This is a genomic window from Escherichia sp. HH26CH (genome assembly GCF_009820205.1).
Classification (GTDB): Bacteria; Pseudomonadota; Gammaproteobacteria; order Enterobacterales; family Enterobacteriaceae; genus Escherichia; species Escherichia coli_F.
Genome location: NZ_VNXM01000073.1, coordinates 1 through 88,903, shown reverse-complemented (window position 1 = coordinate 88,903; position 88,903 = coordinate 1). Strand labels below are relative to the sequence as shown.

Genomic DNA, 88,903 nt, shown 5'->3' with positions numbered 1-88,903 from the left:
GCAGAGAAAACTGGCCGATTTTCTCTGCACAGGAGGGATAATACAAGGCCTGATAAGCGTAGCGCATCAGGCAGTTTGGCGTTTGTCATCAGAGCCAACCACGTCCGCAGACGTGGGTGGTATTCAGATAACGTCGATTTCAGCGACTGACGGGTAAATCCAGCTTGGGCGGAACGGCATACTGTCGATATCGTCGAGCGATGAAACACCAGAAAGCACCAGAATCGTCTCCAGACCGGCCTGGAAGCCCGCCAGAATGTCGGTGCGCAAGTTATCGCCGACAATCACCGTTTCTTCCGAATGCGCCTGCATTTTGTTTAATGCTGCGCGGATGATCCACGGACTCGGCTTACCAACATAGAACGGTTTACGTCCGGAGATTTTTTCGATCCCCGCGCATAGCGCGCCACAGGCCGGATAAAAACCGCGCCCGTGGGTGTCCGGGTTGGTGGCGATAAAGCGTGCACCGTTAGCGACGAAATAGGCTGCTTTATGCATCATGTCCCAGTTGTAGGAACGCGTTTCGCCAACAATCACAAAATCAGGGTTCACATCGGTAATAGTGAAACCGGCTTTGTACAGTTCATGAATCAGTGCGCCTTCGCCCACCACATACGCTTTCTTACCTTCCTGGCGACGCAGGAAATCGGCGGTCGCCATCGCGGAGGTATAAAACACGCTGTCCGGCACATCGACACCCGCAGTGGCAAAGCGGTTCGCCAGATCTTGCCCGGTCTGCGAAGGATAGTTGGTCAGCAACACCAGCGGCAGGCCTTTATCCATAATCCCGTGCAAAAATTCCGCTGCACCCGGTACGGCGACGTTATCGTGCATCAGCACGCCGTCGATATCGCAAATTACATTTTTAATGGTCATGGACTACCCAGAATATTGACAACAATAAGCGCCACTATAAAAGCACATTAATTTTCCAGCAAATGCTGGAGCAAAATACCGTTGAGCATGGCGCGTTTTACCAGCGCAAAAGCGCCGATTGCCGAGCGGTGATCCAGCTCAGAACGTACCACCGGCAGATTAGTACGAAACGCCTTCAGCGACTGGGTATTAATGCAGCTTTCAATAGCAGGGAGCAGCACTTTATCGGCTTCGGTGATTTCACCGGCAATAACAATTTTTTGCGGATTAAATAAGTTGATAGCAATGGCGATGGTTTTACCCAGATGACGACCAACATATTCAATCACTTCCGACGCCAGACCGTCGCCTTTGTTCGCGGCTTTGCAGATAGTTTTGATGGTGCAGTCGTCCAGCGGCACGCGACTCTGGTAGCCCTGCTTTAACAGATTCAACACCCGCTGTTCAATGGCGGCATTGGCAGCGATAGTTTCCAGACAACCGAAGTTGCCGCAGTGGCAGCGTTCACCCAACGGTTCGACCTGAATATGACCAATTTCACCGACGTTGCCGTTGCGACCGATAAAAATGCGCCCGTTAGAGATAATCCCTGCCCCGGTTCCGCGATGGACACGCACCAGAATGGAATCTTCGCAATCCTGACTTGCACCGAAGTAGTGCTCTGCCAGTGCCAGACTGCGGATATCGTGGCCGACAAAACAGGTCACTTTAAAACGTTCTTCCAGTGCTTCTACCAGTCCCCAGTTTTCTACCTGAATATGCGGCATGTAATGAATTTTGCCGCTGTCCGGGTCAACAAGTCCTGGCAGGATCACGGAAATGGCGATCAGCTCGCGCAGTTTGCGCTGGTAGCTATCAATAAACTGAGCAATGGCATTCAGCAGGGCATGTTCCAGCGTCTGCTGGGTACGTTCTGGCAGCGGGTAATGTTCTTCTGCCAGCACTTTGCTGCTGAGATCAAACAGGGTGATGGTGGCGTCGTGACGACCAAGCCGTACGCCGATTGCGTGGAAATTGCGGGTTTCGGTGACGATAGAGATAGCGCGGCGGCCCCCGGTGGAGGCCTGCTGATCAACTTCTTTAATCAGCCCGCGTTCGATAAGCTGACGCGTAATTTTTGTTACGCTGGCGGGGGCAAGCTGGCTTTGCTCGGCAATCTGAATCCGCGAGATTGGCCCGTACTGGTCAATCAGGCGATAAACCGCCGCGCTGTTAAGCTGTTTTACGAGATCAACATTACCTATCTGAGCTTGTCCGCCTGGTGTCATACTTTCTCTTATTGAGTTACGACCTCGTTACCGTTAACGATGGTCTTGGTGATTTTAAAATCAGGTGTGAATGCAGTCAGGTTGGCTACTTTACCTGCGGCGAGTGTACCGAGACGTTTTTCAACGCCAATCGCACGCGCCGGATAGAGCGTCGCCATACGCAGCACTTCATCCAGTGCGATACCACAATGTTCGACCAGATTACGCACGCCTTCAATCATGGTTAAGGATGAACCGCTTAACGTACCGTTCTCATCCACACAAAGTCCGTTACGGTAGTATATTGTTTTACCCGCAAAAATGAACTGTTCAATGTTGGCACCTGCTGGTGCGGTGGCGTCGGTAACCAGGCACAGTTTGTCGCCTTTCAGACGTTTAGCGTTGCGAATGTTGGCGTAATCAACATGCAGGCCATCAGCGATAATACCGCAATAAATGTCAGCTTCGTCGAGAATCGCGCCCGCCAGGCCCGGTTCACGACCGGTAATATACGGCATCGCGTTATACAGATGAGTGGCAAAGGTAATCCCCGCGCGGAAACCGGCTTTTGCTTCTTTCAACGTCGCGTTGGAGTGACCGGCAGAAACCACAATCCCGGCATTTGCCAGTTTACTGATCACTTCCGCAGGAACCATTTCCGGTGCCAGCGTCACTTTGGTAATGACGTCGGCGTTCTCACACAGGAAATCGACCAGCGCGGCATCAGGCTTACGCACAAAATTCGGATTATGGGTGCCTTTTTTTACCAGATTCAGCCACGGACCTTCCAGATGCAGACCTAACGCCTGATTCGGATGTTTTGCCAGGTACTCGCGCATAACGCGCACGCCCTGTTTCATCAGCTCGTCGCTGGTGGTGATAAGCGTCGGCAAATAGTTAGTACAGCCTGATTTCTCATTGGCTTTCTGCATGATTTCCAGCGTTTCTACGCTGACCGCTTCAGCAGTATCGTTAAACTGCACGCCGCCGCAGCCGTTTAACTGCACATCGATAAAACCGGGGGAGAGAATGGCCCCGTTCAGTGAACGTTGTTCGATCTCTGGCGGCAGTTCCGCTACCGGACAGACGCTTTTAATCAGGCCATCAGCGATAACAACCGCGTGGTCATCAAGAAATTCGTGACCGGTAAAGATCCGGCCCTGGGTTAATGCATACATTCTGACCCCCGATTTAAAAAAATATTGCCCTGAGCAATGCGTCAGGGCAGGGATAATAATTACAGACCTTTGATATTTTCTGCTTCTAACTCATTGAAATATTTTAAAGTCTTAACTTTCAGCTCCATGGTGGAAGGTTCATCGCACACCATGATGGCTTTCGGATGCAGTTGCAGACAGCTGATGGTCCACATGTGGTTCACGCAACCTTCAACGGCGGCTTGCAGCGCCAGTGCTTTCTGGCTGCCCAGCACCAGAATCATTACTTCTTCGGCATCCAACAATGTACCAACACCGACAGTCAGGGCATATTTTGGCACCTGATTGACATCGTTATCAAAGAAACGAGAGTTCGCGACGCGAGTGTCATGAGTCAGGGTTTTGATACGAGTACGAGAAGCCAGAGAAGACGCTGGTTCGTTAAATGCAATATGACCGTCGTTACCTACACCGCCCATAAACAGATGAATTTTTCCGTAAGAACGGATTTTTTCTTCATACTGGCGGCACTCGGCGTCGATATCCGGGGCGTTGCCGTTGAGAAGATTGATATTTTCTGCTGGAATATCAACGTGATCGAAGAAGTTACGGTGCATAAAGCTGTAGTAGCTTTCCGGATGCTCTTTCGGCAGACCGACATATTCGTCCATGTTGAAGGTGACAACGTGCTTAAAGCTGACCTGGCCTGCTTTATGCATTTCGACTAACGCTTTATAGGTGGTCATCGGCGTGCCGCCAGTCGGCAGGCCCAGAACAAACGGACGATCGGCAGTCGGTTTGAACGCATTGATACGATTGACGATATGGCGAGCAGCCCATTTGCCGACCTGTTCAGCGGTAGTCAGGGGGATCAGTCTCATTATTCACCTCAGTAAGTAAAATGTAAGCCGTTGGCGGATTAGGCATCTTTAAGCGTAACCTGGATTTGCGCAGACAGGCGTCAATCCGACCTGATTTTTTGAATGATAAAATAAGTTTTCTGGTTTAGCCAGTAAAAGGGAGTGATGATAACGATATTTGGTGACAAAACTCACAAAAGACACGCGTTTAATTTGCGATACGAATTAAATTTTCACACACTCTGTAGCAGATGATCTAACAATCTGATTACAGAACATCGGCAGTACAATTTGCAGCAAAATAAAAATACGGCTTTAAACGAGCCAAATAGGGTTCTCGTAGGGGGAATAAGATGAATATTTTAGGTTTTTTCCAGCGACTCGGTAGGGCGTTACAGCTCCCTATCGCGGTGCTGCCGGTGGCGGCACTGTTGCTGCGATTCGGTCAGCCAGATTTACTTAACGTTGCGTTTATTGCCCAGGCGGGCGGTGCGATTTTTGATAACCTCGCATTAATCTTCGCCATCGGTGTGGCATCCAGCTGGTCGAAAGACAGCGCAGGTGCGGCGGCGCTGGCGGGTGCGGTCGGTTACTTTGTGTTAACCAAAGCGATGGTGACCATCAACCCAGAAATTAACATGGGTGTACTGGCGGGTATCATTACCGGTCTGGTCGGTGGTGCTGCCTATAACCGTTGGTCCGATATTAAACTGCCGGACTTCCTGAGCTTCTTCGGCGGCAAACGTTTTGTGCCGATCGCCACCGGCTTCTTCTGCCTGGTGCTGGCGGCCATTTTTGGTTACGTCTGGCCACCGGTACAGCACGCTATCCATGCAGGCGGCGAATGGATCGTTTCTGCGGGCGCGCTGGGTTCCGGTATCTTTGGTTTCATCAACCGTCTGCTGATCCCAACCGGTCTGCATCAGGTGCTGAACACCATCGCCTGGTTCCAGATTGGTGAATTCACCAACGCGGCGGGTACTGTTTTCCACGGCGACATTAACCGCTTCTATGCCGGTGACGGCACCGCGGGGATGTTCATGTCCGGCTTCTTCCCGATTATGATGTTCGGTCTGCCGGGCGCGGCGCTGGCGATGTACTTCGCAGCACCGAAAGAGCGTCGTCCGATGGTTGGCGGTATGCTGCTTTCTGTTGCTGTTACTGCGTTCCTGACCGGTGTGACTGAGCCGCTGGAATTCCTGTTCATGTTCCTTGCACCGCTGCTGTACCTCCTGCACGCACTGCTGACGGGTATCAGCCTGTTTGTGGCAACGCTGCTGGGTATCCATGCTGGCTTCTCCTTCTCTGCGGGGGCTATCGACTACGCGTTGATGTATAACCTGCCGGCCGCCAGCCAGAACGTCTGGATGCTGCTGGTGATGGGGGTTGTGTTCTTCGCTATCTACTTCGTGGTGTTCAGTGTGGTTATCCGCATGTTCAATCTGAAAACGCCGGGTCGCGAAGATAAAGAAGACGAGATCGTTACTGAAGAAGCCAACAGCAATACCGAGGAAGGCCTGACTCAACTGGCGACCAACTATATTGCTGCGGTTGGCGGTACTGACAACCTGAAAGCGATTGACGCCTGTATCACCCGTCTGCGTCTGACCGTGGCTGACTCTGCCCGCGTCAACGATGCGATGTGTAAACGCCTTGGTGCTTCTGGGGTGGTAAAACTGAACAAACAAACCATTCAGGTGATTGTCGGCGCGAAAGCGGAATCCATTGGCGATGCAATGAAGAAAGTCGTTGCCCGTGGTCCGGTAGCAGCCGCCTCTGCTGAAACTGCGCCTGCAACTACCGTGCCTGTAGCAAAACCGCAGGCCGTACCAAACGCGGTGTCTGTCGCGGAGCTGGTATCGCCGATTACCGGTGATGTTGTGGCGCTGGATCAGGTTCCTGACGAAGCATTTGCCAGCAAAGCGGTGGGTGACGGTGTGGCGGTGAAACCGACGGATAAAATCGTCGTATCGCCAGCCGCAGGGACAATCGTGAAAATCTTCAACACCAATCACGCGTTCTGCCTGGAAACCGAAAAAGGCGCTGAGATTGTCGTCCATATGGGTATCGACACCGTAGCGCTGGAAGGCAAAGGCTTTAAACGTCTGGTGGAAGAGGGGGCGCAAGTATGCGCAGGGCAACCGATTCTGGAAATGGATCTGGATTACCTGAACGCTAACGCCCGTTCGATGATTAGCCCGGTGGTTTGCAGCAATATCGACGATTTCAGCGGCCTTATCATTAAAGCTCAGGGTCATGTTGTGGCGGGTCAAACGCCGCTGTATGAAATCAAAAAGTAATCTGCTTCATGCCTGATGCGACGCATGACGCGTCTTATCAGGCCTACAAAAGCTCAGTCCAGGTTGGATAAGACGCTTAAGCGTCGCATCCAACAATGACGCAGGACTGGCAAAAGCGGTGGAGATCTTCTCTGCCGCTTTTTTTTTCATCAATCATCCCCATAATCTCAGTGAGATTTTCGATTTTCACTAACTAACAGTTGTCAGCCTGTCCCGCTTATAAGATCATACGCCGTTATACGTTGTTTACGCTTTGAGGAATCCACGATGAGTGAGGCAGAAGCCCGCCCGACTAACTTTATCCGTCAGATCATCGATGAAGATCTGGCCAGTGGTAAGCACACCACAGTACACACCCGTTTCCCGCCGGAGCCGAATGGCTATCTGCATATTGGCCATGCGAAATCTATCTGCCTGAACTTCGGGATCGCCCAGGACTATAAAGGCCAGTGCAACCTGCGTTTCGACGACACTAACCCGGTAAAAGAAGATATCGAGTACGTTGAGTCGATCAAAAACGACGTTGAGTGGTTAGGTTTTCACTGGTCTGGTAACGTCCGTTACTCCTCCGATTATTTTGATCAGCTTCACGCCTATGCTGTTGAACTGATCAATAAAGGTCTGGCGTATGTTGATGAGCTGACGCCGGAACAGATCCGCGAATATCGTGGCACCCTGACTCAGCCGGGTAAAAACAGCCCGTACCGCGACCGCAGCGTTGAAGAGAACCTGGCGCTGTTCGAGAAAATGCGTACCGGCGGTTTTGAAGAAGGTAAAGCCTGCCTGCGCGCGAAAATCGACATGGCTTCGCCGTTTATCGTGATGCGCGATCCGGTGCTGTACCGCATTAAGTTTGCTGAACACCACCAGACCGGTAACAAGTGGTGCATCTACCCGATGTACGACTTCACCCACTGCATCAGCGATGCGCTGGAAGGTATTACACACTCTCTGTGTACGCTGGAGTTCCAGGATAACCGTCGTCTGTATGACTGGGTACTGGACAACATCACCATTCCTGTTCATCCGCGCCAGTACGAATTCTCGCGCCTGAATCTGGAATACACCGTGATGTCCAAGCGTAAGCTGAACCTGCTGGTGACCGACAAGCACGTTGAAGGCTGGGATGATCCGCGTATGCCGACCATTTCCGGTCTGCGTCGTCGTGGTTACACTGCGGCTTCTATTCGTGAGTTCTGCAAACGCATTGGCGTGACCAAGCAGGACAACACCATTGAGATGGCGTCGCTGGAATCCTGCATCCGTGAAGATCTCAATGAAAATGCTCCGCGCGCAATGGCGGTTATCGATCCGGTGAAACTGGTTATCGAAAACTATCAGGGCGAAGGCGAAATGGTCACCATGCCGAACCATCCGAACAAACCTGAAATGGGCAGCCGTCAGGTGCCATTCAGCGGTGAGATTTGGATCGATCGCGCTGATTTTCGCGAAGAAGCTAACAAGCAGTACAAGCGTCTGGTGCTGGGTAAAGAAGTGCGTCTGCGTAATGCTTACGTTATTAAGGCAGAGCGCGTGGAGAAAGATGCCGAAGGCAATATCACCACCATCTTCTGTACTTATGATGCTGACACCTTAAGCAAAGATCCGGCAGATGGTCGTAAAGTGAAAGGCGTTATTCACTGGGTGAGCGCGGCACATGCGCTGCCGGTTGAAATCCGCCTGTACGATCGTCTGTTCAGCGTGCCGAACCCAGGTGCTGCGGATGATTTCCTGTCGGTGATTAACCCGGAATCGCTGGTGATCAAACAGGGCTTTGCTGAACCGTCGCTGAAAGACGCGGTTGCGGGTAAAGCATTCCAGTTTGAGCGTGAGGGTTACTTCTGCCTCGACAGCCGCCATTCTACGGCGGAAAAACCGGTATTTAACCGCACCGTTGGGCTGCGTGATACCTGGGCGAAAGTAGGCGAGTAGTTTTAAGTTCTACCAGGCCGGGTGAGGCATTTACGCCACATCCGGCAAGAAACATAGAAACAGTTTCAAACGCTAAATTGCCTGATGCGCTACGCTTATCAGGCCTACATGATCTCTGCCATATATTGAATTTGCGTGCTTTTGTAGGCCGGATAAGGCGTTCACGCCGCATCCGGCAAGAAATAGCAAACAAACCCAAACGCCGCGCTCCGCGGCGTTTTTTTTCTGCTTTTCTTCGCGAATTAATTCCGCTTCGTAATTTATTCATAAAGCAAATTTAAAATTACAAATCATAATTAAATAAAATGTAAGCGCTTTCATCTTGCTGGAAATTCACGCATTTTTTCTTCAACACACCTTTCAACTACAACTTAAGCCTTGTAACAAAAATCATCAAAATATGTGCGGTTGCTCATGTTCTTACATTCTGGTTACAGAAAGAGATTGATAATTCGCGTCGCGAAAAATAGTCTGTTCCTGTAGTCAGCGAGACTTTTCTCAACGCTACTTTTTTAATTTTTATTTTTTTCGCTGTTCACCTTTGGTGCAGCAATTTATACGTCAAAGAGGATTAACCCATGCGTACGTTTAGTGGCAAACGTAGTACGCTGGCGCTGGCTATCGCCGGTGTTACAGCAATGTCGGGCTTTATGGCAATGCCGGAGGCTCGCGCCGAAGGATTCATCGACGATTCAACCTTAACCGGCGGTATCTATTACTGGCAGCGTGAACGCGACCGTAAAGATGTTACCGACGGCGACAAATACAAAACCAACCTTTCTCACTCCACCTGGAACGCTAACCTCGATTTTCAGTCTGGTTATGCTGCTGATATGTTCGGCCTTGATATTGCGGCGTTTACGGCGATTGAAATGGCGGAAAACGGTGACAGCTCTCACCCGAATGAAATCGCGTTTTCAAAAAGCAATAAAGCCTATGACGAAGACTGGTCCGGCGATAAAAGCGGTATAAGCCTGTATAAAGCAGCGGCCAAATTTAAATACGGTCCGGTGTGGGCGCGGGCAGGTTATATTCAGCCAACCGGTCAGACGCTGTTAGCGCCGCACTGGAGCTTTATGCCGGGTACTTATCAGGGGGCGGAAGCGGGGGCGAATTTTGATTACGGCGATGCTGGTGCGTTGAGTTTCTCCTACATGTGGACCAACGAATATAAAGCGCCGTGGCATCTGGAAATGGATGAGTTTTATCAGAACGATAAAACCACCAAAGTTGATTATCTACACTCCCTTGGGGCGAAGTACGACTTCAAAAATAACTTCGTACTGGAAGCGGCGTTTGGTCAGGCGGAAGGGTATATTGATCAGTATTTTGCCAAAGCCAGCTATAAATTTGATATCGCCGGTAGCCCGTTAACCACCAGCTACCAGTTCTACGGTACGCGCGATAAAGTTGACGATCGCAGCGTCAACGACCTTTACGACGGCACTGCCTGGCTGCAGGCGTTGACCTTTGGTTACCGGGCGGCTGACGTAGTGGATTTGCGTCTGGAAGGCACCTGGGTTAAAGCCGACGGCCAGCAGGGATACTTCCTGCAACGTATGACTCCAACCTACGCTTCCTCGAACGGTCGCCTGGATATCTGGTGGGATAACCGTTCTGACTTCAACGCCAACGGCGAAAAAGCGGTCTTCTTCGGTGCGATGTATGACCTGAAAAACTGGAATCTTCCAGGCTTCGCCATCGGCGCTTCCTACGTTTACGCATGGGATGCTAAACCCGCTACCTGGCAGAGCAATCCGGATGCGTACTACGACAAGAACCGGACTATTGAAGAGTCTGCATACAGCCTGGATGCGGTCTACACCATTCAGGACGGTCGTGCTAAAGGCACGATGTTCAAACTGCACTTCACCGAATACGACAACCACTCCGACATCCCAAGCTGGGGCGGTGGTTACGGTAACATCTTCCAGGATGAGCGCGACGTGAAATTCATGGTAATCGCACCATTCACCATCTTCTGATGCCCGACGCGGCAGGTTTTGTGCCTGCCGCACGTTTGAGGAATTTGCAATGAAAAAACTGATTCTCATCGCCATGATGGCATCGGGGCTGGTGGCTTGTGCACAATCAACCGCGCCACAGAAAGACAGTCGTCTGAAAGAGGCATACAGCGCCTGTATCAACACCGCACAAGGTTCGCCGGAAAAAATTGAAGCCTGCCAGAGCGTGTTAAACGTGCTGAAGAAAGAGAAACAACATCAGCAGTTTGCCGACCAGGAAAGTGTACGCGTACTGGATTATCAGCAGTGTCTGCGTGCAACGCAAACCGGAAATGACCAGGCAGTGAAAACCGATTGTGATAAGGTCTGGCAGGAAATTCGCAGCAATAACAAATAAGTGAGAGCTGTAACTCTCGCTTTTCTTATTTCCCTTGCATAAAAAAGCCAACCCGCAGGTTGGCTTTTCTCGTTCAGACTGGCTTATTTGCCTTCGTGCGCGTGCTCATCTTCGCGGCAATCGCCTTCGGCACAGTGACCGTAAAGATAGAGACTGTGGTTAGTCAGGCGAATGCCATGTTTTGCGGCAATTTCACGCTGACGCGCTTCGATGGAATCATCACTAAATTCGATAACCTTGCCGCAGTCGAGGCAGATCAGGTGATCGTGGTGATGTTGCTGTGTCAGTTCAAATACGGATTTACCGCCTTCAAAATTGTGGCGGGTGACGATACCAGCGTCGTCAAACTGGTTCAGTACGCGATATACCGTAGCCAGACCAATTTCTTCACCCATATCGATCAGACGTTTGTATAAATCTTCCGCACTGACGTGATGGTTGTCCGGCTCCTGAAGAACTTCCAGGATTTTTAAACGAGGAAGCGTTACTTTCAGGCCAGCTTTCTTTAGGGCGGTATTGTTATCAGTCATGCGGAATCTGTCCTGTTACTAAGCGGTTCACTTCATTAGGAGAAGTGACAGAATTTGCTCTTGAGATAATGCGTATCATTATAGAATTGCCACGCCTAAATGAAAACCACAAGTCCCTGGCAAATATTGTTAATAAAAACGTGGCTAAGCTTACATTTACAACGGCAAGGCCACTTGAACACCGGGACATTGTACAGGTACAACAGCAAAAGTTACAAATTTGTAGCAATTATTTTGATTGGCATTATCTATTAATACGGCGTAGACATGAGTCTACGCCGCATCACATCAGGCATTGAGAATTTCGTCGAGATGCAATTCTTCAGAAATCTGTTTAACCCATTTTTCTACACGTTCAGCGGTCAGTTCCGGCTGACGGTCTTCGTCGATAGCCAGACCGACAAAGTGGTCGTCATCTGCCAGACCTTTTGATGCTTCGAAATGGTAGCCCGCAGTTGGCCAGTGACCAACGATGGTTGCACCGCGCGGTTCAATGATGTCGCGGATGGTGCCCAATGCGTCACAGAAGTATTCAGCGTAATCTTCCTGGTCACCACAACCAAACAGCGCAACCAGTTTGCCATTGAAATCAATCTCTTCGAGAGTCGGGAAGAAGTCATCCCAGTCACACTGCGCTTCGCCGTAATACCAGGTTGGGATGCCCAGCAGCAGAATGTCATATGCTTCCAGATCTTCTTTGCTGCTTTTTGCAATGTCATGGACATCGGCAACGTCTTTACCAAGCTGTTTTTGAATCATTTTTGCGATATTTTCGGTATTACCGGTGTCGCTGCCGAAAAAGATGCCAGTGATAGCCATGAGTGAAATAACCTCTTGAAACTTATTGAAATGGGGGTGGAAAATTGCCCACGGATAAAGGCAATCATAGCAGAACAGGCAGTCTTGCGGAATCAGCAAACGAGCAGGACTGCACACTGTGCTACATGAAAGTGGAAATTTAAACGATGCCCTGACTACGCAGCGCCGCCAGTTGCTGCATTAACATCTCTTCGATCAGTTCGCTACGGCTCATATTGCGCGATTCCGCCAGCTCGTTCAGCGCCTCGACAGCTTCCGCGTTCAGCTTCAGTTCGACACGCTTAAGGCCACGTACTTTGTCGCGTTTTAGCTGGTTGCGTTTATTAATACGCAGCTGTTCATCGCGCGAAAGCGGATTAGTTTTCGGTCGTCCCGGTCGACGCTCGTGCGCGAACAGATCTAATGTCGTACGGTCCGTTTGTTCTTTGGCCATGATCTTGGTGACTTCGGGGGAAACAATCAGCCAGGCGCCTGCCCGGATGGATAGCGCGCCATAATACATCAGCGCGATGAGTCACGCCAACGCCCACGCGCGGAAAGCGACGCGGACGCTGGGTTTTTAATCAGTTACGTTAATCATTGAGATAGCGACGGATAGCGCGTAATACCGCATCCGGTTTTTCAGCATGGACCCAGTGACCCGCGCCAGCAATCACATGCGCTCGTGCCTGTGGAAATTGTGTCAGTAAATCATCACGATACTGCTCGCTAACATACGGAGAATTGCCACCAGGGATAAACAGGGCAGGGTGATCCCATGCCGGGATTTTCTCCCAACCCACAATATGCGGATACTGATCCCACAATACCGGCACGTTAAAGCGCCACTCCCCGTCAACAAAAGATTTCAACAGAAACTGAATCACCCCTTCTTCATTAAGATGCTGGCGCATTACTGCCGCTGCTTGCTGGCGAGTTTGCGCATCGGATTCACTGACTGCGTTGATAGCCGCGAAAATTTCATCATGACGGCGTACGTGATAGTCGACCGGCGCGATATCAATCGCCACCAGTTTATCGATGCGATCGGGGGCCAGTGCAGTCAGTGCCATCACCGCTTTGCCGCCCATTGAGTGTCCAATAAATGTCGCTTTATCGATCTGCAGTGCATCCAGGGTATCAACAAGATCCTGCGCCATCGCCGGGTAATTCATCACCGGATCTCTCGGTGAAAGACCGTGGTTACGCATATCAACCTGGATGATATTGTGATCGTTTACCAGATCGCGAGCCAGTACGCCAAGGTTGTCGAGGCTGCCAAACAGACCATGGACAAGAACGATGGGAGAATTATTGTGCTGGTTTTGTGCAGTTTGCGCGCGGATATTCAATTTCATGGCAAAGTTCTTTTTTTCGCGTTGTCGGGTTAGGGTATTATGTTGACCATTGTGCCACAGGGCTGCAACAAATAAGGTTTAATCCGAGTTTTTCTGCAAGCCAGGCTTGACGCTATCCGCTGCCGGGATTTATTCATATACTCCTGGCGACTTGTATTCAGCTAAGACACTGCACTGGATTAAGATGAAAACGATTGAAGTTGATGATGAACTCTACAGCTATATTGCCAGCCACACTAAGCATATCGGCGAGAGCGCATCCGACATTTTACGGCGTATGTTGAAATTTTCCGCCGCATCACAGCCTGCTGCTCCGGTGACGAAAGAGGTTCGCGTTGCGTCACCTGCTATCGTCGAAGCGAAGCCGGTCAAAACGATTAAAGACAAGGTTCGCGCAATGCGTGAACTTTTGCTTTCGGATGAATACGCAGAGCAAAAGCGAGCGGTCAATCGCTTCATGCTGCTGTTGTCTACACTATATTCTCTTGACGCCCAGGCGTTTGCCGAGGCCACGGAATCGTTGCACGGTCGTACACGTGTTTACTTTGCGGCAGATGAACAAACGCTGCTGAAAAATGGTAATCAGACCAAGCCGAAACATGTGCCAGGCACGCCGTATTGGGTGATCACCAACACCAACACCGGCCGTAAATGCAGCATGATCGAACACATCATGCAGTCGATGCAATTCCCGGCGGAATTGATTGAGAAGGTTTGCGGAACTATCTAAAACGTTGCAGACAAAGGACAAAGCAATGGCAATCCACAATCGTGCAGGCCAACCTGCACAACAGAGTGATTTGATTAACGTCGCCCAACTGACGGCGCAATATTATGTACTGAAACCTGAAGCAGGGAATGCGGAGCACGCGGTGAAATTCGGTACTTCCGGTCACCGTGGCAGTGCAGCGCGCCACAGCTTTAACGAGCCGCATATTCTGGCGATCGCTCAGGCAATTGCTGAAGAACGTGCGAAAAACGGCATCACTGGCCCTTGCTATGTGGGTAAAGATACTCACGCCCTGTCCGAGCCTGCGTTCATTTCCGTACTGGAAGTGCTGGCAGCGAACGGCGTAGATGTTATTGTGCAGGAAAACAATGGCTTCACTCCGACGCCTGCCGTTTCCAATGCCATCCTGGTTCACAATAAAAAAGGTGGCCCGCTGGCAGACGGTATCGTGATTACACCGTCCCATAACCCGCCGGAAGATGGTGGTATCAAGTACAATCCGCCAAATGGTGGCCCGGCTGATACTAACGTCACCAAAGTGGTGGAAGACAGGGCCAACGCACTGATGGCCGATGGCCTGAAAGGTGTGAAGCGTATCTCCCTCGACGAAGCGATGGCATCCGGTCATGTGAAAGAGCAGGATCTGGTGCAGCCGTTTGTGGAAGGTCTGGCCGATATCGTTGATATGGCGGCGATTCAGAAAGCGGGCCTGACGCTGGGCGTTGATCCGCTGGGCGGTTCCGGTATCGAATACTGGAAGCGTATTGGCGAGTATTACAACCTTAACCTGACCATCGTTAACGATCAGGTCGATCAAACCTTCCGCTTTATGCACCTCGATAAAGACGGCGCGATCCGTATGGACTGTTCCTCCGAGTGTGCAATGGCGGGCCTGCTGGCACTGCGTGATAAGTTCGATCTGGCATTTGCTAACGACCCGGATTATGACCGTCACGGTATCGTCACTCCGGCAGGTTTGATGAATCCTAACCATTACCTGGCAGTGGCGATCAACTACCTGTTCCAGCATCGTCCGCAGTGGGGCAAAGATGTTGCTGTCGGTAAAACGCTGGTTTCTTCTGCGATGATCGACCGCGTGGTCAACGATTTGGGCCGTAAGCTGGTAGAAGTACCGGTAGGTTTCAAATGGTTTGTGGATGGTCTGTTCGACGGCAGCTTTGGCTTCGGCGGCGAAGAGAGCGCGGGGGCTTCCTTCCTGCGTTTCGATGGCACGCCGTGGTCTACTGATAAAGACGGTATCATTATGTGTCTGCTGGCGGCGGAAATCACTGCTGTTACCGGTAAGAACCCGCAGGAACACTACAACGAACTGGCAAAACGCTTTGGTGCGCCGAGCTACAACCGTTTGCAGGCAGCTGCGACTTCCGCACAAAAAGCGGCGCTGTCTAAGCTGTCTCCGGAAATGGTGAGCGCCAGCACCCTGGCAGGTGACCCGATCACCGCGCGCCTGACGGCGGCACCGGGCAACGGTGCTTCTATTGGCGGTCTGAAAGTGATGACTGACAACGGCTGGTTCGCCGCGCGTCCGTCAGGCACGGAAGACGCATACAAAATCTACTGCGAAAGCTTCCTCGGTGAAGAACATCGCAAGCAGATCGAGAAAGAAGCGGTTGAGATTGTTAGCGAAGTTCTGAAAAACGCGTAAACACATTAAATAAGAAAAAGGGCGATCGGAAGATCGCCCTTTTTACTTATGATAGCCTGATACGCTACGTTCATCAGGCCTACGAAGATGGTGCAATATATTGAGTTTGCACTATTTTGTAGGACGGATAAGGCGTTCACGCCGCATCCGGCATGAACAACGAGTACTTTGCCAACAAACTGAATAGCTCAAGGGAATTCAAAATGAAGACCAAAAGGAGTCTGGTCGTCAGAGTGGCATTAATTACCGCCACACTACTGCTGACAGCATGCGCCCAACCTGAACAATCATCATTAGCTGGTGACTGGTTACTGACCCCTAAAGATAAAACCAGAGGATTAACGGGTAGCATTGCGGTAAATATTGCGCCTTCCCGGTGTAAGACAAATTGCCGTGGCGATAACTTACCTGATAATACCCGCCGCTGGCAGTTGTCAGGCGGGAACGAAAAAGAACTTACTTATCTTCATGATATGTCAGCACAAGAAAAGACCGGTTTAAATCCTGAATGGCAATGCTACACCTCATTTTTTATGAGGATTTGCCAGGGTAAGCCCGGCACTCGACCGATAGTTAATGAGGATTATGTCAGCGAAAGCGGATTTTTTGGCTCGATGATGCATGTCGGGATTATTGAGTTGCGACGCTGTCAGTCAGAAAATTGCCAGCAAGAATTGAAAGCGATAAACACACATTAAAATAGCGAGTCCGGGAATGAAACCCGGACCTGAACATGTCTTATTGCGTGATTGTTTCTTTCATTTGATACTGCATTTCCCAGAGTTCAGTAAGCGAAATAACTTTTCTTGTTCTTGCTTCTTCACTTTGTACCCATAAGAAAGGGTAGAAAGTGAAGGCTTCCGTTGCCGATAATTTTATTACGTCTTCTTGCCATTGCGGCCAGCGTACATTTTCATAGAAGGTATCTAAATCACCGGATAATGCCCACTGAAGAAACTCAGAATATCCAACCTCCAGACTTTCCCAATTCAGCGTATCTGGCGCAAAATAATAAACGCAGCCAGTATCCTCCCCAAGATCGCCACCATTAAGAGCAAAAATTCCCCCTGCGACATCATCGGCGATGGGTAAAGCCCGCACGCTTGCGAATTCAGGGCGTTGTGTCCAACTTGCTGGATCTCGTGGTAACCGGGGGTGACCAGAGCCTGCTATGCGTAACCAACCGTTATCAATCAGCAGACCTCCGGAGCCATAGACAAGCGCACCCATCGGTGATTTTGTTGTAACCTGTAATTGATAAAGTGCGGTTTCGGCTAAATCTTTATTAACCGGTAAGAGTTCGGCATGGTTTGTGGCTTCTTTTAACCAATTCTGGATTATTGGCCAGGCTGAATCTTCAGTATTTACTAACTGACTCACTTCACGCATCGCTACTTGCTCCTTGTGTGCTACGGTGTCATTTATGATGAGGCATTGTATGGGACATTTTTTAAATATTAAGTTCCTTATATTTGAATAAAAAATGACTTTATCCATACATTGCCACTTTTTTCAAAGCATAAACCGATACCCAATACCGGTTTCAGTAATGAAATGGCGGGGCGGACGAGATCCTGTTCCAGTTTTTGTCGCAAATGCCTCATATAATTACGCAAATAGTTGCTGTGTTCGACCGCGTTTGGACCCTACACCTGCCGGATGCGGCATAAATAACGAACTCTTTGTCAACAAACAGAAAGGGCGATCATTCAATCGCCCTTTTTTATTTCGCTTTTTTAACCGTGTTTGTTTTTCAGTTCAAAGCGTGGTGATACCAGACCATACAGTGTCCAACCAAGGAAGGTCACGATGGAACCGTACAGCATGGCTTCTTCCCCGGATGAGTACAGCGCATAGAAACTGTACATCGCGCCAATAAAAGCAACAACGTTTGCAACTTTCGCTTTTGAGGGGGGCACATTAGCGACCTTCTGAATAATGACTAATGCCGCCATCGACAGGATATACGGAATGATATTGGTCACAACGGCCAGGTTAACCAGCACGTTGAACTGACTGTTCAGCGACGGGCTAATGGTCATCAATGATAATCCGCTCTGGATGATGACAATGGTCAGCATTCCCTGTACTGGTGCATCGACTTTGCTCACACGGGAGAAAATTTTAGGGAAGTAGCCTTCATCAGATGAAGATTTAAACACCTGGGCAATGGTGAACTGCCAGCCAAGCAGTGAACCGCAGCAGGACATCACCATCAGCGCCATAATGACTTTACCCACTTCTGGTGTGAACATCTGTGCGAAGGCCAGGCCAAATGGTGCCGTTGAATTTGCCAGCTCCATATTGGGCACAATCCCGGCAATCACGTTGGTGGAGACGATATAAATCACTGCCGCACCTAACGTACCGCCAAGGACTGCTATTGGCACGTTACGTTCAGGGTTTTCCACTACTTCGGCGTTGGCACAGGCAGACTCCAGACCGAGGAAAGCCCACAACGTCATGGCGATGGAGGAACCTACAGCGCTAAAGAACGGTACATGATGAGGGTTCCATGAGTTAGCGTACAGCGTCGGGCTAAACCAGAACCAGCCGATAATGCACAGACCGACCACCGGAATGATTACCCCCCACACAGTAATGCTACTGATTTGCCCAGTAATGCGCGCACCACCAAAGTTAGCCACGGTACAAATCCACAGCACCCCGATGGTCGCAAGACCAATCTGCACTGGTGACAAACTTGCGCCGAGCAATTCGGTGCCGTAACCAACCGCCGAAATAGCAATCGCGACGTTAGCAATCAGCAGCGAGACACCGTAGGTGTAGTTCGCCATAAAGTTACCGGATTTACCGAAAGCATACTCCGCATAACCGCCCATACCACCTGCCTTACGGCTGAACATACCGCATTTCGCGAATGCCCACGCCAGTGCCATTGAGCCTACGGCTGTCACCAGCCAGGAGATAATTGAGATTGTCCCAACTTCGGCAAGCTTTGTCGGCAGCATGATGATACCGGAGCCCATCATGTTGACCATCGTCAGTATGGTTAACTGAACGACGCCCATCTTGTTCGATTTAGCCTGACTCATAATTTTTCCCCTTTCAGCAGGGTGCTTTGCGCATCACGAGGCTTGATGACATAGCACCAAACTTGCTTACGACCATCATGTTCTTCGATATAGACACCCTGCAGCTCCGGTGCAAAACCTGGCAGCAGGTTGATCCCTTCTTCCAGAGCGCTGAAGTAACGCAGAACAGCACCACCCCAGATTTCACCCGGAACAACACACAGCACACCCGGAGGATAAGGAAGCGCACCTTCGGCAGCGATACAGCCTTCTGCATCCGGCAGACGAACCAGCTCCACTTCACCGCGTAAGTAGGCGTAGTTGGCTTCTTGTGGATTCATGCTGACGCGTGGGAAGTGCTCCTTACGGAACATCTCTTTTTGCAGTTGTTTCACGTTGTGACGGGCATACAAATCATGCATTTCCTGGCACAACTGACGCAGGGTATAACCGGCGTAGCGCTCTTCATGCTGTTTGTAGATGGAAGGCAGTACTTCCGCCAGAGGCGCATCAGCTTCCAGTAGTTTTTCGAAGCGTACCAGCAGGGCAACAAGTTGCTGCAGTTTGGCCATATCTTCTGCCGGAGTCAGCAGGAAGAGGATGGAGTTAAGATCGCATTTTTCCGGCACTACGCCATTTTCGCGCAGGAAGTTAGCAAGAATCGTCGCGGGTACACCGAATGCTTCATATTCGCCGTTACGTGCATCAATGCCAGGAGTTGTCAGCAACAGTTTGCACGGATCGACAAAGTATTGGTTCTCTGCGTAACCTTCAAAAGAATGCCAGTGCTCACCGGGTACAAATTTAAAGAAGCGCAGATCAACCGCAATTTGCGCTGTTTCATATGACTGCCAGGGCTTACCATCCACCAGTTCAGGAACGAACGGACGAATGTGCTGACAGTTATCGAGGATCAATTTGCGGGCATTAATACCGTTAACCACACAATCCATCCACATATTACGACCGCTGACACCTTCATGCATTTTGGCGTTGATATCCAGTGCGGCAAACAGCGGATAGAACGGGCTGGTGGAGGCGTGCATCATAAAGGCGTTGTTCATGCGTTTGTGCGGTACATAACGCTGTTGCCCTTTGATATGGCTGTCTTTTTTATGAATTTGTGAAGTCTGGGAAAAACCAGCCTGCTGTTTATGCACAGATTGCGTAACCAGAATACCCGGATCGTTCTCATTAAGATCCAGCAGCAGTGGCGAACAGTCCGCCATCATCGGAATAAACTGTTCATAGCCGACCCATGCTGAGTCAAACAGGATGTAGTCACACAGATGACCGATTTTATCCACCACCTGGCGGGCGTTATAAATAGTACCGTCGTAGGTGCCTAACTGAATTACAGCGAGGCGGAACGGACGCGCTTCTTTTGCCCGTTGCGGTGCAACTTCTGTAATCAGCTCACGCAGGTAACTTTCTTCAAAACAGTGAGCGTCAATACCACCGATAAAACCATACGGGTTACGTGCGGTTTCCAGATAAACCGGTGTCGCGCCAGCCTGTAGCAACGCACCGTGGTGGTTAGATTTATGGTTATTGCGGTCAAACAACACCAGATCGCCCGGCGTCAGCAGGGCGTTTAAAACCACTTTGTTAGAAGATGAAGTACCATTTAAAACGAAGTATGTTTTATCGGCATTAAACACTTTTGCCGCATGTTGCTGTGCAATGCATGGCGCGCCTTCGTGAATCAGCAGATCACCCATCGCTACGTCTGCGTTGCACAAGTCGGCACGGAACAGCGCCTCACCAAAATATTCCACAAACTGATTCCCCGCCGGATGACGACGGAAAAACTCGCCACCCTGATGACCGGGGCAATCAAACGCGCTGTTACCCTGATTGACATAATCGACCAGTGCGCGGAAGAAGGGCGGGCGCAGTTGAGTTTCATAATGGCTGGCTGCGGTTTCTAACTGACGACCATAAAATTCTCGTCGTGATTCGCAATTCTCAAATACACCCGAAATACGGGGCAAATACTCTGCGGGTACACGTTCTTTATCTTCAGTAGCAATAAATACCGGGATGCCATAACCCGTGGCATCGATTTCATCGAGTTTTCCTCGTGCAACATCGTTGATCGATAAAACTATTGCCGCCACATCGATATTACTGTTTTCATTAATATAGATACATTCTCGCTGCGTGGTAAAACAGTCCGGGCAAGAATCACTAACCGCAATTTTTAATTTTGACATTTTTCATCTCTTTAGTTTAGGTAATAGCAGGTCCTCAATTTCTCGAATGAGAAATCGATCGTGCCGGAAAAAAAGCAAAGTTACCCCGCTGATAAATAAATCAGTAGATTGCTTTTTTCAGAATGCAGAAACCCTTACCAGTCCGGTGGCTGATAATATAAGGGTTAACAGAGAATGAGCACTGCGGAATACAGGCGTATGCCTGTAATACAGAGAGTCAGGAAGACCTGTACGCTGAAGTGCCCTTAGTCGACAGACTAACGGGCATTGAAGAAGTGAAAGTCGAAGCTATTACGATGAGCAAACTTCATAATATGGGTTGTCCGCCTTATATGGGGCATAGTGCGGCTGTTGTTTTCCATTTAATTTACCTTTCCTGATGTGAATGAAGGTGAAGGTATTCTATCCAGAAAATACGGTTGAACTGTGAAGGTGATCAATAAAAAATGATCAACCTTAATTTATTTAATGATGAGTTTTTCACTCAGTAATATAAAATATTGAATTGTTATTTTTGTGTGTTGTTTAAGATAAAAAGCCGTATTTATTATTACGGCTTTAATTAATAAAAGACAGGATATATTAAAATTAACATTCAAAGCATAAACCGATACCCAATACCGGTTTCAGTAATAAAATGGCGAGGGCGGGCGGGATCTTGCTCCAGTTTTTGTCGCAGATGTCCCATATAAATACGCAAATAGTGGCTGTGTTCGACCGCGTTTGGTCCCCACACCTGGTTGAGAAGCTGGCGCTGGGTGAGCACTTTTCCGGCATTGTTGAGCAGCACCGCCAGCAGGCGGAATTCAATCGGGGTGAGATGCACCTCTTCCTCACTGCGGTGAATCACGCGGGCGGCTAAATCGACGGTAACATCAGAAAATTTCACCAGCGGATCGGGCGCGGTGGTAGCAGAGTGGCGGCGTAAAGCAACGCGCAGACGGGCCTGTAATTCGCCAATACCAAATGGCTTACTCAGGTAATCATCCGCTCCGGCATCCAGCGCGGCGATTTTGTCGCTCTCTTCGCTACGTGCGGAAAGCACAATCACCGGCACCGCGCTCCACTGGCGCAGGTCGCGGATAAACTCAATCCCATCACCGTCTGGCAGGCCGAGATCGAGAATAATCAAATCTGGCTTACGAGTCGCCGCTTCCAGCAGCCCCCGTTGCAGCGTTTCGGCTTCAAAAACGCGCATACCGTCACCCTCCAGCGCCGTGCGCAGAAAGCGACGAATAGCCTGTTCATCTTCAACAATCAGAACGTTTGTCACATATCCTCATGAAATTCTTCAAGTTCAGGGGCAGTTTGCTGGGGAATTGTAACACGAAAACAGGCACCACCTTGCGGTCGGTTGAACGCGGTAATGGTGCCGCCGTGTACATCCACAATTGCCCGACAAATTGCCAGCCCAAGCCCTACACCCGGCACCGCCGACTCTTTATTTCCGCGAGCAAACTTATCGAATATCGCCTGCTCCAGGCCTTGTGGAAGACCGGGGCCGTTATCCCAGACATCCAGTTGTAGATTTTCGCCCTCAACGTGGGCATCGATACCAATTTCGGCCTGTGTACCCGCGTATTTCACCGCGTTCTCCAGCAGATTAATCAGCAACCGTTCAAAGAGTGGCCCGTCAACGTGGATTAAGGTCAGCGGTTCTGGCAGAGAAAGATTGATGGGCGAGGATAAACCCGGTTCCAGCATTTTCAGCGCGCTGCCGACCACTTCTTCCAGCGTTAACCACTCTTTCTTCAAATTAAAGCCGCCGGACTGAATTCGCGCCATATCCAGTAGATTATTCACCAGTCGGGTCGTGTTCAGCACATGCTGACGAATCTCGCTGGCCTGGCGGGCGTGAGGCGATCCTTCGCTTGCCAGATCGAGCGTTAAGATTTCTGCCTGACCGAACAGCACCGTAAGCGGCGTGCGTAAATCATGCGAAAGCGCCGCCAGCAGGGCGTTGCGGATCTGTTCTCGTTCGCTTGCCATCCGCGCCTGTTCTTCGCTGGCGGTCAGCGCCAGGCGTTCCAGGGCATTGGCAACTAACAGCGTGAACGTCTCCAGCAGGCGTTGCTGTTCCGGGATCATCAACTGGCGCAGATTCCCCGGTTCCACCACCACCAGCCCGTAGGTTTTCTCACCGCTTTTTAACGGCAAAATCTGGTATGGCACACCGGGTAACGTATCGGTGCCCGCGCCCGCAGGCAGGCCTTTATCAAAACTCCACTGTGCGATGGCATCGTCCCACGGCGTCATTCCTTGCGGATGTGTTAACGGCTGTAATTTACCGTTGTCATCGGGCAACAACACCTGGCTGCGGGCATGAAATGTAGAAGCAATAAATTGTTCGCTGGTGGCGGCGATGTCCTGCGGACTGCGGCCCACAGCCAGAGCTTTCGACATTTCATATAAGTGCCGTGTGCGTTGTTCGCGGTAACGGGCTACCCGCGCCTGATAACGCACGCCAGCAGTAAGGTTCCCGATCACCAGCCCGACGGTTAACATCACCGCGAAAGTCAGCAGATACTGCACATCAGAGACGGCGAGCGTGCCGCGTGGGGCGATAAAAAAGAGATCGAAACTCACCACATTAATGACGGTAGCAAGCACCGAAGGCCAGCGTCCATAAAATAGCGCCACCACCACCACGCCAAGCAGATACAGCATCACCAGGTTGGCGGCATCAAACGCCATCAGCCACTGCATGGCAATTAAGGTGATAACGGCGCATAACGCGGCGGCAACCACGCATCCCTGAATCTGTACCCGCCACTTGTCTTTAAAAGAGCGGCTATCCGGCGCGTTGTTAATCGTACGGGCGGGTGGTTCATCAAGCGCGACCAGCACCTGATCGAGATCGGGGGCGATTCGCGCCAGTCGGTCAGCAAACGTTTCCCGACGCCACCAGCGGCGCGAGGCCGGGCGACCGAGAATAATCTTGCCGAGATTATGTTCACGGGCATAACGCACTACGGCTTTTTCTTCCGCCGGATCAGAAAGTGTTGCTGTCTCCGCGCCCAGCTCCTGCGCCAGACGTAAGGCGCTGAGAATTGCCCGACGTTTTTTCTCCGGTAAGCGGTGCAGGGCAGGGGTTTCAACATACACTGCGTGCCAGACGCTTCCCAGGCGTGACGCCAGCCGCGCCGCTGCACGGACCAGTTTCTCACTGCCGGTGTTATGCCCAATGCATAAAAGGATCGCGTCGCGCGTGTGCCAGACTTTCTCTTCGCCAGGATGCCCCCGCCAGGCGCGCATTTGTTCATCTACGCGATCGGCAGTACGGCGCAGTGCCAGTTCGCGCAGGGCGATCAGATTGCCTTTGCGGAAAAAATGTTCAATGGCGCGCTCCGCCTGCCCGGCAATATAGACTTTGCCTTCTTTCAGCCGTTGACGCAGATCGTCCGGGGGCAAGTCCACCAGCACTACGTCGTCGGCAGCATCAAAAAAGGGATCGGGCACGGTTTCCCGCACCTGAATTCCGGTGACGCCGCTGACCACATCGTTCAGGCTTTCCAGATGCTGAACGTTGACGGTAGTGAAAACATCAATGCCCGCTTCCAGCAGCTCTTCAATGTCCTGCCAGCGTTTAGGATGACGAGAGCCTGGCGCATTACTGTGCGCCAGTTCGTCCATTAAGATCAGCGCCGGACGGCGGGCGAGGGCGGCATCGAGATCAAACTCGCTGATATGCCGCCCACGGTACGCCTGGCGTTTTAGCGGCAGAACAGCCAGCCCTTCCAGCATTGCGGCGGTATCTTTCCGTCCGTGAGTTTCAACCACGCCAACCACAATATCCAGCCCTTGCGCCCGCAGTCGCTGGGCTTCTGCCAGCATCGCCCAGGTCTTCCCGACGCCTGCACAGGCACCGAAAAAAACTTTCAGCTTCCCCCGATGCGGCGCGGCAGTTTGTTCCAGCAGACGATCGGGGTCGGGACGTAAGGGTTCGTTATTCATCAAGCTTATCCAGCGCCAGATTGAGTTCGACAATGTTGACGACCGGCTGGCCGATATATTTCACCAGCGGTTGTTGGCTATATTTTGCGATCAGCTGCGTGAGCTGTTCAACGCTGAGATTACGCGCTTTCGCCACGCGTGGGATCTGCCAGGCCGCCGCTTGCGGGGTGATGTTATTGTCCAGCCCGCTTGCCGACGCCGTCACCAGTTCAACCGGAACGTTCGCGCTGGCATCCGGGTTAGCGGCCCGTAATGCAGCAACGCGTGCGGCTATTAGTTTATCCAGCTCAGGGTTACTGACCGCCAGATTGCTCCCGCCAGAAGCCTGTGAATTATAGGGCATTTCTGCCGTTGCCGACGGGCGACCATGAAAATAGCCGTTGCCGGTAAAATTCTGCCCGATTAATGCCGAGCCGCGCACCGTATCACCTTCGCGAATCAACGAACCATTGGCCTGCCAGGGAAACCACCATTGCCCCAGCGCGGTGGTCAGCAGCGGGTAAACACCGCCAGTAATCAGTAACAAAAAGAGAAATGTTGATAATGCCGGACGTAATCCACTCATGGTAAACCTCACACCAGACCGCAAACGGTCAGCAGTAAATCAATGACTTTGATACCAATAAACGGCACCAGCAGCCCACCCAGACCGTAAATCCATAAGTTACGGCGCAACATGGCAGAAGCGGTAAGCGGTTTATAACTCACGCCTTTTAACGCCAGGGGAATCAAAAAGACGATAATCAAGGCGTTGAAAATGACCGCACTGAGAATGGCGGAGTCGGGCGAATGCAGGCGCATGATGTTCAGCGCATTTAACTGCGGATACGTTGCCGCGAACGCCGCCGGAATAATGGCGAAGTATTTCGCCACATCGTTGGCAATGCTGAAGGTGGTCAGCGAGCCACGGGTCATCAGCATCTGTTTGCCAATATGCACCACCTCGATCAACTTGGTCGGGTTAGAGTCGAGATCCACCATATTGCCCGCTTCTTTCGCCGCCTGAGTACCAGAGTTCATCGCCACCGCGACATCTGCCTGCGCCAGCGCCGGAGCATCGTTGGTGCCGTCGCCGGTCATCGCCACCAAACGGCCTTCCGCCTGATACTGACGGATCAATGCCAGCTTGGCCTCCGGTGTCGCTTCAGCGAGAAAATCATCGACGCCCGCTTCCGCAGCAATGGCGGCGGCAGTCAGACGGTTATCGCCAGTAATCATCACCGTTTTTATGCCCATTTGGCGCAGCTGGGCGAAGCGCTCTTTAATGCCGCCTTTGACGATATCTTTCAGTGCAATAACGCCCAGCACGCGGGAACCTTCCACCACTACCAGAGGCGTGGCCCCCTGACGCGCAACCTGATCGACTTTTTGATCGATATCGGCAGGGAAGTGACCACCGTTAGCCTCAACATGGCGGCGAATGGCATCGACAGAACCTTTACGGATCATACGGTTGTCGATATTGATCCCGCTCATTCGACTTTGCGCAGTAAATGGTACAAAAGTGGCGTGAAGCGACTGCACATCGCGCTCGCGCAGGTTAAAACGCTGCTTGGCGAGGATCACAATACTGCGGCCTTCCGGCGTTTCGTCGGCCAGCGAAGCCAGTTGTGCTGCGTCGGCCAGCGTTTTTTCCTCTACGCCCTGCGCAGGGATAAACTCTGATGCCTGACGGTTACCGAGGGTGATGGTACCGGTTTTATCCAGCAGCAGGACGTCCACGTCGCCCGCCGCTTCAACTGCACGCCCGCTGGTGGCAATTACATTCGCGCCCAGCATCCGACTCATCCCGGCGACGCCGATCGCTGACAACAGGCCACCGATGGTGGTTGGAATCAGACAGACCAGCAGCGCCACCAGTACCGTTACACTGACTGCATTACCGCCCCACGCGGAAAACGGCCACAGCGTGGCGGTTGCCAGTAAAAAGACGATAGTCAGGGCAATCAGCAGGATGGTCAGGGCAATCTCGTTCGGCGTTTTGCGTCGCTGTGCGCCTTCCACCATCGCGATCATCCGATCCAGAAATGTCTCGCCGGGGTTAACGCTGCACTCAATCACCAGCCAGTCAGAAAGAATACGCGTGCCGCCAGTGACGGAGGCAAAATCGCCACCGGATTCACGGATCACCGGTGCCGATTCCCCAGTGATGGCGCTTTCATCGACCGATGCACCACCTTCAATAACTTCGCCATCGCAGGGGATAATATCGCCCGCTTCTACCAGCACGATATCGCCTTTACGCAGCTGATCGGCAGGAACTTTGTCTGTCGCAGCGCCATATTTCGGTTCGCGCAGTTTGCGGGCAAAGGCGGTTTTTTTCACTCCTTTCAGACTATTAGCCTGCGCTTTACTGCGGCCTTCAGCCAGCGCCTCGGCGAAATTAGCGAACAGTACGGTGACCCACAGCCATGCGCTAATTGCCGCGCTAAACAGCGCATTGCCAGGCATCGCGCCGCTTGCCATTGCAATGCTAATAAAGGTGGTTAACAGACTGCCGATCCAGACGATAAACATCACTGGATTACGCCATTGCGCCTGCGGGTTTAATTTTTTTACCGCTTCTTTCAGCGCCTGAACGACAAGTGTTGGTTCGAATAGCGCCAGTTGTTTACGACTCATATTCAGTGCTCACTCAATATCATCAGGAGAGATATTCCGCCACCGGACCAAGCGCCAGGGCAGGGATAAAGGTCAGTGCGCCAACCAGCAACACGGTGCCGATTAACAGGCCTACAAACAGCGGGCCGTGCGTTGGCAGCGTGCCGGAGCTGGCGGGTTGGCTCTTTTTACTCACCAGCGAACCGGCAATCGCCATTACCGGAATAATCACCCCGAAGCGACCGACAAACATGCAGAACGCCAGTAAACAGTTCCAGAACGCAGAGTTGGCGCTTAATCCGGCAAAGGCGCTGCCGTTGTTGTTAGCGGCGGATGACACGGCGTACATCACTTCGCTAAAACCATGCGGGCCAGGGTTGAGCATGGCGCTACGTCCGGCGTCGGTCATCATTGCCAGCGCCGCGCCCATCAGCACCAGCGTCGGGGTGACCAGAATCGCCAGTGCAGTCAGTTTCATCTCACGTACGTCGATTTTTTTACCCAGATATTCCGGTGTACGACCAATCATCAGCCCGGCAATAAACACCGCCAGCAGAACAAACAGCATCATGCCGTAAAGACCAGAACCGACACCGCCGAATACCACTTCACCAATTTGCATCAGCCACATCGGCACCATGCCACCGAGAGCGGTAAACGAATCATGCATCGCAATCACCGCGCCACAGGAAGCCGCCGTTGTCACGACTGCAAACAGGCTACTGACCAGCACACCGAAACGGCTTTCTTTACCTTCCATATTGATGCTGCTGTCCGCGCCGAGCGCCAGCAGATGCGGATTACCCTGAACTTCTGCCCACATCACCACGCCTACGCAGATGACAAAAATCACCGACATCGCCCACAGCAACATGCGCCCCTGACGGCGATCGCCCGCCACTTCGCCAAAGGCAAAGCACAGTGCCGTTGGGATCACGAAGATCGCCAGCATTTGTACGAAGTTGGTCAGTGCGGTCGGGTTTTCAAACGGATGCGATGAGTTGGCATTAAAGAAACCGCCGCCATTAGTGCCGAGCATCTTGATCGCTTCCTGAGAAGCCACCGGACCCATTGGTAACAGCTGTTGCGCCCCTTCAACAGTCGTAACCGACTGATAGGGAAGAAAGTTTTGCAACGCACCTTGTTGAATAAAAAACAGCGCGATCAACAACGCCACCGGGGCTAACACCCATAACGTGATGCGTAGCAGATCGACCCAGGCATTGCCGAGTGTGCTCATGCTCTGGCGGGTAAATGCACGAATGAGGGCAAAAATCACCGCAATCCCGCTGGCGGCAGAAAGAAAGTTTTGTACCGTTAAGCCCACCATCTGGCTGAAATAGCTTAATGTGGTTTCACCGCTGTAAGATTGCCAGTTGGTATTAGTGACAAAGCTGACGGCAGTATTCAGCGCCAGATCCCACGACAGCCCCGGCAGTTGCTGCGGGTTAAGCGGCAGATAGTGCTGACCGAGCAACATAAAAAACAGCACTGCCAGCCCCAGCATGTTCAGGCCGAGAATGGCACAGAGATACTGCTTCCAGTTCATCTCACGGTCAGACACGCCGAGTACACGAAAGAGTACGCGCTCAACGCCCGTCGTACCAGGAAGAGGAATATCATTAATCAGCCACGCCAGCCCGCTGCCTAAAGGACGCGCCAGTACCATTAATACCAGTAAAAACGTGGCAATCAGTAAGAACCCTTGCGCAGCCATCAGAACGCCTCCGCATTGATCAGGGCATAAACCAGATAACCCAGTAATAAAAACACCAGCAATACGCCGGCTATCACGCCTGCACTCACAGTGCACCTCCAGTGGCCTAAAAGTGATACCGGAAGGGTAGAATTCTGGCTGCAAAGATTTCGCAAAAATCCGCGGGCGGGGTGTAAAAAAAGTATAAAAATGGCAAAAGCCATGATTTAACTAATGGTTAGTATTAATTTAACTTTCATGTAACTTAATTACACGATGAATGTAAATAAACCATCAATAAGCAAAAATAAGTGGTCGGATGAGTAGTAAAATTACACAAAAGGCGGTACTATTTTCATCAGATAAACGAATTCATTTTTCCGGTGCCATTCACCGGGTAGATACAAAAGGGGGAGAAAAGTATGGAACTTTACAGAGAATATCCTGCATGGCTTATCTTTTTACGCCGTACTTATGCGGTTGCAGCGGGCGTTCTGGCGCTGCCTTTCATGCTTTTCTGGAAAGACCGCGCCCGCTTTTACAGCTACCTGCACCGCGTCTGGTCGAAAACCAGCGATAAACCGGTGTGGATGGATCAGGCCGAAAAGGCAACCGGTGATTTTTACTGATAGCTGAGTTTTGAAAACATTGAAAACCGCTAGTGGAAACGCTGGCGGTTTTTTTATAATGCGCGATGTAGTATATGGTTCACCATCTGGTCAGAAAGTGTCTTTCTAAAACACTACGGCGTAATGAATTCATAGATTGATTGTCTGGCGGAAGTCAGGTTCATAACGTATTATTAGCGCTTGTCTACAAGGCAATGTGTATTTCCGCGATGAGTAAATGAAAATAAAAAGTGAAGATATATTCATCAAGATAATCAATAAATAATCTTTCAGGTATTCTTAACATGAATAAAATTATAGAATATATAAATAAAATTGAATTTGACATGTCAATCAAGTTTCCTCCAGTGTATAAACGTTTTTTGATAGAAGAAATTAAAGATAGTGAGACCTATGAAATAACTAATAAGAAGCACGAAACATTATATTTATATAACTATTCTGATCTTATTGAAAGAAATGAAACATATGATATTCAACAAGTGGAACCTGACTATTTTTTGATAGGTCAAGACGGAGATTTAGGCTATTTTATCTATGTTGGGAGTGCTAAGGAAAGTGATACTATATTTAGTATTGATTTAGGTGCCTTAGGAGCCATGGAGTTTTCGGTAGAAGCTGATGATGTATATTTTTGATTTTCATATTGTAATAAATTTATGAATGTTAATTTCATCTTTTTTTGATAGACGATTTACTACTGAAATTTAACTGGATGATATGGAAATTAAAATGCAAGATGTTATTCTTAAATTGATTGCCAGAGGATTGATTGATATCAGAATTGCAGCTAACTCTGGAAATTCAAAGGCTTGTTTTATATTGTCTGATTTTATACATGTTCTGCCTCATACAGCTAATTGTATGGTCAATGATGGACAGAGTTATGAGGATGTTATGAATGATTTATATGCGCGGGCTAAAATTAAAAACATGGAAGATTGGCTTGATAATGCTTTAAATGATATATACACGTGATCATTGACACTGCTTGATTTGATTCTGTCAGGGGATAATGCTCAAACTATGAACATCAGACTATCACCTGAACTTTAGTTTCAACACCGTCAAGGCTGTGACTGCCGCGTCTGCAACCTGAGTGGTGGCAGGATACGTAACGGTGAGCGCAAATCTGTTAAAACCACTGGCAGTCGTACCCGGATGAATATTATTGCCGGTGCTGTCGCAGGCGGTGCGTTGACCGGATTGATGTGTGGTCCAGGTGCACCTGTTTGCGTACTTATTGGCGGCTTTGTCGGCGGTGCACTTGCCGCATGGGAAATGGGGCGCTTGTGGAATTGATTATGCAACAGGTTAATTCGATATCGTTGGTCAAGGTTCACAAAGCGACTGATTTATCTCAGGCTCAGTCTGACGTTGTGCTCAATGGCAATAACACAGGTATTATTGTACCAGGGCAAATACTGGAAGCGGCAATTCAGGTTAATGACCAGCGTTATATCCTTTTTCTGACGGATGACGTTATTTTTGAGGAATCACTGACAATTGTCCTTATCGATGTTAACGATGGAGTTAAAGAGACCGTACGTTTGGGTAATGAGTATGCGACGGGAAGTTTTGAGGGATTATCCGTTACAGCGGATAGCATCAATTTCAGATTCATTGGTGATTCTCTCTGGACAATCCAAACCGTTGACTCACCATGCTTGACGCTTCCTTTTGGTTCAGATCCGAAAGGTGTGAAACGAGAAGCCAGACTGAAAAAATACATGACAATTTCGGTCATCCCTGCACCTGAGCAAACTCGCTGATGTTATTTCAGAAAAATTATAGCAAACAAAGGCACTATAAATTGAAAAATAAAGAAACCCTAAAACAGATTTATCACCTGCAATATGATTCGTTCGCTTTCAAAAGTGGTTTAATAAACTGGTATAATTCTTTATTAGATAAAACACCCGATGAACTGGATGAAAATGATATTGCCAAAATGCTTCGTCAGAATATCTTACCGGCGCTTGCTGTACAAAAAGCAATTGAGATGATAGAGATTAATCTTATGGTGGGCTATTTATATGATGGGGAGCTATTGCTGGTATTGAGTAATCTCATCGGGAGTGACTATTTTTCTCCTTTGCAGTTACTGAAATTAAAAAATATCATCAATAATTTTGATGACAACATGTTAAACGTTGCTGCCATGAGCGATGAAGAAAAAAAACTATTTCTTGCCACCATGAAATTTATTATGAATAATTGAATTTTTTACTGTTATCATTTATTCGTTTCGTTTTTTCAGTACCGCCGTCTACACTTACTCCTGTAAACCGCCCAGGAGTAGTAATGAATCAACAACTTTTTGATGACAGCACCCTTATCCGCATTTTTGCTTTGCATGAGTTACACCGTCTTAAAGAGCGAGGCTTAACGCGCGGGGCGCTTCTCGATTATCACAGCCGCTATAAACTCGTCTTTCTGGCCCATTCCCAGCCGGAATACCGCAAACTTGGCCCGTTTGTGGCAGATATTCACCAGTGGCAAAATCTGGATGATTATTACAACCAGTACCGCCAACGCGTCATTGTTTTGCTTTCTCACCCCGCCAATCGGCGCGATCATACAAACGTTTTGATGCACGTTCAGGGTTATTTTCGCCCACACCTTGACTCCGCAGCACGTCTACAACTGGCGGCGCTTATCGACAGTTATCGCCGTAGCGAGCAACCGCTTCTTGCGCCGCTGATGCGTATCAAACACTATATGGCGCTTTATCCTGACGCCTGGCTTTCAGAGCAGCGTTATTTCGAACTTTGGCCGCGTGTGATTAACTTGCGCCATGCAGGAGTTTTATGACTACCCATCTAGTCTGGTTTCGCCAGGATTTACGTCTGCATGATAATCTCGCGCTGGCTGCCGCCTGCCGCAATTCGTCTGCACGCGTGCTGGCGTTGTATATCGCTACACCACGCCAGTGGGCGGCGCATAACATGTCGCCGCGTCAGGCTGAACTTATCAATGCTCAACTGAATGGGCTACGAATAGCGCTGGCGGAAAAAGGCATTCCTTTGCTGTTTCATGAAGTGGATGACTTTGCCGCCAGCGTCGAAATAGTTGAACAGGTGTGCGCGGAAAATCGTGTTACCCATCTGTTTTATAACTATCAGTATGAGGTGAATGAGCGGGCGCGGGATGTGCAGGTTGAGAGAACGCTGCGTAACGTGGTGTGTGAAGGATTTGATGACAGCGTGATCCTGCCGCCGGGGGCGGTGATGACTGGCAATCATGAGATGTACAAAGTCTTTACGCCATTTAAAAACGCCTGGTTGAAACGGCTGCGAGAAGGGATGCCGGAGTGCGTCGCTGCGCCAAAAGTTCGGAGTAGCGGATCGATAGATCCCGCGCCATCTATTACGCTGAATTACCCTCGTCAGCCTTTCGATACCGCGCATTTCCCGGTGGAAGAAAAAGCAGCGATTGCGCAATTACGCTATTTTTGCCAGAACGGTGCCGGAGAGTATGAGCAACAACGAGATTTTCCTGCAGTGGAAGGCACCAGCCGTTTGTCCGCCAGTCTGGCAACGGGCGGGTTATCGCCTCGCCAGTGTTTGCATCGCCTGTTGGCGGAACAGCCGCAGGCGCTGGACGGTGGGGCCGGTAGTGTCTGGCTTAATGAGCTGATCTGGCGCGAGTTCTACCGTCATCTGATGACGTATTACCCTTCGTTGTGTAAACATCGTCCATTTATTGCCTGGACGGATCGTGTACAGTGGCAAAGCAATCCCACTTATTTAAAGGCCTGGCAGGAAGGTAAAACCGGATACCCGATTGTCGATGCCGCCATGCGTCAGCTTAACAACACTGGCTGGATGCATAACCGGCTACGGATGATTACAGCAAGCTTTTTGGTGAAAGATTTGTTGATCGACTGGCGCGAAGGCGAGCGGTATTTCATGTCGCAGCTGATTGATGGTGATTTGGCAGCCAATAACGGTGGCTGGCAGTGGGCGGCTTCTACTGGAACCGATGCTGCACCGTATTTCCGTATTTTCAATCCGACAACTCAGGGCGAGAAATTTGACCACGAAGGTGAGTTTATCCGCCGGTGGCTACCAGAGTTGCGCGATGTACCAGGGAAAGCGGTGCATGAACCGTGGAAGTGGGCAGATAAATCAGGTGTGACGCTGGATTATCCGCAACCGATAGTCGATCACAAAGAAGCGAGAGTACGAACGTTGGCAGCGTATGAGGCGGCGAGGAAGGGGAAATAACAGACGCGTCAGGCAATCTTGCCCGGATGCCGGATACTGCGTGAACGCCTTCTCCGGCCTGGCAAATAGTGCAAATTCAATATATTGCAGGGACATCCAGGCCTGATAAGACGCATTAAGCGTTTTATCAGGCATCGGTGCTGGCCTGTTAAGACTCCAGCGCCAGCGCGCGGTTTCTGAACTTAAGCGCCTGATACAGCCAAATCATCAGTACCAGTCCTACACACGCCAGTGCACCCCAGGTGATTTGATCAAACACTTCAATATATGCATTGATGGAGTAGTTGATCGCTCCGGAAGCATCAAACGAAGCTTGCGATGTCTGATCGGCAATCACGCCCGCCAGATAGTTCGCAATCGCGCCGGAAAGCAGCATATAAATACCGGTTAATACGCCGGTCACGCCGGGGATTTCAATGCGCGTAATCTGCGACATAGCAACCGGGTCGATAAACAGTTCCGCAAATCCCATCACCGCCAGGCCTAACACCATCAGTGGCAGAGAAGAGTGACCATACATAGCGGACCAGCGGGCGCTTAAGGTCAGAATGCAGAATCCGGCGCTCATCAGGCCGAGACCAAGAGCAAATTTTCCCCAGATGCGCACGGTACGATTACCTGCGATGCTCTCTTTAACTACCCACGCCAGGAACACACCGCACAGCATAACTGCGAAGGCATTAATCGACTGGAACATCGCGGTCGGAACCGTATAACCAAACATATCGCGGTTAACAAAGCGGTCGATATAAAGGCTAATCGAGCTACCCCCCTGTTGTGCGAAGGCCCAGAACAACATGCTGAAGAAGGTGAGCGTCACAATCAGCCCCAGCTCCTTACGCTGTTTCTGGTTTTCTGCTTTGCGATAAATTTTTGCCAGAACGCCAAGGCCAATGATAGTCGCGACAATCAAGGCGTATACCGACCACTCTTTCCAGAACAGTACGGTAATCAGCGCAGGCGTTGCCACCAGCAGAACCAGCAGCCATCCCCAGTTAGGCAGGAGAAAGTTTGTCGCACGCAGTACGTCTTTGTTAACGCCACGGGTATGAGCAAAATGACGATTGCCACATAAGAAGATAACCAGACCCGCGATCATGCCAACCGCCGCCAGGCCAAAGCCCATCGCCCAACTGTACTCTTCCTGGGCGTAGCCACAGGCGATAGGTGCGATAATAGACCCCACGTTACCCGCCGCATACATCAGCGAGAAACCGCCATCACGACGCGGATCGGTGGGGTCATACAGCTCGCCGAGCAGGCAACTGACGTTGGATTTAAACAGACCATAGCCACAAACGATAATCGCCAGGGACAGATAGAGGAATGACGGATGGATCTCACTGGCACCCAGCACCACATGCCCGATCGCCATCAACAACGCCCCCAGCATCACCGCCATACGGTTGCCGAGAACTTTATCCGCCAAAAAGCCACCGAGGATTGGCGTGACATACACCAGCGAACAGTAGGCGCTAAATAACGCGTAGGCGTGAGTATCGTTGTATTTTAGTTGATTAGTGAGATAGAGAATCAGCAGGGCACGCATGCCGTAAAAGCTAAAATATTCCCAGATTTGCAGCGCAACGACATAGTAAATAGCGCGCGGCTGTGATGCGTGTTTATTCATAATAATTCCACAATTAACTGCAACGTCACGTAATAGTTGCGCGGCGTGCTTGTGTTTCCTTAAAGTTAAAACTTTGATACAGATCTGATTATTTGTGCAATATGCTGTCTGATTGCATAAATATACATTAGCTGAAGCGTGATGATATAAACAATTTGCGTCTTTTGGCGTCGGGTTTGTTTCTTAATATGTCAAAAGATTGGCTATCGACGAACAGGCGAGGTAACGCTATGTTAACGGTATAGCTATCAGAATACGGAAGGCGCGAAGATGAAAAACACCGAACTGGAACAACTGATTAACGAGAAACTGAACAGCGCGGCCATAAGTGATTACGCGCCGAATGGTTTGCAGGTTGAAGGCAAAGAGACGGTGCAAAAAATTGTTACCGGTGTCACCGCCAGCCAGGCTTTGCTCGATGAAGCGGTGCGTCTGGGCGCGGATGCGGTCATTGTGCATCATGGTTATTTCTGGAAAGGGGAATCGCCAGTAATTCGCGGTATGAAGCGTAACCGCTTAAAAACATTGTTGGCGAATGATATCAACCTGTATGGCTGGCATTTGCCGCTTGACGCACATCCGGAGCTGGGCAATAACGCACAGCTGGCGGCGTTACTTGGGATTACGGTCTTGGGTGAAATTGAGCCGTTAGTGCCGTGGGGCGAACTGACTATGCCTGTGCCGGGACTGGAACTAGCCTCCTGGATTGAAGCGCGTCTGGGACGTAAGCCGTTATGGTGTGGCGATACCGGACCTGAGGTGGTTCAGCGCGTCGCCTGGTGCACGGGCGGCGGACAGAGTTTTATCGATAGCGCCGCGCGTTTTGGCGTGGATGCTTTTATTACTGGCGAAGTTTCTGAACAGACCATTCATTCAGCCCGCGAGCAGGGATTGCATTTTTATGCTGCGGGTCACCATGCCACTGAACGCGGTGGTATTCGCGCATTGAGCGAGTGGCTGAATGAAAATACCGATCTTGATGTGACCTTTATTGATATTCCTAATCCTGCATAACGAATAATCAGAGGGATCGAAAGTGCAACGAGCGCGTTGTTATCTGATAGGTGAAACGGCGGTAGTGCTGGAGCTGGAACCGCCGGTGACGCTGGCTAGCCAGAAACGGATCTGGCGACTGGCGCAGCGTCTGGTGGATATGCCGAATGTGGTTGAAGCCATTCCCGGCATGAACAATATCACGGTGATTTTACGTAATCCTGAGTCGCTGGCGCTGGATGCCATAGAGCGTTTGCAACGCTGGTGGGAGGAGAGTGAGGCGCTGGAGCCGGAGTCTCGTTTTATTGAAATTCCGGTGGTTTACGGTGGCGCAGGCGGACCGGATTTGGCGGTGGTCGCGGCGCATTGTGGATTGAGCGAAAAACAGGTTGTTGAATTACACTCCTCTGTGGAATACGTGGTCTGGTTTTTAGGTTTTCAACCGGGCTTCCCGTATCTCGGGAGTTTGCCGGAACAACTACACACGCCACGGCGCGCTGAACCGCGCTTGCTCGTTCCGGCAGGTTCTGTCGGGATCGGCGGGCCGCAGACCGGTGTTTATCCGCTGGCAACGCCGGGCGGCTGGCAGTTGATTGGTCATACCTCACTCAGCCTGTTTGATCCGGCGCGTGACGAACCCATCTTATTACGTCCGGGAGACAGCGTGCGCTTTGTACCGCAGAAGGAGGGAGTATGCTGAAGATTATTCGTGCGGGCATGTATACCACTGTGCAGGATGGCGGTCGTCACGGTTTTCGCCAGTCGGGTATCAGCCACTGCGGCGCACTGGATATGCCTGCGTTACGCATTGCTAACCTGCTGGTGGGTAATGACGCCAATGCCCCCGCGCTGGAGATAACGCTCGGTCAGTTAACGGTAGAGTTCGAAACTGATGGTTGGTTTGCCCTGACGGGGGCAGGTTGCGAAGCGCGGCTGGATGATAATGCCGTCTGGACCGGCTGGCGATTGCCGATGAAAGCAGGCCAGCGTTTAACGCTTAAACGCCCGCAGCACGGGATGCGCAGTTATCTGGCGGTCGCGGGTGGTATTGATGTTCCGCCGGTAATGGGGTCATGCAGTACCGATCTCAAAGTGGGGATTGGTGGGCTGGAAGGCCGTTTACTGAAGGATGGTGACCGACTCCCGATTGGCAAAGCGAAGCGTGATTTTATGGAAGCGCAGGGCGTTAAACAGCTGCTGTGGGGCAACCGCATTCGCGCCTTGCCGGGGCCGGAATATCATGAGTTCGATCGCGCCTCGCAGGATGCATTCTGGCGTTCGCCGTGGCAGCTTAGTCCGCAAAGTAACCGTATGGGCTATCGCTTACAGGGGCAAATTTTAAAACGCACCACCGATCGCGAACTGTTATCTCACGGTTTGTTGCCGGGCGTGGTGCAGGTGCCGCATAACGGCCAGCCGATTGTATTGATGAACGACGCACAGACCACCGGTGGTTATCCGCGTATTGCCTGTATCATTGAGGCTGATATGTACCATCTGGCGCAAATTCCGCTCGGTCAGCCGATTCATTTTGTCCAGTGTTCACTGGAAGAGGCACTGAAAGCACGGCAAGATCAGCAACGTTATTTCGAACAATTAGCGTGGCGGCTGCACAATGAAAATTGACCTGAACGCCGATCTGGGCGAAGGCTGCGCCAGCGACGCAGAGCTATTAACGCTGGTTTCCTCAGCCAATATTGCCTGTGGATTTCATGCAGGCGATGCACAAACCATGCAGGCTTGCGTGCGTGACGCCATACAAAATGGTGTCGCCATTGGCGCTCACCCGAGCTTTCCGGACAGGGAACATTTTGGTCGCAGCGCCATGCAGCTGCCGCCAGAAACCGTTTACGCCCAGACGCTGTATCAAATTGGCGCGCTGGCAACGATTGCCCGTGCTCAAGGCGGCGTAATGCGTCATGTCAAACCGCACGGCATGTTGTATAACCAGGCGGCGAAAGAGGCACAACTGGCAGACGCCATTGCCAGAGCAGTTTACGCTTGCGATCCGGCGTTGATTCTCGTTGGGCTGGCGGGAAGCGAGCTGATTCGTGCAGGCAAGCAATATGGCCTGACAACGCGCGAGGAAGTGTTTGCCGATCGCAGTTATCAGGCTGACGGCTCGCTGGTGCCGCGAAGCCAGCCAGGCGCGTTGATTGAAAACGAAGAACAGGCGCTGGCGCAAACGTTGGAGATGGTGCAACACGGCAGAGTCAAAAGTATCAACGGCGAATGGGCAACGGTCACGGCGCAAACGGTCTGCCTGCATGGCGATGGAGAACACGCACTGGCGTTCGCCCGCCGACTACGCTCTACATTTGCCGAAAAGGGGATTGTTGTCGCAGCATAACCCCGCTTAATAAAGAATGAAAAAAGGATATCACCATGCCTGAAGGCCCAGAGATCCGCCGTGCAGCGGATAACCTGGAGGCGGCGATCAAAGGCAAACCTCTAACTGATGTCTGGTTTGCCTTCCCGCAGTTAAAACCTTATCAATCACAACTTATCGGTCAACACATTACCCATGTGGAAACACGCGGCAAAGCGTTGCTGACCCATTTTTCCGACGGCTTAACGCTCTATAGCCATAATCAGCTTTACGGTGTCTGGCGCGTGGTTGATACCGGCGAAGAGCCGCAGACCACGCGAGTATTGCGGGTAAAACTGCAAACTGTCGACAAAACCATTCTGCTTTATAGCGCCTCGGATATTGAGATGTTGACCCCGGAACAACTGACCACACATCCGTTTTTACAGCGTGTTGGACCCGATGTACTCGACCCGAATCTGACGCCGGAAATGGTGAAAGAACGGTTATTGTCGCCGCGCTTTCGTAACCGTCAGTTTGCTGGATTACTGCTCGATCAGGCATTTCTGGCTGGGCTTGGCAATTATTTGCGGGTGGAGATCCTTTGGCAGGTGGGGTTGACCGGAAATCATAAAGCGAAAGATCTCAACGCGGCACAACTGGATGCACTCGCGCACGCGTTACTGGATATTCCTCGGCTATCTTACGCTACGCGGGGGCAGGTGGATGAGAATAAACATCATGGGGCGCTGTTTCGCTTTAAGGTTTTTCATCGTGATGGCGAACCGTGCGAACGTTGTGGCAGCATCATTGAGAAAACCACGTTGTCCTCACGCCCGTTTTACTGGTGTCCAGGCTGCCAGCACTAGGCCGACCGCTTCGGCGCATAGGTTGAAATAAACCGCGCAATGGCTGGCCCCGTCAGCAAAATACTGAACAGGCGTAGGGTTTGCATCGCCATAATAAGCGCCATATCGGCATTGCTCCCTGCGGCGATGACCGCCACGGTATCAAGCCCGCCGGGACTGGTGGCGAGGTAGGCAGTCATAAAATCAATATGCATAAACCGGGTCAGTCCCCACGCCATACCTGCACAAATAGCCAGCAGAGCAAAAATCGACAGCAAGATTTGCGGTAGCGGGCGCAATGCCCGCAGTAAGATTTGCTTATCGAAACCAAGACCAATCCGCCAGCCAATTGCCATATACGCCATCGCCAGCAGCCATTCTGGTAGTTCGATGGTGATGAGCTGACCAGACTGGAGCACTGCACCCGCCAGCATCGGGATGAGCATCGTGCCGGAAGGAAGACGTAGCAAGCATCCCGCAGTACCGGCAACGACCGCGAGCAAAATCGTAAGCAGGAGATTAATGCTCACTGGCGGGAACCAGACGATCTGCTGGTTAACCGCTTCAGCGTTATCGCCCAGCATCATGCGGGTGACCAGAACAGCGGCCCCCGCGACGAACAGCACTCGCAGATATTGCATAAATGCCACCAGGCGAATATCTGCGCCGTAATCTTGCGCCATAGCGACCATTGCCGCCGCGCCGCCAGGAGAAGAACCCCAGGCACCGGTATTTCCAGGCAGTGAGCTATAGCGCACCAGTAACCAGCCCACGATGGCACTGGAAAGCAGCGTCACGAGTAAAATGGCTAGCACAATCGGCCAGTTAACGGCTAGCGTGGTGAGAATCGAACCAGTGAGGTTTTGCGCAATCATGCAGCCAAGAATGGCTTGGGCGGCGAGAAAAGCGGATCGGGGAAGTTGCAGAGTAATTCCGCGCATACTAAAGATGATTCCGGCGAGCATCGGCCCAAGTAATAGTGCCGCCGGAAGATGTACCGCGAGGAAGCCAATAGAAAGGAGAAGTGAAAGCACACATAACATTCCCCACTGCAAAACTGGCATCCTTCGCTTCCTCATTATTTTCTCTTTGGTGTATCGATACAGCATAAAGAAAGCCGGGCCAGGAAAAAATAACAGCAATCAAGGAAAAGGGGAAAATCAGCAATTTTCTGAAAGAGATGCCCTTTCGGTTGCAAAGGGCATCATGGGAAATTAGTTATAGTTAATCTTAAAAAGCACCACGGTATCGAAGGAGCCAGCCTCAATGGGAGTGCCGGGAATAGACGAAAGTTCAGCCGTATAGGTTTTTTCGTAGATCAGCATGTCACTGGTGAAGTCGGCATATTCGCTGTATTTGTTGAAAGTATAGGGTGAAGAATTTTCATCCAGCAAACGTAGTTTCAGACCATTACCAATCAGCAGTGCTTTATCCTCTTCAATCAATGTTTCTTCGGTATAAAACGAAGAGCTGACTTTGAATCCGTCGGTACATTGATCGTTTTGTGATTTTGTCGTTTTAATACCGAATGTTTTTGTCATGTTGTGTCGCCGGATATCCAGTACATTAAATTTACCAAAATCAATGACCTGGTTGGCTGGGGTAATAGAAAAATTGACGCTGCAATCCAATACCCGAATGTTTTCCAGACCGGTAATATGATATTTCAGGTTTTGGGCGGTAGGGTCCTCATTAACGCTTCCTTCGCCATCAAATTGCACCACAATGTAATCGCTGAGCGTGCTTTGATAATCATGCGGCGGTATCTCTCGTATCTTGACGTATAACCGCATGCGAGCGAGAAACGTACGCGACATATGAATATTATTGGGATCACCAGAGCAAATTTTGTTCTGCCATCCCATCGCGATGATCTGCTCAGGGGTATAAATATTAATGTTTTTGCTGTCGATGCACTGGTAAGTGTCGATGCGGCTTTTTCCCTGGTTAGCATCATAATCAACACCATTGTAAGTTACGCCGAGTTGATAATAGCGATCCTGAATTCCCGGGTACGGGTTAACCCAGGCGTAGACATGCTCGCTCTCAAAGTTGCCGTTGGTATTGTTGTCACAATAGACGGGAATTTTAATATCGTCAGACTCCCAGATCTTATCGCCGGGTTTGGCATTCCCTGGTACAGCAAATGGTTGAATAGATTCCGATTTTTCTACCGAACCACCGGATGAACCAAAGTAACAGTTCAGGGCAAGCGCAGATTTTAACGGTAGAAATAACAGACAGATGATGAGCAACAATCCCTCGCCAGCACTCATTTCTTCGCCTCCACCGCCTGTAAACGGCATTGCCCGTTACAGTTGAGCGTTGTCATGCGTAATGCGCCATAATCATCCATATAACCGAGATAAAACTGGCTGCCACTATAATTTCCAGTGGTTGTGCTTACTGTACTAAAAGGCGCAATCATCACAGTTTTGAAGCCCGGGAGAACGCTTTGCTCATTTCGCCCAAGATACGCGATGGTCAGATAATAGCCAGTAGGGTTTTTTAAGCTAAGCTGATTGCCCTGCTGGCTGACCTGTAACTGCAGTTCGACCTTTTCTCCTGTTTTCTTGCGTAATGCAGACGGTCGCCAGAACACCTTGATACGGCTCTGGATGGCGACTTGCAGAACGGCATGGTCGCTGTTTTTTTCCGGGGCGGGAGGAATTTCACGCATATTGTAGAAAAATAGCGTTTCGCGATCGCCAGGTAATTTCGAGGTCGAGGCTTGCTTGACTATCCGCACCTGCGTTGTTGCTTTCGGTTCCAGACGTTGTATCGGTGGCAGGGCGACCAGAAGATCGTCGCTTTTCTCCCCTTTTTCATTTTCGAGCCAGGAATAAGCGAGGTAGGGGAGTTTATCGCTACGATTATCTACTCGCAGACTGGTAGCTTTATCATTAGCGTTAAACACAATGCGAGTGCGGTCGGGTTGTAGTGCAGCGTGGCTACACAGACTGGTAACCAACAACAAAAGGGGCAGTCCTTTCATAAATGTCATTTTCATTTCCTTAATTAATGACAAGGTAAAATCAGGCGATTTGCGGTGTCTTCCATATGTTCAGGAAGATGGATCGAGCAACGCTGACTATCACCCCAGACCACGGTAAACTTTTGATTTTCAGCGACTCCGCTTAACCAGGCGTGTCCTTCCTCGCCAACCATCCCCACGCTAATGCTGCTGCCATCCTGACGGATATCTGCACCGAGGGGAGGGAACTGACCGCTGGCGTTGCGAATGATGACGTTAATGTCTTTACCGGAACGGGATGCCAGTGATTTGTAACCTATTGCGCCTTCAATCCACGTTTCTTTGATGACGTTTTCTGTCACCGTCACGCCGTCGGGTAAGTCGTTCATGTTCACGGCCACGGTGGAAGGTTGATAACTGGAAACCAGCGGTACCACTGCAATGCCAAAATGGTTGGTGTAGTCGAGATTGCCCTGAACCGGAATATCTGCCACGCCATCGGTGCTGACCATCAGGCGTGGTTCATTGGTGGAGCTGCGGCGATGGAAGGCTGCACCATATTGCGTCGCCGTGAAAGAACCACTCCAGCTGCTGCTAACAGAACTGTAGTCATTGGCAGCATAAGTACCAGAAAGATCCCACTCACCCGCTGAACTCAGGTGCTGATAGTTACCGCTCACCTGGGCTCCATTGTCCGGACGGTCGGATTGTAGTCCAGCAGACATCCCCCAGCTATTTCGTTCATCCAGCGTATCGTTCCACGACATGCGGTGTGTGGTGCTGTGGCTACTGTTTTGCATGTCATAACCGACCCGACCACCGTTACCGAAGGGAAGCGAAATCGACAGGTAAATCTGGTTGTCGCGATCTTTATCTTCGTAATGGGTTGTATTGAATGACGTCGAAATAGAGATATCTCTCCAGTCACCAATATCAACATTAAAACCTGCCGTAATGTTGGCAGTCGTGGAGGCGTCTGCATTCCACCAGGTCTGATGCAGCAGGTTGGCGTAAAGGTTGAGGTTTAGTGGGGTAATTGGTTGGCCCACGGATAAGCTGATCGTCTGTTTTTCGTCCTGCGCATCGTTGTCGTTGTATTTGTGATCCAGATAGTTGGCGTAGCTGTGAAAATGACGATCTGAGAAGCGATAAGCGGCGAGCGAAATCGTGCTGTTAGTGGCATCCACTTGTTTGCTGTAATTAAAGCGGTAACTTAAGCCCCGCTCGTCCTGCTGAGTATCAAACTGACTACTGGCCCAGGTGACATCAAACGACAATGCACCAAGCCAGAGCATATTTTGCCCGATACCCATTGCGGCAGAATGGTAGTCGTCACCCGAAATCAGCAGGCCGCCGTACAGCGAGGTATTTGACAGCATCCCCCAGGAAACTTCATTGCTAAAAAAGGTTTCATTTTCAGTTTGATGAGACATAGATGTTCGCGGCTGACCGGCAGCAAGTTTATAGCGAACCTGCCCCTGGCGCGTAAGGAAAGGCGTCGATGCTGCCGAAACCTGGAAATTGTTCACCCGACCATCTTCTTCCGTCACTTTGACATCCAGCGTCCCCTGGACGGACTGATTCAGATCATCAATGATAAACGGGCCTGGCGGGACTTTTTTCTGGTAGATGACGCGGCCTGATTGACTGATCGTCACCGTGGCATTGGTTTGTGCAATACCGCTAATTTGTGGAGCGTAGCCGCGCAGTTCCCACGGTAACATCCGGTCGTCACTCGCCAGTGCCGCGCCGGTATAAGAAAAACCGTCGAAAATATTGGAACTAAAATCCGTTTCGCCGAGGGTTAATTTTGAACCTAATTGCGGTAGCGGGCGAAAAAGATAGGTACGTGATATTTCGCCTGACTGCTCATGGTTATCATCGCCATCATTTTGATTCAACTGATAGTCACTGCGTAAGCGCCATGCCCCCGCGTTAATTCCGGCTGTTCCGTAGGCGTTAAGATTAGTGCTGCTGCTGCCATCCTGTGGGCGGTAGCTGCTGGCAAACAAGTTGTAATCCATTAGGACACCGGGGACACCTTCTTTCCATGTGGAGGGTGGAGTCCAGTTATCTGAGTGCCACGCCAGCCAGGCCTGTGGGATGGTGATATTCAGTTGCTGACTGGCCTGATCAAAATTGAAGAGCATTTCTGGTCGGGAGCTAAAATCGACGCACTGATTAATCAGGGGTAACGACTGACGGACTTCAGGTTTTAAGCCAAATTTATCGACCAATAAATCATTGATGCACGGAATGGTAGTGTCACCCTTTTTTTGCCAGTTAATTTTTTGCCCATTACTGATTTGGTTATTATTTACCGCAACGCTGACAAAATATTCACCGGGAGCAATGACACCTTTTTCCTTTAATAATGAAATATCAATGCGCTCACGCATCGATTTGTCGAGGACATTCAGGTTGAATTCAACCGCCATGGCGGAAGGCATCGCCATGACCAGGCAGGATACAAAAGAGAGTCGATAAATATTCACGGTGTCCATACCAGATAAATATTTTAAGAAAGGCGGCAGTGATGCCGCCCAATAACGCTTATTTATAATCCAGTACGTAGGTTGCATTCGCTGTAACAGCCCCTGCCGTTACTGGTGTCGCTTGATCAATTTGTTCCATCCAGGCAAAGAAGTTCAGTGTTTGTTCACTGGACGTTGGTGCGAGGTCGATATCCGGAGAAGCAGTGCCTAAAATGATATTGCTTTGATCCTTATTCATTAAACGCACGCCGACACCGGTGGCTTCGCCAGTGCTGGTATTGTTGAGTATCGGATCTGCGCCAGTGGTTTTCGCTGAGCTATCGAAGGTGACCGCGACTTTAGAAATCTTGCCACCGGAACCGTTATTAGAGTTTTCCAGGTCGCAGTTGATTAAACGCAGGTCGACAGCAACCGCATCGCTGTGATGAGACTGATTAATGTGGCTGGTGGTCACCTGACCTAGCTCAATTTCTTTATCAATATCATCATGATGTATTTCACATGGTGCTTCTATAACTTCACCTTTAAAGTGAATTTCACCAGAACCTTCATCAGCTGCATAAACCGGTGCAGTGAATAACAGAGATACGGCCAATGCGGCCAATGTTTTTTGTCCTTTAAACATAACTGAGTCCTTTACAGAAATAGAAAAAGTATAGCGATATCAGAATATCTTATTTGATTGTCGAATGTTTTTAGTTTTACTTAAAAATATTATTAATTATATTAAATGCAAGGTTAACTAATTGATGTGATGAATTAATAATTTAATGAATGTTATCGGGGGAATGAGATAGATATACCTCATTTTCATGAGGTTATAAATGTAACTAAAAGTAGATACCTTAATTAAAATTTATTATTTTGCCGATAAAATGAACAATTCTATTATTTTGCAATATTAATGTCAGCCGGTTAATTAATTTTATTTTTACATTTTTTTGTATTCAGGTAGATAAAAATTAACCCGCCTTTTAAGGGCGGGTTAACAGAATTTACAGCTTAGGAATCAGCAGTTAACGTTTGATGTCGCTTTTAAAATCGCGTTTTTCATAGCCGGTATACAGCTGACGTGGACGGGCAATCTTCATGCCGTCACTGTGCATTTCGCTCCAGTGGGCGATCCAGCCAACTGTACGTGCCATAGCGAAGATCACGGTGAACATGGAAGACGGAATACCCATCGCTTTCAGGATGATACCAGAGTAGAAATCGACGTTCGGGTACAGTTTCTTCTCGATAAAGTACGGGTCGTTCAGCGCGATGTTTTCCAGCTCCATAGCCACTTCCAGCAGGTCATCCTTCGTGCCCAGCTCTTTCAGGACTTCGTGGCAGGTTTCACGCATGACGGTGGCGCGCGGGTCGTAGTTTTTGTACACGCGGTGACCGAAGCCCATCAGGCGGAAAGAGTCATTCTTATCTTTCGCACGACGAACAAATTCCGGAATGTGTTTAACGGAGCTGATTTCTTCCAGCATTTTCAGAGCCGCTTCGTTAGCACCACCGTGCGCTGGTCCCCACAACGAAGCAATACCTGCGGCGATACAGGCAAACGGGTTCGCCCCCGAAGAGCCAGCGGTACGCACGGTGGAGGTAGAGGCGTTCTGTTCATGGTCAGCGTGCAGGATCAGAATACGGTCCATAGCACGTTCCAGAATCGGATTAACTTCATACGGTTCGCACGGCGTGGAGAACATCATATTCAGGAAGTTACCGGCATAGGAGAGATCGTTGCGCGGGTAAACGAATGGCTGACCAATGGAATACTTGTAACACATCGCGGCCATGGTCGGCATTTTTGACAGCAGGCGGAACGCGGCAATTTCACGATGACGAGGATTGTTAACATCCAGCGAGTCGTGATAGAACGCCGCCAGCGCGCCGGTAATACCACACATGACTGCCATTGGATGCGAGTCGCGACGGAAAGCATGGAACAGACGGGTAATCTGCTCGTGGATCATGGTATGACGGGTCACCGTCGTTTTAAATTCGTCATACTGTTCCTGAGTTGGTTTTTCACCATTCAGCAGGATGTAACAAACTTCCAGGTAGTTAGAATCGGTCGCCAGCTGATCGATCGGGAAACCGCGGTGCAGCAAAATACCTTCATCACCATCAATAAAAGTAATTTTAGATTCGCAGGATGCGGTTGAAGTGAAGCCTGGGTCAAAGGTGAACACACCTTTTGAACCGAGAGTACGGATATCAATAACATCTTGACCCAGCGTGCCTTTCAGCACATCCAGTTCAACAGCTGTGTCCCCGTTGAGGGTGAGTTTTGCTTTTGTATCAGCCATTTAAGGTCTCCTTAGCGCCTTATTGCGTAAGACTGCCGGAACTTAAATTTGCCTTCGCACATCAACCTGGCTTTACCCGTTTGTTATTTGGCTCGCCGCTCTGCGGAAGAGGGGAAAACCTGGGTACAGAGCTCTGGGCGCTTGCAGGTAAAGGATCCATTGATGACGAATAAATGGCGAATCAAGTACTTAGCAATCCGAATTATTAAACTTGTCTACCACTAATAACTGTCCCGAATGAATTGGTCAATACTTCCACACTGTTACATAAGTTAATCTTAGGTGAAATACTGACTTCATAACTTTTACGCATTATATGCTTTTCCTAGTGATGTTTGTAACAACTTTGTTGAATGATTGTCAAATTAGATGATTAAAAATTAAATAAATGTTGTTATCGTGACCCAGATCACTGTTCGGGATAAAACCCGACAAACTATATGTAGGTTAATTGTAATGATTTTGTGAACAGCCTATACTGCCGCCAGGTCTCCGGAACACCCTGCAATCCCGAGCCACCCAGCGTTGTAACGTGTCGTTTTCGCATCTGGAAGCAGTGTTTTGCATGACGCGCAGTTATAGAAAGGACGCTGTCTGACCCGCAAGCAGACCGGAGGAAGGAAATCCCGACGTCTCCAGGTAACAGAAAGTTAACCTCTGTGCCCGTAGTCCCCAGGGAATAATAAGAACAGCATGTGGGCGTTATTCATGATAAGAAATGTGAAAAAACAAAGACCTGTTAATCTGGACCTACAGACCATCCGGTTCCCCGTCACGGCGATAGCGTCCATTCTCCATCGCGTTTCCGGTGTGATCACCTTTGTTGCAGTGGGCATCCTGCTGTGGCTTCTGGGTACCAGCCTCTCTTCCCCTGAAGGTTTCGAGCAAGCTTCCGCGATTATGGGCAGCTTCTTCGTCAAATTTATCATGTGGGGCATCCTTACCGCTCTGGCGTATCACGTCGTCGTAGGTATTCGCCACATGATGATGGATTTTGGCTATCTGGAAGAAACATTCGAAGCGGGTAAACGCTCCGCCAAAATCTCCTTTGTTATTACTGTCGTGCTTTCACTTCTCGCAGGAGTCCTCGTATGGTAAGCAACGCCTCCGCATTAGGACGCAATGGCGTACATGATTTCATCCTCGTTCGCGCTACCGCTATCGTCCTGACGCTTTACATCATTTATATGGTCGGTTTTTTCGCTACCAGTGGCGAGCTGACATATGAAGTCTGGATTGGTTTCTTCGCCTCTGCGTTCACCAAAGTGTTCACCCTGCTGGCGCTGTTTTCTATCTTGATCCATGCCTGGATCGGCATGTGGCAGGTGTTGACCGACTACGTTAAACCGCTGGCCTTGCGCCTGATGCTGCAACTGGTGATTGTCGTTGCACTGGTGGTTTACGTGATTTATGGATTCGTTGTGGTGTGGGGTGTGTGATGAAATTGCCAGTCAGAGAATTTGATGCAGTTGTGATTGGTGCCGGTGGCGCAGGTATGCGCGCGGCGCTGCAAATTTCCCAGAGCGGCCAAACCTGTGCGCTGCTCTCCAAAGTCTTCCCGACCCGTTCCCATACCGTTTCTGCGCAAGGCGGCATTACCGTTGCGCTGGGTAATACCCATGAAGATAACTGGGAATGGCATATGTACGACACCGTAAAAGGGTCGGACTATATCGGTGACCAGGACGCGATTGAATATATGTGTAAAACCGGGCCGGAAGCGATTCTGGAACTGGAACACATGGGGCTACCGTTCTCGCGTCTTGATGATGGTCGTATCTATCAACGTCCGTTTGGCGGCCAGTCGAAAAACTTCGGTGGCGAGCAAGCGGCACGTACTGCGGCGGCAGCTGACCGTACCGGTCACGCACTGTTGCACACGCTTTATCAGCAGAACCTGAAAAACCACACCACCATTTTCTCCGAGTGGTATGCGCTGGATCTGGTGAAGAACCAGGATGGCGCGGTAGTTGGTTGTACCGCACTGTGCATCGAAACCGGTGAAGTGGTTTACTTCAAAGCCCGTGCGACTGTGCTGGCAACCGGCGGGGCAGGGCGTATTTATCAGTCCACCACCAACGCGCACATTAACACCGGCGACGGCGTCGGTATGGCTATCCGTGCAGGTGTACCTGTGCAGGATATGGAAATGTGGCAGTTCCACCCGACCGGTATAGCAGGTGCGGGCGTACTGGTCACCGAAGGTTGCCGTGGTGAAGGCGGTTATCTGCTGAACAAACATGGCGAACGCTTTATGGAGCGTTATGCGCCGAACGCCAAAGACCTGGCGGGCCGTGACGTGGTGGCGCGTTCCATCATGATCGAAATCCGTGAAGGTCGCGGCTGTGATGGTCCGTGGGGGCCACATGCAAAACTGAAACTCGACCACCTGGGTAAAGAAGTTCTCGAATCCCGTCTGCCGGGTATCCTTGAACTCTCCCGTACCTTCGCACACGTCGATCCGGTGAAAGAGCCGATTCCGGTTATCCCAACCTGTCACTACATGATGGGCGGTATTCCGACCAAAGTGACCGGTCAGGCGCTGACGGTGAACGAGAAAGGCGAAGATGTGGTTGTTCCGGGGCTGTTCGCGGTAGGTGAAATCGCTTGTGTATCGGTACACGGTGCTAACCGTCTTGGCGGCAACTCGCTGCTGGACCTGGTGGTCTTTGGTCGCGCAGCGGGCCTGCATCTGCAAGAGTCTATTGCCGAGCAGGGCGCACTGCGCGATGCCAGCGAGTCTGATGTTGAAGCGTCTCTGGATCGTCTGAATCGCTGGAACAACAACCGTAATGGTGAAGATCCAGTGGCGATTCGTAAAGCACTGCAAGAATGTATGCAGCATAACTTCTCGGTCTTCCGTGAAGGTGATGCGATGGCAAAAGGGCTTGAGCAGTTGAAAGTGATCCGCGAGCGTTTGAAAAATGCCCGTCTGGATGACACTTCCAGCGAGTTCAACACCCAGCGCGTTGAATGCCTGGAACTGGATAACCTGATGGAAACGGCGTATGCAACGGCTGTTTCTGCCAACTTCCGTACCGAAAGCCGTGGCGCGCATAGCCGCTTCGACTTCCCGGATCGTGATGATGAAAACTGGCTGTGCCACTCCCTGTATCTGCCAGAGTCGGAATCCATGACGCGCCGAAGCGTCAACATGGAACCGAAACTGCGCCCGGCATTCCCGCCGAAGATTCGTACTTACTAATGCGGAGACAGGAAAATGAGACTCGAGTTTTCAATTTATCGCTATAACCCGGATGTTGATGATGCTCCGCGTATGCAGGATTACACCCTGGAAGCGGAAGAAGGTCGCGACATGATGCTGCTGGATGCGCTTATCCAGTTGAAAGAGAAAGATCCCAGCCTGTCGTTCCGCCGCTCCTGCCGTGAAGGTGTGTGCGGTTCCGACGGTCTGAACATGAATGGCAAGAATGGTCTGGCCTGTATTACCCCGATTTCGGCACTCAACCAGTCGGGCAAGAAGATTGTGATTCGCCCGCTGCCAGGTTTACCGGTGATCCGCGATTTGGTGGTAGACATGGGACAATTCTATGCGCAATATGAGAAAATTAAGCCTTACCTGTTGAATAATGGACAAAATCCGCCAGCTCGCGAGCATTTACAGATGCCAGAGCAGCGCGAAAAACTCGACGGGCTGTATGAATGTATTCTCTGCGCATGTTGTTCAACCTCTTGTCCGTCTTTCTGGTGGAATCCCGATAAGTTTATCGGCCCGGCAGGCTTGTTAGCGGCATATCGTTTCCTGATCGATAGCCGTGATACCGAGACTGACAGCCGCCTCGACGGTTTGAGCGATGCATTCAGTGTATTCCGCTGTCACAGCATCATGAACTGCGTCAGTGTATGTCCGAAAGGGCTGAACCCGACGCGCGCTATCGGCCATATCAAGTCGATGTTGTTGCAGCGTAATGCGTAAATTCCAGGCCTGATAAGACGCGCAAGCGTCGCATCAGGCAACCAGGGCCGGATGCGACGTGAACGCCTTATCCGGCCTACAAAAGAAATGCAGGAAATCTTTAAAAACTGCCCCTGACACTAAGACAGTTTTTAAAGGTTCCTTCGCGAGCCACTACGTAGACAAGAGCTCGCAAGTGAACCCCGGCACGCACATCACTGTGCGTGGTAGTATCCACGGCGAAGTAAGCATAAAAAAGATGCTTAAGGGATCACGATGCAGAACAGCGCTTTGAAAGCCTGGTTGGACTCTTCTTACCTCTCTGGCGCAAACCAGAGCTGGATAGAACAGCTCTATGAAGACTTCTTAACCGATCCTGACTCGGTTGACGCTAACTGGCGTTCGACGTTCCAGCAGTTACCTGGTACGGGAGTCAAACCGGATCAATTCCACTCTCAAACGCGTGAATATTTCCGCCGCCTGGCGAAAGACGCTTCACGTTACTCTTCAACGATCTCCGACCCTGACACCAATGTGAAGCAGGTTAAAGTCCTGCAGCTCATTAACGCATACCGCTTCCGCGGTCACCAGCATGCGAATCTCGATCCGCTGGGACTGTGGCAGCAAGAGAAAGTGGCCGATCTGGATCCGTCTTTCCACGATCTGACCGAAGCAGACTTCCAGGAGACCTTCAACGTCGGTTCATTTGCCAGCGGCAAAGAAACCATGAAACTCGGCGAGCTGCTGGAAGCCCTCAAGCAAACCTACTGCGGCCCGATTGGTGCCGAGTACATGCACATTACCAGCACCGAAGAAAAACGCTGGATCCAACAGCGTATCGAGTCTGGTCGCGCGACTTTCAATAGCGAAGAGAAAAAACGCTTCTTAAGCGAACTGACCGCCGCTGAAGGCCTTGAACGTTACCTCGGCGCAAAATTCCCAGGCGCAAAACGCTTCTCGCTGGAAGGTGGTGACGCGTTAATCCCGATGCTTAAAGAGATGATCCGCCATGCTGGCAACAGCGGCACCCGTGAAGTGGTTCTTGGGATGGCGCACCGTGGTCGTCTGAACGTGCTGGTTAACGTGCTGGGTAAAAAACCGCAAGACTTGTTCGACGAGTTTGCCGGTAAACATAAAGAACACCTCGGCACGGGCGACGTGAAATACCACATGGGCTTCTCGTCTGACTTCCAGACCGATGGCGGCCTGGTTCACCTGGCGCTGGCGTTTAACCCGTCTCACCTTGAGATTGTAAGCCCGGTAGTTATCGGTTCTGTTCGCGCCCGTCTGGACAGACTCGATGAGCCGAGCAGCAACAAAGTGCTGCCAATCACCATCCACGGTGATGCTGCAGTGACCGGGCAGGGCGTGGTTCAGGAAACTCTGAACATGTCGAAAGCGCGTGGTTATGAAGTTGGCGGTACGGTACGTATCGTTATCAACAACCAGGTTGGCTTCACCACCTCTAACCCGCTGGATGCCCGTTCTACGCCGTACTGTACTGATATCGGTAAGATGGTACAGGCACCGATTTTCCACGTTAATGCGGATGATCCGGAAGCCGTTGCCTTTGTGACCCGTCTGGCGCTCGATTTCCGTAACACCTTTAAACGTGATGTCTTCATCGACCTGGTGTGCTACCGCCGTCACGGCCACAACGAAGCCGACGAGCCGAGTGCAACTCAGCCGCTGATGTATCAGAAAATCAAAAAACATCCGACGCCGCGCAAAATCTACGCTGACAAGCTGGAGCAGGAAAAAGTCGCGACGCTGGAAGATGCCACTGAGATGGTTAACCTGTACCGCGATGCGCTGGATGCTGGCGATTGCGTGGTAGCAGAGTGGCGTCCGATGAACATGCACTCTTTCACCTGGTCGCCGTACCTCAACCACGAATGGGACGAAGAGTACCCGAACAAAGTTGAGATGAAGCGGCTGCAGGAACTGGCGAAACGTATCAGTACGGTGCCGGAAGCGGTTGAAATGCAGTCTCGCGTTGCCAAGATTTATGGCGATCGCCAGGCAATGGCTGCCGGTGAGAAACTGTTCGACTGGGGCGGCGCGGAAAACCTCGCTTACGCCACGTTGGTTGATGAAGGCATTCCGGTCCGCCTGTCGGGTGAAGACTCCGGTCGCGGTACCTTCTTCCATCGTCATGCGGTGATCCACAACCAGTCCAACGGTTCCACTTACACGCCGCTGCAACATATCCATAATGGTCAGGGCGCGTTCCGCGTCTGGGACTCCGTACTGTCTGAAGAAGCAGTGCTGGCGTTTGAATACGGTTATGCCACCGCAGAGCCGCGCACGCTGACCATCTGGGAAGCGCAGTTTGGTGACTTCGCTAACGGTGCGCAGGTGGTTATCGACCAGTTCATCTCCTCTGGCGAACAAAAATGGGGCCGGATGTGTGGCCTGGTGATGTTGCTGCCGCACGGTTACGAAGGGCAGGGGCCGGAGCACTCCTCCGCGCGTCTGGAACGTTATCTGCAACTTTGTGCTGAACAAAACATGCAGGTGTGCGTACCGTCTACCCCGGCACAGGTTTACCACATGCTGCGTCGTCAGGCGCTGCGCGGGATGCGTCGTCCGCTGGTGGTGATGTCGCCGAAATCCCTGCTGCGTCATCCGCTGGCGGTTTCCAGCCTCGAAGAACTGGCGAACGGCACCTTCCTGCCTGCCATTGGTGAAATCGACGAGCTTGATCCTAAGGGTGTGAAGCGCGTAGTGATGTGTTCTGGTAAGGTTTATTACGACCTGTTGGAACAACGCCGTAAGAACAATCAACACGATGTCGCCATTGTGCGTATCGAGCAACTCTACCCGTTCCCGCATAAAGCGATGCAGGAAGTGTTGCAGCAGTTTGCTCACGTCAAGGATTTTGTCTGGTGCCAGGAAGAGCCGCTCAACCAGGGCGCATGGTACTGCAGCCAGCATCATTTCCGTGAAGTGATTCCGTTTGGGGCTTCTCTGCGTTATGCAGGCCGCCCGGCCTCCGCCTCTCCGGCGGTAGGGTATATGTCCGTTCACCAGAAACAGCAACAAGATCTGGTTAATGACGCGCTGAACGTCGAATAAATAAAGGATACACAATGAGTAGCGTAGATATTCTGGTCCCTGACCTGCCTGAATCCGTAGCCGATGCCACCGTCGCAACCTGGCATAAAAAACCCGGCGACGCAGTCGTACGTGATGAAGTGCTGGTAGAAATCGAAACTGACAAAGTGGTACTGGAAGTACCGGCATCAGCAGACGGCATTCTGGATGCGGTTCTGGAAGATGAAGGTACAACCGTAACGTCTCGTCAGATCCTTGGTCGCCTGCGTGAAGGCAACAGCGCCGGGAAAGAAACCAGCGCTAAAGCTGAAGAGAAAGCGTCCACTCCGGCACAACGGCAACAAGCGTCTCTGGAAGAGCAAAACAACGATGCGTTAAGCCCGGCGATCCGTCGCCTTTTGGCTGAACACAATCTTGATGCCAGCGCCATTAAAGGCACCGGTGTAGGTGGTCGTCTGACCCGTGAAGATGTGGAAAAACATCTGGCGAAAGCCCCGGCGAAAGAGTCTGCACCAGCAGCTGCGGCTCCCGCGGCGCAACCGGCTCTGGCTGCACGTAGCGAAAAACGTGTCCCGATGACTCGCCTGCGTAAGCGTGTGGCAGAGCGTCTGCTGGAAGCGAAAAACTCCACCGCCATGCTGACCACGTTCAACGAAGTCAACATGAAGCCGATTATGGATCTGCGTAAGCAGTACGGTGAAGCGTTTGAAAAACGTCACGGCATCCGTCTGGGCTTTATGTCCTTCTACGTGAAAGCGGTGGTTGAAGCCCTGAAACGTTATCCGGAAGTGAATGCTTCTATCGACGGCGATGATGTGGTTTACCACAACTATTTCGACGTCAGCATGGCGGTATCTACGCCGCGCGGCCTGGTGACGCCGGTTCTGCGTGATGTGGATACCCTCGGCATGGCAGACATCGAGAAGAAAATTAAAGAGCTGGCAGTTAAAGGCCGTGACGGCAAGCTGACGGTTGAAGATCTGACCGGTGGTAACTTCACCATCACCAACGGTGGTGTGTTCGGTTCCCTGATGTCTACGCCTATCATCAACCCGCCGCAGAGCGCAATTCTGGGTATGCACGCTATCAAAGATCGTCCGATGGCAGTGAATGGTCAGGTTGAGATCCTGCCGATGATGTACCTGGCGCTGTCCTACGATCACCGTCTGATCGATGGTCGCGAGTCCGTGGGCTTCCTGGTAACGATCAAAGAGTTGCTGGAAGATCCGACGCGTCTGCTGCTGGACGTGTAGTAGTTTAAGTTTCACCTGCACTGTAGACCGGATGAGGCATTATCGCTTTCTCCGGCAATTGAAGCCTGATGCGACGCTTAACGCGTCTTATCAGGCCTACGGGAAGCACCGATGTAGGTCGGATAAGGCGCTCGCGCCGCATCCGACAAGCGATGCCTGATGCGACGCTTGCGCGTCTTATCAGGCCTACGGGTGACCGACAATACCCGGAAGCGATACGAAATATTCGGTCTACGGTTTAAAAGATAACGATTACTGAAGGATGGACAGAACACATGAACTTACATGAATATCAGGCAAAACAACTGTTTGCCCGCTATGGCTTACCAGCACCGGTGGGTTATGCCTGTACTACTCCGCGCGAAGCAGAAGAAGCCGCTTCAAAAATCGGTGCCGGTCCGTGGGTAGTGAAATGTCAGGTTCACGCTGGTGGCCGCGGTAAAGCGGGCGGTGTGAAAGTTGTAAACAGCAAAGAAGACATCCGTGCTTTTGCAGAAAACTGGCTGGGCAAGCGTCTGGTAACGTATCAAACAGATGCTAATGGCCAACCGGTTAACCAGATTCTGGTTGAAGCAGCGACCGATATCGCTAAAGAGCTGTATCTTGGTGCCGTTGTAGACCGTAGTTCCCGTCGCGTGGTCTTTATGGCCTCCACTGAAGGCGGCGTGGAAATCGAAAAAGTGGCGGAAGAAACTCCGCACCTGATCCACAAAGTTGCGCTTGATCCGCTGACTGGCCCGATGCCGTATCAGGGACGCGAGCTGGCGTTCAAACTGGGCCTGGAAGGTAAACTGGTTCAACAGTTCACCAAAATTTTCATGGGTCTGGCGACCATTTTCCTTGAGCGCGACCTTGCTCTTATCGAAATTAACCCGCTGGTTATTACCAAACAGGGCGATCTGATCTGCCTCGACGGTAAACTGGGTGCTGATGGCAACGCACTGTTCCGCCAGCCTGATCTGCGCGAAATGCGCGACCAGTCGCAGGAAGATCCACGTGAAGCACAGGCTGCACAGTGGGAACTGAACTACGTTGCGCTGGACGGTAACATCGGTTGTATGGTTAACGGCGCAGGTCTGGCGATGGGCACCATGGACATCGTTAAACTGCACGGCGGCGAACCGGCTAACTTCCTGGACGTTGGCGGTGGCGCAACCAAAGAACGTGTAACCGAAGCATTTAAAATCATCCTCTCTGACGACAAAGTGAAAGCCGTTCTGGTTAACATCTTCGGCGGTATCGTTCGTTGCGACCTGATCGCTGACGGTATCATCGGCGCGGTAGCGGAAGTGGGTGTTAACGTACCGGTCGTGGTACGTCTGGAAGGTAACAACGCCGAACTCGGCGCGAAGAAACTGGCTGACAGCGGCCTGAATATTATTGCAGCAAAAGGTCTGACGGATGCAGCTCAGCAGGTTGTTGCCGCAGTGGAGGGGAAATAATGTCCATTTTAATTGATAAAAACACCAAGGTTATCTGCCAGGGCTTTACCGGTAGCCAGGGGACTTTCCACTCTGAACAGGCCATTGCATACGGCACCAAAATGGTTGGCGGCGTAACCCCAGGTAAAGGCGGTACTACCCACCTCGGCCTGCCGGTGTTCAACACCGTGCGTGAAGCCGTTGCTGCTACTGGCGCTACCGCTTCTGTTATCTACGTACCAGCACCGTTCTGCAAAGACTCCATTCTGGAAGCCATCGATGCAGGCATCAAACTGATTATCACCATCACTGAAGGCATCCCGACGCTGGATATGCTGACCGTGAAAGTGAAACTGGACGAAGCTGGCGTACGCATGATCGGCCCGAACTGCCCAGGCGTTATCACTCCGGGTGAATGTAAAATCGGCATCCAGCCGGGTCACATTCACAAACCGGGTAAAGTGGGTATCGTTTCCCGTTCCGGTACACTCACCTATGAAGCGGTTAAACAGACCACGGATTACGGTTTCGGTCAGTCGACCTGTGTCGGTATCGGCGGCGACCCGATCCCTGGCTCTAACTTTATCGACATCCTCGAAATGTTCGAAAAAGATCCGCAGACCGAAGCGATCGTGATGATCGGTGAGATCGGCGGTAGCGCTGAAGAAGAAGCGGCTGCGTACATCAAAGAGCATGTTACCAAGCCAGTTGTGGGTTACATCGCTGGTGTGACTGCGCCGAAAGGCAAACGTATGGGCCACGCGGGTGCCATCATTGCCGGTGGGAAAGGGACTGCGGATGAGAAATTCGCAGCTCTGGAAGCCGCAGGCGTGAAAACCGTTCGCAGCCTGGCGGATATCGGTGAAGCACTGAAAACTGTTCTGAAATAAATATCTGTAATAAGAAATAGCCCTCGCCGCTTCCCTTTACAGGAATGGCGAAGGGCTGTCGGTTTCGACATGGTTGGCCATCATATGATGGCCTTTTTTATGCTTATCGCGATGATTTTCGCTGCGCTATCAGGGTAAATTTATAGTCATCGGTATTAAAAGCGTTGCGGCTATATTCAAACACCCGGCCATCAACTAAATATCCACGCGATACTTTTTCAAGAATCGGCTTAGTCTGGCTGATATTAAGCAGACGGCTCATCTCTTCAGTTGGCATCAGAGGAATGATTTCCTGTTCGCTACGATCGATAACCATTTTCTTCACTTCTTCAATAAAGTGATATTTCGAATTTTCCATGACCTGCCAGGTGAGATCCGGGAACAACGCAAGCGGCATCCAGGTTTCTTCCAGCGCCATTGGCTTTTGCTTGCGATAGCGCACGCGCTTCACATGCCACACACGATCCTGCGCGGTGATTTGTAGCTGTTGCTGAAGAAAATCGTCAGCCGGAATCACTTCAAATATCAGAACTTCACTGTGTGTATCGACGTGACGGTCCGACAGTTTTTCATCAAAACTGGTTAACTGAAAAATATCGTAATTGACCCGCTCTTCTTTGACGTAAGTCCCGCTGCCCTGAATGCTTTCGAGGATCTGTTGCTCGACTAGCTGGCGCAAAGCCTGACGCACCGTAACCCGGCTGACGCCAAACTCTGTTTGTAGTGCTGATTCAGTGGGTAACGCATCGCCAGGTTTAAGCTCGCCACGTGCAATCTGCTCACGAATGCGATCAGCAATCTGTCGGTATAAGGGTTTCCGTCCCATTATTTAGCATCTCATTAATACGAATTTTGTCATTATGCCCGATAAATTCATTCTGTAAATAATACAAATATAATACAAATAATCTCAATCAAGTGAAATTGATCACATAATAGTATTTGTTTGTCGGGCACACTGGCGCGACTATAAAAACGATCAAGTGAGGATCATGATGAACCTGACGACTCTGACCCACCGCGATGCGCTGTGCCTGAATGCGCGCTTTACCAGCCGTGAAGAGGCCATCCACGCGTTGACTCAACGTCTTGCTGCTCTGGGGAAAATTTCCAGTACTGAGCAATTTCTGGAAGAAGTGTATCGCCGTGAAAGCCTTGGCCCGACCGCCTTAGGTGAAGGGCTGGCTGTGCCGCATGGCAAAACTGCTGCGGTAAAAGAAGCGGCGTTTGCGGTCGCCATACTCAGCGAGCCGCTTCAGTGGGAAGGCGTGGATGGCCCGGAAGCGGTTGATTTAGTGGTGTTGCTGGCGATTCCCCCCAATGAAGCGGGTACTACGCACATGCAACTGCTGACAGCGCTGACCACGCGCCTGGCGGATGATGAGATACGGGCGCGTATACAGTCGGCGACGACGCCTGATGAATTGCTCTCGGCGCTGGATGACAAGGGAGGCACGCAACCCTCAGCTTCTTTTTCCAACGCGCCAACTATCGTCTGCGTAACGGCCTGCCCGGCGGGTATTGCTCACACCTATATGGCTGCGGAATATCTGGAAAAAGCCGGACGCAAACTCGGCGTGAATGTCTACGTTGAAAAGCAAGGCGCTAACGGCATTGAAGGGCGTTTAACGGCGGAGCAACTCAATAGTGCAACCGCCTGTATTTTTGCGGCTGAAGTCGCCATCAAGGAGAGTGAGCGTTTTAACGGCATTCCCGCGCTTTCAGTGCCTGTTGCCGAGCCGATTCGCCATGCAGAAGCGTTGATCCAACAAGCGCTTACCCTCAAGCGTAGCGATGAGACTCGTACCGTACAGCAAGATACGCAACCGGTGAAAAGTGTCAAAACTGAGCTGAAACAGGCGCTGTTAAGCGGGATCTCTTTCGCCGTGCCGTTGATTGTCGCGGGGGGCACGGTGCTGGCGGTTGCGGTATTACTGTCGCAAATCTTCGGGCTACAAGATTTGTTTAATGAAGAAAACTCCTGGCTGTGGATGTACCGCAAGCTGGGCGGCGGGATGCTCGGGATTTTGATGGTGCCGGTGCTCGCGGCCTATACCGCCTATTCACTGGCAGATAAACCGGCGTTAGCGCCAGGCTTTGCGGCAGGGCTTGCCGCCAATATGATCGGTTCCGGGTTTCTCGGCGCGGTCGTTGGCGGATTGATAGCCGGTTATCTGATGCGCTGGGTAAAAAATCACTTGCGTCTTAGCAGTAAATTCAATGGATTCCTGACTTTTTATCTCTACCCGGTGCTCGGTACGTTGGGAGCGGGCAGTCTGGTGCTGTTTGTGGTGGGGGAACCTGTCGCCTGGATCAATAACTCGCTTACCGCCTGGCTGAACGGTCTGTCAGGAAGTAACGCGCTGTTGCTGGGTGCCATTCTCGGTTTTATGTGTTCCTTTGACCTTGGAGGGCCAGTGAACAAAGCCGCTTATGCATTCTGCCTGGGCGCAATGGCGAACGGCGTTTACGGCCCGTATGCCATTTTCGCCTCCGTCAAAATGGTTTCGGCATTTACCGTAACCGCTTCCACGATGCTCGCACCGCGCCTGTTTAAAGAGTTTGAAATAGAGACCGGGAAATCCACCTGGCTGTTAGGGCTGGCAGGTATTACCGAAGGGGCGATCCCGATGGCGATTGAAGATCCGCTGCGGGTTATTGGTTCGTTTGTGCTGGGATCTATGATAACGGGTGCTATTGTCGGCGCGATGAATATCGGCCTTTCGACACCCGGTGCCGGCATTTTCTCGCTCTTTTTACTTCATGATAATGGCGCGGGCGGTGTTATGGCGGCAATTGGCTGGTTTGGTGCGGCATTGGTGGGGGCTGCAATCTCGACTGCAATTCTCCTGATCTGGCGGCGTCACGCGGTTAAGCATGGCAACTTTCTGACTGATGGCGTAATGCCATAAACAAAAAGGAAACGACGATGAAAGCGGTATCTCGCGTTCACATCACCCCGCATATGCACTGGGATCGGGAGTGGTATTTCACCACCGAAGAGTCACGCATTCTGCTGGTCAATAATATGGAAGAGATCCTGTGCCGACTGGAACAGGACAACGAATACAAATATTACGTACTCGACGGGCAAACGGCGATCCTCGAAGATTATTTCGCTGTGAAACCGGAAAACAAAGACCGTGTGAAGAAACAGGTAGAAGCAGGCAAGTTGATTATCGGCCCCTGGTATACCCAGACCGATACCACGATTGTTTCTGCGGAATCCATCGTCCGTAATCTGATGTACGGAATGCGTGACTGCCTCGCGTTTGGCGAGCCGATGAAAATAGGTTATTTACCAGATTCCTTTGGCATGTCCGGGCAACTGCCGCATATCTACAATGGATTTGGCATTACCCGCACCATGTTCTGGCGTGGATGTTCTGAGCGCCATGGTACGGATAAAACCGAGTTTTTGTGGCAAAGCAGTGACGGTAGCGAAGTGACGGCGCAGGTGCTGCCGCTGGGCTACGCCATCGGTAAGTACTTACCTGCCGACGAAGACGGATTACGCAAACGCCTCGACAGTTATTTTGACGTGCTGGAAAAAGCGTCTGTAACCAAAGAGATTTTGCTGCCGAATGGGCATGATCAGATGCCATTGCAGCAAAATATCTTCGAAGTGATGGAGAAACTGCGCGAAATTTATCCTCAACGAAAGTTTGTGATGAGCCGCTTTGAAGAGGTATTCGAGCAGATTGAAGCGCAGCGAGATAATCTGGCGACCCTGAAAGGTGAATTTATCGATGGCAAATATATGCGCGTGCATCGCACCATCGGTTCCACGCGTATGGATATCAAAATTGCCCACGCGCGTATTGAAAATAAGATTGTTAATCTGCTGGAACCGCTGGCAACGCTGGCCTGGACGTTGGGTTTTGAATACCACCACGGCTTGCTGGAGAAAATGTGGAAAGAGATCTTAAAAAATCATGCACACGACAGCATCGGCTGCTGCTGTAGTGACAACGTTCATCGCGAAATCGTCGCCCGCTTCGAACTGGCTGAAGACATGGCGGATAATCTACTGCGTTTCTACATGCGCAAAATTGCCGATAACATGCCACAGAGTGATGCCGACAAACTCGTGCTGTTTAACCTGATGCCCTGGCCGCGGGAAGAAGTGATCAACACCACTGTGCGGCTGCGCGCCAGCCAGTTTAATCTACGAGACGATCGCGGTCAGCCTGTACCGTATTTTATTCGCCATGCCCGTGAGATCGATCCTGGCCTAATCGATCGGCAAATCGTTCATTACGGTAATTACGATCCCTTTATGGAGTTTGATATTCAGATCAACCAGATTGTCCCTTCTATGGGCTATCGCACGCTTTATATCGAAGCGAATCAGCCTGGCAACGTGATTGCGGCAAAAAGTGACGCTGAAGGGATACTGGAAAATGCTTTCTGGCAAATTGCGCTCAATGAGGATGGAACGCTACAACTGGTAGATAAAGACAGCGGTGTGCGCTATGACCGGGTGTTGCAAATTGAAGAAAGCTCTGATGATGGTGATGAATATGACTATTCACCCGCAAAAGAAGAGTGGGTAATTACTTCGGCGAACGCGAAACCGCAATGCGAGATTACTCATGAGGCCTGGCAGAGTAGGGCTGTTATCCGCTATGACATGGCGGTGCCGCGTAATCTGCATGAACGCAGCGCAAGACAATCCACTGGCAGAGTAGGGGTGGAGTTGGCTGTCACTCTGAGTGATAACAGCAGGCGCATTGATGTGGATATCAACCTTGATAACCAGGCTGACGATCATCGCCTTCGCGTCCTGGTCCCTACACCTTTTAACACCGACAGTGTTCTGGCCGATACCCAGTTTGGTTCGCTAACGCGCCCCGTGAACGACAGTGCAATGAACAACTGGCAGCAAGAAGGCTGGAAAGAAGCGCCGGTTCCGGTATGGAATATGCTCAACTATGCTGCCTTACAGGAAGGGCGTAACGGTCTGGCTGTCTTTAGCGAAGGGCTACGTGAATTTGAAGTCATCGGTGAAGAGAAGAAAACCTTTGCCATTACGTTGCTGCGTGGCGTGGGCTTACTGGGGAAAGAAGATCTGCTTTTAAGGCCTGGACGTCCTTCAGGAATAAAAATGCCGGTGCCCGATTCACAATTACGTGGCTCCTTTAGCTGCCGTCTGAGCTTATTTAGTTATACAGGTACGCCTTCGACCGCCGGTGTAGCCCAGCAGGCGCGTGCATGGCTGACGCCAGTACAGTGTTACAACAAAATCCCATGGGATGCGATGAAGTTAAATAAAGCCGGATTCAATGTGCCGGAAAGCTATAGCTTGCTGAAAATGCCACCTGTGGGATGCCTGATTAGCGCTCTTAAAAAAGCGGAAGACCGGCAAGAAGTGGTATTGCGACTGTTTAATCCGGCAGAATCGACAACCTGTGAGGCAACTGTCGCGTTCAGTCGTGAGGTGATTTCATGTACGCAAACGATGATGGATGAAAGCATCAGCACAGCGGAAAGAGATAATTTAAAGGAACTGGGGGCATTTTTACCAGGGCAGTCACGGACATTTAGCTACCGCCTTGGCTGATTATTGCGCTAAAAGTGTATCTAAGGGGGGCAATAATTTCAGGCCATCTTCGGATGGCCTGAGATTGTTGATAAACAAGTTTGTTAGCTTACGCAGATACCAGATTTGACCTGCGTGAGAACCGCAGGCCATTTATCATTTCAGTTAACCCTTAAACGTTAACCACGGTCGAAATCTGACCGCTGGCTGAATTAATCCGGCTTCTTGTTGAGCTTCGATAACCGGACCAATATCTTTATAAGCCGCTGGCGCTTCTTCAAGACGTCGTTCTTCGCGCAATGTGACGCATTGCCACGGCAGCGTTGACTCTTCAGTCGCGCGTGAGCGCATGGCCTGCCGACGCTGGCTGCGTCCTGCTCCGTGACTGCAAGACCACAGCCACTCCGGGTTGCCGCAACCAACCGCAAGCCAGGAATAATCACCCATGGAACCGGGGATTAACGCCAGATCGCCCGCGCGTGCCGGTGTTGCACCTTTGCGATGAATATTCATATCATGCTCGTGAAGGATGATATTATGCGGCACATCCACCACCAGATGTGAATCATCCTGATGAAATAAATCGGCAAAACATACGCGAACCATTTCGGCAATTGTCACGCGATTTAACCACGCGTAACGCGCCGCCATTCCTATCGCTTGTAGATATTCCTCCGCCAGTCCGCCTGCCAGACCATATAACCCGCTTTGTGGATGTTTATGTCCGGTGGGCCATTCAGCACGGGCGCGATCCATCCAGCGTCTTCCGACGTAAAAGCCAACATCTCGCGATCCACTGTGGATCATCACCACAATATCGCCTGTTTTCAGCCCTTGTTGCCAGGCCACATGGCGATCAACCACGCTATCAACGACCTGAAGTTCAATAAAATGATTACCTGAACCCGGCGTACCCAGACAAGGATCGCGGAGTAATGCGCGGTCCGTTGCCAGCAGGGCGGGTGGGGCATAACGCGAATGACTGTTATGCTCGTTAAGCCCAATGCAGCGGTCAATCTCTTGTACCATTCGGGGGATATTCGTGCGTGTCCAGAGACCTGCTGATGGCAAGGTCGACACGCACTCTGCCGGTCCGCCATCAAAAAGCGCGGTGAACGCCTGTGCGGATAACGGAACATCGCGCTCATTTTGCAGTAGCACTTGCGTTAACCGCTGAGTGATTATTTCTTTATTCGCTTCGGCTTGCTCAAGGGTTAATCCGGTCGTCAGCAGCCGCATGCCACAAGAAATATCGGTGCCGATGGCCGCAGGAATGACTAAATCCGGCGTTGAGGCCACCACCGCGCCAACGGGGACGCCATTGCCGGGATGAAAATCTGGCGTCGCGCACGTCTGGCGCACATAACCTGGGTGGTCTGGTAGCTTCACTTCTGCAAAATCAAGCAGTTGTGTTACTGCTTTTTCTTCCAGCGGCAGTTCGTCCGGCAGCAGTACGCGGGCACTGGCTCCTGATGGACGACATAATGAAACAATATTGTTGGCGCGGGAAAGTTGGATCCCTTTGCGCAGAAAGGCTTTATCAAGCCTTGAAAGATGATGCATAACGCTGTCCTGAAATATAGACGTTAATCAACCCCCTGTATTGCGAGGGTAATTTTGTCTTTCCGGTCAGCAGCCAGCAAAAGGGAAAGAAAACGCGCGTAGTGTATGTGGCGATAGCAAGTTTTACAAGTGGTAAATCTGGCTTATTGTTAAAGAGGAATTATCTTTTGTGAAGTCTTTTAAGGCTATGACTCATTCAATCTAACCGGACATAGATAATATATAACATAGGGTATATAAATTTATCATTGTATACTTGTCATAATTCAAGTTGCATGTGCTGCATCGATGTTCGCTCACCCAGGTCACTTACTTATGTAAGCTTCTGGAAATTCATTATTTGTTCCCTTCCTGCAACTTGACTTATTTAGAGTATATTCATGTATATGAATAATATTCTTGCAATAATAGCTTTAAAGTATTGCATGCGGATAACTGAGGTGAAATTCCTGTTTTAGGATTATTGTCACTTTATTTTCCTGGTTAGACATATAGCTGACTGGTTTGTTTATTTGAATTATGATATTCATTAGTGCTACTGTTTTTTATAAAATAATTTTTGAATTGTTATTTTTTCACGGACGGCATTATGCGAGGAAAAATACCTAAAACGGAGCTGCTGGTGACTTTTGAGGTCGTCGCACGTCATGAAAGCTATACCAGAGCGGCAGAGGAGTTAGCGTTAACCCAAAGTGCTGTATTCAGACAAGTAAGTGCGCTGGAGGAATTTTTACATACTCCGTTATTTTCACACTCTAAAAAACGCATTTTTCTTAATGATGCAGGGAAGTATTACCTGGGGATAGTAAAAGAAACATTAAATAAGCTGGAACGCGATACCAATACGATTATGACCTGGCAGCCTACGGTTCAGGTTATTGAACTTGCCGTTAATCCTACGTTTAGTACCCACTGGTTAATCCCAAATTTACATGAATTCACAAAGTTACATCCCGATATTATTGTTAATATTCATTCTTTAGCTAATAACGGCGATTTTCTTAATCGGGAGTACGATGCTGTCATTATGCGCGAAAATTTTTGCGCGCCCTGGGCGGAAGTAGAATATCTCTTTGAAGAGGAGATTTTGCCGGTATGCAGCGGCAGTTTGCTTGCAATGTCCGATCAAAAACTGTCAGTGGCAGAACTGCTTACTGAGTTACCACTTCTGCATCAAAGCACCCGTATTACTGGCTGGGAAGAGTGGTTTGCCCTATCTGGCGTTAGCAGTCCGCTGGTCAATAACGGACCACGTTTCGATTTGCTTTCAATGCTGATTGCCGCCGTGCGCTCTAATCTCGGCGTGGCGCTGTTACCACGGTTCGCTATTCAACATGATTTGGATAGTGGCGATATGGTGATTCCCTGTGATGTGCCTATTCGTACCGGTAATCGTTTTATTATGACGTGGCAGGAAGAGAAGTCTGACTCGCCGCACTTGCAGCAATTTCGTGAATGGTTGCTGGCGAAATCGGTCGTACCGCAGGAGATGTAAAACCTGCGCCTGGCGGGATGCCAGGCGCAGTTATTACCAGTCGATACCCGGCTGCGCCTGAATGCCGTTATCAAAAGCATGTTTGACGGGGCGGATTTCGCTGACCGTATCCGCCATTTTTAATATCTGACTGTGGCAACTGCGTCCGGTGACAATGACACTTTGTTGTGCCGGGCGGTTTTGCAGAGAAGTGATCACTTCTTCGGTGTCCAGATAATGGTAAGCCAGCATATAGGTCAGCTCATCAAGCACCACTAAGTCGTAACGCTTGTCAGCCAGCATCCGTTTGCTTTCCGACCAGACTTCTTTCGCCGCGTCGATATCCGCTTGCCGATTCTGAGTCTCCCAGGTAAAACCGGTTCCCATAATATGAAACTCAACCCCCAGCGGCTGGAGAAGGTTGTATTCGCCGTTGTCCCATTGCCCCTTGATGTACTGCGCAACCCCCACCGTTTTGCCATGACCCACCGCGCGCGTCACAGTACCAAACGCGGCAGTGGATTTCCCTTTGCCGTTGCCGGTGAAAACAATCAAGATCCCTTTTTTCTCTATCGCCGCCGCGACGCGCGTATCGACCTGTTCCTTCAATTTCTGCTGGCGCTGCACATGCCGTTCAGTTGAAATTCGCGCTTCCATTCATTTTCCTTAATGTCCCGCAGGGCAACTGGCGCAGCGGTGTTGCTGCTCAAACTGACTAAAGAAATTATTGCCTTTATCATCGACCAGGATGAATGCGGGCAGATTTTCCACTTCCATCATCCACACCGCTTCCATACCCAGCTCCGGGTATTCCAGGCAACGCAGACTTTTGACATATTCTTGCGCCAGTAACGCAGCTGCACCGCCAATACTTCCCAGATTGAAGCCGCCATGTTTGTGACAGGCATCGGTGACCTGCTGGCTGCGGTTACCTTTCGATAACATTACCAGACTGCCGCCAGCCGCCTGGAAGGTTTCGACATAACCGTCCATTCGACCGCCCGTGGTTGGACCCAGTGAACCGCAGGCCATGTTCTCCGGTGTTTTCGCCGGGCCAGCGTAATAGACAATATGATGCTTCAGGTAATCCGGCATCGATTCGCCGCTATCCAGCCGCGCTTTTATTTTTGCGTGGGCGATATCGCGCGCCACTACGATGGGACCACTTAACGACACGCGGGTACCTACCGGTAATCTGGCGAGATCCTGCATCACGTCACGCAACGGACGGTTTAGATCCAGGTGTACATGTTGCGCGTGATTTTCTTCCCGCAATGAGGCTGGAATATATTGCCCCGGATTGTGTTCGAGTTTTTCCAGCCAGATACCGTGCTTGTTAATTTTTGCTTTGATATTGCGATCGGCAGAACAGGAGAGCGCCATAGCTATCGGGCAGGAGCCACCGTGACGCGGCAGACGAATGACGCGAATATCATGAGCGAAATATTTACCCCCAAATTGCGCACCAATACCAAATTGCTGACTGGCTTCGAGCAACGCTTTTTCCAGCTCAATATCACGGAATGCTTGTCCCTGCTCGTTTCCGCTGGTGGGCAAATTGTCGTAATATTTCGTAGAGGCCAGCTTGGCAACTTTTAAGGTTTGATCGGCTGAAAGCCCTCCGACGACAAAGGCGATGTGGTAGGGCGGGCAGGCGGCCGTGCCCAACGATTTCATTTTGTCGATTAAAAACGCGGTCAGTTTTTCTGGTTGCAATAAGGATTTGGTTTCCTGATAAAGCGCGGCTTTATTGGCGGAGCCGCCCCCTTTATTAACACAGAGAAAATGGTACTCATTACCAGCGACAGCGCTGATATCAATCTGCGCCGGGAGATTGGTTTGCGTATTGACTTCGGTATACATATCCAGCGGCGCATTTTGTGAAAAGCGCAGATTATTTTCCTGGAAAGTACTGTAAATGCCTTTGCTTAAGGCTTCAGCGTCGTTACCTCCCGTCCATATCTGTTGCCCTTTACTGGCAACAATAGTTGCGGTGCCGGTATCCTGACAGTTGGGTAATACCCCTTTTGCTGAGACTTCAGCATTACGTAATAACTGCAACGCAACGTATTTATCATTACTACTGGCCTGCGGATCGTTAAGAATGCTGGCGACCTGTTGCAAATGAGCGGAACGTAAGAAAAAAGAGGCTTCATAAAATGCCTGCCGGGCAAGCAGCGTTAATGCTTCAGGAGCGATTTTTATCACTTCTTCGCCGTCTAATTCCGTTACTGTAATATGTTGATCGCTAATTAATGTATATTCTGTACCGTCTTTATTTTGTAGAAACGGTTCTTGCCAGATAAATGGTTTGGACATATTTCACTTTTCACCTTAAACGTTAGTGTTACTTAATTGCCGTCTAACTTCATGATCCGGCTTATAAAAATGCGTAGTCATTGGCTTCTGATTGCTTAAGATCCCCCTCAGGGCAGAGCAACGTTCGATTCATTGGGTTTTAATGCTTTACCCCGACAACCCTCGCCGAAATGTTCGCCTTCCCACCGACTCACCATCGCAGCGCCCATTGCGTTGCTCATGACGTTTGTCGCGGAACGCCCCATATCAAGGAACGGATCAACACCCATCAGCAAGATCAGCCCCGCTTCCGGAATATTGAACTGGTTGAGCGTGGCGGCGATAACCACCATTGAGGCGCGTGGTACGCCAGCCATTCCTTTCGAGGTCAACATCAGGATCAACAGCATGGTGATTTGCTCACCGATGGATAAATGGATATTGCAGGCCTGGGCGATGAAAACTGTGGCGAAGGAGCAGTAGGCCATTGATCCAACGAGATTAAATGAGTAGCCAATGGGTAAGACAAAGCTGGCAATTTTGGGGGAAACGCCAAATTGCTCCAGTTTTTCAAGCGTTCCCGGAAAAGCCGCTTCAGAACTGGATGTGGTAAATGCCAGCAGGGCGGGTTCTGAAAGGGCGCGGGTCAGGCGTCTGATGCATGGGCCGACATAAACGATGGCCAGACCGATAAGCAGCACCCAAAGTAATAACATGGTGAAATAAAATTCACCCATAAAGATCCCGGCGCTCACCATAACTGCCAGCCCTCGTTCAGCAATCAATGCTGAAATAGCGGCGAATACGGTCAGGGGAGCGAAGAGCATGACGTAGCCAGTGAGCTTTAACATGGCATGTGCCAGCGAATCTAAGGCGTGAACGATGGCGCTGCCTTTCTCACCAATCGCCGTCAGGCTACAGCCGAGGAAAATTGAGAACACCACGATTTGCAAAATTTCATTGTGCGCCATGGCATCGACAATGCTGGTGGGGAAAGCATGCGAAATAAATACTTTTAGTGTAAAGGGTTCTGACGCGACCACTCCGGTGGTTTCGGCACCGTGTGCAACAAAATTAATTCCTGTGCCTGGCATGAAGAAATTTACCGTTATCAAGCCTAAGGCAATTGACAGCAATGAGGCGCAAATAAATAAAAAGAGTGTTTTAGAAAAAATACGACCAAGGGCTTTGGCATCGCCCATTTTAGCAATACCTACCACCAGGGTAGAGACCACTAACGGAGCGATAATCATTTTTATCAGTCGTAAGAAAATCGTCGTGAATATCGATATTTCTTGCGCATAGAGTTTTGCTGTTTCCGGTGAAGCAGTGTTATTGAGCACTACGCCGATAATCATTCCAAGTACCAGCGCCAAAAGAATCATCGTGGTTAAACTTATTTTCTTCATTTTTTCCTCCATCAGGTGCACGGCGATAAATCAGAATCAGGAGAAGTGGATGCCTGAATAGAGATTCAGGCATCTACCTGCTATTACAACCTTACAAATAGCTGAAGTGTTGAACTGCAATAAGTGACGGGATGTCAGTTGGCTAAAAGTGTTCGGATTTTTACAAATCGAAACTCATATTTAATAAAGGTGCATGTTGCTGTGCGCCATAGACATCATTGTCACCTACATTCCCGGAGATAATATCTCGTGGCATGACAATTTTTACTGCGTTAGAAGGATCAAACCAGACAATACGATGAATAAAGTCAGGTTCAACATGATATAAGCGCGCAATCAGTTCTGGGGTTAATTGCCCTGATGATTTTACTCGCTCATAGTTTTCTTTCGTTTTAAATAAAATATCTAAAACCAGTTCGTAAGGTCCGGCATTTTTCGAACGAATGACTTGCGCCAGTGAGACAATTGACTGTTTCATGCCTGAACTCCTTCTGGCGTCACCTGTTCAATATGGAAATCAAAACGCAGAGCGTCGTTGGCTTCAATCAGGTGATATATGGAAAATTCGTATACCGGCCCGCCCTGGATATCAGAAGGGGAGAACGGGAACGCCAGGTTGCCTGCGGTAGCGATGCGGTTTTCATAGCCGTAGTGCAGCATGGTAGAGCGCACTAGCGAGCAAACGCTATTGGCAATATCCTGGGTCGGTGCAACTACATCAAGGACAATCCCCAGCTCATGCCCGGCAGTTTGCATCGGTTCATGGTCGCCCATCACCCCGTTTTTGCCGTACAGGTGGAAATTGATGCGAATGCTGTCATCGTCGAGCGACAGGTTACGCGAAACGCTGGTTTTGACTTCATCGATGATTTTATCGATCCCGGCGATCATGATCGGGTCGCGCGTTCCTGCGATGGTCAGACAGCGGAAGCCCACCCGTCGCGCACCTTCCAGTTTCAGGGCATACGGCGTTTCTTCATGCTTAGAACCGCTGACGTACACTTCGCCGTCATTGACCGCTTTAAATGTGCAGCCTTTCAGGTTCAACACGCCGCCAGGTCCTGGCAGGAAGTAGGGATCGGATTTCTCATACAGTGTGTGTGCAGCCGCTGACGTTTCGGTAAATTTACGCTTCGGATTAAATGTCTTCAGCGTAAAGCCGTTGTCATCAATGATGCCCATCGCACAGTCAGAGCCTGAGCCGGGCGTTGCGGCGATTGCCGCGCATTCAAGGATTTTCCCACAATGCAGCGCCAGACCTTCATCAAAGCCTTGCATGATCGGTAGCGCAGCAAAGCAGGCCGGGTCGTAAGCGCGCCCGCCCAGCACCACTTGCGCGCCTTCTTTCAGCGCCTGCTGGAAGGGTTCGATGCCCATTTGCGCGACGATATACGTACTTTCGTCAATCGCGTCGTGGGTTAACGGCGGGACAAAATCCAGCGCCGTGATTTTGCCGTTATCCAGCGCCTGGTGGACGATGGCTTTGTCAACGTCTGCCGGGATCAGCGCCATCGAGAACGAGAGGCGCTCTTCCCGGGCAATCTCATGAATTATTTCTCGGCACCACTCCAGGTGTGGAGCGGCACCAGAACCGCCGGCCGTTCCGATCACCACCGGTATATTATTTTGCACGCCTGCGGTGATCATATAGCGCAGATCGCGCTTGACTCCTGCGCGATCGGTAAACGGTTTGCCTGCCCCGAGGTAGTGGGGACCTGGATCGGAAGATCCTGCATCAACGGCGATCAGATCGGGCGATTCTGCCATCGCTTTGCGGAAGCTCTCTTCCGGGAATCCATACCCGAGGATTGCCGTTGGCGCTAAGACTTTAAAAGAACGAGCCATTTGTTAATCCTTAGCCTGCAACAGCGCGATAGTACGATTCATTTCGTTGAAGACGATATCGAGGCCTTCGTCAAAGCCCATCCCTGGTTTTACCAGCATACGCATGGGGCGAGCAGCAAGGGCGACGTGGACACAGGTGCGGGCACTGACATCAGTTTCATTGCAGGTGCCGCCCTGGTACGCTTCCATGCTGTGGCTGTTGCAATAAAGAACTGCATCGACGATGTTGTGAATACTGCCCAGATCCGGGGTTTTGATTTGCACCATGTGGCAACTGGCGGCATCAGTGAAATCAACAATATCCTGGTAGGTGTTACACCATTCATCGGCCACAATTTTCACGCCGGAACCGAGGCGCGTCAGCTCTTTGGTAATCGCGGTCAGCAGGCGAATTTGATCGGGCTTGTTACCGGCATCGACCGGCCCTTCAATGTAGAGCGGCAGGCCTTGCGCTTCTTTTTCCAGGCTGGCGATGTATTGCGCACAGCGAAGCGGATCCATATCGAAGATCAGACCGATAGTGCCGTATACATCGATGTGCAGGGTTGGGTAGTAGCGTGCGCTGGTGCGCTTGCTCAGAATGCGATCCGACAACCAGCGGACATATTCGCGCAGTTTTTCACCTTTAAAGCCCAGCTTCTCTTCGACGTTATTAATCAGCGCATGGGGCAGCACGTCGATGCCCTTAAGGATCATCTTATCGACGGCGATATATCGATCGTCGCCGCTCTGACCAAATAATGGAATGGATTCCGCTACGCGTGGCAACTGCCATTCATCACAGACCACTTCAGTTTTTAGACGGCCGGTTGCCAGCGCGGTAGCATCAAGCAGCGCCTGTGATAATCCGTAACGTACGGCGGTATGCAGCAAGTTGCCGTCAATACGCAATTTGTCGAAGAAACGGGCATTCGGCAGGAAAGCATCCACATCGCGGCCTACCAGTAATGGCTTGATATGGTCGTTGAGGAACGGAATAAAGTGCTCTGCGAGGAACAGTGGATCGCGACCGCCTGCCCCGGAATACTGTACGGCAGCACAGTCGCCTACGGCGACCGCACCGTTTTCCAGAATCAACTGAACCGAAACGCACTCCCCGGCCTGACGTACGGCGTTAAACCCCTGTGTTACCGGCTCTCCGGTATAAAAAAAGCCGTCGTGACCCGCTCCGTTTTTTATCGCCTGCTGGTCATCGAAATAGAATGAAGAGTAGCCAGCGGTGAAAAGGGCCTGTTTTATTTTCATTATGGTCTTCCTATTAATTTACTGTGGGATACAGCATTGATGTCATCTACAACCATCTGGAATGTCGGTTGGCGTCCTTCAAAGCGCGCGCGTTCAGCAACGTAATCGTGGTGGAGGTCGAGAATATCTTTTGGCAATGGAACGGCTCCGGCCTCCAGTACGCGAATCGCGCCAGTGTTGTCACGGACCGGAAGAATTTTGCCTGCGTTGCAGGCGGCTGGCGCAAACGGCACATCCAGTACGCCCGCTTCAAATGCCAGCACCGTACCGCGCGCAATATCACCATTACCCAGTTCGAACACTTTGTTCAGTACCGCGCGAACCTCGCTCTTAATCAGTTCAATTTCTAGTTCAACCGCCGGGCACGGCGGGAATTTCTGCTCGTTGACCATGTTGAGCATCTGGCGGGAGGCTTTTAGCCCCTGAATGTTGGCAGCAGCAGTCGGGATGCCCCAGGCTTCGTGCGGACTTTTGGTGATGACTTTGGTGGCACCAGACATCCCCGCGACGGCTGCACCCCAGGAGATAATGGCGAACGCTTTCGATTCGTCTTCCGGAAAGCCGCCCATCCACTGGTGAAACACGGTACTTAATTCATAGTCGGTATAGCCATAGTTCTGAAAGTATTCGTGTGCAAGTTCACGCAGAGACTGGATCGCCGCGACATCCTGCGTCAGGCTGCCGACCTGACCATAACCAACGGTGATAGACTTCACACCCTGTTCCAGTGCCAGCAAGCCTTCGATTATTGCGATAGAGTGCGAGATAAACGGCGGGATTAGCGTACCCGTTAGTGGGCCAAACGGTTCGCGGTTGATGCGGATCCCGTGTTCTTCATACATCCCCATTAAACGATCGCAGTACTGCCAGTCGCGGATCGATTTTTCCAGCGTTACGCGCTTGGCATACGGAATATTGTAGGAAATGCCGCCGCCTTCATAACTGGTAAAGCCGCTGGCCATCGAGATTTCAGCCAGCAAACGCGCATCTGGCGTGCCGTGGCGGATCTGTAGCGGTTTTTGCAGAGTTTCGGTGAGGCGACGGCAAGCTGCGACGCCGTGGTTAACTACCGGTAAACCGTTCAGTTTAGAGGTTCCGGCTTCGATGGATTTTTTAATCCCTACAGCCGCTTCTTCGTACCGATTCAGACGGGTATATGCATCGATAGTGCTCGGCAGCAGATCGCACTCTTCTTGTAGTGTTTTCAGTAGTTCGATGTGTTCGTCCATCAGCGCCACGCCTGCGCGCGGTTGGCTAAGGGTTTTACCTTCCTTGTCTGCTTTCAGCAGGGCAAGAGAGAAGCGTTTATGCTCAGGAATGGTTTGTTGGTATTTAACGCCATCTTCAAAGTTTTCAACATCCTTGCCGGTTTCCCAGGTTTTCAATACCTGTTGCCGCTCGGTCATGAATTCGTCATGGGTTAATTTCTTATTTCGAAGTTCCATTGATTGCAGCCTTAATTGTTATAGGGTTAAGCATTGAATACTGGTGCGCGCGGCGGCCAGCGGATCGACTCTGGCGACGTTTGCCAGCAGTGGTAATAGCCCCCAGGAATCGCGGTAATATTCAAATTCGGTCGGTAAGAGAATGCGTTTACCGTCGTCGTTTAACTCGCGGTATTTCAACCAGTGATGCATATCGAACTGACTGGCACGCGAGAGCCATCCGCCGGAACCCACGACTTTACGCACGGTTGTCAGGTCACGTCCCATCTGTAAATCGACATTGCCGACGCAGGTGCAGACCTCTTTTTTGGTGCCCGCATGTCTTTCGGTGGCATAACCCACACACAGTCCGGCCAGGACGGTATCGAAATATTTTTCATCTGCATTCGCGGGTAAGTAGTCGGGATGAGCGACTAGATGACGGAGGTAATGATAAAAAGCGTCCAACTGTGCGGGTTGCTGAGCAAAATTCACACTGACTAACTCTTTCGCACTTTCACCAACCACCATTGCCGAGACGCGCATTCCCAGATCGCCTTCCACCGTCCGTTTTACGAAGGGTTCCGGTACGCCATGTAAAACAGTGTCGGGCGAGAGCGTGTTGGCACAGGCGGAATAGACATCGGTGGTTGCGCCGCCCATGTCGATCAGCATGAACTCTTTCCAGCTGTGATCGACGTTACTGATTGCCTTCACCAGTTCAAAGACCGTCCATGGTGTCGGCATTGGTTCTTCGCCTGTTTTATCAACAATGACATCCAGCCCTTTCCCTTTAACGATGCGTTTAAGGAATATGTCGCAGATAGCCTGGCGTGCAGCTAAAGGGTTCGGATGGTCAAGATCGGGCAGAACGTTGTCGACGATGGTCAGGTCTTTATGCCCGAGGATCTCCTGCACCTTGTCCTGAATATCCCGGTTTCCGGCATAAATAATGGCGCAGTCGAGTTTGGATTCTGCCAGCACACGGGCGTTATTCAGTCCGTAGCTTTCTTCTCCGCCGTCGGTGCCGCCGGTGAACAAGAGAATATCGGGCTGCGTTTCTTCCAGTGCCTGGATATCACGGCGGTTCAGCTTGTAGGCGTAATATTGCGCAATTTTAGCACCCGCAGAGTGAGCGGTTACTTTCGCGGTTTCCAGGGTGATAGAAGGCACCAATCCCATTGCGGCAACCGCCAGCCCACCTTTGGCAGAGGAGGAATACTTCAATGCAACCTCACCACGGTTTAACAGGGGGAGGGCATTATCTACGTTTAACACCTGGTTAAGGCTGGAGAAAAATCCCTCTGCCAGATGATGGATGGTGGTTGGGGTCAGAACGTGGTTAACCAACGTTAACGCGTCCCCCTCCCGGGTGAAGAGGGCTGCTTTGGTCCACGTCGATCCAATATCGACAGAGACGATTTGCATCAGATTGCCTCTTCAAGAATGCGAGTATCAACGTCATGACGTTGGTTGATATCGTGGGCCATCAGCTGACAAACATCTTCTAAGTCATGACTTGGGGAAAAGACGCGATCAAATCCCATCTCTTTGAACTTGGTTTCCACGTCAGCGAAGTCATGTTTTCCGACCAGCAGGTTGCCGCCCACATAGAGCAGGATGTCCCCCAAGCCACGCTCAATGCAGCGTTCGCGCATGCCCAGACAGTCGATATCGCCATGCCCATAGATAGAGGAGACGACAATTGCGTCAGCGCCAGTTTCAATGGCAGCATCAATATATTCGTCCTGGCTGACCATTACGCCCAGATTAATGACTCTGAAGTCATGGTTGCTAAAAACGCGGTCCAGAACTTTATTGCCTACTGCATGGCAGTCCGCGCCAATAACGCCAATCACAAGTGTTGCTTTCTTCATGGGTAATCCTTTGTAAGACAGAGAGTAAATTAAGTTACACACGTCGTATTTATGGCCGTTCATAACGGCACAGGTTTAATATCAGAGGAGTGTCTTTATCTGACCGTAATGTTGCAATTGATCTATTTTCAAAATGTCTTTCGGGAAATGATTGTTTAAAGTGTGTTTTTAAATTCTCATTTTAATTCAGCGTGTTATGTCAACTAATGTCATGAATGTTAAATTTTTAAAATTAACTTTATTTGATGTATTGAGATAATTGTGATCAACTTCTAATTTGCATTTTGGGGAGATTTTTTAGCCATGAGTAATACATTTTGTAAAATTTAACTTGAATTTCACTGCAATTCATCTCTGCTTAATGTAAAAAAAATGTTGAATATAACAAATGGTTAATGATTTATACGAATTATGCCCTTTGTTAGTTCTTTTGATTGTTCGTAAAAAAGAGAGGCACATGAAGGTGCTACCAGTACGAGTAACGTTAATCAAAGATTCTAATACTTCTGGCATAAATGCAGGACAGGTTCGCACAGAGTGGATTTAATCAGTATAATCCTCATAAAATAGTTCAGAATTATTTGAATCATTAACGGTGATTTGATGTCGATGTTCAGAAATAGCTGAGTCAATCAATGAAGACAGTATCGAAAAAATGACTGTGTCAGAACTAATTTCAATTAATCCTTCTCGTTGCTGACCAAAAAAGATATTTATCTTGATTTCATTTGTACTACGGCAATCAATATGCAGTAATTTTTGATCGCTGAGATTTTCCGTTTCATAAATGTTTTTGGCGAGTGTCGGGTGTAATGATGCCAGACATCTGCTCAGATAAGCCAGATCCTTTAGGGAATACCCCACTGAGTAGAGGATGTCAGAGAATTTTTGTGTGTTTACTGTTATCTCTGAAGTGCATGTTGCATTGACAGGAAGAGTATTAAAAGAGAGCTGAGATGGGGTCATGATTTAAATATCACCGTGAGGAATAAAAATCAACCCCGGGCACTGTTTAGCAATATTTTACACAGGGCTGTATAGAAAATTAAAGTATTTGATTGGCGTCGGTTAACTGATCAATAACTAGTGCTAAATTGGTAAACATTTTGAAATGTCGATACTGGCTCGGAATATCATTTTCAAAGACGAAGGATTCAAGGTTATTGTCTGAAAAATAAAGGACAAGTGTTGCTGATTCGTCAGGGGAAATATGGAAATATATCTGGTTACCAGACGGAGGATTGTCCAGAAGAAGAGCATCTTTGCCCGTCACATACCTGTTATGGTCGTGGACACTACGCTCACACTTCATCAGAGGTGTCATGATACTCATGTATTCATCTGATGTTAATATATTAAAATCGCCATTCATTTTAAAGAAACGATAAAGTATCAGTACATCCTCTAGCGTAACCGGTTGGTTTGTTTTCAGAGGGAAATAAGTGGGAACCAGAAGATGAGGTTCTAATCTATTTTGTTGGGCGCTATAACTGAATTTAAACATAAATTCCGGATCGCTCATCAATTTAGAAACATAATTATGCCTGGCTTCAAAGGTTTTAATTTTTACCAGGTTAAATAAATCTGGTTCTTCATCCTGTATTAAAAGACATTGGCCATAACAGAAAGGTTTTTTTTCATTATAAGCAGAAACGGTTATTCTGTCAGGAGTGTCAACGTTATATCCAAAAGCCAGATAGTTACCCTCCTCATCGCGATCTGTTTCCAGGCTATTTAAATTCATCACATTAAGTGTTTTCAATGCTGATTCAATGAGTTGTTGACCCTCTGAGGTAAATGTTTTGCGCTGCGTTGTATAAAGTGTATCGATACCAACGACTATCCGATGTGGGTCAAGGATGGCGGCAATCAACTTTATTACCTGCACAGTCACGGGTGATGTCATTGATTCGTTATCTGTTTTTAGAGGATCATTTGATGGCCAACCAGAGAAGCGATTGACAACAGAACCTATATTATCAAGACCCATGGCAGCAACCTCATTGTAATCAAGCGAGGCGCTCAGCGTACCCGGCTATAGAAAAACTAACTTGCAAAAATCGCTCATTTTTCGTTTATCAGGCGAAAGTTGCCTGTGTTCATGCAGACACAGTCGCCTCTGTTAAGCGATATCTCTCTCATCGATACTTATTGGTGATTATTACAAATGAAACAATAACATGGCGGTCTTACGGCGATGCTCATAAAGGCAACAATCAATTAACTTTGATAAAAATATGTTATGTAAAATAGCAACAAATTGGCTACTCTAATCAATTGGTATTATAAAAAGTTGATAAGGCGATTCTGTTAAATAAAACACTGGTTTTTTATCTATGTCTTTTTATTGTAATAATTGTGTTACATAAATATTTCACAATAAATTAACAATAAAATTACCAATGGTCTATGGTTTATACATAATTAACATATTTGACTGGTTTTGATATAAATCAATTTTTAATTCTTGAAAAAAATCTGCAAAACACGATAAATTGTCGTAGATCAAATTGGTGAGGTCGTGACAATTTCGCTATAAATTGATCACTGTCGAAAAATGCAAATTTGCTCAATAAAAACCTGTTTATTGTAAGGATTTTGCGGCGTAATATAATTACGGGATCAATTTGGTTTATTCATTAACATATTTGTAACTTTTTTATCATTGTCTTTTCCACTTTTGAGGAAAAGGCAGCGATAGAGGCGAGCAAATAATTTTGTATTGGGGCATGCGTGTGACCCTTTCTAACGGGGTTCACTCTCGGAGTCTTCATGCGATGAGCAAGGAGTCATGATGTTAGATATAGTCGAACTGTCGCGCTTACAGTTTGCCTTGACCGCGATGTACCACTTCCTTTTTGTGCCACTGACGCTCGGTATGGCGTTCCTGCTGGCCATTATGGAAACGGTCTACGTCCTTTCCGGCAAACAGATTTATAAAGATATGACCAAGTTCTGGGGCAAGTTGTTTGGTATCAACTTCGCTCTGGGGGTGGCAACCGGTCTGACCATGGAGTTCCAGTTCGGGACTAACTGGTCTTACTATTCCCACTATGTAGGGGATATCTTCGGTGCGCCGCTGGCAATCGAAGGTCTGATGGCCTTCTTCCTCGAATCCACCTTTGTAGGTCTGTTCTTCTTCGGTTGGGATCGTCTGGGTAAAGTTCAGCATATGTGTGTCACCTGGCTGGTGGCGCTTGGTTCAAACCTGTCCGCACTGTGGATTCTGGTTGCGAACGGCTGGATGCAAAACCCAATCGCATCCGATTTCAACTTTGAAACTATGCGTATGGAGATGGTGAGCTTCTCCGAGCTGGTGCTTAACCCGGTTGCTCAGGTGAAATTCGTTCACACTGTAGCGTCTGGTTATGTGACTGGCGCGATGTTCATCCTCGGTATCAGCGCATGGTATATGCTGAAAGGTCGTGACTTCGCCTTCGCTAAACGCTCCTTTGCTATCGCTGCCAGCTTCGGTATGGCTGCCGTTCTGTCTGTTATTGTTCTGGGTGATGAATCTGGTTATGAAATGGGCGACGTGCAGAAAACCAAACTGGCTGCTATTGAAGCCGAGTGGGAAACGCAACCTGCACCTGCTGCCTTTACTCTGTTCGGCATTCCTGATCAGGAAGAGGAGACGAACAAATTTGCGATCCAGATCCCTTACGCGCTGGGCATCATTGCAACGCGTTCCGTGGATACCCCGGTTATCGGCCTGAAAGAGCTGATGGTGCAGCATGAAGAACGCATCCGTAACGGGATGAAGGCGTACTCTCTGCTCGAGCAACTGCGTTCTGGTTCTACTGACCAGGCGGTTCGTGACCAGTTCAATAGCATGAAGAAAGACCTCGGTTACGGTCTGTTGCTGAAACGCTACACGCCAAACGTGGCGGATGCGACTGAAGCGCAGATTCAACAGGCAACCAAAGACTCCATTCCACGTGTAGCGCCGCTGTACTTCGCGTTCCGTATCATGGTGGCGTGTGGCTTCCTGCTGCTGGCAATCATCGCGCTCTCTTTCTGGAGTGTCATCCGCAACCGTATTGGCGAGAAAAAATGGCTGCTGCGCGCCGCACTGTACGGTATTCCGCTGCCGTGGATTGCTGTAGAAGCGGGCTGGTTCGTGGCTGAATATGGTCGCCAACCTTGGGCTATCGGTGAAGTGCTGCCGACAGCTGTAGCGAACTCGTCACTGACCGCAGGCGACCTTATCTTCTCGATGGTGCTGATTTGTGGCCTGTATACCCTGTTCCTGGTGGCAGAATTGTTCTTAATGTTCAAGTTTGCACGCCTCGGCCCAAGCAGCCTGAAAACCGGTCGCTATCACTTTGAGCAGTCTTCCACGACTACTCAGCCGGCACGCTAAGACAGGAGTCGTCAAATGATCGATTATGAAGTATTGCGTTTTATCTGGTGGCTGCTGGTTGGCGTTCTGCTGATTGGTTTTGCAGTCACTGACGGTTTCGACATGGGGGTGGGCATGCTCACCCGTTTCCTCGGTCGTAACGACACCGAGCGTCGAATTATGATTAACTCCATCGCACCACACTGGGACGGTAACCAGGTATGGCTGATCACTGCGGGTGGCGCTCTGTTTGCTGCCTGGCCGATGGTCTATGCCGCTGCGTTCTCCGGCTTCTATGTCGCGATGATCCTCGTGCTGGCGTCTCTGTTCTTCCGTCCGGTCGGTTTTGACTACCGCTCCAAGATTGAAGAAACCCGCTGGCGTAACATGTGGGACTGGGGCATCTTCATTGGTAGCTTCGTTCCGCCGCTGGTGATTGGTGTGGCGTTCGGTAACCTGTTGCAGGGCGTACCGTTTAACGTTGATGAATACCTGCGTCTGTACTACACCGGTAACTTCTTCCAGCTGCTTAACCCGTTCGGCCTGCTGGCTGGCGTGGTGAGCGTAGGGATGATCATTACTCAGGGCGCAACCTATCTGCAGATGCGTACCGTGGGCGAACTGCACCTGCGTACCCGTGCAACGGCTCAGGTGGCGGCACTGGTGACACTAGTCTGCTTCGCACTGGCTGGCGTATGGGTGATGTACGGTATCGATGGTTATGTTGTGAAATCAACAATGGACCATTACGCGGCATCTAACCCACTGAATAAAGAAGTGGTTCGTGAAGCTGGCGCATGGTTGGTGAACTTCAACAACACGCCGGTTCTGTGGGCTATTCCGGTACTGGGTGTGGTTCTGCCTCTGCTGACCATTCTGACTGCACGTATGGATAAAGCGGCGTGGGCGTTTGTGTTCTCCTCCCTGACGCTGGCCTGCATCATCCTGACTGCCGGTATTGCAATGTTCCCGTTTGTGATGCCGTCCAGCACCATGATGAACGCAAGTCTGACAATGTGGGATGCAACTTCCAGCCAGCTGACGCTTAACGTCATGACCTGGGTTGCGGTGGTTCTGGTACCGATCATTCTGCTCTACACCGCCTGGTGCTACTGGAAAATGTTCGGTCGTATCACCAAAGAAGATATTGAACGTAACACCCACTCTCTGTACTAAGTAAGGAGCTAAAAATGTGGTATTTCGCATGGATTCTGGGAACGCTTCTTGCCTGTTCGTTTGGGGTAATCACCGCGCTGGCGCTTGAGCACGTCGAATCAGGCAAAGCCGGTCAAGAAGACATCTGATGAGTAAGATTATCGCAACCTTGTATGCGGTAATGGACAAGCGCCCCCTGCGGGCGCTTTCCTTCGTGATGGCGCTTCTGTTAGCAGGATGTATGTTTTGGGACCCGTCACGTTTCGCCGCGAAGACCAGTGAACTGGAAATCTGGCATGGTTTATTGCTGATGTGGGCCGTCTGTGCTGGTGTTATTCACGGCGTGGGCTTTCGTCCGCAGAAGGTTCTCTGGCAAGGGATTTTTTGCCCTTTGCTTGCCGATATTGTTCTCATTGTCGGGCTGATTTTCTTCTTCTTTTAAATCAGAATTCTCTTTAAAAATTTATGGGCCGCTTCAGGCCCATAAATTTTTACGCTCCCTTAACTTGCCCTCATTCCCAAACCTCAATCGCGCGCGTATAGTAGCAGCGTTTAAAAGCTCTAACTTTTGTTGCATTACCGGGATGTAAAGTGAATACAACGCTGTTTCGATGGCCGGTTCGCGTCTACTATGAAGATACCGATGCCGGTGGTGTGGTGTACCACGCCAGTTACGTCGCTTTTTATGAAAGAGCACGCACAGAGATGCTGCGTCATCATCACTTCAGTCAGCAGGCGCTGATGGCTGAACGCGTTGCCTTTGTGGTGCGTAAAATGACGGTGGAATATTATGCACCTGCGCGGCTCGACGATATGCTCGAAATACAGACTGAAATAACATCAATGCGTGGCACCTCTTTGGTTTTCACGCAACGTATTGTCAACGCCGAGAATACTTTGCTGAATGAAGCAGAGGTTCTGGTTGTTTGCGTTGACCCACTCAAAATGAAGCCTCGTGCGCTTCCCAAGTCTATTGTCGCGGAGTTTAAGCAGTGACTGACATGAATATCCTTGATTTGTTCCTGAAGGCTAGCCTTCTGGTTAAACTTATCATGTTGATTTTGATTGGTTTTTCAATCGCATCCTGGGCCATTATTATCCAGCGGACCCGTATTCTTAACGCAGCGGCGCGCGAAGCCGAAGCGTTTGAAGATAAATTCTGGTCTGGAATCGAACTTTCTCGCCTCTATCAAGAGAGCCAGGGGAAACGGGATAATCTGACCGGTTCGGAACAAATCTTTTACAGCGGGTTCAAAGAGTTTGTGCGCCTACATCGTGCCAATAGCCATGCGCCGGAAGCCGTAGTGGAAGGGGCGTCGCGAGCGATGCGTATTTCCATGAACCGTGAACTTGAAAATCTGGAAACGCACATTCCGTTCCTCGGTACGGTTGGCTCCATCAGCCCGTATATTGGTCTGTTTGGTACGGTCTGGGGGATCATGCACGCCTTTATCGCCCTCGGGGCGGTAAAACAAGCAACACTGCAAATGGTTGCGCCCGGTATCGCAGAAGCGTTGATTGCGACGGCAATTGGTCTGTTCGCCGCAATTCCGGCGGTAATGGCTTATAACCGCCTCAACCAGCGCGTAAACAAACTGGAACTGAATTACGACAACTTTATGGAAGAGTTTACCGCGATTCTGCACCGCCAGGCGTTTACCGTTAGCGAGAGCAACAAGGGGTAAGCCATGGCCAGAGCGCGTGGACGAGGTCGTCGCGATCTCAAGTCCGAAATCAACATTGTACCGTTGCTGGACGTACTGCTGGTGCTGTTGCTGATCTTTATGGCGACAGCGCCCATCATCACCCAGAGCGTGGAGGTCGATCTGCCAGACGCTACTGAATCACAGGCGGTGAGCAGTAACGATAATCCGCCAGTGATTGTTGAAGTGTCTGGTATTGGTCAGTACACCGTGGTGGTTGAGAAAGATCGCCTGGAGCGTTTACCACCAGAGCAGGTGGTGGCGGAAGTGTCCAGCCGTTTCAAGGCCAACCCGAAAACGGTCTTTCTGATCGGTGGCGCAAAAGATGTGCCTTACGATGAAATAATTAAAGCACTGAACTTGTTACATAGTGCGGGTGTGAAATCGGTTGGTTTAATGACGCAGCCTATCTAAACATCTGCGTTTCCCTTGCTTGAAAGAGAGCGGGTAACAGGCGAACAGTTTTTGGAAACCGAGAGTGTCAAAGGCAACCGAACAAAACGACAAGCTCAAGCGGGCGATAATTATTTCAGCAGTGCTGCATGTCATCTTATTTGCGGCGCTGATCTGGAGTTCGTTCGATGAGAATATAGAAGCTTCAGCCGGAGGCGGCGGTGGTTCGTCCATCGACGCTGTCATGGTTGATTCAGGTGCGGTAGTTGAGCAGTACAAACGCATGCAAAGCCAGGAATCAAGCGCGAAGCGTTCTGATGAGCAGCGCAAGATGAAGGAACAGCAGGCTGCTGAAGAACTGCGTGAGAAACAAGCGGCTGAACAGGAACGCCTGAAGCAACTTGAGAAAGAGCGGTTAGCTGCTCAGGAACAGAAAAAGCAGGCTGAAGAAGCCGCAAAACAGGCCGAGTTAAAGCAGAAGCAAGCGGAAGAGGCGGCAGCGAAAGCGGCGGCAGATGCTAAAGCGAAGGCTGAAGCGGATGCAAAAGCTGCGGAAGAAGCAGCGAAGAAAGCGGCTGCAGACGCGAAGAAAAAAGCAGAAGCAGAAGCCGCCAAAGCCGCAGCCGAAGCGCAGAAAAAAGCCGAAGCAGCCGCTGCGGCGCTGAAGAAGAAAGCGGAAGCGGCAGAAGCAGCTGCAGCTGAAGCAAGAAAAAAAGCGGCAACTGAAGCTGCTGAAAAAACCAAGGCAGAAGCTGAGAAGAAAGCGGCTGCTGAAAAGGCTGCAGCTGATAAGAAAGCAGCGGCAGAGAAAGCTGCAGCCGACAAAAAAGCAGCAGAAAAAGCGGCTGCTGAAAAGGCAGCAGCTGATAAGAAAGCAGCGGCAGAAAAAGCCGCCGCAGACAAAAAAGCGGCAGCGGCAAAAGCTGCAGCTGAAAAAGCCGCTGCAGCAAAAGCTGCCGCAGAGGCAGATGATATTTTCGGTGAGCTAAGCTCTGGTAAGAATGCACCGAAAACGGGGGGAGGGGCGAAAGGGAACAATGCTTCGCCTGCCGGGAGTGGTAATACTAAAAACAATGGCGCATCAGGGGCCGATATCAATAACTATGCCGGGCAGATTAAATCTGCTATCGAAAGTAAGTTCTATGACGCATCGTCCTATGCAGGCAAGACCTGTACGCTGCGCATAAAACTGGCACCCGATGGTATGTTACTGGATATCAAACCTGAAGGTGGCGATCCCGCACTTTGTCAGGCTGCGTTGGCAGCAGCTAAACTTGCGAAGATCCCGAAACCACCAAGCCAGGCAGTATATGAAGTGTTCAAAAACGCGCCATTGGACTTCAAACCGTAATCGCGATGCTGACTGTTCCGACGGTCAACATCAGACACCGGTTGCCACGGGGTTCTGGTAGTTTTGTGTATTTTAGTTTGTTAACATTCTGCTAAATTATCGTGGGCCATCGGTCCAGATAAGGGAGATATGATGAAGCAGGCATTACGAGTAGCATTTGGTTTTCTCATACTGTGGGCATCAGTTCTGCATGCTGAAGTCCGCATTGTGATCGACAGCGGTGTAGATTCCGGTCGTCCTATTGGCGTTGTTCCTTTCCAGTGGGCGGGTCCTGGTGCAGCACCTGAAGATATTGGCGGCATCGTTGCTGCTGACTTGCGTAACAGCGGTAAATTTAATCCATTAGATCGCGCTCGTCTGCCACAGCAGCCGGGTAGTGCGCAGGAAGTTCAACCAGCTGCATGGTCTGCGCTGGGTATTGACGCTGTGGTTGTCGGCCAGGTCACTCCGAATCCGGACGGCTCTTACAATGTTGCTTATCAACTTGTGGACACTGGCGGCGCACCGGGTACTGTACTTGCTCAGAACTCGTACAAAGTGAACAAGCAGTGGCTGCGTTATGCTGGTCATACCGCCAGTGACGAAGTGTTTGAAAAACTGACCGGCATTAAAGGTGCGTTCCGTACCCGTATTGCCTACGTTGTTCAGACCAACGGCGGTCAGTTCCCGTATGAACTGCGCGTATCTGACTATGACGGTTACAACCAGTTTGTCGTTCACCGTTCTCCGCAGCCGCTGATGTCTCCGGCGTGGTCACCAGACGGTTCTAAACTGGCTTATGTGACCTTCGAAAGCGGTCGTTCCGCGCTGGTCATCCAAACGCTGGCAAATGGCGCTGTACGTCAGGTGGCTTCATTCCCGCGTCACAACGGTGCACCTGCATTCTCGCCAGACGGCAGCAAACTGGCATTCGCCTTGTCGAAAACCGGTAGCCTGAACCTGTACGTAATGGATTTGGCTTCTGGTCAGATCCGCCAGGTGACTGATGGTCGCAGTAACAATACCGAACCGACCTGGTTCCCGGACAGCCAGAACCTGGCATTTACTTCTGACCAGGCCGGTCGTCCGCAGGTTTATAAAGTGAATATCAACGGCGGTGCGCCACAACGTATTACCTGGGAAGGTTCGCAGAACCAGGATGCGGATGTCAGCAGCGACGGTAAATTTATGGTAATGGTCAGCTCCAATGGTGGGCAGCAGCACATTGCCAAACAAGATCTGGCAACGGGAGGCGTACAAGTTCTGTCGTCCACGTTCCTGGATGAAACGCCAAGTCTGGCACCTAACGGCACTATGGTAATCTACAGCTCTTCTCAGGGGATGGGATCCGTGCTGAATTTGGTTTCTACAGATGGGCGTTTCAAAGCGCGTCTTCCGGCAACTGATGGACAGGTCAAATTCCCTGCCTGGTCGCCGTATCTGTGATAATAATTAATTGAATAGTAAAGGAATCATTGAAATGCAACTGAACAAAGTGCTGAAAGGGCTGATGATTGCTCTGCCTGTTATGGCAATTGCGGCATGTTCTTCCAACAAGAACGCCAGCAATGACGGCAGCGAAGGCATGCTGGGTGCCGGCACTGGTATGGATGCGAACGGCGGCAATGGCAACATGTCTTCCGAAGAGCAGGCTCGTCTGCAAATGCAACAGCTGCAGCAGAACAACATCGTTTACTTCGATCTGGACAAGTACGATATCCGTTCTGACTTCGCTCAAATGCTGGATGCACATGCAAACTTCCTGCGTAGCAACCCGTCTTACAAAGTCACCGTAGAAGGTCACGCGGACGAACGTGGTACTCCGGAATACAACATCTCCCTGGGTGAACGTCGTGCGAACGCCGTTAAGATGTACCTGCAGGGTAAAGGCGTTTCTGCAGACCAGATCTCCATCGTTTCTTACGGTAAAGAAAAACCTGCAGTACTGGGTCATGACGAAGCGGCATACTCCAAAAACCGTCGTGCGGTACTGGTTTACTAAGAGAATTGCATGAGCAGTAACTTCAGACATCAACTATTGAGTCTGTCGTTACTGGTTGGTATAGCGGCCCCCTGGGCCGCTTTTGCTCAGGCACCAATCAGTAGTGTCGGCTCAGGCTCGGTCGAAGACCGCGTCACTCAACTTGAGCGTATTTCTAATGCTCACAGCCAGCTTTTAACCCAACTCCAGCAACAACTCTCTGATAATCAATCCGATATTGATTCCCTGCGTGGTCAGATTCAGGAAAATCAGTATCAACTGAATCAGGTCGTGGAGCGGCAAAAGCAGATCCTGTTGCAGATCGATAGCCTCAGCAGCGGTGGTGCAGCGGCGCAATCAACCAGCGGCGATCAAAGCGGTGCGGCGGCATCAACGACGCCGACAGCTGATGCTGGTACTGCGAATGCTGGCGCGCCGGTGAAAAGCGGTGATGCAAACACGGATTACAATGCAGCTATTGCGCTGGTGCAGGATAAATCCCGCCAGGATGACGCAATGGTGGCATTTCAGAATTTCATCAAAAATTACCCTGATTCAACTTACCTGCCAAACGCCAATTATTGGCTGGGTCAGTTAAACTACAACAAGGGTAAAAAAGATGATGCGGCGTATTATTTTGCTTCGGTAGTGAAAAACTATCCGAAGTCACCGAAGGCTGCAGATGCGATGTTTAAAGTCGGCGTCATCATGCAGGACAAAGGTGACACCGCAAAAGCGAAAGCTGTATATCAGCAGGTTATCAGTAAATACCCTGGGACTGATGGCGCAAAACAGGCGCAAAAACGTCTGAACGCGATGTAATGCATAACACACGACCAGAAGTCGCATTATTTCTGGTCGTGTCGTGCGAATCATAAGCAGTTGAGTGATCTACATCGAAATTTTTGTTGCGCTCAAGTCTGAAATCAGTAATATATGCCGCCGTTGCCACGGGATATCAAACAAGCCGAAAGCAACGAAAAAGTGGGTCGTTAGCTCAGTTGGTAGAGCAGTTGACTTTTAATCAATTGGTCGCAGGTTCGAATCCTGCACGACCCACCA

81 protein-coding genes, 1 tRNA gene and 2 pseudogenes are annotated in these 88,903 nt (G+C 50.3%); 43 read left to right on the top strand and 41 right to left on the bottom strand.

The window, feature by feature from the left end; genetic code table 11:
* Window positions 1–123: 123 nt before the first annotated feature.
* Genes nagD through nagB form a run of 4 tightly spaced genes read right to left on the bottom strand, consistent with a single transcriptional unit; the run spans window position 124 to window position 4,161 of the window.
* On the bottom strand, window positions 124–876 hold the full coding sequence (gene nagD / locus FQ015_RS23710) for a ribonucleotide monophosphatase NagD (protein WP_000153129.1): 753 nt from the start codon (window positions 874–876) through the stop codon (window positions 124–126).
* Window positions 877–923: 47 nt separating this feature from the next.
* Window positions 924–2,144 (bottom strand): DNA-binding transcriptional regulator NagC, encoded by a 1,221-nt coding sequence (nagC, locus tag FQ015_RS23705; RefSeq protein WP_032183659.1) that lies wholly within the window; start codon window positions 2,142–2,144, stop codon window positions 924–926.
* Window positions 2,145–2,152: 8 nt separating this feature from the next.
* Window positions 2,153–3,301, bottom strand: coding sequence for an N-acetylglucosamine-6-phosphate deacetylase (nagA, locus tag FQ015_RS23700; RefSeq protein WP_000271153.1), 1,149 nt, complete (start codon window positions 3,299–3,301; stop codon window positions 2,153–2,155).
* Between the two features lie 59 nt (window positions 3,302–3,360).
* Window positions 3,361–4,161, bottom strand: a complete 801-nt coding sequence (nagB, locus tag FQ015_RS23695) for a glucosamine-6-phosphate deaminase (protein WP_021499626.1) — start codon at window positions 4,159–4,161, stop codon at window positions 3,361–3,363.
* A 332-nt stretch (window positions 4,162–4,493) separates the two neighbouring features.
* Between nagB and nagE the strand changes: the two genes are divergently transcribed.
* The 4 genes from nagE (at window position 4,494) to chiQ (ending at window position 10,733) form a co-directional block, all read left to right on the top strand.
* Window positions 4,494–6,440, top strand: coding sequence for a PTS N-acetyl glucosamine transporter subunit IIABC (gene nagE / locus FQ015_RS23690; protein ID WP_160524573.1), 1,947 nt, complete (start codon window positions 4,494–4,496; stop codon window positions 6,438–6,440).
* Between the two features lie 267 nt (window positions 6,441–6,707).
* On the top strand, window positions 6,708–8,372 hold the full coding sequence (gene glnS, locus FQ015_RS23685) for a glutamine--tRNA ligase (RefSeq protein WP_001287172.1): 1,665 nt from the start codon (window positions 6,708–6,710) through the stop codon (window positions 8,370–8,372).
* A 578-nt stretch (window positions 8,373–8,950) separates the two neighbouring features.
* On the top strand, window positions 8,951–10,357 hold the full coding sequence (gene chiP / locus FQ015_RS23680) for a chitoporin ChiP (protein ID WP_001258839.1): 1,407 nt from the start codon (window positions 8,951–8,953) through the stop codon (window positions 10,355–10,357).
* Between the two features lie 49 nt (window positions 10,358–10,406).
* Window positions 10,407–10,733, top strand: a complete 327-nt coding sequence (gene chiQ / locus FQ015_RS23675; protein WP_160524572.1) for a ChiQ/YbfN family lipoprotein — start codon at window positions 10,407–10,409, stop codon at window positions 10,731–10,733.
* A gap of 83 nt (window positions 10,734–10,816) precedes the next feature.
* Here chiQ and fur read toward each other — a convergent pair whose 3' ends face one another.
* The 5 genes from fur to ybfF form a co-directional block, all read right to left on the bottom strand.
* Window positions 10,817–11,263, bottom strand: a complete 447-nt coding sequence (fur, locus tag FQ015_RS23670; RefSeq protein ID WP_000131702.1) for a ferric iron uptake transcriptional regulator — start codon at window positions 11,261–11,263, stop codon at window positions 10,817–10,819.
* Window positions 11,256–11,342, bottom strand: a complete 87-nt coding sequence (gene uof, locus FQ015_RS23665) for a fur leader peptide (RefSeq protein WP_001695552.1) — start codon at window positions 11,340–11,342, stop codon at window positions 11,256–11,258. Before uof ends, fur begins: the two co-directional genes overlap by 8 nt.
* A 209-nt stretch (window positions 11,343–11,551) precedes the next feature.
* Window positions 11,552–12,082 carry a flavodoxin FldA gene (gene fldA, locus FQ015_RS23660; protein WP_001018618.1) on the bottom strand — a complete coding sequence of 177 codons (531 nt, stop codon included), beginning with the start codon at window positions 12,080–12,082 and terminating at the stop codon, window positions 11,552–11,554.
* A gap of 139 nt (window positions 12,083–12,221) precedes the next feature.
* The gene (gene ybfE / locus FQ015_RS23655; protein ID WP_001300829.1) at window positions 12,222–12,515 is read right to left on the bottom strand and encodes a LexA regulated protein; all 294 of its coding nucleotides are present in this window, start codon (window positions 12,513–12,515) and stop codon (window positions 12,222–12,224) included.
* Between the two features lie 139 nt (window positions 12,516–12,654).
* Window positions 12,655–13,419 carry an esterase gene (ybfF, locus tag FQ015_RS23650; RefSeq protein ID WP_105271851.1) on the bottom strand — a complete coding sequence of 255 codons (765 nt, stop codon included), beginning with the start codon at window positions 13,417–13,419 and terminating at the stop codon, window positions 12,655–12,657.
* 184 nt (window positions 13,420–13,603) lie between these two features.
* Here ybfF and seqA point away from each other — a divergent pair, with 184 nt between their 5' ends.
* The 3 genes from seqA (at window position 13,604) to FQ015_RS23635 (ending at window position 16,513) form a co-directional block, all read left to right on the top strand.
* The gene (gene seqA / locus FQ015_RS23645) at window positions 13,604–14,149 is read left to right on the top strand and encodes a replication initiation negative regulator SeqA (RefSeq protein ID WP_000848387.1); all 546 of its coding nucleotides are present in this window, start codon (window positions 13,604–13,606) and stop codon (window positions 14,147–14,149) included.
* Between the two features lie 25 nt (window positions 14,150–14,174).
* Window positions 14,175–15,815: a phosphoglucomutase (alpha-D-glucose-1,6-bisphosphate-dependent) gene (pgm, locus tag FQ015_RS23640; protein WP_001295675.1), complete on the top strand. Its 1,641-nt coding sequence runs from the start codon at window positions 14,175–14,177 to the stop codon at window positions 15,813–15,815.
* 203 nt (window positions 15,816–16,018) lie between these two features.
* The gene (locus FQ015_RS23635) at window positions 16,019–16,513 is read left to right on the top strand and encodes a hypothetical protein (RefSeq protein WP_024218660.1); all 495 of its coding nucleotides are present in this window, start codon (window positions 16,019–16,021) and stop codon (window positions 16,511–16,513) included.
* 40 nt (window positions 16,514–16,553) lie between these two features.
* On the opposite strand, the gene FQ015_RS23630 is transcribed toward FQ015_RS23635, so the two are convergent.
* The 11 genes and pseudogenes from FQ015_RS23630 to kdpF all read right to left on the bottom strand — a co-directional run bounded on the left by FQ015_RS23630 (window position 16,554) and on the right by kdpF (window position 29,427).
* A complete protein-coding gene (locus FQ015_RS23630) occupies window positions 16,554–17,204 on the bottom strand; it encodes a DUF2625 domain-containing protein (protein ID WP_001209504.1) in 651 nt (216 codons plus the stop codon).
* Window positions 17,205–17,327: 123 nt separating this feature from the next.
* Window positions 17,328–17,461, bottom strand: a pseudogene (locus FQ015_RS24470) (winged helix-turn-helix domain-containing protein); the annotation flags it as partial.
* 90 nt (window positions 17,462–17,551) lie between these two features.
* Window positions 17,552–18,871 (bottom strand): putrescine-ornithine antiporter, encoded by a 1,320-nt coding sequence (gene potE, locus FQ015_RS23620; RefSeq protein ID WP_115739581.1) that lies wholly within the window; start codon window positions 18,869–18,871, stop codon window positions 17,552–17,554.
* Window positions 18,868–21,066 (bottom strand): ornithine decarboxylase SpeF, encoded by a 2,199-nt coding sequence (speF, locus tag FQ015_RS23615; RefSeq protein WP_160524571.1) that lies wholly within the window; start codon window positions 21,064–21,066, stop codon window positions 18,868–18,870. The genes potE and speF overlap by 4 nt, the downstream gene beginning before the upstream one ends.
* 257 nt (window positions 21,067–21,323) lie before the next feature.
* Window positions 21,324–21,428, bottom strand: coding sequence for a leader peptide SpeFL (locus FQ015_RS24465; RefSeq protein ID WP_211180488.1), 105 nt, complete (start codon window positions 21,426–21,428; stop codon window positions 21,324–21,326).
* Between the two features lie 233 nt (window positions 21,429–21,661).
* Complete coding sequence (gene kdpE, locus FQ015_RS23610) at window positions 21,662–22,339, bottom strand: two-component system response regulator KdpE (RefSeq protein WP_039021220.1); 678 nt, start codon at window positions 22,337–22,339, stop codon at window positions 21,662–21,664.
* Window positions 22,336–25,020: a two-component system sensor histidine kinase KdpD gene (gene kdpD, locus FQ015_RS23605; protein WP_039021221.1), complete on the bottom strand. Its 2,685-nt coding sequence runs from the start codon at window positions 25,018–25,020 to the stop codon at window positions 22,336–22,338. Before kdpD ends, kdpE begins: the two co-directional genes overlap by 4 nt.
* On the bottom strand, window positions 25,013–25,585 hold the full coding sequence (gene kdpC, locus FQ015_RS23600; protein ID WP_039021222.1) for a K(+)-transporting ATPase subunit C: 573 nt from the start codon (window positions 25,583–25,585) through the stop codon (window positions 25,013–25,015). Before kdpC ends, kdpD begins: the two co-directional genes overlap by 8 nt.
* 8 nt (window positions 25,586–25,593) lie before the next feature.
* Window positions 25,594–27,642: a potassium-transporting ATPase subunit KdpB gene (gene kdpB / locus FQ015_RS23595; RefSeq protein WP_039021223.1), complete on the bottom strand. Its 2,049-nt coding sequence runs from the start codon at window positions 27,640–27,642 to the stop codon at window positions 25,594–25,596.
* A gap of 22 nt (window positions 27,643–27,664) precedes the next feature.
* Window positions 27,665–29,338, bottom strand: a complete 1,674-nt coding sequence (kdpA, locus tag FQ015_RS23590) for a potassium-transporting ATPase subunit KdpA (protein WP_039021224.1) — start codon at window positions 29,336–29,338, stop codon at window positions 27,665–27,667.
* On the bottom strand, window positions 29,338–29,427 hold the full coding sequence (gene kdpF / locus FQ015_RS23585; protein WP_001365534.1) for a K(+)-transporting ATPase subunit F: 90 nt from the start codon (window positions 29,425–29,427) through the stop codon (window positions 29,338–29,340). The genes kdpA and kdpF overlap by 1 nt, the downstream gene beginning before the upstream one ends.
* 312 nt (window positions 29,428–29,739) lie before the next feature.
* Between kdpF and FQ015_RS23580 the strand changes: the two genes are divergently transcribed.
* The 8 genes and pseudogenes from FQ015_RS23580 (at window position 29,740) to phrB (ending at window position 34,175) form a co-directional block, all read left to right on the top strand.
* Window positions 29,740–29,946 (top strand): YbfA family protein, encoded by a 207-nt coding sequence (locus tag FQ015_RS23580; protein ID WP_000424924.1) that lies wholly within the window; start codon window positions 29,740–29,742, stop codon window positions 29,944–29,946.
* A 284-nt stretch (window positions 29,947–30,230) separates the two neighbouring features.
* Window positions 30,231–30,584 carry a hypothetical protein gene (locus FQ015_RS23575; protein ID WP_001033417.1) on the top strand — a complete coding sequence of 118 codons (354 nt, stop codon included), beginning with the start codon at window positions 30,231–30,233 and terminating at the stop codon, window positions 30,582–30,584.
* A gap of 82 nt (window positions 30,585–30,666) precedes the next feature.
* A complete protein-coding gene (locus FQ015_RS23570; RefSeq protein WP_002431428.1) occupies window positions 30,667–30,924 on the top strand; it encodes a hypothetical protein in 258 nt (85 codons plus the stop codon).
* Window positions 30,925–31,041: 117 nt separating this feature from the next.
* Window positions 31,042–31,161: pseudogene (locus FQ015_RS24585) on the top strand (IS630 family transposase); the annotation flags it as partial.
* A gap of 89 nt (window positions 31,162–31,250) precedes the next feature.
* The gene (locus tag FQ015_RS23565; protein WP_001188052.1) at window positions 31,251–31,718 is read left to right on the top strand and encodes a hypothetical protein; all 468 of its coding nucleotides are present in this window, start codon (window positions 31,251–31,253) and stop codon (window positions 31,716–31,718) included.
* Between the two features lie 41 nt (window positions 31,719–31,759).
* A complete protein-coding gene (locus FQ015_RS23560) occupies window positions 31,760–32,167 on the top strand; it encodes a contact-dependent growth inhibition system immunity protein (protein ID WP_039021242.1) in 408 nt (135 codons plus the stop codon).
* An 83-nt stretch (window positions 32,168–32,250) separates the two neighbouring features.
* Window positions 32,251–32,760 (top strand): YbgA family protein, encoded by a 510-nt coding sequence (locus tag FQ015_RS23555; protein WP_160524570.1) that lies wholly within the window; start codon window positions 32,251–32,253, stop codon window positions 32,758–32,760.
* Entirely contained in the window at window positions 32,757–34,175 is a 1,419-nt protein-coding gene (gene phrB / locus FQ015_RS23550) for a deoxyribodipyrimidine photo-lyase (RefSeq protein ID WP_039021226.1), read from the top strand. The genes FQ015_RS23555 and phrB overlap by 4 nt, the downstream gene beginning before the upstream one ends.
* A gap of 148 nt (window positions 34,176–34,323) precedes the next feature.
* Here phrB and dtpD read toward each other — a convergent pair whose 3' ends face one another.
* A complete protein-coding gene (dtpD, locus tag FQ015_RS23545) occupies window positions 34,324–35,805 on the bottom strand; it encodes a dipeptide permease DtpD (protein ID WP_160524569.1) in 1,482 nt (493 codons plus the stop codon).
* A gap of 270 nt (window positions 35,806–36,075) precedes the next feature.
* Between dtpD and ybgI the strand changes: the two genes are divergently transcribed.
* Genes ybgI through nei form a run of 5 tightly spaced genes read left to right on the top strand, consistent with a single transcriptional unit; the run spans window position 36,076 to window position 39,975 of the window.
* On the top strand, window positions 36,076–36,819 hold the full coding sequence (ybgI, locus tag FQ015_RS23540; protein WP_000798864.1) for a radiation resistance protein YbgI: 744 nt from the start codon (window positions 36,076–36,078) through the stop codon (window positions 36,817–36,819).
* 22 nt (window positions 36,820–36,841) lie between these two features.
* On the top strand, window positions 36,842–37,498 hold the full coding sequence (pxpB, locus tag FQ015_RS23535) for a 5-oxoprolinase subunit PxpB (protein ID WP_001188343.1): 657 nt from the start codon (window positions 36,842–36,844) through the stop codon (window positions 37,496–37,498).
* Window positions 37,492–38,424 carry a 5-oxoprolinase subunit PxpC gene (gene pxpC, locus FQ015_RS23530; protein ID WP_044188501.1) on the top strand — a complete coding sequence of 311 codons (933 nt, stop codon included), beginning with the start codon at window positions 37,492–37,494 and terminating at the stop codon, window positions 38,422–38,424. Before pxpB ends, pxpC begins: the two co-directional genes overlap by 7 nt.
* Window positions 38,414–39,148, top strand: a complete 735-nt coding sequence (gene pxpA, locus FQ015_RS23525) for a 5-oxoprolinase subunit PxpA (RefSeq protein WP_160524568.1) — start codon at window positions 38,414–38,416, stop codon at window positions 39,146–39,148. The genes pxpC and pxpA overlap by 11 nt, the downstream gene beginning before the upstream one ends.
* Window positions 39,149–39,183: 35 nt before the next feature.
* A complete protein-coding gene (nei, locus tag FQ015_RS23520; RefSeq protein WP_160524567.1) occupies window positions 39,184–39,975 on the top strand; it encodes an endonuclease VIII in 792 nt (263 codons plus the stop codon).
* On the opposite strand, the gene FQ015_RS23515 is transcribed toward nei, so the two are convergent.
* From FQ015_RS23515 to FQ015_RS23485, 7 genes are all read right to left on the bottom strand, one after another.
* On the bottom strand, window positions 39,972–41,018 hold the full coding sequence (locus tag FQ015_RS23515) for an AbrB family transcriptional regulator (protein WP_160524566.1): 1,047 nt from the start codon (window positions 41,016–41,018) through the stop codon (window positions 39,972–39,974). The genes nei and FQ015_RS23515 overlap by 4 nt on opposite strands.
* Window positions 41,019–41,168: 150 nt before the next feature.
* On the bottom strand, window positions 41,169–42,230 hold the full coding sequence (locus tag FQ015_RS23510; RefSeq protein ID WP_160524565.1) for a fimbrial protein: 1,062 nt from the start codon (window positions 42,228–42,230) through the stop codon (window positions 41,169–41,171).
* Complete coding sequence (locus tag FQ015_RS23505; RefSeq protein ID WP_105267507.1) at window positions 42,227–42,958, bottom strand: fimbrial biogenesis chaperone; 732 nt, start codon at window positions 42,956–42,958, stop codon at window positions 42,227–42,229. Before FQ015_RS23505 ends, FQ015_RS23510 begins: the two co-directional genes overlap by 4 nt.
* A gap of 14 nt (window positions 42,959–42,972) precedes the next feature.
* On the bottom strand, window positions 42,973–45,432 hold the full coding sequence (locus FQ015_RS23500; RefSeq protein ID WP_160524564.1) for a fimbria/pilus outer membrane usher protein: 2,460 nt from the start codon (window positions 45,430–45,432) through the stop codon (window positions 42,973–42,975).
* A 49-nt stretch (window positions 45,433–45,481) separates the two neighbouring features.
* Entirely contained in the window at window positions 45,482–46,048 is a 567-nt protein-coding gene (locus FQ015_RS23495) for a fimbrial protein (protein ID WP_000472411.1), read from the bottom strand.
* 391 nt (window positions 46,049–46,439) lie between these two features.
* Window positions 46,440–47,723, bottom strand: a complete 1,284-nt coding sequence (gene gltA / locus FQ015_RS23490) for a citrate synthase (protein ID WP_000785834.1) — start codon at window positions 47,721–47,723, stop codon at window positions 46,440–46,442.
* Window positions 47,724–47,928: 205 nt separating this feature from the next.
* Window positions 47,929–48,036: a hypothetical protein gene (locus FQ015_RS23485; protein ID WP_123057340.1), complete on the bottom strand. Its 108-nt coding sequence runs from the start codon at window positions 48,034–48,036 to the stop codon at window positions 47,929–47,931.
* 380 nt (window positions 48,037–48,416) lie between these two features.
* Between FQ015_RS23485 and sdhC the strand changes: the two genes are divergently transcribed.
* The 8 genes from sdhC (at window position 48,417) to sucD (ending at window position 58,260) form a co-directional block, all read left to right on the top strand.
* Complete coding sequence (sdhC, locus tag FQ015_RS23480; protein ID WP_000263355.1) at window positions 48,417–48,821, top strand: succinate dehydrogenase cytochrome b556 subunit; 405 nt, start codon at window positions 48,417–48,419, stop codon at window positions 48,819–48,821.
* Window positions 48,815–49,162 (top strand): succinate dehydrogenase membrane anchor subunit, encoded by a 348-nt coding sequence (sdhD, locus tag FQ015_RS23475; protein ID WP_000254365.1) that lies wholly within the window; start codon window positions 48,815–48,817, stop codon window positions 49,160–49,162. Before sdhC ends, sdhD begins: the two co-directional genes overlap by 7 nt.
* Entirely contained in the window at window positions 49,162–50,928 is a 1,767-nt protein-coding gene (sdhA, locus tag FQ015_RS23470) for a succinate dehydrogenase flavoprotein subunit (RefSeq protein WP_000775540.1), read from the top strand. Before sdhD ends, sdhA begins: the two co-directional genes overlap by 1 nt.
* A gap of 15 nt (window positions 50,929–50,943) precedes the next feature.
* Window positions 50,944–51,660, top strand: a complete 717-nt coding sequence (sdhB, locus tag FQ015_RS23465) for a succinate dehydrogenase iron-sulfur subunit SdhB (protein ID WP_097496115.1) — start codon at window positions 50,944–50,946, stop codon at window positions 51,658–51,660.
* Window positions 51,661–51,915: 255 nt separating this feature from the next.
* Complete coding sequence (sucA, locus tag FQ015_RS23460; protein WP_001181487.1) at window positions 51,916–54,717, top strand: 2-oxoglutarate dehydrogenase E1 component; 2,802 nt, start codon at window positions 51,916–51,918, stop codon at window positions 54,715–54,717.
* 14 nt (window positions 54,718–54,731) lie between these two features.
* Entirely contained in the window at window positions 54,732–55,949 is a 1,218-nt protein-coding gene (odhB, locus tag FQ015_RS23455; protein ID WP_160524563.1) for a 2-oxoglutarate dehydrogenase complex dihydrolipoyllysine-residue succinyltransferase, read from the top strand.
* Between the two features lie 275 nt (window positions 55,950–56,224).
* On the top strand, window positions 56,225–57,391 hold the full coding sequence (sucC, locus tag FQ015_RS23450) for an ADP-forming succinate--CoA ligase subunit beta (protein WP_001048602.1): 1,167 nt from the start codon (window positions 56,225–56,227) through the stop codon (window positions 57,389–57,391).
* Window positions 57,391–58,260, top strand: a complete 870-nt coding sequence (gene sucD / locus FQ015_RS23445; protein WP_000025458.1) for a succinate--CoA ligase subunit alpha — start codon at window positions 57,391–57,393, stop codon at window positions 58,258–58,260. Before sucC ends, sucD begins: the two co-directional genes overlap by 1 nt.
* Window positions 58,261–58,363: 103 nt before the next feature.
* Here sucD and mngR read toward each other — a convergent pair whose 3' ends face one another.
* Complete coding sequence (mngR, locus tag FQ015_RS23440) at window positions 58,364–59,086, bottom strand: mannosyl-D-glycerate transport/metabolism system transcriptional repressor MngR (RefSeq protein ID WP_160524562.1); 723 nt, start codon at window positions 59,084–59,086, stop codon at window positions 58,364–58,366.
* A gap of 169 nt (window positions 59,087–59,255) precedes the next feature.
* Between mngR and mngA the strand changes: the two genes are divergently transcribed.
* Together mngA and mngB are read left to right on the top strand one after the other, a co-directional pair.
* Window positions 59,256–61,172 (top strand): PTS 2-O-a-mannosyl-D-glycerate transporter subunit IIABC, encoded by a 1,917-nt coding sequence (mngA, locus tag FQ015_RS23435; RefSeq protein WP_202385165.1) that lies wholly within the window; start codon window positions 59,256–59,258, stop codon window positions 61,170–61,172.
* Window positions 61,173–61,189: 17 nt separating this feature from the next.
* A complete protein-coding gene (gene mngB / locus FQ015_RS23430) occupies window positions 61,190–63,823 on the top strand; it encodes a mannosylglycerate hydrolase (protein WP_160524561.1) in 2,634 nt (877 codons plus the stop codon).
* A gap of 144 nt (window positions 63,824–63,967) precedes the next feature.
* Here the strand turns inward: mngB and FQ015_RS23425 are convergent, their stop codons facing one another.
* The gene (locus FQ015_RS23425) at window positions 63,968–65,365 is read right to left on the bottom strand and encodes an RtcB family protein (protein WP_160524560.1); all 1,398 of its coding nucleotides are present in this window, start codon (window positions 65,363–65,365) and stop codon (window positions 63,968–63,970) included.
* A gap of 589 nt (window positions 65,366–65,954) precedes the next feature.
* On the opposite strand from FQ015_RS23425, the gene FQ015_RS23420 reads away from it, so the two are divergent.
* Complete coding sequence (locus FQ015_RS23420) at window positions 65,955–66,860, top strand: LysR substrate-binding domain-containing protein (protein ID WP_001214260.1); 906 nt, start codon at window positions 65,955–65,957, stop codon at window positions 66,858–66,860.
* 33 nt (window positions 66,861–66,893) lie between these two features.
* On the opposite strand, the gene cobO is transcribed toward FQ015_RS23420, so the two are convergent.
* The 11 genes from cobO to FQ015_RS23365 form a co-directional block, all read right to left on the bottom strand.
* Complete coding sequence (gene cobO, locus FQ015_RS23415; RefSeq protein ID WP_000388210.1) at window positions 66,894–67,496, bottom strand: cob(I)yrinic acid a,c-diamide adenosyltransferase; 603 nt, start codon at window positions 67,494–67,496, stop codon at window positions 66,894–66,896.
* A 9-nt stretch (window positions 67,497–67,505) separates the two neighbouring features.
* Complete coding sequence (locus FQ015_RS23410) at window positions 67,506–69,158, bottom strand: class I fumarate hydratase (RefSeq protein ID WP_105272137.1); 1,653 nt, start codon at window positions 69,156–69,158, stop codon at window positions 67,506–67,508.
* A 107-nt stretch (window positions 69,159–69,265) separates the two neighbouring features.
* Window positions 69,266–70,546 carry a dicarboxylate/amino acid:cation symporter gene (locus tag FQ015_RS23405; RefSeq protein ID WP_000724204.1) on the bottom strand — a complete coding sequence of 427 codons (1,281 nt, stop codon included), beginning with the start codon at window positions 70,544–70,546 and terminating at the stop codon, window positions 69,266–69,268.
* Between the two features lie 160 nt (window positions 70,547–70,706).
* Window positions 70,707–71,024: a DUF4387 domain-containing protein gene (locus tag FQ015_RS23400; protein WP_000813947.1), complete on the bottom strand. Its 318-nt coding sequence runs from the start codon at window positions 71,022–71,024 to the stop codon at window positions 70,707–70,709.
* Window positions 71,021–72,391, bottom strand: coding sequence for an acyclic terpene utilization AtuA family protein (locus tag FQ015_RS23395; RefSeq protein WP_000124249.1), 1,371 nt, complete (start codon window positions 72,389–72,391; stop codon window positions 71,021–71,023). The genes FQ015_RS23400 and FQ015_RS23395 overlap by 4 nt, the downstream gene beginning before the upstream one ends.
* 3 nt (window positions 72,392–72,394) lie before the next feature.
* Complete coding sequence (locus tag FQ015_RS23390; RefSeq protein WP_000695028.1) at window positions 72,395–73,636, bottom strand: methylaspartate ammonia-lyase; 1,242 nt, start codon at window positions 73,634–73,636, stop codon at window positions 72,395–72,397.
* Window positions 73,636–75,081, bottom strand: coding sequence for a methylaspartate mutase subunit E (locus FQ015_RS23385; protein WP_000423319.1), 1,446 nt, complete (start codon window positions 75,079–75,081; stop codon window positions 73,636–73,638). The genes FQ015_RS23390 and FQ015_RS23385 overlap by 1 nt, the downstream gene beginning before the upstream one ends.
* 18 nt (window positions 75,082–75,099) lie before the next feature.
* Complete coding sequence (gene glmL / locus FQ015_RS23380; protein ID WP_074501070.1) at window positions 75,100–76,488, bottom strand: methylaspartate mutase accessory protein GlmL; 1,389 nt, start codon at window positions 76,486–76,488, stop codon at window positions 75,100–75,102.
* Entirely contained in the window at window positions 76,488–76,937 is a 450-nt protein-coding gene (gene glmS, locus FQ015_RS23375; protein ID WP_000710387.1) for a methylaspartate mutase subunit S, read from the bottom strand. Before glmS ends, glmL begins: the two co-directional genes overlap by 1 nt.
* A gap of 543 nt (window positions 76,938–77,480) precedes the next feature.
* Window positions 77,481–77,903, bottom strand: a complete 423-nt coding sequence (locus FQ015_RS23370) for a hypothetical protein (RefSeq protein WP_074497578.1) — start codon at window positions 77,901–77,903, stop codon at window positions 77,481–77,483.
* A gap of 79 nt (window positions 77,904–77,982) precedes the next feature.
* The gene (locus FQ015_RS23365; RefSeq protein WP_000522009.1) at window positions 77,983–78,927 is read right to left on the bottom strand and encodes a hypothetical protein; all 945 of its coding nucleotides are present in this window, start codon (window positions 78,925–78,927) and stop codon (window positions 77,983–77,985) included.
* 804 nt (window positions 78,928–79,731) lie between these two features.
* Here FQ015_RS23365 and cydA point away from each other — a divergent pair.
* From cydA to FQ015_RS23305, 12 genes are all read left to right on the top strand, one after another.
* Window positions 79,732–81,300 carry a cytochrome ubiquinol oxidase subunit I gene (gene cydA, locus FQ015_RS23360; RefSeq protein ID WP_000884361.1) on the top strand — a complete coding sequence of 523 codons (1,569 nt, stop codon included), beginning with the start codon at window positions 79,732–79,734 and terminating at the stop codon, window positions 81,298–81,300.
* Window positions 81,301–81,315: 15 nt separating this feature from the next.
* Window positions 81,316–82,455, top strand: coding sequence for a cytochrome d ubiquinol oxidase subunit II (cydB, locus tag FQ015_RS23355; protein ID WP_160524559.1), 1,140 nt, complete (start codon window positions 81,316–81,318; stop codon window positions 82,453–82,455).
* 14 nt (window positions 82,456–82,469) lie between these two features.
* Complete coding sequence (gene cydX, locus FQ015_RS23350; protein WP_000270282.1) at window positions 82,470–82,583, top strand: cytochrome bd-I oxidase subunit CydX; 114 nt, start codon at window positions 82,470–82,472, stop codon at window positions 82,581–82,583.
* Window positions 82,583–82,876 carry a cyd operon protein YbgE gene (gene ybgE, locus FQ015_RS23345; RefSeq protein ID WP_000034602.1) on the top strand — a complete coding sequence of 98 codons (294 nt, stop codon included), beginning with the start codon at window positions 82,583–82,585 and terminating at the stop codon, window positions 82,874–82,876. The genes cydX and ybgE overlap by 1 nt, the downstream gene beginning before the upstream one ends.
* Before the next feature lie 149 nt (window positions 82,877–83,025).
* On the top strand, window positions 83,026–83,430 hold the full coding sequence (gene ybgC, locus FQ015_RS23340; protein WP_001098384.1) for a tol-pal system-associated acyl-CoA thioesterase: 405 nt from the start codon (window positions 83,026–83,028) through the stop codon (window positions 83,428–83,430).
* Window positions 83,427–84,119, top strand: a complete 693-nt coding sequence (gene tolQ / locus FQ015_RS23335; RefSeq protein ID WP_000131314.1) for a Tol-Pal system protein TolQ — start codon at window positions 83,427–83,429, stop codon at window positions 84,117–84,119. The genes ybgC and tolQ overlap by 4 nt, the downstream gene beginning before the upstream one ends.
* A 3-nt stretch (window positions 84,120–84,122) precedes the next feature.
* A complete protein-coding gene (gene tolR / locus FQ015_RS23330) occupies window positions 84,123–84,551 on the top strand; it encodes a colicin uptake protein TolR (protein WP_000090097.1) in 429 nt (142 codons plus the stop codon).
* A gap of 64 nt (window positions 84,552–84,615) precedes the next feature.
* Window positions 84,616–85,881 (top strand): cell envelope integrity protein TolA, encoded by a 1,266-nt coding sequence (gene tolA / locus FQ015_RS23325; protein ID WP_032302713.1) that lies wholly within the window; start codon window positions 84,616–84,618, stop codon window positions 85,879–85,881.
* A 132-nt stretch (window positions 85,882–86,013) separates the two neighbouring features.
* A complete protein-coding gene (gene tolB, locus FQ015_RS23320) occupies window positions 86,014–87,306 on the top strand; it encodes a Tol-Pal system beta propeller repeat protein TolB (protein ID WP_001295307.1) in 1,293 nt (430 codons plus the stop codon).
* A gap of 34 nt (window positions 87,307–87,340) precedes the next feature.
* Entirely contained in the window at window positions 87,341–87,862 is a 522-nt protein-coding gene (pal, locus tag FQ015_RS23315; RefSeq protein WP_001295306.1) for a peptidoglycan-associated lipoprotein Pal, read from the top strand.
* 9 nt (window positions 87,863–87,871) lie between these two features.
* Window positions 87,872–88,663, top strand: coding sequence for a cell division protein CpoB (cpoB, locus tag FQ015_RS23310; RefSeq protein WP_000097569.1), 792 nt, complete (start codon window positions 87,872–87,874; stop codon window positions 88,661–88,663).
* Window positions 88,664–88,827: 164 nt separating this feature from the next.
* Window positions 88,828–88,903 (top strand) — tRNA-Lys (locus FQ015_RS23305).

What these genes read in the sequence shown, in the direction of transcription:
- nagD (WP_000153129.1), bottom strand. Translation starts at nt 876, where the DNA reads ATGACCATTAAAAATGTAATTTGCGATATCGACGGCGTGCTGATGCAC.
- nagC (WP_032183659.1), bottom strand. Translation starts at nt 2,144, where the DNA reads ATGACACCAGGCGGACAAGCTCAGATAGGTAATGTTGATCTCGTAAAA.
- nagA (WP_000271153.1), bottom strand. Translation starts at nt 3,301, where the DNA reads ATGTATGCATTAACCCAGGGCCGGATCTTTACCGGTCACGAATTTCTT.
- nagB (WP_021499626.1), bottom strand. Translation starts at nt 4,161, where the DNA reads ATGAGACTGATCCCCCTGACTACCGCTGAACAGGTCGGCAAATGGGCT.
- nagE (WP_160524573.1), top strand. Translation starts at nt 4,494, where the DNA reads ATGAATATTTTAGGTTTTTTCCAGCGACTCGGTAGGGCGTTACAGCTC.
- glnS (WP_001287172.1), top strand. Translation starts at nt 6,708, where the DNA reads ATGAGTGAGGCAGAAGCCCGCCCGACTAACTTTATCCGTCAGATCATC.
- chiP (WP_001258839.1), top strand. Translation starts at nt 8,951, where the DNA reads ATGCGTACGTTTAGTGGCAAACGTAGTACGCTGGCGCTGGCTATCGCC.
- chiQ (WP_160524572.1), top strand. Translation starts at nt 10,407, where the DNA reads ATGAAAAAACTGATTCTCATCGCCATGATGGCATCGGGGCTGGTGGCT.
- fur (WP_000131702.1), bottom strand. Translation starts at nt 11,263, where the DNA reads ATGACTGATAACAATACCGCCCTAAAGAAAGCTGGCCTGAAAGTAACG.
- uof (WP_001695552.1), bottom strand. Translation starts at nt 11,342, where the DNA reads ATGATACGCATTATCTCAAGAGCAAATTCTGTCACTTCTCCTAATGAA.
- fldA (WP_001018618.1), bottom strand. Translation starts at nt 12,082, where the DNA reads ATGGCTATCACTGGCATCTTTTTCGGCAGCGACACCGGTAATACCGAA.
- ybfE (WP_001300829.1), bottom strand. Translation starts at nt 12,515, where the DNA reads ATGGCCAAAGAACAAACGGACCGTACGACATTAGATCTGTTCGCGCAC.
- ybfF (WP_105271851.1), bottom strand. Translation starts at nt 13,419, where the DNA reads ATGAAATTGAATATCCGCGCGCAAACTGCACAAAACCAGCACAATAAT.
- seqA (WP_000848387.1), top strand. Translation starts at nt 13,604, where the DNA reads ATGAAAACGATTGAAGTTGATGATGAACTCTACAGCTATATTGCCAGC.
- pgm (WP_001295675.1), top strand. Translation starts at nt 14,175, where the DNA reads ATGGCAATCCACAATCGTGCAGGCCAACCTGCACAACAGAGTGATTTG.
- FQ015_RS23635 (WP_024218660.1), top strand. Translation starts at nt 16,019, where the DNA reads ATGAAGACCAAAAGGAGTCTGGTCGTCAGAGTGGCATTAATTACCGCC.
- FQ015_RS23630 (WP_001209504.1), bottom strand. Translation starts at nt 17,204, where the DNA reads ATGCGTGAAGTGAGTCAGTTAGTAAATACTGAAGATTCAGCCTGGCCA.
- potE (WP_115739581.1), bottom strand. Translation starts at nt 18,871, where the DNA reads ATGAGTCAGGCTAAATCGAACAAGATGGGCGTCGTTCAGTTAACCATA.
- speF (WP_160524571.1), bottom strand. Translation starts at nt 21,066, where the DNA reads ATGTCAAAATTAAAAATTGCGGTTAGTGATTCTTGCCCGGACTGTTTT.
- FQ015_RS24465 (WP_211180488.1), bottom strand. Translation starts at nt 21,428, where the DNA reads ATGGAAAACAACAGCCGCACTATGCCCCATATAAGGCGGACAACCCAT.
- kdpD (WP_039021221.1), bottom strand. Translation starts at nt 25,020, where the DNA reads ATGAATAACGAACCCTTACGTCCCGACCCCGATCGTCTGCTGGAACAA.
- kdpC (WP_039021222.1), bottom strand. Translation starts at nt 25,585, where the DNA reads ATGAGTGGATTACGTCCGGCATTATCAACATTTCTCTTTTTGTTACTG.
- kdpB (WP_039021223.1), bottom strand. Translation starts at nt 27,642, where the DNA reads ATGAGTCGTAAACAACTGGCGCTATTCGAACCAACACTTGTCGTTCAG.
- kdpA (WP_039021224.1), bottom strand. Translation starts at nt 29,338, where the DNA reads ATGGCTGCGCAAGGGTTCTTACTGATTGCCACGTTTTTACTGGTATTA.
- FQ015_RS23580 (WP_000424924.1), top strand. Translation starts at nt 29,740, where the DNA reads ATGGAACTTTACAGAGAATATCCTGCATGGCTTATCTTTTTACGCCGT.
- FQ015_RS23575 (WP_001033417.1), top strand. Translation starts at nt 30,231, where the DNA reads ATGAATAAAATTATAGAATATATAAATAAAATTGAATTTGACATGTCA.
- FQ015_RS23570 (WP_002431428.1), top strand. Translation starts at nt 30,667, where the DNA reads ATGGAAATTAAAATGCAAGATGTTATTCTTAAATTGATTGCCAGAGGA.
- FQ015_RS23565 (WP_001188052.1), top strand. Translation starts at nt 31,251, where the DNA reads ATGCAACAGGTTAATTCGATATCGTTGGTCAAGGTTCACAAAGCGACT.
- FQ015_RS23555 (WP_160524570.1), top strand. Translation starts at nt 32,251, where the DNA reads ATGAATCAACAACTTTTTGATGACAGCACCCTTATCCGCATTTTTGCT.
- phrB (WP_039021226.1), top strand. Translation starts at nt 32,757, where the DNA reads ATGACTACCCATCTAGTCTGGTTTCGCCAGGATTTACGTCTGCATGAT.
- dtpD (WP_160524569.1), bottom strand. Translation starts at nt 35,805, where the DNA reads ATGAATAAACACGCATCACAGCCGCGCGCTATTTACTATGTCGTTGCG.
- ybgI (WP_000798864.1), top strand. Translation starts at nt 36,076, where the DNA reads ATGAAAAACACCGAACTGGAACAACTGATTAACGAGAAACTGAACAGC.
- pxpC (WP_044188501.1), top strand. Translation starts at nt 37,492, where the DNA reads ATGCTGAAGATTATTCGTGCGGGCATGTATACCACTGTGCAGGATGGC.
- pxpA (WP_160524568.1), top strand. Translation starts at nt 38,414, where the DNA reads ATGAAAATTGACCTGAACGCCGATCTGGGCGAAGGCTGCGCCAGCGAC.
- nei (WP_160524567.1), top strand. Translation starts at nt 39,184, where the DNA reads ATGCCTGAAGGCCCAGAGATCCGCCGTGCAGCGGATAACCTGGAGGCG.
- FQ015_RS23515 (WP_160524566.1), bottom strand. Translation starts at nt 41,018, where the DNA reads ATGCCAGTTTTGCAGTGGGGAATGTTATGTGTGCTTTCACTTCTCCTT.
- FQ015_RS23510 (WP_160524565.1), bottom strand. Translation starts at nt 42,230, where the DNA reads ATGAGTGCTGGCGAGGGATTGTTGCTCATCATCTGTCTGTTATTTCTA.
- FQ015_RS23505 (WP_105267507.1), bottom strand. Translation starts at nt 42,958, where the DNA reads ATGACATTTATGAAAGGACTGCCCCTTTTGTTGTTGGTTACCAGTCTG.
- FQ015_RS23500 (WP_160524564.1), bottom strand. Translation starts at nt 45,432, where the DNA reads ATGGACACCGTGAATATTTATCGACTCTCTTTTGTATCCTGCCTGGTC.
- FQ015_RS23495 (WP_000472411.1), bottom strand. Translation starts at nt 46,048, where the DNA reads ATGTTTAAAGGACAAAAAACATTGGCCGCATTGGCCGTATCTCTGTTA.
- gltA (WP_000785834.1), bottom strand. Translation starts at nt 47,723, where the DNA reads ATGGCTGATACAAAAGCAAAACTCACCCTCAACGGGGACACAGCTGTT.
- FQ015_RS23485 (WP_123057340.1), bottom strand. Translation starts at nt 48,036, where the DNA reads ATGCGTAAAAGTTATGAAGTCAGTATTTCACCTAAGATTAACTTATGT.
- sdhC (WP_000263355.1), top strand. Translation starts at nt 48,417, where the DNA reads ATGTGGGCGTTATTCATGATAAGAAATGTGAAAAAACAAAGACCTGTT.
- sdhD (WP_000254365.1), top strand. Translation starts at nt 48,815, where the DNA reads ATGGTAAGCAACGCCTCCGCATTAGGACGCAATGGCGTACATGATTTC.
- sdhA (WP_000775540.1), top strand. Translation starts at nt 49,162, where the DNA reads ATGAAATTGCCAGTCAGAGAATTTGATGCAGTTGTGATTGGTGCCGGT.
- sdhB (WP_097496115.1), top strand. Translation starts at nt 50,944, where the DNA reads ATGAGACTCGAGTTTTCAATTTATCGCTATAACCCGGATGTTGATGAT.
- sucA (WP_001181487.1), top strand. Translation starts at nt 51,916, where the DNA reads ATGCAGAACAGCGCTTTGAAAGCCTGGTTGGACTCTTCTTACCTCTCT.
- odhB (WP_160524563.1), top strand. Translation starts at nt 54,732, where the DNA reads ATGAGTAGCGTAGATATTCTGGTCCCTGACCTGCCTGAATCCGTAGCC.
- sucC (WP_001048602.1), top strand. Translation starts at nt 56,225, where the DNA reads ATGAACTTACATGAATATCAGGCAAAACAACTGTTTGCCCGCTATGGC.
- sucD (WP_000025458.1), top strand. Translation starts at nt 57,391, where the DNA reads ATGTCCATTTTAATTGATAAAAACACCAAGGTTATCTGCCAGGGCTTT.
- mngR (WP_160524562.1), bottom strand. Translation starts at nt 59,086, where the DNA reads ATGGGACGGAAACCCTTATACCGACAGATTGCTGATCGCATTCGTGAG.
- mngA (WP_202385165.1), top strand. Translation starts at nt 59,256, where the DNA reads ATGAACCTGACGACTCTGACCCACCGCGATGCGCTGTGCCTGAATGCG.
- mngB (WP_160524561.1), top strand. Translation starts at nt 61,190, where the DNA reads ATGAAAGCGGTATCTCGCGTTCACATCACCCCGCATATGCACTGGGAT.
- FQ015_RS23425 (WP_160524560.1), bottom strand. Translation starts at nt 65,365, where the DNA reads ATGCATCATCTTTCAAGGCTTGATAAAGCCTTTCTGCGCAAAGGGATC.
- FQ015_RS23420 (WP_001214260.1), top strand. Translation starts at nt 65,955, where the DNA reads ATGCGAGGAAAAATACCTAAAACGGAGCTGCTGGTGACTTTTGAGGTC.
- cobO (WP_000388210.1), bottom strand. Translation starts at nt 67,496, where the DNA reads ATGGAAGCGCGAATTTCAACTGAACGGCATGTGCAGCGCCAGCAGAAA.
- FQ015_RS23410 (WP_105272137.1), bottom strand. Translation starts at nt 69,158, where the DNA reads ATGTCCAAACCATTTATCTGGCAAGAACCGTTTCTACAAAATAAAGAC.
- FQ015_RS23405 (WP_000724204.1), bottom strand. Translation starts at nt 70,546, where the DNA reads ATGAAGAAAATAAGTTTAACCACGATGATTCTTTTGGCGCTGGTACTT.
- FQ015_RS23400 (WP_000813947.1), bottom strand. Translation starts at nt 71,024, where the DNA reads ATGAAACAGTCAATTGTCTCACTGGCGCAAGTCATTCGTTCGAAAAAT.
- FQ015_RS23395 (WP_000124249.1), bottom strand. Translation starts at nt 72,391, where the DNA reads ATGGCTCGTTCTTTTAAAGTCTTAGCGCCAACGGCAATCCTCGGGTAT.
- FQ015_RS23390 (WP_000695028.1), bottom strand. Translation starts at nt 73,636, where the DNA reads ATGAAAATAAAACAGGCCCTTTTCACCGCTGGCTACTCTTCATTCTAT.
- FQ015_RS23385 (WP_000423319.1), bottom strand. Translation starts at nt 75,081, where the DNA reads ATGGAACTTCGAAATAAGAAATTAACCCATGACGAATTCATGACCGAG.
- glmL (WP_074501070.1), bottom strand. Translation starts at nt 76,488, where the DNA reads ATGCAAATCGTCTCTGTCGATATTGGATCGACGTGGACCAAAGCAGCC.
- glmS (WP_000710387.1), bottom strand. Translation starts at nt 76,937, where the DNA reads ATGAAGAAAGCAACACTTGTGATTGGCGTTATTGGCGCGGACTGCCAT.
- FQ015_RS23370 (WP_074497578.1), bottom strand. Translation starts at nt 77,903, where the DNA reads ATGACCCCATCTCAGCTCTCTTTTAATACTCTTCCTGTCAATGCAACA.
- FQ015_RS23365 (WP_000522009.1), bottom strand. Translation starts at nt 78,927, where the DNA reads ATGGGTCTTGATAATATAGGTTCTGTTGTCAATCGCTTCTCTGGTTGG.
- cydA (WP_000884361.1), top strand. Translation starts at nt 79,732, where the DNA reads ATGTTAGATATAGTCGAACTGTCGCGCTTACAGTTTGCCTTGACCGCG.
- cydB (WP_160524559.1), top strand. Translation starts at nt 81,316, where the DNA reads ATGATCGATTATGAAGTATTGCGTTTTATCTGGTGGCTGCTGGTTGGC.
- cydX (WP_000270282.1), top strand. Translation starts at nt 82,470, where the DNA reads ATGTGGTATTTCGCATGGATTCTGGGAACGCTTCTTGCCTGTTCGTTT.
- ybgE (WP_000034602.1), top strand. Translation starts at nt 82,583, where the DNA reads ATGAGTAAGATTATCGCAACCTTGTATGCGGTAATGGACAAGCGCCCC.
- tolR (WP_000090097.1), top strand. Translation starts at nt 84,123, where the DNA reads ATGGCCAGAGCGCGTGGACGAGGTCGTCGCGATCTCAAGTCCGAAATC.
- tolB (WP_001295307.1), top strand. Translation starts at nt 86,014, where the DNA reads ATGAAGCAGGCATTACGAGTAGCATTTGGTTTTCTCATACTGTGGGCA.
- pal (WP_001295306.1), top strand. Translation starts at nt 87,341, where the DNA reads ATGCAACTGAACAAAGTGCTGAAAGGGCTGATGATTGCTCTGCCTGTT.
- cpoB (WP_000097569.1), top strand. Translation starts at nt 87,872, where the DNA reads ATGAGCAGTAACTTCAGACATCAACTATTGAGTCTGTCGTTACTGGTT.